Origin of the sequence: Metabacillus malikii (assembly GCF_030813355.1) — a bacterium.
GTDB classification, from domain to species: Bacteria; Bacillota; Bacilli; order Bacillales; family Bacillaceae; genus Metabacillus; species Metabacillus malikii.
The window spans coordinates 230,686-321,109 of the sequence record NZ_JAUSUD010000003.1; the positions used below are offsets into that span (position 1 = coordinate 230,686).

The 90,424-nt window shown below is 36.1% G+C and carries 89 protein-coding genes, 1 pseudogene and 1 riboswitch; of the genes and pseudogenes, 60 read left to right on the forward strand and 30 right to left on the reverse strand.

Annotation, left to right across the window (positions count from 1 at the left end):
- The first annotated feature begins 266 nt into the window (after window positions 1–266).
- The 5 genes from J2S19_RS05035 to J2S19_RS05055 all read left to right on the forward strand — a co-directional run bounded on the left by J2S19_RS05035 (window position 267) and on the right by J2S19_RS05055 (window position 6,338).
- Window positions 267–1,157: a peptidylprolyl isomerase gene (locus J2S19_RS05035; protein WP_307338160.1), complete on the forward strand. Its 891-nt coding sequence runs from the start codon at window positions 267–269 to the stop codon at window positions 1,155–1,157.
- Window positions 1,158–1,472: 315 nt separating this feature from the next.
- Window positions 1,473–2,642, forward strand: coding sequence for a tryptophan synthase subunit beta (trpB, locus tag J2S19_RS05040; protein WP_307338164.1), 1,170 nt, complete (start codon window positions 1,473–1,475; stop codon window positions 2,640–2,642).
- Between the two features lie 371 nt (window positions 2,643–3,013).
- Window positions 3,014–3,736, forward strand: coding sequence for a Crp/Fnr family transcriptional regulator (locus tag J2S19_RS05045; RefSeq protein ID WP_307338167.1), 723 nt, complete (start codon window positions 3,014–3,016; stop codon window positions 3,734–3,736).
- Window positions 3,737–4,423: 687 nt separating this feature from the next.
- Window positions 4,424–5,317, forward strand: coding sequence for a 50S ribosomal protein L11 methyltransferase (locus J2S19_RS05050; RefSeq protein WP_307338170.1), 894 nt, complete (start codon window positions 4,424–4,426; stop codon window positions 5,315–5,317).
- Window positions 5,318–5,408: 91 nt separating this feature from the next.
- A complete protein-coding gene (locus tag J2S19_RS05055; RefSeq protein WP_307338173.1) occupies window positions 5,409–6,338 on the forward strand; it encodes a manganese-dependent inorganic pyrophosphatase in 930 nt (309 codons plus the stop codon).
- 49 nt (window positions 6,339–6,387) lie between these two features.
- Here J2S19_RS05055 and J2S19_RS05060 read toward each other — a convergent pair whose 3' ends face one another.
- Window positions 6,388–7,575, reverse strand: a complete 1,188-nt coding sequence (locus J2S19_RS05060) for a YhgE/Pip domain-containing protein (protein WP_307338176.1) — start codon at window positions 7,573–7,575, stop codon at window positions 6,388–6,390.
- Window positions 7,576–7,749: 174 nt separating this feature from the next.
- On the opposite strand from J2S19_RS05060, the gene J2S19_RS05065 reads away from it, so the two are divergent.
- From J2S19_RS05065 to J2S19_RS05075, 3 genes are all read left to right on the forward strand, one after another.
- Window positions 7,750–8,382 (forward strand): TetR/AcrR family transcriptional regulator, encoded by a 633-nt coding sequence (locus tag J2S19_RS05065; protein ID WP_307338179.1) that lies wholly within the window; start codon window positions 7,750–7,752, stop codon window positions 8,380–8,382.
- Between the two features lie 136 nt (window positions 8,383–8,518).
- Window positions 8,519–10,087: a histidine kinase N-terminal 7TM domain-containing diguanylate cyclase gene (locus J2S19_RS05070; RefSeq protein WP_307338181.1), complete on the forward strand. Its 1,569-nt coding sequence runs from the start codon at window positions 8,519–8,521 to the stop codon at window positions 10,085–10,087.
- A gap of 149 nt (window positions 10,088–10,236) precedes the next feature.
- Window positions 10,237–11,007, forward strand: a complete 771-nt coding sequence (locus J2S19_RS05075) for an alpha/beta hydrolase (RefSeq protein ID WP_307338184.1) — start codon at window positions 10,237–10,239, stop codon at window positions 11,005–11,007.
- Window positions 11,008–11,055: 48 nt separating this feature from the next.
- Here the strand turns inward: J2S19_RS05075 and J2S19_RS05080 are convergent, their stop codons facing one another.
- Window positions 11,056–11,334 carry a DUF1232 domain-containing protein gene (locus tag J2S19_RS05080; protein WP_307338187.1) on the reverse strand — a complete coding sequence of 93 codons (279 nt, stop codon included), beginning with the start codon at window positions 11,332–11,334 and terminating at the stop codon, window positions 11,056–11,058.
- A 152-nt stretch (window positions 11,335–11,486) separates the two neighbouring features.
- Window positions 11,487–11,876 (reverse strand): sporulation protein, encoded by a 390-nt coding sequence (locus J2S19_RS05085; protein ID WP_307338189.1) that lies wholly within the window; start codon window positions 11,874–11,876, stop codon window positions 11,487–11,489.
- Window positions 11,877–12,446: 570 nt separating this feature from the next.
- Here J2S19_RS05085 and J2S19_RS05090 point away from each other — a divergent pair.
- From J2S19_RS05090 to rhaA, 9 genes are all read left to right on the forward strand, one after another.
- Entirely contained in the window at window positions 12,447–13,763 is a 1,317-nt protein-coding gene (locus tag J2S19_RS05090; protein ID WP_307338191.1) for a uracil/xanthine transporter, read from the forward strand.
- A 113-nt stretch (window positions 13,764–13,876) separates the two neighbouring features.
- Window positions 13,877–14,599 carry a (Fe-S)-binding protein gene (locus J2S19_RS05095; protein WP_307338194.1) on the forward strand — a complete coding sequence of 241 codons (723 nt, stop codon included), beginning with the start codon at window positions 13,877–13,879 and terminating at the stop codon, window positions 14,597–14,599.
- Window position 14,600: 1 nt separating this feature from the next.
- Window positions 14,601–16,025: a LutB/LldF family L-lactate oxidation iron-sulfur protein gene (locus J2S19_RS05100; protein ID WP_307338197.1), complete on the forward strand. Its 1,425-nt coding sequence runs from the start codon at window positions 14,601–14,603 to the stop codon at window positions 16,023–16,025.
- Window position 16,026: 1 nt separating this feature from the next.
- Window positions 16,027–16,746: a LutC/YkgG family protein gene (locus J2S19_RS05105; protein ID WP_307338200.1), complete on the forward strand. Its 720-nt coding sequence runs from the start codon at window positions 16,027–16,029 to the stop codon at window positions 16,744–16,746.
- Between the two features lie 167 nt (window positions 16,747–16,913).
- Window positions 16,914–18,983: a bifunctional aldolase/short-chain dehydrogenase gene (locus tag J2S19_RS05110; protein WP_307338203.1), complete on the forward strand. Its 2,070-nt coding sequence runs from the start codon at window positions 16,914–16,916 to the stop codon at window positions 18,981–18,983.
- Window positions 18,984–19,244: 261 nt separating this feature from the next.
- Window positions 19,245–20,003, forward strand: coding sequence for a DeoR/GlpR family DNA-binding transcription regulator (locus J2S19_RS05115; protein WP_307338205.1), 759 nt, complete (start codon window positions 19,245–19,247; stop codon window positions 20,001–20,003).
- A 31-nt stretch (window positions 20,004–20,034) separates the two neighbouring features.
- Window positions 20,035–21,000 (forward strand): AraC family transcriptional regulator, encoded by a 966-nt coding sequence (locus tag J2S19_RS05120; RefSeq protein ID WP_307338208.1) that lies wholly within the window; start codon window positions 20,035–20,037, stop codon window positions 20,998–21,000.
- A 171-nt stretch (window positions 21,001–21,171) separates the two neighbouring features.
- Complete coding sequence (rhaB, locus tag J2S19_RS05125; protein WP_307338211.1) at window positions 21,172–22,581, forward strand: rhamnulokinase; 1,410 nt, start codon at window positions 21,172–21,174, stop codon at window positions 22,579–22,581.
- A 25-nt stretch (window positions 22,582–22,606) separates the two neighbouring features.
- On the forward strand, window positions 22,607–23,860 hold the full coding sequence (rhaA, locus tag J2S19_RS05130) for an L-rhamnose isomerase (protein ID WP_307338214.1): 1,254 nt from the start codon (window positions 22,607–22,609) through the stop codon (window positions 23,858–23,860).
- Between the two features lie 46 nt (window positions 23,861–23,906).
- Here the strand turns inward: rhaA and J2S19_RS05135 are convergent, their stop codons facing one another.
- Both J2S19_RS05135 and J2S19_RS05140 read right to left on the reverse strand, forming a co-directional pair.
- Entirely contained in the window at window positions 23,907–24,635 is a 729-nt protein-coding gene (locus J2S19_RS05135; protein WP_307338433.1) for a GTP pyrophosphokinase, read from the reverse strand.
- Window positions 24,636–24,717: 82 nt separating this feature from the next.
- Window positions 24,718–25,338: a TetR/AcrR family transcriptional regulator gene (locus tag J2S19_RS05140; protein WP_307338217.1), complete on the reverse strand. Its 621-nt coding sequence runs from the start codon at window positions 25,336–25,338 to the stop codon at window positions 24,718–24,720.
- A gap of 275 nt (window positions 25,339–25,613) precedes the next feature.
- Between J2S19_RS05140 and J2S19_RS05145 the strand changes: the two genes are divergently transcribed.
- The 4 genes from J2S19_RS05145 (at window position 25,614) to J2S19_RS05160 (ending at window position 28,150) form a co-directional block, all read left to right on the forward strand.
- Window positions 25,614–25,814 carry a DUF2187 family protein gene (locus tag J2S19_RS05145; RefSeq protein ID WP_307338220.1) on the forward strand — a complete coding sequence of 67 codons (201 nt, stop codon included), beginning with the start codon at window positions 25,614–25,616 and terminating at the stop codon, window positions 25,812–25,814.
- Between the two features lie 26 nt (window positions 25,815–25,840).
- The gene (locus J2S19_RS05150) at window positions 25,841–25,996 is read left to right on the forward strand and encodes a hypothetical protein (RefSeq protein ID WP_307338445.1); all 156 of its coding nucleotides are present in this window, start codon (window positions 25,841–25,843) and stop codon (window positions 25,994–25,996) included.
- Between the two features lie 638 nt (window positions 25,997–26,634).
- Window positions 26,635–26,892 (forward strand): hypothetical protein, encoded by a 258-nt coding sequence (locus tag J2S19_RS05155; RefSeq protein WP_307338223.1) that lies wholly within the window; start codon window positions 26,635–26,637, stop codon window positions 26,890–26,892.
- A 748-nt stretch (window positions 26,893–27,640) separates the two neighbouring features.
- Window positions 27,641–28,150 carry a DUF2975 domain-containing protein gene (locus J2S19_RS05160; RefSeq protein ID WP_307338226.1) on the forward strand — a complete coding sequence of 170 codons (510 nt, stop codon included), beginning with the start codon at window positions 27,641–27,643 and terminating at the stop codon, window positions 28,148–28,150.
- A gap of 126 nt (window positions 28,151–28,276) precedes the next feature.
- On the opposite strand, the gene J2S19_RS05165 is transcribed toward J2S19_RS05160, so the two are convergent.
- Complete coding sequence (locus J2S19_RS05165; protein ID WP_307338228.1) at window positions 28,277–29,989, reverse strand: methyl-accepting chemotaxis protein; 1,713 nt, start codon at window positions 29,987–29,989, stop codon at window positions 28,277–28,279.
- A gap of 217 nt (window positions 29,990–30,206) precedes the next feature.
- Here J2S19_RS05165 and J2S19_RS05170 point away from each other — a divergent pair, with 217 nt between their 5' ends.
- The 3 genes and pseudogenes from J2S19_RS05170 (at window position 30,207) to J2S19_RS05180 (ending at window position 33,301) form a co-directional block, all read left to right on the forward strand.
- Window positions 30,207–32,042, forward strand: a complete 1,836-nt coding sequence (locus tag J2S19_RS05170; protein WP_307338231.1) for a heparinase II/III family protein — start codon at window positions 30,207–30,209, stop codon at window positions 32,040–32,042.
- Between the two features lie 188 nt (window positions 32,043–32,230).
- A pseudogene (locus tag J2S19_RS05175) lies at window positions 32,231–32,713 on the forward strand (RICIN domain-containing protein); the annotation flags it as partial.
- A complete protein-coding gene (locus tag J2S19_RS05180; protein WP_307338437.1) occupies window positions 32,702–33,301 on the forward strand; it encodes a pectate lyase in 600 nt (199 codons plus the stop codon). The pseudogene J2S19_RS05175 and the gene J2S19_RS05180, both read left to right, overlap by 12 nt.
- Before the next feature lie 78 nt (window positions 33,302–33,379).
- Here the strand turns inward: J2S19_RS05180 and J2S19_RS05185 are convergent, their stop codons facing one another.
- On the reverse strand, window positions 33,380–33,706 hold the full coding sequence (locus J2S19_RS05185) for a hypothetical protein (RefSeq protein ID WP_307338235.1): 327 nt from the start codon (window positions 33,704–33,706) through the stop codon (window positions 33,380–33,382).
- Window positions 33,707–33,810: 104 nt separating this feature from the next.
- Between J2S19_RS05185 and J2S19_RS05190 the strand changes: the two genes are divergently transcribed.
- Entirely contained in the window at window positions 33,811–34,827 is a 1,017-nt protein-coding gene (locus J2S19_RS05190; protein WP_307338238.1) for a Gfo/Idh/MocA family protein, read from the forward strand.
- A 140-nt stretch (window positions 34,828–34,967) separates the two neighbouring features.
- Window positions 34,968–36,281 (forward strand): ABC transporter substrate-binding protein, encoded by a 1,314-nt coding sequence (locus tag J2S19_RS05195; protein ID WP_307338241.1) that lies wholly within the window; start codon window positions 34,968–34,970, stop codon window positions 36,279–36,281.
- A gap of 1,522 nt (window positions 36,282–37,803) precedes the next feature.
- Here J2S19_RS05195 and J2S19_RS05200 read toward each other — a convergent pair.
- Complete coding sequence (locus J2S19_RS05200) at window positions 37,804–38,910, reverse strand: type I phosphomannose isomerase catalytic subunit (RefSeq protein WP_307338244.1); 1,107 nt, start codon at window positions 38,908–38,910, stop codon at window positions 37,804–37,806.
- Window positions 38,911–39,109: 199 nt separating this feature from the next.
- Between J2S19_RS05200 and J2S19_RS05205 the strand changes: the two genes are divergently transcribed.
- The 10 genes from J2S19_RS05205 (at window position 39,110) to J2S19_RS05250 (ending at window position 52,320) form a co-directional block, all read left to right on the forward strand.
- Window positions 39,110–40,051, forward strand: coding sequence for a carbohydrate ABC transporter permease (locus tag J2S19_RS05205; protein WP_307338247.1), 942 nt, complete (start codon window positions 39,110–39,112; stop codon window positions 40,049–40,051).
- An 8-nt stretch (window positions 40,052–40,059) separates the two neighbouring features.
- Window positions 40,060–40,896 (forward strand): carbohydrate ABC transporter permease, encoded by an 837-nt coding sequence (locus J2S19_RS05210; protein ID WP_307338250.1) that lies wholly within the window; start codon window positions 40,060–40,062, stop codon window positions 40,894–40,896.
- Window positions 40,897–41,155: 259 nt separating this feature from the next.
- Window positions 41,156–42,505: an ABC transporter substrate-binding protein gene (locus tag J2S19_RS05215; protein ID WP_307338252.1), complete on the forward strand. Its 1,350-nt coding sequence runs from the start codon at window positions 41,156–41,158 to the stop codon at window positions 42,503–42,505.
- 155 nt (window positions 42,506–42,660) lie between these two features.
- Window positions 42,661–43,773, forward strand: coding sequence for a glycoside hydrolase family 88/105 protein (locus J2S19_RS05220; protein ID WP_307338253.1), 1,113 nt, complete (start codon window positions 42,661–42,663; stop codon window positions 43,771–43,773).
- A 338-nt stretch (window positions 43,774–44,111) separates the two neighbouring features.
- Window positions 44,112–45,026, forward strand: coding sequence for a helix-turn-helix transcriptional regulator (locus J2S19_RS05225; RefSeq protein ID WP_307338256.1), 915 nt, complete (start codon window positions 44,112–44,114; stop codon window positions 45,024–45,026).
- 74 nt (window positions 45,027–45,100) lie between these two features.
- Complete coding sequence (locus J2S19_RS05230) at window positions 45,101–45,601, forward strand: DinB family protein (RefSeq protein ID WP_307338259.1); 501 nt, start codon at window positions 45,101–45,103, stop codon at window positions 45,599–45,601.
- A 376-nt stretch (window positions 45,602–45,977) separates the two neighbouring features.
- A complete protein-coding gene (locus J2S19_RS05235) occupies window positions 45,978–47,771 on the forward strand; it encodes a sensor histidine kinase (protein ID WP_307338261.1) in 1,794 nt (597 codons plus the stop codon).
- A gap of 1 nt (window position 47,772) precedes the next feature.
- On the forward strand, window positions 47,773–49,320 hold the full coding sequence (locus J2S19_RS05240; protein WP_307338264.1) for a response regulator: 1,548 nt from the start codon (window positions 47,773–47,775) through the stop codon (window positions 49,318–49,320).
- 10 nt (window positions 49,321–49,330) lie between these two features.
- Window positions 49,331–50,452, forward strand: a complete 1,122-nt coding sequence (locus tag J2S19_RS05245) for a glycoside hydrolase family 88 protein (RefSeq protein WP_307338267.1) — start codon at window positions 49,331–49,333, stop codon at window positions 50,450–50,452.
- A 29-nt stretch (window positions 50,453–50,481) separates the two neighbouring features.
- On the forward strand, window positions 50,482–52,320 hold the full coding sequence (locus J2S19_RS05250) for a DUF2264 domain-containing protein (protein ID WP_307338270.1): 1,839 nt from the start codon (window positions 50,482–50,484) through the stop codon (window positions 52,318–52,320).
- Window positions 52,321–52,380: 60 nt separating this feature from the next.
- Here the strand turns inward: J2S19_RS05250 and J2S19_RS05255 are convergent, their stop codons facing one another.
- From J2S19_RS05255 to desA, 4 genes are all read right to left on the reverse strand, one after another.
- Complete coding sequence (locus tag J2S19_RS05255) at window positions 52,381–52,719, reverse strand: CotD family spore coat protein (protein ID WP_307338273.1); 339 nt, start codon at window positions 52,717–52,719, stop codon at window positions 52,381–52,383.
- A 1,270-nt stretch (window positions 52,720–53,989) separates the two neighbouring features.
- The gene (locus J2S19_RS05260) at window positions 53,990–54,589 is read right to left on the reverse strand and encodes a response regulator transcription factor (RefSeq protein WP_307338276.1); all 600 of its coding nucleotides are present in this window, start codon (window positions 54,587–54,589) and stop codon (window positions 53,990–53,992) included.
- A gap of 12 nt (window positions 54,590–54,601) precedes the next feature.
- Window positions 54,602–55,732, reverse strand: coding sequence for a sensor histidine kinase (locus J2S19_RS05265; protein ID WP_307338279.1), 1,131 nt, complete (start codon window positions 55,730–55,732; stop codon window positions 54,602–54,604).
- Window positions 55,733–55,830: 98 nt separating this feature from the next.
- Window positions 55,831–56,838 carry a Delta(5) desaturase DesA gene (gene desA / locus J2S19_RS05270; protein WP_307338282.1) on the reverse strand — a complete coding sequence of 336 codons (1,008 nt, stop codon included), beginning with the start codon at window positions 56,836–56,838 and terminating at the stop codon, window positions 55,831–55,833.
- A 398-nt stretch (window positions 56,839–57,236) separates the two neighbouring features.
- Between desA and J2S19_RS05275 the strand changes: the two genes are divergently transcribed.
- The 3 genes from J2S19_RS05275 to J2S19_RS05285 all read left to right on the forward strand — a co-directional run bounded on the left by J2S19_RS05275 (window position 57,237) and on the right by J2S19_RS05285 (window position 59,541).
- A complete protein-coding gene (locus J2S19_RS05275; protein WP_307338285.1) occupies window positions 57,237–57,779 on the forward strand; it encodes a sigma-70 family RNA polymerase sigma factor in 543 nt (180 codons plus the stop codon).
- Window positions 57,763–58,839, forward strand: a complete 1,077-nt coding sequence (locus J2S19_RS05280) for a DUF4179 domain-containing protein (RefSeq protein WP_307338288.1) — start codon at window positions 57,763–57,765, stop codon at window positions 58,837–58,839. The genes J2S19_RS05275 and J2S19_RS05280 overlap by 17 nt, the downstream gene beginning before the upstream one ends.
- Before the next feature lie 264 nt (window positions 58,840–59,103).
- Window positions 59,104–59,541 carry a YrvL family regulatory protein gene (locus J2S19_RS05285; RefSeq protein WP_503128644.1) on the forward strand — a complete coding sequence of 146 codons (438 nt, stop codon included), beginning with the start codon at window positions 59,104–59,106 and terminating at the stop codon, window positions 59,539–59,541.
- A 57-nt stretch (window positions 59,542–59,598) separates the two neighbouring features.
- Here the strand turns inward: J2S19_RS05285 and J2S19_RS05290 are convergent, their stop codons facing one another.
- The 4 genes from J2S19_RS05290 to J2S19_RS05305 form a co-directional block, all read right to left on the reverse strand.
- Complete coding sequence (locus J2S19_RS05290; protein ID WP_307338290.1) at window positions 59,599–60,210, reverse strand: esterase/lipase family protein; 612 nt, start codon at window positions 60,208–60,210, stop codon at window positions 59,599–59,601.
- Between the two features lie 453 nt (window positions 60,211–60,663).
- Window positions 60,664–60,957: a hypothetical protein gene (locus tag J2S19_RS05295; RefSeq protein WP_307338293.1), complete on the reverse strand. Its 294-nt coding sequence runs from the start codon at window positions 60,955–60,957 to the stop codon at window positions 60,664–60,666.
- 2 nt (window positions 60,958–60,959) lie between these two features.
- Window positions 60,960–61,163 carry a helix-turn-helix transcriptional regulator gene (locus J2S19_RS05300; protein WP_307338295.1) on the reverse strand — a complete coding sequence of 68 codons (204 nt, stop codon included), beginning with the start codon at window positions 61,161–61,163 and terminating at the stop codon, window positions 60,960–60,962.
- Between the two features lie 298 nt (window positions 61,164–61,461).
- Window positions 61,462–62,934 (reverse strand): methyl-accepting chemotaxis protein, encoded by a 1,473-nt coding sequence (locus J2S19_RS05305; protein WP_307338298.1) that lies wholly within the window; start codon window positions 62,932–62,934, stop codon window positions 61,462–61,464.
- A 115-nt stretch (window positions 62,935–63,049) separates the two neighbouring features.
- On the opposite strand from J2S19_RS05305, the gene J2S19_RS05310 reads away from it, so the two are divergent.
- Window positions 63,050–63,811: an NAD-dependent epimerase/dehydratase family protein gene (locus tag J2S19_RS05310; protein WP_307338300.1), complete on the forward strand. Its 762-nt coding sequence runs from the start codon at window positions 63,050–63,052 to the stop codon at window positions 63,809–63,811.
- Window positions 63,812–64,108: 297 nt separating this feature from the next.
- Window positions 64,109–64,792 carry a TerC family protein gene (locus tag J2S19_RS05315; protein ID WP_307338301.1) on the forward strand — a complete coding sequence of 228 codons (684 nt, stop codon included), beginning with the start codon at window positions 64,109–64,111 and terminating at the stop codon, window positions 64,790–64,792.
- Between the two features lie 325 nt (window positions 64,793–65,117).
- Here J2S19_RS05315 and J2S19_RS05320 read toward each other — a convergent pair whose 3' ends face one another.
- Window positions 65,118–65,216, reverse strand: a complete 99-nt coding sequence (locus J2S19_RS05320; RefSeq protein ID WP_307338304.1) for a YjcZ family sporulation protein — start codon at window positions 65,214–65,216, stop codon at window positions 65,118–65,120.
- A gap of 244 nt (window positions 65,217–65,460) precedes the next feature.
- Here J2S19_RS05320 and J2S19_RS05325 point away from each other — a divergent pair, with 244 nt between their 5' ends.
- Complete coding sequence (locus J2S19_RS05325) at window positions 65,461–65,964, forward strand: hypothetical protein (protein WP_307338306.1); 504 nt, start codon at window positions 65,461–65,463, stop codon at window positions 65,962–65,964.
- A 279-nt stretch (window positions 65,965–66,243) separates the two neighbouring features.
- Here the strand turns inward: J2S19_RS05325 and J2S19_RS05330 are convergent, their stop codons facing one another.
- Window positions 66,244–66,753 (reverse strand): DUF3916 domain-containing protein, encoded by a 510-nt coding sequence (locus tag J2S19_RS05330; protein ID WP_307338308.1) that lies wholly within the window; start codon window positions 66,751–66,753, stop codon window positions 66,244–66,246.
- A 94-nt stretch (window positions 66,754–66,847) separates the two neighbouring features.
- Window positions 66,848–68,383: a methyl-accepting chemotaxis protein gene (locus J2S19_RS05335; RefSeq protein ID WP_307338309.1), complete on the reverse strand. Its 1,536-nt coding sequence runs from the start codon at window positions 68,381–68,383 to the stop codon at window positions 66,848–66,850.
- Between the two features lie 205 nt (window positions 68,384–68,588).
- Here J2S19_RS05335 and J2S19_RS05340 point away from each other — a divergent pair, with 205 nt between their 5' ends.
- Window positions 68,589–70,541 carry a DUF2207 domain-containing protein gene (locus J2S19_RS05340; RefSeq protein WP_307338312.1) on the forward strand — a complete coding sequence of 651 codons (1,953 nt, stop codon included), beginning with the start codon at window positions 68,589–68,591 and terminating at the stop codon, window positions 70,539–70,541.
- Window positions 70,542–70,691: 150 nt separating this feature from the next.
- Entirely contained in the window at window positions 70,692–70,943 is a 252-nt protein-coding gene (locus tag J2S19_RS05345) for a histidine kinase (protein WP_307338315.1), read from the forward strand.
- Between the two features lie 218 nt (window positions 70,944–71,161).
- Here J2S19_RS05345 and J2S19_RS05350 read toward each other — a convergent pair whose 3' ends face one another.
- Together J2S19_RS05350 and J2S19_RS05355 are read right to left on the reverse strand one after the other, a co-directional pair.
- Entirely contained in the window at window positions 71,162–72,085 is a 924-nt protein-coding gene (locus J2S19_RS05350) for an ABC transporter permease (protein ID WP_307338317.1), read from the reverse strand.
- On the reverse strand, window positions 72,082–72,999 hold the full coding sequence (locus tag J2S19_RS05355; protein ID WP_307338319.1) for an ABC transporter ATP-binding protein: 918 nt from the start codon (window positions 72,997–72,999) through the stop codon (window positions 72,082–72,084). Before J2S19_RS05355 ends, J2S19_RS05350 begins: the two co-directional genes overlap by 4 nt.
- A 399-nt stretch (window positions 73,000–73,398) precedes the next feature.
- Between J2S19_RS05355 and J2S19_RS05360 the strand changes: the two genes are divergently transcribed.
- The 4 genes from J2S19_RS05360 to J2S19_RS05375 all read left to right on the forward strand — a co-directional run bounded on the left by J2S19_RS05360 (window position 73,399) and on the right by J2S19_RS05375 (window position 75,659).
- Window positions 73,399–73,737, forward strand: coding sequence for an HIT family protein (locus J2S19_RS05360; protein WP_307338321.1), 339 nt, complete (start codon window positions 73,399–73,401; stop codon window positions 73,735–73,737).
- Between the two features lie 226 nt (window positions 73,738–73,963).
- Complete coding sequence (locus J2S19_RS05365) at window positions 73,964–74,404, forward strand: LytTR family DNA-binding domain-containing protein (RefSeq protein ID WP_307338324.1); 441 nt, start codon at window positions 73,964–73,966, stop codon at window positions 74,402–74,404.
- Window positions 74,401–74,811 (forward strand): hypothetical protein, encoded by a 411-nt coding sequence (locus tag J2S19_RS05370; RefSeq protein ID WP_307338326.1) that lies wholly within the window; start codon window positions 74,401–74,403, stop codon window positions 74,809–74,811. The genes J2S19_RS05365 and J2S19_RS05370 overlap by 4 nt, the downstream gene beginning before the upstream one ends.
- A 230-nt stretch (window positions 74,812–75,041) precedes the next feature.
- A complete protein-coding gene (locus J2S19_RS05375; RefSeq protein ID WP_307338331.1) occupies window positions 75,042–75,659 on the forward strand; it encodes a lysozyme inhibitor LprI family protein in 618 nt (205 codons plus the stop codon).
- 107 nt (window positions 75,660–75,766) lie between these two features.
- Here the strand turns inward: J2S19_RS05375 and J2S19_RS05380 are convergent, their stop codons facing one another.
- The 3 genes from J2S19_RS05380 to J2S19_RS05390 all read right to left on the reverse strand — a co-directional run bounded on the left by J2S19_RS05380 (window position 75,767) and on the right by J2S19_RS05390 (window position 76,614).
- Entirely contained in the window at window positions 75,767–75,985 is a 219-nt protein-coding gene (locus J2S19_RS05380; RefSeq protein WP_307338334.1) for a DUF2922 domain-containing protein, read from the reverse strand.
- Between the two features lie 43 nt (window positions 75,986–76,028).
- Window positions 76,029–76,250, reverse strand: coding sequence for a DUF1659 domain-containing protein (locus J2S19_RS05385; protein ID WP_307338337.1), 222 nt, complete (start codon window positions 76,248–76,250; stop codon window positions 76,029–76,031).
- A gap of 223 nt (window positions 76,251–76,473) precedes the next feature.
- On the reverse strand, window positions 76,474–76,614 hold the full coding sequence (locus J2S19_RS05390; RefSeq protein WP_307338339.1) for a hypothetical protein: 141 nt from the start codon (window positions 76,612–76,614) through the stop codon (window positions 76,474–76,476).
- Window positions 76,615–76,753: 139 nt separating this feature from the next.
- On the opposite strand from J2S19_RS05390, the gene J2S19_RS05395 reads away from it, so the two are divergent.
- The 4 genes from J2S19_RS05395 to J2S19_RS05410 all read left to right on the forward strand — a co-directional run bounded on the left by J2S19_RS05395 (window position 76,754) and on the right by J2S19_RS05410 (window position 78,879).
- Entirely contained in the window at window positions 76,754–76,972 is a 219-nt protein-coding gene (locus J2S19_RS05395) for a hypothetical protein (RefSeq protein WP_307338343.1), read from the forward strand.
- A 240-nt stretch (window positions 76,973–77,212) separates the two neighbouring features.
- Window positions 77,213–78,004, forward strand: coding sequence for a helix-turn-helix domain-containing protein (locus tag J2S19_RS05400; RefSeq protein ID WP_307338346.1), 792 nt, complete (start codon window positions 77,213–77,215; stop codon window positions 78,002–78,004).
- A gap of 100 nt (window positions 78,005–78,104) precedes the next feature.
- A complete protein-coding gene (locus J2S19_RS05405) occupies window positions 78,105–78,305 on the forward strand; it encodes a hypothetical protein (RefSeq protein ID WP_307338349.1) in 201 nt (66 codons plus the stop codon).
- A 298-nt stretch (window positions 78,306–78,603) separates the two neighbouring features.
- A complete protein-coding gene (locus tag J2S19_RS05410; RefSeq protein WP_307338352.1) occupies window positions 78,604–78,879 on the forward strand; it encodes a hypothetical protein in 276 nt (91 codons plus the stop codon).
- A 38-nt stretch (window positions 78,880–78,917) separates the two neighbouring features.
- Here J2S19_RS05410 and J2S19_RS05415 read toward each other — a convergent pair whose 3' ends face one another.
- The 3 genes from J2S19_RS05415 to J2S19_RS05425 form a co-directional block, all read right to left on the reverse strand.
- A complete protein-coding gene (locus J2S19_RS05415) occupies window positions 78,918–79,241 on the reverse strand; it encodes an MGMT family protein (RefSeq protein ID WP_307338355.1) in 324 nt (107 codons plus the stop codon).
- 27 nt (window positions 79,242–79,268) lie between these two features.
- A complete protein-coding gene (locus J2S19_RS05420) occupies window positions 79,269–79,559 on the reverse strand; it encodes a hypothetical protein (RefSeq protein WP_307338358.1) in 291 nt (96 codons plus the stop codon).
- Between the two features lie 1,230 nt (window positions 79,560–80,789).
- Entirely contained in the window at window positions 80,790–82,277 is a 1,488-nt protein-coding gene (locus tag J2S19_RS05425; RefSeq protein WP_307338361.1) for a DHA2 family efflux MFS transporter permease subunit, read from the reverse strand.
- Window positions 82,278–82,483: 206 nt separating this feature from the next.
- On the opposite strand from J2S19_RS05425, the gene J2S19_RS05430 reads away from it, so the two are divergent.
- Window positions 82,484–83,356 carry a TetR/AcrR family transcriptional regulator gene (locus tag J2S19_RS05430; RefSeq protein ID WP_307338365.1) on the forward strand — a complete coding sequence of 291 codons (873 nt, stop codon included), beginning with the start codon at window positions 82,484–82,486 and terminating at the stop codon, window positions 83,354–83,356.
- A gap of 231 nt (window positions 83,357–83,587) precedes the next feature.
- A riboswitch (cyclic di-GMP riboswitch) is annotated at window positions 83,588–83,675 on the reverse strand.
- 338 nt (window positions 83,676–84,013) lie between these two features.
- Window positions 84,014–84,595: a nitroreductase family protein gene (locus J2S19_RS05435; RefSeq protein ID WP_307338368.1), complete on the forward strand. Its 582-nt coding sequence runs from the start codon at window positions 84,014–84,016 to the stop codon at window positions 84,593–84,595.
- 241 nt (window positions 84,596–84,836) lie between these two features.
- On the opposite strand, the gene J2S19_RS05440 is transcribed toward J2S19_RS05435, so the two are convergent.
- The 3 genes from J2S19_RS05440 to argS form a co-directional block, all read right to left on the reverse strand.
- Window positions 84,837–85,229, reverse strand: a complete 393-nt coding sequence (locus tag J2S19_RS05440; protein WP_307338371.1) for an SLAP domain-containing protein — start codon at window positions 85,227–85,229, stop codon at window positions 84,837–84,839.
- A gap of 103 nt (window positions 85,230–85,332) precedes the next feature.
- The gene (locus tag J2S19_RS05445) at window positions 85,333–85,569 is read right to left on the reverse strand and encodes a DALR anticodon-binding domain-containing protein (protein ID WP_307338374.1); all 237 of its coding nucleotides are present in this window, start codon (window positions 85,567–85,569) and stop codon (window positions 85,333–85,335) included.
- A gap of 58 nt (window positions 85,570–85,627) precedes the next feature.
- Window positions 85,628–85,975, reverse strand: a complete 348-nt coding sequence (gene argS / locus J2S19_RS05450; RefSeq protein WP_307338376.1) for an arginine--tRNA ligase domain-containing protein — start codon at window positions 85,973–85,975, stop codon at window positions 85,628–85,630.
- A 144-nt stretch (window positions 85,976–86,119) separates the two neighbouring features.
- Between argS and J2S19_RS05455 the strand changes: the two genes are divergently transcribed.
- The 6 genes from J2S19_RS05455 to J2S19_RS05480 all read left to right on the forward strand — a co-directional run bounded on the left by J2S19_RS05455 (window position 86,120) and on the right by J2S19_RS05480 (window position 90,298).
- On the forward strand, window positions 86,120–86,320 hold the full coding sequence (locus J2S19_RS05455; RefSeq protein ID WP_307338379.1) for a transcription initiation factor TFIIIB: 201 nt from the start codon (window positions 86,120–86,122) through the stop codon (window positions 86,318–86,320).
- A 73-nt stretch (window positions 86,321–86,393) separates the two neighbouring features.
- Entirely contained in the window at window positions 86,394–86,837 is a 444-nt protein-coding gene (locus tag J2S19_RS05460; RefSeq protein ID WP_307338382.1) for an NUDIX domain-containing protein, read from the forward strand.
- Window positions 86,838–87,479: 642 nt separating this feature from the next.
- Window positions 87,480–88,568: a glycoside hydrolase family 11 protein gene (locus tag J2S19_RS05465; RefSeq protein WP_307338384.1), complete on the forward strand. Its 1,089-nt coding sequence runs from the start codon at window positions 87,480–87,482 to the stop codon at window positions 88,566–88,568.
- A gap of 156 nt (window positions 88,569–88,724) precedes the next feature.
- The gene (locus tag J2S19_RS05470; RefSeq protein WP_307338387.1) at window positions 88,725–89,252 is read left to right on the forward strand and encodes a GNAT family N-acetyltransferase; all 528 of its coding nucleotides are present in this window, start codon (window positions 88,725–88,727) and stop codon (window positions 89,250–89,252) included.
- 17 nt (window positions 89,253–89,269) lie between these two features.
- Window positions 89,270–89,632, forward strand: a complete 363-nt coding sequence (locus J2S19_RS05475; protein WP_307338390.1) for a hypothetical protein — start codon at window positions 89,270–89,272, stop codon at window positions 89,630–89,632.
- 36 nt (window positions 89,633–89,668) lie between these two features.
- Complete coding sequence (locus tag J2S19_RS05480; RefSeq protein ID WP_307338392.1) at window positions 89,669–90,298, forward strand: NUDIX hydrolase; 630 nt, start codon at window positions 89,669–89,671, stop codon at window positions 90,296–90,298.
- Window positions 90,299–90,424: the final 126 nt, after the last annotated feature.

A 90,424-nucleotide genomic window follows, 5' to 3' on the forward strand; every position in this document is an offset into this window, starting at 1 on the left:
GTGTGGAAGTCAACCAATCTGTAAAAATTACAATATCTATTTTTATCTGCATTGTTAATCTATCCCTAAAAACAAAAACTAATCCCTTCTATGATGAATGATAGTTTAGTAGGATAAAAAGAACAAAAACGAAAAAGTTTATCATTTCCATTCCAATTCTTCTAGCAATCCTGTAAAATGGACATTAACGCATATTTTTTTTATACGATCGATTTGTCAAAGTTTCAACATAAGGACCAGGACACTCAAATTAAGGGAGAATAAACATGGTAGAAAAAATTATTTCAAGCAAGAAAACAATTGTTATTCTAGCAATACTTATCGTAGCTGCAATTGCAGTATTTATCTTCCTATCTACTAGAAGTGAAGTAGTAGCAAAGGTAGGGAAAGAAAACCTCACAAAAGATGATTTATACACATTTTTTGTAGAGCAAAATGGTGAAGCTGCAGTAGAAACGTTAATTACACAAAGCATTATTGATCAAGAAGTTAAAAAAGAAAAAATTAGTGTAACAGATAAAGAAATTGATGAAGAAGTGAAAAAGACTATCGAGAGCATCGGTGGGGAAGAAGCATTCCAGCAGGCGTTAGCTTCAAGTGGAGTGACTGAAGAAGATTTTAAAAAGAATATGAAAACAAACATGGAAATTGAAAAACTTCTAGAACCAAAAATTAAAATAACTGATGAAGAAATGCAAAAGCATTTTGATGAAAATAAAGAAACATACGCTGTTCAAGAACAAGTGGAAGCAAGTCATATTTTAGTTGAGGATGAAGCAACAGCTAAAGAAGTGAAAAAGAAACTTGATGAAGGTGGAGACTTTGCTGAATTAGCTAAAGAATACTCTACAGATACAGGTTCAGCTCAAGCTGGCGGTGAACTTGGGTTCTTTCCAAAAGGACAAATGGTTGCAGAATTTGAAAAAGCTGCATTTGCTATGAAGGTTGATGAAATTTCTGAACCTGTTAAATCACAGCATGGTTTTCATATCATTAAAGTAACAGATAAGAAGGAAGCAGAAGAAGCGAACTTCGAGAAAAGTAAAGATGAAATCAAAGACTATTTATTCTCTACGAAGATGCAAGAAGAAAGCCCTAAATGGTTAGAGGAGAAAAAGAAAGAATATAGCCCGAAAAATTATTTAACTAAAGAGTAGTATAAAAAAGAAGCGGACTTTAATAAGTCCGTTTCTTTTTGTCGTTTTTGAAAAAAATATCGAAACTTGTCATTTTTTGAAACAATTTTAAAATTCATACGTCTTACATGTAGATAGAAAGAAATGAGAGGCGTATGAACATGAAAAAGAAGAAGCGCTATTTTCAAACATTAGTAGTAACAAATCTAGTATTATTCAGCTTGTTAATGTGGTGTATTTGTGAGATGAAAGCATAAAAGAGTTTATAGGTCTTCTTAGAAAGTGATATAATAACTATATTCAGAATATTCTAGACTTTCAAAAAGGAGAATCGATATGACACAACAAGAAGATAAAGGTTATTTTGGAGAATTTGGCGGTAGTTATGTACCAGATGACTTGAAGAATGTTTTAACAATTTTAGATGATAACTTTGAAAAGTATAAGAATGACCCTGAATTTATAAAAGAATTCGATTATTATATGAAAGAATATATTGGACGCGAAAATCCGTTAACATTTGCAGAGAACTTAACAAAGCTAGTTGGTGGCGCGAAAATATATTTAAAAAGGGAGGATTTAAATCATACCGGGGCACATAAAATTAACAATGCAATCGGACAAATTTTACTTGCGAAACGAATGGGTGCAACGCGCATCATCGCAGAAACGGGTGCTGGGCAGCACGGTGTAGCGACAGCGACAGCATGTGCAATTGTCGGAGGTATGGATTGCACAATTTATATGGGGAAACTGGATATGGAAAGACAAGCTTTAAATGTTTTCCGTATGGAACTGCTAGGTGCGAAGGTTGTTCCTGTTAAAAAGGGGCAAGGACGTTTAAAGGATGCTGTTGATGAGGCATTAAATGATCTTGTAAAAAACTTTGAAACAACATTTTATTTATTAGGCTCAGCCGTTGGACCACATCCATTTCCAACAATCGTAAAACACTTCCAATCAATCATTAGTAAGGAATCGAAACAGCAAATCCTTGAAAAGGAAGGGAAACTCCCTACAGCGGTTATCGCAGTTGCGGGTGGTGGGAGTAATGCAATCGGCTCTTTTGCACATTATCTTGATGAAGAAGCAGTGCAGTTAATTGGAGTTGAACCAGCTGAAGCACCAACCTTAACTGAGGGTGTCCCTGCTGTAATCCACGGATTTAAATGTATTACACTATTAGATGAAGACGGAAATCCTAAGCCTACTTACTCAATTGCAGCTGGCTTAGATTACCCAGGAATTGGTCCAGAACATAGTCATCTAAAAGTAACGAATCGAGCGCAATATGTAACAGTAACAGGTCAGGAAGCATTAGAAGCCTTTCAGGTTTTATCAAAGGTTGAAGGGATTATTCCGGCATTAGAAAGTGCCCATGCAATTGCTTATGCGATGAAGGCAGCGAAGAACTATAGCAAGGATGATATATTAATTGTCAATCTTTCTGGTCGCGGTGATAAGGATGTTGAGCAAGTATACGAAATGATTCGAAAAAGTGAATGACTCGTAACTGAAAAGAGTTCAGTCATCACATTCCTATAAGTAAGAAAGGTCGAAGTCAATCTGATTTCGGCCTTTTTATTTATTGGTTGTTTTCGTATACATGGTAATTAAAGGCATCCCTATTTGAGGTTTGTACCATTTTTCTGTGTTCAAGCCTTATTAACTAATTATCTAATACGCATGATTAAATGACAGAGAAATATCTGTCAGGATTGTTGAAATTTGGACACTTAACAAATGCGTCATATACATGTACTCTTAATATATTATGATAAGAACAAAAGGGGAAATGATGAATCACTATAGGATTCTCTGATAACAATTAACTCGACCATTCTTTACATTGAAAATAAGATTAGAACGGTGAGGCGATGACTGCAATGATGGGGAAAATTACAAATCAACTAGTTGTTAACACACATATTTTTTCAGCTGATAGTCTAACAGAATTAAAGAAAAGGATGAAAAGTATTCATCTTAAAAGTGGAGAATATCTATATTCTGAAGGTGAAATGATTGAAAATATGTATTTTATTATAGAAGGTGCACTTACTTTATATAAAAGCACGGAAGACGGGAAAGTACTCACTTTGAATTACTATGAAAGCGGCGATTTGTTTGGAGGTTACGTATCAAATGGCAGCCACGGAGCAATGGAAAATGCTAAGGCGATTGAAGATTCAACCATTGGCATCATTGAGAAGCCGGATATTGAGCTGTTGCAATGGCAAAATCGTAACTTTGCAATTGAATTTACTAAGTGGGTCAGTTACTCACAAACATTAACACAAACGAAGCTAAGGGATTTAATGTTTTTTGGTAAAAATGGTGCATTAGCTTCAGCGCTTATTCGGATGAAAAATACGTATGGTGTCCACGTTAATGGCGTATGGGAAATCACTAAAAAATTCACACATGATGAAATAGCTTGTTTAATCGGAACGCCTCGCGAAACGGTCACACGTATGATTAATCAATTAAAAAAAGACAATCTTCTTACTTATGACAAAGGCTTTATTACCATTCTAGATGTAGATGGGCTCCGCACAATTTGCAGCTGTGAGGACTGTCCAGTGCAAGTTTGTCGTTTATAAAGACTACTGGTGGAGGAATAGAAATTTCTTCTGCTAGTAGTTTTTATTTGTAATTAAATAGTTAGATGACTATTAGCATATTGTCAATGAACTAATATTGGGAGCTGAATCCGATTTTGTGAAAATAAATTGGTTGAAACCTACTGCATAACTTCGATGAACCCTTTTCTGCCTGTAAGACCATAGAAAACCAACATACCATTTAATTCAACCCACTAATCCACAGTAATCAGAAGCAATACACCACTCGATCGCTTTATCAACTGAAACACTCTCAAATCTGTTACTACATCATTCCTCTATTACCTTCCAACCAACTTATTAACTAGATAATAATCTATCAATAAAAAACGTGATGTGACATCTATCACATAGGTAAGTATGTTTTACCTTAACTCATATGTTACCAAACATAGTCATTCTGTTATTGTGCCATAGAATAGAATATCTGTAAGTTGTTTGATATGATAAATAAGGATGTAGGCTACCCACAACAAATAAGATAGAACGAAGCCGAAAATAAAGGCACTTTTCTAAGAAATTTGAAGCTTTTTTATATACTTAATTGATGCCGCCGATGCTAGTCAGGCTCACTTCCTCGGAAGGAGAGCAATGCAGCGGAAGCTACCAACTAAGTGAAAAGCTACAAAGCCGATGAAAAAAGCCGAAAATGAAAGAGGAAAAGAAATGTTACATGAATTTATCATAAACGTACCTTATAAAGAAATTGATGACATGACAGACAAATTAAATGCTGCAGGAATATACAACTTGTATTATGAACCACCAATTGAGATTATTAAAGTTCAAAATGGTTATGGCTATGAGGAAAAGGCAGAAGAACATGTGGCATTAAAAATTTATGCGAGTGATTGTGAAGTAGATGGCCTTCCGGATGAGTATTTCTCACTAATTACAGAGACGTTACAGCTTAAAAAAGAGGATATCATGCATACGGCGCGCGAAGAATCAGAATGGGAACAGACGTATGAATTTGAGGATATAGACCTCGGCAATAACTGGGTGATTACGTACCCAAATTCAGAACAACAGTACATAGGGAAACAAGTGTTGAAATTTGACCCATTAGCAGCATTCGGAACAGGGCTTCATGAAACAACACAAGGCTGTTTAAGAATGATACTTGATTCAGATTTAGCAGATAAAACGGTATTAGACCTTGGAACAGGCTCTGGTATGCTAACAATTGCCGCTTCGTTAAAAGGTGCAAAGAAAGTTGTTGCCGTTGATTATGAAGATGTGGCAAGAGAACTGTATCATAATGCACAATTAAACGAGTTAACGAATGATATTGACGTTGTTCAAGCGGATTTAATTACAGGTGATTATGAAATTGAAGACAATTATGACGTCATTTTTATCAATATTGGTGCAAATGAAACAGTTCAAATTATTAAGCATCATGATTTATTGAAAAATAGCAATCAGTTTATTATTTCAGGTCTTGTTGAATGGAATCTGGATGAGTTATTAGCGTTATTTAAAGATGGTGGCTTTGTTATTCATGAAAAAGCTCAAACGAATGAATGGGTGACAATTTCATTTGAAAAGAAATCATAACATTCTGATTAAATTTTTCCTGTTCGTGGTTATTTTCGTCATGTAAACTATGATAGAATAGAATATATTTAACAGTGTAAAGGAGATTATTATGGAAAAAGTATTAGTTTTTGGTCATAAAAATCCGGATACAGATACAATCTGTTCCGCGATTGCGTATGCTGAATTAAAAAATAAGCTTGGACAAGCTGCTGAGCCAATTCGTTTAGGTGAAGTAAATGGTGAAACACAATATGCACTTGACTTCTTTAAAAAGGAAGCACCACGTTTAGTTGAAAAAGTGGCAGCTGAAGCAAAGGAAGTTATTTTAGTTGACCATAACGAGCGTCAACAAAGTGCTGACGATATTACAGAGGTTCGTGTTCTTGAAGTAATCGACCACCACCGTATTGCAAACTTTGAAACAAGTGATCCACTTTATTACCGTGCAGAGCCAGTTGGCTGTACAGCTACAATCTTAAATAAACTGTACAAAGAAAACGGTGTTCAAATTGAAAAAGAAACAGCTGGATTAATGTTATCAGCAATTATATCTGATTCATTATTATTTAAATCACCGACTTGTACACAAGAGGATATTGACGCTGCTAAAGAACTTGCGGAAATCGCTGGTGTTGATGCGGATACATACGGATTAGATATGTTAAAAGCAGGTGCAGATTTAAGTGACAAATCAGTTGAACAATTAATCTCACTTGATGCAAAAGAATTCCAAATGGGTGCAAGCAAAGTAGAAATTGCTCAAGTTAATGCTGTTGATACGAATGATGTACTTGTTAATAAAGCTGAAATCGAAGCAGCTCTTACTAAAGTTGTTGCTGATAAAGGTTTAGACTTATTCTTGTTTGTTGTAACAGACATTTTAACGAATGACTCAGTTGCGATTGCAATTGGAACGGAAACTGCTAAAGTTGAAAAAGCATTCAATGTCTCATTAGATAACAACCAAGCAACATTAAAAGGTGTAGTTTCTCGTAAAAAGCAAATTGTTCCTGTCTTAACAGAAGCATTTACAAATTAATAAAAGAAAGGCATGGAAAATAAAACTCTTATATCCATGCCTTTTTTGTTTATTGGTGAATCGGCTGTTCCTTCAGCTTCTTGTCTTTCTTTCTCCCATTTACCGGTTTGAAAATAGCCAACTCCATTACAAGCAACGAGATTAATCCGATTATCCCAATTGCACCAACTCCGTTTGCGAACAATTCCTTTTTGAAAAATAAATAATCTTGTAATGAATCAACAGTAAAGCGAAACGGGACCCAAGAGTATAAGAAATCTCTCGTTACAGGCGGAAGTAATTCCGGTGCTAATGTCATAATAGGCATCGAAAAAAATAATAGTAAAATAAATAAAGGTGCTGCAGGGTAGCCAATCCAATTTAACAATGCATTTTGTATGAAGAAAAAGCAAAGTCCAATAAACAGTAACAGCATATAAAATTCACCGATGTTCGGAACAGACACCTTCAAAACTTGTGTTGATAAAAACAGTGTAACAGCTGAAAGGGCAGCAACAAAAAGGATTCCTGCTAATAACTGACTAACAAGTGAGGAAGCAGACCATGTCCCTCCTGTTTCTTTCTTAATTAGTGTATAAAGTGTCATCGATGCAAAAAAGGTTGCTAACCATAATAATTGTGTGAAAATTGCTGGGGTATTTCCATTTGCATTGTTTGCTGCTACGTTGTTTACTTCGTCTGTCTTTATCGTAATTGGATTTGCTAATTGGAGAGCAAGCTCAGTTGATAGTGGGACCTTTAATGCTTCAATCTGTTGGAATAACTGTGTTTGCACTTGTTGATTCAGATTAGTAACGACATTCGTTGCGATTGTTGTTGCAATATTTGCCCCGGTAAAATTTAATCCTTCATTAATGATGATTGTAGCTGTTGGTACATCGGAGTTCTCGTCTGTTAGCGATATTATAGACCGTGAAAAATCTACTGGTAACGAAAGCGTTGCGTACATCTCCTTATTATTCATTGCCTCAAACGCCTCTTGTCTAGATAAGAAGTGCCACTTTACCTCTTTTGACTCATTCTTTTTAAGCTCTGTTAGTAATGTCTCTCCAATATTCATGCTTTCACCATTTGGCAAGATGGCTCCCTCATCCTCGACAACTACCGCAATTGGTAGCTCCACAGGTGTGGGGTTAACAGTTGAACCCATAAATGCAAATGTAAAAATAGTTGTTATGAGAACAATCAATCCTAAACCTGCCCAAATTAACTTGTTATGAAAAAAATGGCGCATCATCAAATCCCCCCTCTTGACAATTTGTAACATATACAACATTGTGTTGTTTATAATGCCAATTATAAGAAATTGAAGGCGAGAAACAATAAGCAATCCTTGTTGATTCGTTATATAAACAACAGCTTAGGCTTACATGTTGTGTAATTTACAAAAATGTAAAGGAGTGAGTAAGGAATGGCGAAGAAAACGGACCTTCGAGTAATAAAAACGAAAAGGTTACTAAAAGAAGCGTTCATTACACTTATCAAGAAAAAAGGCTTTGAAGCAATTACAATTCAGGATTTAGCGGATGAGGCTGTCATTAATCGCGCAACCTTTTACTTACATTATCAAGATAAGTACGATTTACTAGAACAAATTAGTGATGAATATATTGCTGAATTAATGAATGAAGTGAATATATCCTTTCACTTAAATAAAGGAGGCATACATGCACCACGTTTTAAACAAACATTAAAACAGATTTTTGAAAACTTAGAAAAGAATCGTAATTTTTATGAAGTAATGTTAGGAGCGAATGAGATTTCAGATTTCACAAATAAAATTGAAAAATGCTTATATGAAAAGTTCGAAAACAGTTTCATAGAAATATTGGGTGATTTAAATCAATTAAAGGTACCATATGATTTTATATTAAGTTTCATAAGCTCGGCTTACATAGGGGTTGTTAAGTGGTGGCTATTGAATGCTGAAAATCATTATACAGTTGAATTTATGGCAGAACAACTTGGGAATGTTATTACGAAAGGGCCGATGCAGGCTATTGGTCATGAAATCACCTATTTAGAAAATGAAGAGAGTAAATGAGTTGTCCGTTAAATAGATGAGGGACTCGTTTAAAAAATAATTATTTAAATTTTGTCAAAATTATTAAAACATGGTAACGACCAAATATGGTACAATAGAACTGGTAAAAAGTAACTATAAATGGAGAGTCAATACAATGACATCAGATATATTTCATTACATGGTCATTATGGTCGTTGCAGGAGTATTAAACACAATTTTAGGCTTCTATGCCTATTTAAAACGTAAAACCTTCAATGGGAGCACGATTTTTCTGCTCATCTCACTGTGCTCAGCAATTTACACATTCGGTCATGCTTTTGAACTTGCAAGCTATGAGTTAGAGATGATTATTAGCTGGGTTTATGTACAATATATTGGTATGCCTTATTTAGCGCCATTAAGTATGTTATTAGTCATGGTCTATACAGGGATGGATAAGTTCATTGTGAAGAAAAATGTCATTCTTATCTTTATCATACCGGCTTTGACAACGATCATCGTTTTGACGAATCATATCCATCATTTTTTCTATCAGTCTATTTATATACGTAACGATGGTACATCATTAATTGATTTTACAATAGGACCTTGGTATATCGTACATGGAAGCTATACGTTTGCTTCCTTATTAGTTGGTGGGATTTTCATTATTTCATATTGGAGACAAACGAAAACAACGTATTGGAAACAAAATACAGTCATGCTGCTAGCATTATATCTTCCAATGTTGACTTCATTTCTTTATTTAATAGGGCTAACACCACATGGAATGGACCCGGTCCCTGTCGTCATGAGTGTTACAGCAGCATTATATATTTGGGCCTTTCAATCAACTAATCTGTTAAAATTAGCACCAATCGCAAGAGGCCTGATTTTTGATACAATGCGTGATGGAGTGATTGTATTAGATGCAAAGCAACGAATTGTTGATTTTAATCAATCAGCAAAAGCGTTGTTTCATAATGTAAATAATCAATCAATTGGGATGCCGATTTATTCAATTTGGAAAGCAAATGAAATACCCTTTCAAAAGGTCATGAATTTGAATTATACGACAGAGTTTGAAATCGAATGGAGTGGCAATTGTGCTTATTATCAAATCCGTTCATCACCAGTATACAAAAAGAATCGAGAGTTTGTGGGAAGTACAATTGTAATCCTTGATATTACAGAACAGAGGCGGCTTCAGGAAAAACTTGAAAAATTGGCTTACATAGATGGATTAACAGAAATATTAAATAGGTCAGCATTTATTGAGCAGACGAAAAAATGTCTGCAACAAAATGATAGAACGAAACAGTCGACATCGATTATACTATTTGATATAGACCACTTTAAACAAATTAATGATACATATGGACACCAAATTGGTGACGAGGTTATCCGACATGTCGTCACGATCTGTGAGCAGCACTTAAAACCAGGAGATTTGTTTGGACGCTATGGTGGTGAGGAGTTTGTCATTTGCTTACCTCAGCAATGTCTTCTTCAAGCTGAAGCAATTGTTGAAAAGATCCGTAAATGCATCGAAACAACACCTTTAGCATCATCCAAAGAAATTAGTGTGACGGCAAGTTTTGGTATAACTGAAGCAGCCTGCGATGCTTCAATAGAGGAGCTTCTACACCGAGCGGATGAGGCGCTTTATGCATCAAAACATCATGGGAGGAATACGATTCATATTTATCGGGATGGTGAGATTTGTTTGAGTGGGGTGCATTAGTGATTAAGTGGGGACAGTCCCCAGATTAGGGTAGTCTCATAATTAAGACATCAATTATTATTAAGAGTTGGATGCCATTTTTAGTGAAAATTTTTGGGGACAGTCCCCGGTTTATTAAGGTGGACAGTCCCAGGGGGGAGATGTTGGTTATGGCACTTATTCAATGTCAGTTTTTTTCGGAAGTTTTATCGTTGAGTACGTCGATGACGGTTATTTTGCCGCAGCAGACTTCGTCGCAGATTGGGATGGAGAATCGAATGAAGGCTGATAAGCATCAAACACTTTATCTTCTTCATGGGTTTAGTGATGATGATACGATTTGGACAAGGCGGACATCGATTGAACGGTATGTTGCACCGCTTGGATTAGCGGTCGTTATGCCACAGGTACATCAAAGTTTTTATACGGATATGAAATATGGAAATCGCTATTGGACCTTTTTAACAGAAGAATTACCTGAAATAGCCCGTTCCTTCTTCCCTTTATCAGAGAAGCGAGAAGACAACTTTGTTGCGGGATTATCAATGGGGGGCTACGGTGCGTTTAAGTGGGCACTTCGTCACCCAGACAGAATTGCTGCAGCGGCAAGCTTATCAGGTGCGTTAGATATGGCAAAGTGGATTAAACAACCGAACCATTTACAAGATGTATTTAGTCTAATTTACGGGGAGGATGAGATTGCTAACACAGATAATGACTTGTTATGGTTATTGGAACAAGGTGAAAAGCAAACCCTGAAGCCTGACCTTTATCAATGCTGTGGTACGGAGGACTTTCTCTATGATAGCAACCTCACCTTTACAGCAAAATGTGAACAAACGAGTTACTCTTTAACAACCGATTATGGACCTGGAAGCCATGAGTGGGAATATTGGGATGAGAAAATTAAAGATGTACTAAAATGGTTACCACTTAAATAAACGTGAAAAAAGTGCTTCTCGAAATTTGAGATAGCACTTTTTTAGCAATTATTTTTCTAAAAGATTATATTTTTCCTTCAACGATAATGGTGCAAACTTCACAATTCGTTCGAGTAAAAAAGTTGCAATGACAACATCATCAACAATTCCGAAAAATGCTAGAAAGTCTGGAATTAAATCGAACGGAAAGAATACATAAAAGAGGAAAAAGCCAACCCCTACTAGTTTCCTTGTCTTTGTAACCTCTGTTGAAAGAAAGAAATCCTTTAAAAATGGGATGAAGCGCCAAAATGTAAAAATGAATTTTAGGCGTTTTAAATATTTCATAAAACACTCCTCTGAGAAATTAATCATGTGTGACATGTATATTTAAAACTAATTTAACATGAACTGTAAGCCCATAATTAGAGAATCATCTAGGGAAATGTTTTAAACCCCTGACATATTCATATTACTTCATTTTAACCAAAACATAGAGCTTAAATGACTTGAATCAGGTCTTGATCCTTGCTCTCGACCCCTTCTTTAAAGGTTAATCTTGTTTTAAAACGGTAAGAGGTACGCTCTGACGTAGCTGGTATCGTGTCTGGCAGTTGAAATGTAAACGAAACTTGACTGTTTTCCTCAGGATTTAATTCCTTTGATGAGAGGATCATAGTATTATCAATTACCTTTTCATCACCTGTTACATTACATACTTGAACTAAATCACATTCAATACGCTTCAGTTGCTGAGAGGTAATGCCACCTTTAATGAAAAAGTGACCATTAATTGTTTCTCCTCGTGAATACGTATCTTTTGGCAAGATTAAATCTATCAGGGCTGAACCGACTCCTAATAAAGACATATATTTTCTAAGTAACATCATATTTTTCCTCCTAGTTTTCATATATTCGTTGTATATCTGCTCCTACATACAATGTTGTTTTTATTTTTGTATAGATATTGAACATTTAATATCCATGGCTAACATTGATAACTTATAACTCTGCTCATCCCTTTGTAGGTAAAATTTTCCATCCTGTGAAATAGAAAAAACCTTTACCGAAATGGGTAAAGGTTTTTAAAACAAATAGAAACCTTTACCAACCGTACAGTAAAGGTCTTGCTAACAACATTTTCGTTGCCAACAAAGCCGAGAGTTCATTTGCACTCTGTAGTGACGACTTTGTTGTAAAAGCTACTCCCCTTTAGGAGATATGATATATTAGAAATAATCATAATAGATTATTGAAATACCGTCAAGGGGTTTTTGATAAAAAAGGAAAATAGTTGTAAAAAAGGGTATTTATCCATACGAAAAGCTCGCTTCAAATTATAACTTTATAAATATGTCATGAACTAGTTCGATATGGGAAATCAACTAAAGTGAGGACTGGGAATGAAAGAAAGTATCGAAAGCAGCCTCTCGTAATGAATTCAAAGGAGGAGCATCATCATGAATAAACCTACATTGACAACAACATTGGCATCAATACAATGGTTGTTTTTTATTTTTGCAAATGTTGTCGTTGTACCGATTTCAATTGGTGCAGCGTTTGAATTAACAGCTGCCGAAATCGCAACGATTCAACGGAGCTCATTTATTTTTACAGGATTAGCCTGTATGCTGCAAGGAATGTTTGGACATCGTTATCCAATTATGGAAGGCCCATCTGGGGTGATTTGGGGTCTCGTCTTAAATTTATGTTTCTCAGCAAATGCATTAGGTATGACAATTGCCCAAATTGGTGGTGGTATCGCAACAGGAATGATGTTAGCAGGCGTTTTCACAATCATTTTATCGGTGTTTCATTTATTTCCGCTGTTACATAAAATCATCACTCCAATGGTGATGAGTGTCTATTTATTTTTATTAACCTTTCAACTCATATTCGTCTTTTTTGAAGGAATGCTCAAGGTGAAATCAGATGGAACACTTGACCTTGCGATTACACTTTATTCAGTCGCCCTTGTCATATTTGTAAGTCTAGTAAATATTGTAGGTAAAAGAATCGTTTCAAATTTTTCTATTTTAATTGGAATTATCGTCGGCTGGGCCGGATACTCGATATTGTTTCAAGGAGAAGCAGCAAAAATGACAAGTCCAGCAGCATTCACAATATTTCCGTTAGGGACACCAAATTTAGAAATTGGTATCATTGTGATTACATTTTTAGGATGTTTATTAAATTTAAGCAATACAGCAACAAGTGTTGAAGCGACCTCAAGACTTTTTCATGATGAGAACGTTTCGTTCCGGCAATATAAATTTTCCTATCTATTAACAGGCATATATGCAGTCAGTGCCCCAATTCTTGGACTTATTTCATATTCACCTTATGCTTCGTCAATAGGATTTCTAGAAAGCACAAATCTATTAAAGAAAAAGCCATTTTTAATTGGCGGAGGATTGATGGTTATCTTAGGTGTCATTCCAATCCTTGGTTCTTTACTAGCAACGTTGCCGATTACTGTAGGTAATGCGGTATTATTTGTAGCCTATTTACAACTGTTTGGAACCTCTTTAAAAAGTATAAATGGCTATCCGTTTGATTCTAAAACAATCTATCGTCTCGCGATCCCGGTTTTAGTCGGGGTTTGTATCATGACAATTGATAGTGAGGTATTAACAAGTTTACCGATCTTTTTACAACCAATTATCGGGAATGGATTTATCGTCGGTGTGTTTCTATCTGTACTATTAGAAAAGGTCGTAAATTGGAAGGAACTCGAGGGAAAAAATAAATCGCAATCACCAAATAATAACAATTAAACAAAAATAAACTCAACAAAACGGATATAAACGGGTGTGAAAACGAATAGTTTAGTAGTATAATCAATAAAAAGTAAAGGTTGATAGATAGAAATACATTAGGGGGTTATCGAATGAAGGTTTCTCTTTTTATCACATGCTTAGCCGATATTTTCTATTCAAATGTCGGAAAGCATACCGTTGAGTTGTTAGAAAAACTAGGCTGTGAGGTTGATTTTCCTGAACAGCAAACATGCTGTGGTCAGCCAGCTTATAATAGTGGCTATCATAAAGAGACAAAAGAAGTAGCGAAGCATATGATTCGTTCATTCGAAAAATCAGATTATGTCGTTGGCCCATCCGGTTCGTGTATCGCGATGCTTCGCGAGTATGGACATTTATTTGAAAATGAACCTGAATGGAAGCAGAGAGCCCTACAATTGGCGAGTAAATCATATGAACTAACACAATTTATTGTTGAGGTACTTAACGTAGAGAAAGTGAATGCTAGTTTACCAGTATGTGCAACCTATCATAAATCATGTCATATGACACGATTACTAGGTGTAGAGGATGCGCCAGCTAAATTACTAGATAATGTTGAAGGCTTACAGGTTAAGCCTTTACCAAATAGTCAGAACTGCTGTGGCTTTGGTGGGACATTCTCAGTAAAAATGGTGCCAATTTCTGAACAAATGGTTGATGAGAAAGTACAGCATATTGAGGAAACAGGTGCTGAAGTACTCATAGGTGCAGATTGTGGCTGTTTAATGAATATCGGTGGACGTATAAACAGAAAAGGGAAACAAATCAAAGTCATGCATATCGCAGAAGTTTTAAATAGTGAGGTGAAGTAAAATGGCGATGAAAATTGGTGAAGAGAAGTTCTTTGAACGGGTTGATCAAGGTGTACAAAATACATTTATGCGCAATGCCGTTGTATCAGCACAGGAAAGAATGCAGGGGAAGCGGCTAGCTGCGGTCGAAGAGTTAGGTAATTGGGAGGAATGGCGTAAGCTCGGTGAGGAGATTCGTACACATACACTTGAAAACCTTGATTTTTATTTGGAACAATTAAGTGAGAATGTCATCAAACGAGGTGGACATGTTTTCTTTGCGCAAACGAAGGAAGAGGCAAATGAGTATATTACAAATGTTGCAAAGGAAAAGCAAGCAAAAAAAGTCGTTAAATCAAAATCAATGGTCACTGAAGAAATTCATTTAAATGCAGCATTAGAAAAAGCCGGCTGTGAAGTAGTTGAAACAGACCTAGGTGAGTATATTTTACAGCTCGATGACCATGATCCCCCGTCACATATTGTCGTACCTGCGCTGCATAAAAATAAAGAACAAATTCGAGATACATTTAAAGAGAAAAAGGGCTATGAGAAAACGGAAATACCGGAAGAACTAGCACTTTTTGCACGCGAACAGCTGCGCCAAGAGTTTTTGAGTGCTGACTTGGGAATTACAGGCTGTAACTTTGCAGTTGCTGAATCCGGCTCAATTAGTCTTGTCACGAATGAAGGAAATGCAGGACTTGTAACCGCTTTACCAAAAACACAGATAACAGTGATGGGAATGGAGCGAATCGTCCCAACGTGGGAGGAGCTTGATATCCTTGTTAGTTTATTATGTAGAAGCTCTGTTGGACAAAAGCTAACGAGCTATATTACGGGATTAACAGGTCCAAAAGAGACAGGAGATGTCGATGGGCCTGAAGAATTTCATCTTGTTATCGTTGATAATGGACGTTCAAATATACTTGGAACAGAATTTCAAAGTGCGCTGCATTGTATACGCTGTGCCGCATGTGTCAATGTTTGTCCTGTTTATCGGCATATCGGTGGTCATTCGTATGGCTCGATTTATGCTGGTCCGATCGGTGCAGTTTTATCACCACTGTTAGGTGGATATGAAGATTATAAGGAATTGCCATATGCTTCAAGCTTGTGTGCGGCCTGTACGGATGCTTGTCCTGTCAAAATACCGTTACATGAATTATTAATTAAACATCGCAGGAAAATTGTTGAAGATGAGAAGAAATCTCCATTTGCTGAAAAGCTAGCGATGAAGGGCTATCAGCTTGCAGCTAGTACACCTAGCCTTTATAAAGCCGGAACAAAGTCTGCCTCAACAGTGATGGCTCCGTTTACACAAGATAACAGCATCCAGAAAGGTCCTGGACCGATGAAGCCTTGGACAGATGTCCGTGATTTTCCTGCACCAGATAAAGAGAGATTTAGAGATTGGTATAAAAAGAGAGAAAAAGGGAGGGACTAAGATGGAACAAGGACAAATCTATCACCGCGAGCCATTTTTAAACAATCTTGCAGCCAAGCTCGGACGGAAAAGAAAGCAAGATGTACAAAAGCCGGAATGGAACACAAATCCTCAGCGCGATGTATTATGTGATGCCTCAAAGGATGAGTTAGTTGATGTTTTAAAGAAACATTGTGAGGTCATCCATACGCAGTTTATTGAAACGACATTATCTGAGCTCATCAACGTTATCAACAATGTCTTTACACAGTATGAAGTAAATCGTATCGTCACTTGGAATGATGAAAGACATGAGCAGTTTGGTTTGCAAGAAAGCTTAAACAAGAAGTGGCCTTCCGAGGGAAAAGCTGTCCATGTTTGGGATCCTGTGTTAACCGAAAAAAACATTGAGGCCGCTGAACAGGCGGATGTAGGGATTACCTACAGTGATATCACACTCGCAGAATCAGGTACCGTTGTCCTTTTCAGCAGTAAAAACAAAGGTAGAACAGTCAGCCTGCTACCGAAAACATATATCGCGATTATTCCAAAAAGCACGTTAGTCCCAAGACTGACACAAGCAACAACAGAAATAAGTAAACAAGTCAAAGAAGGTAAACAAATCTCGTCCTGTATAGACTTCATAACAGGACCAAGTAACAGTGCCGACATCGAACTAAACCTAATCGTCGGCGTCCACGGCCCAATCAAAGCAACATACATCCTCGTCGAAGACCAATGAGAAGCATGGGGACGGTTCCTTTGCTTCCTTTTGAAAAGGAAGCAGAAGAACCGTCCCTTTGCTTTTTTTTCAAAAATAAACAAAAAATATATTCAAAAATAAACAAAGATAATGTATAATCAAAAACAAATAAAGATAATCAAAGTGGAATAGAGGAGGAAACAAAAATGGTTCAAAGTTTATGGGATAAACAGAAAGCAGCAGCATTACCATCCGGTGTAGAGGAATTAGTGTATCGCTCAAATTTAATTGGGTCTGACCGTTCTGTATGTAACTGGGGTGGCGGGAATACGTCAATGAAGACAATTGAAAAGGATTTCCGTGGCCGCGATATCGAAGTAATGTACGTGAAGGGCAGCGGCTCAGACTTAGCGACCATGAAAGCGCAAAATTTCACTGGATTAAAAATGGATGATATCCGCCCATTGCTAGAACGTGATGAAATGCCTGATGAAGAAATGGTTGCATATTTAGCACACTGTATGATTGACAGTAAGCATCCTAGAGCTTCAATTGAAACATTATTACATGCATTTTTACCGTTTAAACATGTTGATCATACACATCCAGATGCAATCATCAGTGTCTGCTGTGCTGATAACGGAAGACAAATTGCTGAAGAAATTTATGGTGACCGCTTCGTATGGGTACCTTACGTCCGACCAGGCTTTACTTTATCAAAAATGATAGCAGAAGGCGTAAAAAATAATCCAAATGCAGAGCTAGTTCTAATGGAAAAACACGGTCTAGTCGTTTGGGGCGAAACTGCTGAGGAAAGCTATGAAAAAACAATTGCGATTATTAATGAAGCTGAATCATATATCCAAGCTAGATTAGTAGAAGAAGAGGCATTTGGCGGGCAAAAATATGACTCTCTATCAGAGGAAGATCGTAAAAGGATACTAGCACAAGTAATGCCAGTTATCCGTGGTGAAGTAAGCGATGAAAAGAAAATGCTCTTAACGTATGATGATACAGATGATGTCTTACAATTCGTTAACAGTAACAATGCAAATGTATTATCTCAAGTCGGTGCAGCATGCCCGGATCATTTAGTACATACAAAAATGACACCGCTCTACATCGATTGGAATCCACAAACAGAAGAGGTTACTAGCTTAATAGAAAAGGTGAAAGCTGGAGTGAATAGCTTCAAAGAAGAGTACAAAGCTTATTTTGAGCGTAACAAAAATGAAGGTGACAACATTTCAGAAGCAGCTCCACGTGTCATCTTAATCCCTGGTGTTGGAATGGTGAACACGGGTAAGAACATTGCGATGGCAAAAGTGAGCGGTGCATTGTATCATCGTGCAATTGCGGTAATGAAAGGAGCAACAACACTAGGAAGCTTTGTTTCATTAAATGAAAATGAATCATTCAATGTGGAATATTGGCCTTTAGAACTTTACAAATTATCATTAGCACCAGCTGAAGCAGAGTTCTCACGTCAAGTTGCATTCGTGACAGGTGGAGCAGGTGGAATCGGCAGTGAAACATGCCGTCAATTTGTTGCAGAAGGGGCTCATGTTGTCATTGCAGACCTGAATATTGAAGGCGCGGAAAAAGTAGCAGCAGAAATTAATGAACAATATGGTGACGGTCGCGCATTCGCAGTGAAAATGGACGTAACAAGTGAAGAGGCAGTGCAGGAAGCATTTGCACAAACGGCATTGACGTATGGTGGCGTTGATATTATTGTCAATAACGCAGGATTAGCTACTTCAAGCCCATTCGATGAAACATCATTAAAAGAATGGAATCTTAATATGAATGTGCTTGGAACAGGGTACTTTTTAGTAGCACGAGAAGCATTCAAGCAAATGAAAACACAAGGCGTAGGTGGAAATATGGTCTTCATTGGCTCGAAAAACTCTGTATATGCCGGGAAAAATGCAGCTGCATATAGTTCTGTAAAAGCGATGGAAACACATTTAGCAAGATGTATTGCAGCTGAAGGTGGCCAGTATGGCATCCGCGTAAACTCTGTCTTACCTGATGCAGTATTACAAGGTTCAGCAATCTGGGGTTCGAGCTGGAGAGAAGAACGAGCAGCAGCTTACGGAATTGACCCAGACCAACTAGAAGAGCACTATCGTAAACGAACAACATTGTTGGTGAATATTTATCCGAAAGATATTGCACAATCGATTTTATTCTTTGCCTCATCGAAATCAGATCGCACGACAGGCTGTATGCTGACGGTAGATGGCGGTGTACCAGCAGCATTTACTAGATAATTACACATGTTGAAGGGGTCACTCACTAGGGTCTGACCCCTTTGAACGCTAGCCTTCTTTTCATCTATCACTTGTTTATGCCATTCTGCTCCTTTTGCTGAAAAATGAAAACGTTTTAATTGACGGTGCCAGTATCTATACGTCATTTACATACTATGTCATAATATGATGAGGGTTTAATTAATAAGAAACATCCTTTAGAAAAAAGCCCAAATGAACGAATACATTCCTCATTGAGAGTGACTAGGAGGGAATCAATATATGCTTGTAGCAGAAAGACATCGGAAAATCGTCGAAGTCGTTAACGAGAGGTTGAGCATTCGGGTTACGGAGTTAAGCAAACTTTTTAATGTCACCGAAGAAACGATTAGACGTGATTTGGAAAAGCTCGAAAAAGAAAAATTATTGCGCCGGAGTCACGGTGGTGCTGTAAGTATTCAAGAAGAACAATCAGAAGTTTCCTATGCAGAAAGAGAAATAACAAATGCGATCGAAAAGCGCGCGATCGCAATTGAGGCAGTGAAGCTCATCCAGCCGAATCAGCAAATCGTGTTAGATGCAAGTACAACAACGTGGTATATGGCAAAGGAAATGCCTGATATTCCACTAACAGTGATTACAAATTCGATAAAAGTAGCGATCGAACTAAGTAAAAAGGAACAGGTAAAAGTCATTTCAACAGGTGGTATGCTCTTGCCAAAATCCCTTTCATATGTCGGTCCATTAGCGGAACGCTCCCTTAATATGTACCACGTCAATAAAGCGTTTATATCGTGTAAAGGTGTGCATATCGAAGGTGGCTTGAGTGATTCAAATGAATGGCAAGCACTGTTAAAGCGACAAATGATGTCGATAGCGGATGAAACAATTGTGATGGCAGATTCAACGAAATTTGGTGTCAGAACCTTTGCCCATATTACCGATTTGCAGCAAATTTCCACAATTATAACCGATTCAAATATCGATCATGCATATATCCAGGCATGCGATGAAAGAGGCATACAATTAATTAGTGACTAGGTATTTAAATGAACGTTAAGAGGGGTTGCAAATGAGTTCGTTTCTATTAGAAGAATTACTTCAGTTAAATGAAGAAGAGAAGCTCATGCTACAGCAAAAAAATGAAGTGAAAAAAGATATTTACACGAGCCAAGAACAATTCATTGTGGAGAGTGAGAAATTTCTAACGAATAATAAAATGATAATGATTCGTAAACATACAAGATTTGTCGACTTTCCAAAGCATAAACATAATTACATCGAAGTGAACTATGTGTATAACGGGAAGCTAGAACAAAAGGTTGGAAATGAGCAATTCACATTAAAAACAGGGGATTTGCTCTTTTTAAATCAGCACATTGAACATGAACTAAAAGCATGTCAAAAAGATGATATCATTATTAACTTTATTATCCGTCCAGAATTTTTTTCATTCATTTTTTCCTTTTTAACAACAGAAAATTTAGTTAGCAACTTTTTAATCAATAGTTTATTCAATCATACTCAAAGTGGTCAATACTTATATTTTGCGGTATCGAACGTAGACAGCATCCAGGACTTGATGAGGAAAATAATTGAAGAGATGATGGTTCCTTCAATCATGTCTGAATCAACAACAAAATTGTATATGGGCTTGTTAATGTTAGAGCTTATTAAACATTCGGATAAAGTGAAGTATAAGGAAAACTCACAAAAGCATCAAACAATCGTGGAATCATTAAAATACATTGAAGAAAACTACCGGGAAGCTTCATTATCTGAACTTGCTCAGAAATTAAACCAGCCCCATTATGCGTTAAGCAAACAAATTAAAAAAGCAACGAATTATACATTTAAAGAATTACTCCAAGAAAAAAGATTGAGTGTATCAAAAGAGCTATTGGAAAATACTTCATTATCAATAACGGCAATTGTTGAACAAGTCGGCTACGAAAATATTAGCTATTTTTATCGTGTCTTTAAGAGCAAATATGGTTATACACCGAAAAAATATAGAGAACGGGTAGTACAAGTGTAGTTAGTTTTAATGCCCCATATTCCTGAATTATTAGGGATATGGGGCGTTTTTTTATCGTATAGAAAAGTGCAAATAAAGACAAAAAAATGTTGAATGACGTTATAGGCTTTTCGGCTGTAGTTCATTATCATAGAAGTAATCGTAAACGCTTTCAAAATGAGAGGTGTGGAAATGGTGAACTATACATTAGCTGTTGACATTGGTGCTTCAAGTGGACGGTTAATAATCGGTCATATAGATAACGGGAAGCTGCAATTAAATGAAATACACCGCTTCGATAATCATATCGTTCATAAAGGTGACCATTATTGTTGGGATGTTGACAAGTTGTTCAGTGAGATTAAGGCAGGTATTAAGAAATGTGTGAATGTAGGAATACAGCCGGATAGTATCGGGATTGATACATGGGCAGTTGACTATATATTACTTGACGAAAACGAGCAACTTCTCACAGATGCGGTTGCCTACCGGGACCCAAGGACAGATGGCATCATGGACGAAGTTTTTAAGATTATTCCAAAAGAGAAAATCTATTTAGAAACAGGGATTCAGTTTCAAAAATTTAATACCATTTATCAATTATATGCCTTAAAGAAAAAATCACCGGAATTACTTAATAAAGCTAATGCATTTTTAATGATTCCTGAATATTTTAATTACCTTCTAACAGGTAAAATTGCTAATGAATATACGAATGCTACATCGACTCAGTTAGTAAATGCATTTACAAAAAATTGGGATTCCGACATCATAACTGAACTCGATTTAAACAGAGAAATGTTTCGAGAAATTTTGCCACCAAAGACAATCCTCGGCACATTAAAGGAAGATCTTGTTGCGGAGTTTGGCTTTGATATGAAAGTCGTCCTCCCAGCAACACATGATACAGGATCAGCCGTTATTTCTGTTCCTGAATTAGACGATACGATTTATATAAGCTCAGGTACATGGTCATTAATCGGTGTTGAAAACCACTTCCCGATTTGTGTACCGAAAGCATTACAATACAATTTTACAAACGAGGGTGGCTTAGACTATCGTTATCGCTTTCTGAAAAACATTATGGGCTTATGGATGATTCAAGAAGTAAAGCGGAATTATGAAGACGAATATTCATTCGCAGAACTCGTGGATTTTGCACGTGCGGAAAAAGACTTCCAATCGATTGTTAATGTTGATGATGACAGGTTTCTTAAACCAGAAAATATGATAAAGGAAATTCAAGCCTATTGTCAGGAAACAAATCAACAAATTCCACAAACACCAGGGCAAATCGCTAAATGTGTATATGATAGCTTAGTAGAAAGCTATAAAAGGGCCATTGCAGAAATTGAAGAAATATTTGAAAAATCATTTCCGAAAATCAATGTCATTGGCGGCGGTTGTCAAAATGAATTGTTAAATCAGCTCATTGCCGATGCAACAAACAAGGAAGTACATGCTGGACCTGTTGAAGCAACAGCAATTGGTAACATTGTTGCACAGCTAATGGCATTAGGTGAGATACATGACCTTTCGGAAGCTCGTAACTTAATAAAAAATTCTTTTAAAGTGAAATCATATAAAGCTTTAAATGTATAAATAAACGCATGAAAGGATGATAGACATGACAATTAAAGAAAGCTTTGAGCTAGCGAAAAAGGATTATGAAAAATGGGGAATTCAAGTCGACCATGTGTTAGAAAAACTGCAACAAATTCCGATTTCAATACATTGCTGGCAAGGTGATGATGTAGGTGGTTTTGAAGTAAACAAAAGTGAGCTATCAGGTGGTATTGATGTAACTGGAAACTATCCTGGTAAGGCACGAACACCTGAAGAGCTTCGCAATGATTTGGAAAAAGCGTTAACACTAATTCCAGGGAAGCATCGTATTAATTTACATGCAATTTATGCTGAAACGAATGGGGAAGTTATCGATCGTGACGAGCTTCAGCCAGAACACTTTGCAAACTGGGTAAAGTGGGCAAAGGAACACGACCTTGGACTTGACTTTAATCCAACATTGTTTTCCCATGAGAAAGCTGCTGATGGGTTAACATTATCACATCCAGACCCAGCCATTAGGGAGTTCTGGATTAACCATTGTATCGCAAGTCGCAAAATAGGTGAATATTTCGGAAAAGAATTAGGTTCTACAACTCTCACAAATATTTGGATTCCCGATGGATATAAAGATATACCGAGTGACCGTCTCACACCTAGAATTCGGTTAAAAGAGTCATTGGATAAGATATTTGCTGAGGAAATTGATGAGCAATACAATTTAGATGCCGTTGAGAGTAAATTATTCGGTATCGGTTCAGAGTCATATGTCGTCGGTTCACACGAGTTTTATTTAGGCTATGCCTTAAAAAACAACAAGCTATGTTTATTAGATACAGGCCATTATCATCCGACAGAAATGGTATCAAATAAAATCTCATCAATGCTTCTATATAGCGACAAGCTTGCCCTGCACGTCTCACGCCCTGTCCGTTGGGATAGCGATCATGTTGTCACACTAGATGACGAGTTAAAGGAAATTGCATTGGAAATTGTTCGTAACGATGCTTTAGATAAAGTAATGATTGGGCTAGACTTCTTTGATGCGAGTATTAATCGTGTCGCAGCATGGACAATCGGAACAAGAAATATGATTAAATCACTTTTATATGGATTGTTAATGCCGAACGACTACTTAAAGCAATTACAAGAAGAAGGCAACTATACAGAAAGATTAGCGCTTTTAGAAGAATTCAAAACATATCCATTTGGCGCTATTTGGGATTATTACTGTGAGCAAATGGGTGTGCCTGTGAAGGAAACTTGGTTAGACGTAGTGAAGGAATATGAGAAAGAAGTATTGTTGAATAGATAAATAGTGAAAAAACCTAGTTTGCTTAAGCTGCAAACTAGGTTTTTTATTAATTTATATCATTTAGCCCTAATGACTTAAATAAAGATAAGGGAAATGAATCTTTATCAATTTTGATAAGTGCATTTTCTTCATCGTTATCAATAATCGTTGAAGCCTCTTTGTATTCAGTAATTTCTTTATGCAGCTGTTCCATTTTTTTATCCAATGCAGTTGCAACGGTTGCTGCCTCTTGTAGCTCATCTCTTAGTCGATTTGGAACATCTTTATTATATTTATAATAAATTTTGTGTTCCAGGCTTGCCCAGAAGTCCATCGCAATCGTGCGAATCTGGATTTCAACATAGACTTTTTCTTCTCGGTCGGACATGAAAATAGGGATTTCAACAATCATATGGTAACTTTGATACCCATTTTTTTTAGGTTGCTCGATGTAATCTTTTGTTTCAACAACACGTATGTCTTTTTGTGATGCAATCATTTTACTAATTTCATAAATATCTTTTCTGAATGATACCGTAATGCGAATACCTGCAATGTCTCGGATTGTTTCTTTTATCGCAGGTAATGTGAAGGCACAGTTTTTATGAATCATTTTTTTGACAATGCTCTCAGGTGATTTTAGCCGTGATGTTACATGTTCTATAGGATTATAGTCATGCATATAATTAAATTCATCCTTAAGAATATTAATTTTGGTATTCATTTCGTCTAAAGCAAAACGATAGGCCATTAAAAATCTTGTCATTTCGAGCTTTATCTTTTTTAAGTCATTCATCCTAATGTTTTCGATATTTTCTAATTTCAAGCTAGTCAATTTCCTCTCATAGTAAAATAGTGATTTGAAAATGTAGTTTCATCTATTTGGCTGGGGGAAAAACAAGTCTGCAAATTACCTTTGAAAGCTCATAATAGTTTACTTGGTTATTAGATTTAGATAGTCTGTCTGGTAATTTTTCCGATAAGGTCATTATCGACCATGAGACGATATTTAAATCTAAATCATCCCAAATTAACCCTTTCGCACGTGCTTTCTGTAAATCTGTTAAGATGCGGTGATGGACTTTATTACGAGCGTCAGTGACTACTTCAGCTAGTTGAGGATCCTTTAGCATTAATTCCGGCAATACTCGATGTAGCCCTAATCGATCCAAATGTAAAAAATGTTGTTCCATAACATTTGCAAAGAATGTCTCAGGGTCAACAATTGCCCAATTTGGTTCTGGTGGCAAGAAATTCTCAATTTGGTCTTCTAATAATGACATCAATAGCTGCCGCTTATCTGTAAAGTAACGATAAAAGGTCCCAACTGCAACACCAGCATGAGATGCAATTTCTTTCGCATTCGTTTGTTCATATCCTTTTTCAATAAATAGCAGACGTCCACTCTCTAATAAAGCATGCCTTTTTTCTAATGCACGCTTTTGTTTCGGTAAATAAGGATATTCCCCGATTAATTGTTCATCATCATGCCCTGACATAGTATCACCTCATTACTATCATACCACAAATGAACAAAACATGAACTACAGTTCAATTTTGTTGACAGATTGAAAACATTTTGTAATACTTGAACCTATATTCAGGTTTTTAATAATAAGCTTCTAAGACAATTAGGTAAGGTGATAATGCGGGAAAATTGGCCGATTTTGACCTGCTGTGATTACAAGGAATGGATACCTGAAGTTTCATCTTATTTAAACAACAAGTAAATGAAAATTTTTTTAACTCTTTATAAAAATGGAGTGTAATTCATATGACAATTGATGGTAAAATTGCTAAAGAGGGAGATAAAATCCTATTTACTCGAAATGGGATTGAAATGATAGGTGAAGTTTTCAAAGTTAGAGAGGAAAGTGTCATCGTTTCAATTAGCAAAGCTGATGCTTATCTCATCAATGTTGAAACTCCACTTACAGTCGTTTCCCACAAAAACTATCAAATCATTACTCAGTGATTATTCACTAGGAAGGTGTGGTTAATTTGACAGTAGACCAAAACAAACCAATCTCAATCGATTCAACAATTTCTTTAAAAGGAATTGTAAAAGCAATTTTCAAAGATACAATGCATGTGCAAATCGGTGGAAAAATAATTACCATGCCGATTAATGATGACAAGGTTTTAAAAGGTAAATAGGATATACTATATAGTTAGATTTAAGTTTAACTGATTTTATAAATTGAAGATTAATTAATAACTAGATTATTCATTTTAACTAGCCACATTTCGAAAAGGAATGTGGTTTCTTTAACTTTAATTGGTTGACATATACATTGAATCGATGATACGAAGATACAATCTGTTGTAATTACATGTACATAATCAATCTTATCATTAGGCTGTTAACATTGATGCCTTTTAATGAGTTATCGTTTAGGGGTGGTCTGCGCTACAGTACTCACGGGTAGCGGGGTGGGTGGTGAGCCTCATAGCTCCTTGCGGCACGAACAAGCAAACTTCAGGTCATCTCCCTACGATAAGTCATCATCGATTCGCCATTCGGCTCATCGTGATTCCTTTGGTCTTAGTCGATGCCCCTCCAGTTTGTACGTCGATGGGCAAGCCGCCTACGCTTTTCGTTCTCCTCGGAGTAAACTCCTGCATGAGTCTCACCTCTCCCACGCATCCCGCAGGAGTCTCGCACTTACGCTCCAACCAACCCTTAAAAAAGTTCGTGGAAAAACCACAATCTTTTAGAAAAGAACCTTTCATTAATATAATTCCACATTTTGGACAAACTTAAAGTTGTCAGTAAGAAATATGGAGGAATGATGATGTCAAATATTAAACAGGAAATGGAACAAATTTGGAACGAAACATGTGGTTCATGGGAAAACTGCACAGAACAAAATGTTCAGAAGTTTTTGTCACATTGCTACGAAAGAAGCATCGACCCTCAATATTGTATGAGCTGGGTTGAACAGCATCGTGACAAAATCCCGAATTGGTCATCAGTTTCAAAGGAATCCCTTGAATGGATAAATGAACATTCTTCAACAGGTTCTCCGATTAGCGGACATGAACCACAGTAAAGGTATGTGCCCTAATTAATAGAAATGTTTTGCCTTATTCTATGAAGCTTTAACATAACGAAAAGCCCCTAGTTAAACGCAAATATTACTAGGGGTTTAATGTCATATAGTGATACATTGAAGATGAATTGCCTTTGTGATGTGCATTAGAAGTTAGATACCACATGAGTTTTCGGCGAGGCCTTTTTCAGTTTGATGAAGCCGAAAAAGAATCGGAGCCAGTTCCAAAATCGTCTTCATAAGTCCGATGAAGCCGAAAAAGAATCGGAACCATACCCAAAATCGTCTTCATAAGTCCGATGAAGCCGAAAAAGAATCGGAGCCAGTTCCAAAATCGTCTTCATAAGTTCGATGAAGCCGGAAAAGAATCGGAGCCAGTCCCAAAACCATCTTCATTAACCCGATTTGATTTAGAAGAATAAACATTCAAAGGTAGTTCAAAAACGTTTCATAAACCTGATAAAGATAAAAACTAGCCCTCCGTGTGGAAAACGAATGGTTCTCTCTAAAATCTACTAGCAGAACTAACCCGTAAAAAGCTAGTAGAAAGGATAACCAAATTAACAATAATGACATGATGGTTATATCTAACTTTTAACGATAGTTGAGTTTTGCAATTGCTTAAGAATTTTGTTTCACTTGATTTATATGTATTACAAGATAAAAATAATGATTATAAGTAATTATTTATTGATAATCGATATATTTTAATGTATGATGTTGTTATAAATCATATATGAGGTGCTTTATGAAAAAGACGATTACACATTTATGTAAGATAGCGATAGTTTTGATTGGTATAAGTGTATGTTCACTTTGTGTGTTTTGGTTACCTGACCAGGCGGAGCTACTTGTTTCTAAGTATCCGGAATTTACCCACTTACATTACCCACTACTCATTGGTATTTATGTTGCAACGATTCCATTTTTCTTTGCACTATATCAAACTTTTAAATTATTCCACTATATTCATAAGGACATCATCTTTTCAGAATTAACGATGAATGCATTAAAATATATTAAATATTGTGCGGTATCCATTATCATGTTATGCATCACCGGGTCTATTATCCTTAGCTCACAAGATGCAGGAAATCCAGTGACATTGCTCCTCGGCATTTTTATCATCCTGGCGTCATTATTTATCACTGCTATCACAGCCATTTTTCAAATGGTCTTAAAGAGAAAATTAAAGGAATTGAAACAGAATTGGTTAGCTAATTTTTCGAACTCAACGTGGAGCCGTTATTTAAAATAACATATGCCATATAAGTAGTTGAACAACAGCGATAAATAGGCAGCTATATTTATCACTTCATGAATAAAAAGAGGTCAAAGCCACTTTATAAATATTAGTGGTTCTGACCTCTTTTTTAGTGAAAGTTTAGATTTTAAATTGCTTTAAAATATTTTGCAGCTCATCAGCAAGTTGAGCTAGTGATTGTGAAGAATGGGAAATTTCCTCCATTGATGCAAGTTGTTCCTCAGTCGCAGCAGAGATGTTTTGAGTAATCTCTGCTGATTCCTTCGCAACATCACTGACATTATGAATCGATTTATTGACAATGTCAGTGCCATTAACAAGCTTTTTAATTGCTTCAGATATATCCTCAATTTGAGAAACGACTCCAGTTACAGCCTGTTCAATGTTTTTAAATGATTCTCCAGCAATATTCACTACTTGAAGACCAGAATTTACTTCTTCAGTTGCTTTTTTCATCGTATCGAGTGTTTGAACTGTATCCAATTGAATGAGTTGAATTAAGCTCGCAATTTGTTCTGTTGATTTCGATGATTCTTCGGCAAGCTTTCTCACTTCATCCGCAACAACAGCAAAGCCTTTACCGTGCTCGCCAGCTCTTGCAGCTTCAATGGCTGCATTTAATGCAAGTAAATTTGTTTGTGCTGAGATGCCTGTGATGACGTTCGTAATTTCGCCAATTTCAATTGAACGTTTGTCTAGATTCTTTACAGCCTCAGACAGACTATTCACATTATGATAAATCGTATTCATCTGTTCATTTACTTTTTCAATGGCCTCATTTCCATCTAGTGACATTTTAGATGCATGAATGACATCGTTTGTAATTTTTTCAGTATTATCAGAAATAACTCTTGTGTAATTTGACATATCTGACATGACGTTAGTACTGCTTGCTACTTTATCTAATTGTTGTTCAGAGCCTGATGCAAGCTCTTGTACAGTGTGTGTAATATGCTCACTCGCTTTACTGTTTTGTTCAGCACTAGCACTTAATTCTTCAGATGCTGTTGCAACTTGCTGTGAAGAATGATGGACAGTTTGGAAGACAGATTTCAGCTTTCTTGCCATCTTATTAAATGATTCTGTTAGTTCACCGAGTTCGTCTTTTGATTGATACGTACCTTCAACTGTAAAGTCACCTTGTTCAGCTTCTACTAATAAGTCTTTCACTTCTTTTATCGGCTTAATAATCATTCGGGCAACAAGATAACTAATTCCGATGATTAAGAGTATCCCAATGATGATATTAAAAATAACTGTCCAAACAATCAGTTTCGTATTGATATGATGCTGTGAATTGATTGATTTTGCAAACTCAAGCTTAGACTTTTGTAATTCTTTTAAAAGGTCATTAACAGCTGCGCGATTTTCTTCGACATGTAATTTATATAAAGCATAAGCCTCTTCATTTTTATTTTCTAACGCTAAATCGATGACTTCGTCGCGACTATTATTTAATAATGTTACTTTTTCTTTATATTGAGCAACGACTTCATTTTGTTCCTTTGTTAAATTTGTCTGCTCAATCTTCGTCATTAATTCATCAATTTCTTCCCAAGCTGATGTGATTTCATCAATAAGCTGGGTGTTTCTTTTATTGTCTTTTGTTACTATAAGTTCTAACGTATAGGCATCACTAGCACGAGCGTTAATCCGTATTTGCATAACGTCATGTAGCGGAACCATATTTTCTTTATACATCACATCAGAATCATCAGCCATCATTTTTATGAAATTAAGTCCAGATAGGCCAACGGTGCATACTGTAAGTGCACTGATGATGATAATGATGAGAAATTTCTTGGTAATTGTTAAGTTTCTAATTCGTTTCAAGATGATGTCTCCTCCATTGATGTTTATACTTATATATCGGAATGTAAAAGAGTAAACTTTAATAAACAGCATATAGGAAAATTTTACAGTTCAAGATAAATTGAGTGTTGTTTTAGCTGTGTTCAGAAATTAGTCTTATTTGCTATTTTCTGCATATCGTACGAATATTACGTATATCACTTAATTAATGAAATTATTAAACGTTTAGGAGGCTATCATGTATAAAGGTAATATACTAAAAGGGCTACTACGTGAAGGGAAAGATGCTCCGCTTATTTTTAAAAATATAGAAGAGATGAGCAGATGGGTAACGAAGATAAAAAATAAGAAAGGCTTACAACCACTTCTAATCGAGATAAACAATGAAGCAGAACGACTTCTATCCGAAAAGGAGAATGAGTTAACCTTTACACTATTTCAGCAATTCGAACAAACTGGGTCACGGCTTGAATATGAAAAAGTTTACTTCGAGAAACGCAGACGTCTAGGTACGTTTGCACTAATGAGCTTGCTTGAGCCTGATGAGGACATGTACAAAAAACAACTCGAAAACATCATCTGGTCGATCCTAAATGAATATACGTGGTGTTTACCTGCCCATTTAACAAACCGTTATGAGACCTCAAAACTTAGAAACTCTCAGCAAGAAAAAAATCCACCTGCATACACAATTGATTTATTTTCAGCCGAAACTGCGTTTGCACTTAGCGAAATCTTAACACTTACAAAAGATTGGTTATCACCGCTTATTATGAGAAGAATAGAAGAGGAAATCGATAGACGCGTTTTTCAACCATTTCTATTAACACCCCAACATTGGGAAACGGCTACACATAACTGGGCGGCAGTTTGTGGTGGCTCGATTGGAAGTGCTGCATTACACTTGCTAGAAAATGAAGAAGACCTTTCGACGATTATGGAACGAATACTAGCAACGATGGATTATTATTTAGAAGGCTTTCATGACGACGGTACATGTCTTGAAGGATATCGGTATTGGCAATATGGCTTCGGATTCTATGTTTACTTTGCTGACTTGCTAAAAAGACGTACTTTGGACAAGATGAATCTATTTAATAATGAAAAGGTCCATGCGATTGCTCTGTTTCAACAAAAAACATTTCTTTATAAAAACAAGGTTGTGAACTTTTCAGACGCTCAACAAGAGGAATCTATATTTCTAGGTTTAACCCATTATTTACATTCGATATATGAGGATGTGCACATACCTGAGAATAAATTACGAGCGTCATATACAGATGATCACTGCAGCAGATGGGCACCTGCATTTCGAAATTTGCTTTGGTATCAAGACGATTTACAAGGAAAACCGTGGGAAAACGAAACATATTTTCTTAGCGAATCACAATGGTTTATTTCAAGATATGCAACAACTAGCGGTCATTTTGCCTTTGCAGCAAAGGGTGGTCATAATGATGAACCACACAATCATAACGATCTTGGACACTTTATCTTGCTTCGGAACAATGAAGTGTTCCTGAAAGATTTAGGTGCGGGTCTTTATAGCGCTGATTATTTCGGTAAAAAGAGGTATGACTTTATTTGCAACAGTTCATTCGGTCACTCGGTCCCGATAATAAATCAACAAGGGCAACAATTAGGAAATACGGCTTTTGCAACCATTCTGTCAACTACATTCCATCATGACAAGGATACGTTAATACTTGATTTGACGAATAGCTATGATCTTCCTTTTTTAAAGCAATATCAGCGCTCCTTTACGTGGGAAAAAACAACGTTACCGAAGTTAATCATTGAGGATATCTTTCATTTCGACGAGCAACCAAATCAGCTTGTAGAACGAATGATTGTCCCAAATAGAGTTGTTGTAAAGGAAATCGCTACTGGATTAGAACTGCAGGGAACCGAAACATTATATCTTCATTTCGATACTAATTCTTACAAAGTAACAATCGAACAATTTGAGTTTACTGATCACTTTGGAAGAATTCAATTGAATAAAATGATCGATATTAAGCCTATCGCTTTTGATTATGAAATGTCTATTAAACTAGTATTTCAGTTTCATTAACAAAAAGGTAAATTTTACAATATATTAAAAATTTACAATAGTTTGATTACAATTCTCAACTACTCTTTTCATCTTGTATAATAACAATTGTACTCTATCGGCCGGTAGTAGAACATTTCTAATAATAATAGAATAGGGGATGAGGGTAGTTGAAAAAACTAGTATCTTTTCTAGTCGTTTTATGTGTAATGTTCTCTACTTTTGCTGTAGTGAATACTGTACATGCAGCAAGCTATGATTCGACGAAAAAATATAAGCTTATTAACCGTTTTAGTGGAAAAGCGTTGGAAGTGTATGAGTGGTCTAAAGCAGACGGTGGAAATATTGTTCAATATGATGATTTAGGCGGCATGAACCAGCAGTGGAGTGTTATTGATGTCGGTGAAGGTTATCATAAATTTGTTAACGCTTACAGTGGCAAAGCAATGGAAGTGCATAATTGGTCAACAGCAGACGGAGCAAATGTTGCACAATGGACGGATTGGAATGCCAATAGCCAACAATGGAGAATTGTTGATTTAGGGAATGGTTATGTGAAAATTGTCAACCGACATAGCAACAAGGCGTTAGAAGTTTATGATTGGTCAACAGCTAACGGAGGCAACGTCGTTCAGTATAATGATTGGGGTGGTGAGAGTCAACAATGGAAGCTTGTTGAAGTGAAGCCAAGTGAAACAATTACTGTAAATAGCACGATCATTGTCCCAGCAGGAGAAACATTTGATGGAAAAGGAAAACGATATGTAGCAAACCCTAAAACACTAGGTGATGGTAGCCAAGCAGAAGGTCAAAAGCCAGTATTTCGGCTTGAAAATGGTGCGACATTGAAAAATGTTGTCTTAGGAGCTCCTGCAGCAGATGGTGTTCATACGTATGGAAACGCTGTTGTTGAGAATGTCGTTTGGGAAGATATTGGAGAGGATGCTTTAACGATTAAATCTCAAGGACGCGTAGTCATCCGAGGTGGTTCTGCACAGCACGGTTCTGATAAAATGTTCCAAGTAAACGCACCTGCAACATTTGAAATCTATCATTTCACTGCAAGAAACGCAGGTAAGATGATTCGTCAACTCGGTGGCTCGACCTTCAAAACTAGTATATATATCGATGGCTGTGTGATTACAGGGATGAAAGAGGCGATTTTCCGCACAGATAGTACAACAAGTGAAGTGAACATGGTGAATACCCGCTACTCTAACGTAGGGAGTAAGTGGTACAATGTCCGTAATGTTTCCGAGAGTAATAATGTGAAGTTTTAAAAGGCGGTCACCGAACATAAGATATAAAAATAGTTTTATTATTCCTATATGAGGGCTGGCTCAACTGATGAGCCCTCCTCATTTTTTACTCTTCTTTAACATAAAATAGAGGAATACGTTAACAATTTGTAGCACGATTATACTACCACCCATTATCGTAACCACATGATCGCCGCCAAGTCCGAGCTCATCCGCAATGATCGCTGAATAAAAGACTGTTTGAATCGTAACGATGGCTATCACTAGTGATAAACTCACCATTGTGAATCCATGAAGAAATCTCCTTCTCGTTACAGGAAAAAGAATGATGATAAATAGTAGAATTGATGAAATAAGTAAGGTTACTAATATTGGTCTTAATAATGAAAAAGCTCCATCGGTTACAAACGATTCGTATGTATACATAACTATCTCCTTTGTTGAAAATTTTAAAAATTACGGAAATAAATGGAATTCTGATTTGTTATCTTATCATAAAGTAATGAATTTGAATAGAGGGGGAAGCGTTCATGGTTGACCATAAAATCATCCTTGCTGGTTGTGGCAACATGTCAGATACATGGATTGATTACGTTAATAATAGGGAAAACGCTCAAATCGTCGGACTTGTTGATGTTAATGCAAATGCAGCTAAACATAAGGCAGCACAAAAAGATTTAAATGTTCCTACTTTTACAGATTTACGTTTAGCAATAAAGGAAACAAACGCTAATCTCGTCTTTGATGTAACGATTCCTGCAGCTCATAAACAGATTGTGACAACAGCATTGGAAGCTGGCTGTCATGTCTTTGGAGAGAAGCCAATTGCTGAAACATTAGCAGATGCAATCACCGTAGTAGAGGTGTCGAAAGCAACAGGTAAACGATATTCAGTCATGCAAAATCGACGCTATTTAAAACAAATTCGCGCACTACAACAAATCGTAGCGAAAGGGGAAATAGGGAAGATTGGTTCTGTCCACGCTGATTTTTTCCTTGGACCTCATTTTGGAGGCTTTCGTGAAACGATGGAAAGTCCCCTCATTGTTGATATGGCGATTCATACATTTGACCAAGCTCGCCTAATCACTGGTGCCAACGCCGTCTCAGTCTATTGCCACGAATATAATCCGCCTGGTTCCTGGTTCGATGGGAACGCATCAGCTATTTGTATTTTTGAAATGAGCGACGGGTCTGTCTTTACATATCGAGGGTCTTGGTGTGCTGTCGGCATCCAAACGTCATGGGAATCAGAGTGGCGTGTTACAGGAACAAAAGGGAGCGCATATTGGGATGGACATCACATGCCGAGATATGAAGTGATTGACGAAGAGAAACAAAGAGAATTTTTTGACCCGCTTATTGCAAATGAAGCGAAAGATAATTGGATGGGACAGGAAGGGCATTGGGGCTGTTTAGATGAAATGTTTACAGCTCTCGAACAAAATCGTCCTGCAGAAACTGATTGTACAGATAATCTTAACAGCATGAAAATGGTATTTGCAGCTTTAGAAAGTGCAAAAACGGGAACAAAGATATATTTATAATTGATAAGTAATAGAGGATGATTCACAGTCACCCTCTATTTTTTTATGTGATAGATAGGTTCCGAGTAGGTATTTTTTGTATTAAACTAGTAAAGTCAGCTTTTATATTATTTTTATGTAATGATGAAGGAGACCTTTTCATGCGAAAACGCAGCTTTTACATAGTTTTTATATTATTCACTTTCATACTTTCCGGTTGTAGTAAAGAAAGCTTAAAGCCACAAAATGAACCGGAACAAAACGATAAAGTCCAGATCACCTTCTGGGACGATAATGCAGGCCCACAACGAACTCCATTATGGGAGACATTAATTGAACAATTTGAACAGCAATATCCAAACATTGATGTCAAATATGTGGGTCTGCCTAAAGACTTTGCTAAATCTAGATTTGATGCCGCGATTGCTGCAGGTGATATGCCAGATGTAGCCAGCGTCTATACAAGCTGGTTACCCGAATTCTCACACCGTGATGCATTATTACCGCTTGACTCATATGTTGAGAAGTGGTCTGAAAAGGACAACATAAAACAAGAAACAATGATGGCGAGTAGAAATATAGTAACGGACCATAAATTATATGGTATTCCCTATACAGAAAACCTTGATATCCTTTGGATACGTTCTGATTTGCTGAGGGTTGCTGCGGTAAAACCGCCAACGACGTGGGATGATTTTTTTACTGCTGTTGAAAAGCTAACAAATAAATCGACTGGACAGTATGGCTATACAATTCGGGGTGGTGCTGGCGGCTCCTTTCAACTCCAAAGAATGATGTATGCCTACTCCGGAATACACGACTATTTTAAGGATGGAAAAAGTACTATCAATGACGAAAAGCATGTCGAATTTTTAACAAAGTATTTAGGATTATACCAAACATATACACCGAAAAGTGATATTACAAATGACTATAAAGCAATGGTCGCAAATTTTGATACAGGCGTAGCGGCCATCATCCAGCACAATATCGGGTCATTTGCCGAGCATAGTGAAGTCCTAACGGAACATCAATTTCAGGCGATACCATTACCGAAGTCAATAAAAGGTCATTATGTTGTCGAAAGTGGCAATACAATCGGACTCAGTATTTTTAAAAATACAAAATATCCTGACGAAGCATGGGAGTTTGTTCGCTTTATCAATTCAAAAGCTGCACAAACATTATGGAATCAAACAGCCGGACAAATCCCAACACACAAACAGGCACTTGATACAAACTGGCTAAAAAAATACCCACATCTAGAAGTTTTCACACAAGTACATGAAGACAAAGAAACAGCGTACTACGAACCACCCTTCTACCTGCCTGAATACCGGTCGATTCTAAATACAATTGTTGACCCTGGTCTTCAAGATGTATTAAGCGGGAAAATGTCAGTACAGGAATTTCTTGATACATGGGCAAATGCGATGGAATCAGCGCAGGCGCAGTATGAGGGTAGAAATGAATAGTAAGGGCTTGTCGTTGAGCTAGTTTATAAAGAGAAGAGATAGATCAAAATAAATAAAAGAGAAAGGAAAAGTTCTTTATTGAGTGAAGTTCATACTTTTGTGAGTTCTACCACCTACAAACACATGGCTAGTAGGTGAAATAGTTTCGATATTACATTGAGGGGAGTATGAGATGTTTCCGTGTTTATATAGTATGAAGCAGGTTTCTGATTGAAATCACTCACAATTCCGGTTTCATGCGCATAGTTAAGCAGGTTTCTAATTGAAATCACTCTCAAACCCGGCTTCATACGAATTATGAAACCTATTTATATTCGGAATCCACACATAAAGTGATGAAGACCAAATCGAACGGGTTGAAACGAAGAAAAGTCCTTCATCGCATTTATGAAGACTAAAACAACTCTTAGCCGTACTTACTACTAACTGAAATTGATATCCTTCGGTAATTTAGAAGCCCCCTATTTGCCCGTTCTAAGTGATATTGGTGGTTTTTGGTAATTTAGAAGCCCCCTATTTGCCCGTTCTAAGTGATATTGGTGGATTTCGGTAATTTAGAAGCCCCCTATTTGCCCGTTTTAAGTGATATTGGTGGATTTCGGTAATTTAGAAGCCCCCTATTTGCCCGTTCTAAGTGATATTGGTGGATTTCGGTAATTTAGAAGCCCCCTATTTGCCCGTACAAATTGATATTGATGCATTACGGTAATTTAGAAGCCTCCTATTTGCCCGTTCTGACTGATATTGATGGATTTGGTAACTTAGAAGACCCTTATTTGCCCGTTCTAAGTGATATTGGTGGATTTCGGTAATTTAGAAGCCCCCTATTTGCCCGTACTAACTGATATTGGTGTGTTTCGGTAATTTAGAAGCCCCCTTATTGCCCGTACTAACTGAAATTGATGGATTTCGGTAATATAGAAGTCTCCTATTTGCCCGTACTAACTGAAATTGATGCATTACGGTAATATAGAAGCCCCCTATTTGCCCGTTCTAAGTGATATTGATGCATTACGGTAATTTAGAAGCCCCCTATTTGCCCGTTCTAAGTGATATTGATGCATTACGGTAATTTAGAAGCCCCCTATTTGCCCGTACTAACTGAAATTGATGCATATCGGTAATATAGAAGTCACCTATTTGCCCGTACTAACTGAAATTGATGGATTTCGGTAACTTAGAAGACCCTTATTTGCCGGTTCTAACTAATATTGATGGATTTCGGTAATTTAGAAGACCCCTATTTGCCCGTACTAATTGATTTGATGCATTACGGTAATTTAGAAGTCTCCTTTTTGACCTTGAGGTGAAAAGAAAAAAAGTCCTTCATCACAATTATGAAGACCAAAACAAACTGTCGTAAATGACTAAATGTTCTTCAATGCAAATATAAAAATCAAAACTAACCTGAATAAGGTCCCACATAAACGTAGGACCCCCTCATATAAGAATGCCAAAAACCATCTACCTTTTGTGTGCGCGATTCTTGAATTTCATCGATCGCCTATACACTTCAAAGTTCCTAATCCACCAACCCCGGCCCAAACAACCTCAACGCACAAAAAGGCTCATTACCACCAGTCTTAACTGTAAAGCTAGAAACTTGTGCAGGGATAAATAGTTGGTCGGCCTTTCCGACATGCTGCTCATATCCATCTGTCACAATCGTTCCTGTACCAGAGAGTATGTACAAGCCGGAAAACACACCATTACCTTGGATTTCGGCTTCCTCATCGACCTCAATTTGTGTCATCCGAAAGCATGCCGTTTGTTTGTAGCCAATAAGTTCTGTTTCGGTATATGCCGGTGAATTGTATATCTCAGTAGGTGCAATTTTCCACTTCGCAAGTGTCTCGTCTCTTGAAAAAGTTTCGTAATTGAAAATGTCAAAAATCCCCTCAAAACCTAAGCCTTGGTGAATTAGATAGTCTTCTAACTTCAGTCCAGATGGAGAAGTCTTTTCTAGGCGTATCGTATAATCAGTCGGCTCTTGTATTTCGACTAATAAACAGCCGGCACCGATTGCATGAGGTGTACCCGCCTCGATTAGAAAAGTATCGCCAGGATTGACATAATATTTATGCATGCAGTCGAGCATCCCTTGTATGTTTTGTTCCTCAAACAAGCTTTTCCATTGCTGTTTCGTGACACCTTGTTTAAAGCCAAGGTAAACATAAGGTGGCTCACTATCAATTTCTCTTCCGCCAATAAAGTACCAACACTCTGTTTTCCCGTAGGCTGAATCAAATAATTGTTGGGCCTTTTCTTTATCAGGATGTGTTTGGATAATTAAGCGTTCTGCGGAGTCAATTAATTTAACTAGAACTCCCGTTTTGTTTCCGAATTTCGCAACATGCTGATCACCTAAAAATTGTTCAGGATTTTCATCAATGACCTCCTTCAGTGTAAGCTCCATATGCTCTATTTTATTTAAGCCATCTTCTTCACGACCGACTGTTCGGCTTGAAACGACTGAAATGATCCATTCTTCCGGATAGTGACTATCAGCCGGATTTTCGTTGCCATGGATTTCATCTATTAGTTTACCTCCTTTATATGTGCGCCATGACCGTGCCGAAGATAACTTTATCGGGTGTCTACTATCGATTTTTCGTTTGCTAAGATTCAATGTGAATTCCTCCTCCATCCATTTTCTTACCCCTCATTTTTTATAGTAATGGAAAAATGAGTTTAAGATAATGAAGGATTTTAAGAAAAATAAACAGATTATTAAGAATATCTTAAAATTTTACTCATTCATCTTAAAATATTTAATTACGAAAGAAACCGTTTACATTTACAATTAAAGTCAGAAAGGGGGAAACGAAATGAGTTATTCACAAGGGGTACCTGAGACGACTGTTAACAATAACAAGGTGGTACATAAAAAGAAAATGAAGAAAGAGAACTGGATTCCATATCTTTTTATCTTGCCATCATTTCTTATAATTGTAGGGTTTCTATTTTACCCGATTGCAACTGTATTCTACTATAGCTTGCAAAACTATGATTTATCTGCACCTTATTATAATAGTTTTGCGGGATTTGATAACTTTGTCAAAATCTTCACCGAGGATAAAATGTTTATCCCGAGCCTACTTAATAGCTTGAAATGGGTAGTATCAGAGGTTGGTTTGCAATTAACGTGCGGGATGATATTAGCGCTATTGCTTAATCAAACCTTTAAATTCAGAGGATTGGCACGTGCGGTTGCGTTTATACCGTGGGCGATTTCCGGTGTACTTGCTTCTGTTATGTGGTCAATGATGCTAAATGAACATATGGGTGTTATCAATGACATTCTATTAAAACTAGGCTTAATTAACGAACCTATGGCATTTTTAGCTAGCACATCAACAGCATTTGGAGCTGTCGTAATTGCTGAATTATGGAGAGGTATTCCGTTCTTTGCGATTACACTTTTAGCCTCCTTACAAAGTATTCCGAACGAACTATATGAAGCAGCGAGAGTCGATGGAGCAAGCAGATGGAAAACATTCATTTTCGTTACTCTGCCGCAACTGAAAAATACGATTGTGTTAACAACTTTACTAAGAGTAGTTTGGGAGTTTAATAACGTTGACCTTATTTTTAACTTAACTGGTGGAGGTCCTGCACACTCAACTACAACACTTACAATGTATATCGCCGACTTAGCTGTACATGGAAGTGATTTTGGCTACGGTTCTGCATTAACGGTTGTTTCATTTGGAATTCTTTTAATCTTTGCGATTCTATATCTGAAACTATCCCGTTATGAAAAGGAGTGAGTGAAGGAATGTTATCGAAAAATAAGAAACTAGATAGAATGCTAACTTTATACTTGCCACTTGCATTAATGCTTAGTTTTACAATGTTTCCTATTTACTGGACGATTAATACTGCGTTAAAACCAGAAGGGGACATTATCAAACGACCATTGCAATATGTACCGTCAAATCCAACCGTTGAAAACTTTGTCTATGCTTGGTCAAATATTGGATTTGCAACATTTTTCAAAAATAGCTTAATCGTCGGTCTATGTACGGTAGTCATCGTACTTATTTGCTCAACATTATCGGGCTATGCATTAGCAAGATATCAATTTAAAGGCAAAAAAAGCTTTATGCTGATGTTATTGTGTACACAATTCATTCCTAGAGCAATGATGATTATCCCATTGTTCATTATCTTTAAAAATTTAGGGTTAATAAGTCATCCACTAGCGCTCATTATTACGTATACAGCAGTGGAAATTCCATTTACAACGATTTTAATGGCAGGCTTCATATCGAACGTGCCAAAGGAATTGGAAGAAGCTGCGATGATTGATGGATGTTCAAAATTACAATCTTTACGACATGTCGTATTTCCGTTATTACTACCGGGAATCGTCGCAACAGGAGTATTTACATTCATCTATACATGGAATGAATTTTTACTCGCATTAATGTTAAACAATCAACAATCGAAATTTACACTTCCTGTCGGGTTAAGTTCAATGATGGGTGAATTTAATGTCAATTACGGTGCACTAGCAGCCGGAAGTGTAATCGCTTTAATTCCTGCAGTTATATTATTTGCCTATGCACAGAAGCACCTCGTTAATGGGATGGGTGGCGCTGTCAAAGGTTAATTTTATATAGTAAAGGCTGTTTTCGCAAACATTGTTGCTTTTTACTTAGTTGTTGTTTTGGTTGGTTTCCGCTACAGTACTCGCTTTCCGCGGGGTGGGTGGTGAGCCTCCTCGGCGTACACGCCTGTGGGGTCTCACCTCTCCCACGCATCCCGCAGGAGTCTCGCACTTCCGCTCGAACCAACCTTTGATAAAGTCAATGCGAAAAGCAACACTCTTTTAGAAAAGAGCCATAGTAAAAAACAAAGGGGGAAATGGAATGTTTAAGTTTAATAAAAAATTAGCAAAGTCAATTCTAGCATTATCAATGGTTTCTGGTTTAGTCCTTGCTGGTTGTAGTGGGGGTAATGAACCATCATCGGGGGGAAAGGAATCAGGAGGCGGCAAAACGGACGGCCCTGCAAAAATTACGTTTTGGGATGAAAATGCAAGCCCAGAACGGACACCGTTATGGGAAGAAGTAATTAAACAGTTTGAAGAAAAAAATCCGGACATTGACGTTGAGTATGTAGGGATACCAAATAAATCAGCAAAATCTAAATATGATGCAGCAATTGCGGCAAATGATACACCTGACGTCGGTTCTGTGCAAACAACATGGCTGCCTGAATTTGCAATTCGTGAAGCTTTATTACCTTTAGATGACTATTTTGAAGGATCAGAATTGAAAGATAAAATTAACGCTAGCGCAATTGAATTCAATAAAAAAATTACCCAAGATGGGAAGCTTTACGGAGTTCCATACGCACAAAACTTAGATACAATCTGGATCCGTACAGATTGGTTTGAGGAAGCAGGAGTAAAAGAACCTGAAACATTTGACGAGTTCTTTACAGCAATTGAACAAATGACGGACAAAGACAATGGACGCTACGGTTATACGATTCGTGGTGGTGCAGGTGGCTCCTTCCAGCTACAACGTTTGATGTTTGCTTACAGTGGTCTTGATTACTTTAGTGAAGATGGCAAAGTAAATATTAATGACCCAAAACATGTTGAGTTTGTTGAAAAGTATCTTTCTTACTATGAAAAGTTCACACCGAAGAGTGACATAACAAACGGCTACAAAGAAATGATTGCAGGCTTTGATACTGGTGTTGTTGCAATGGTACACCACAATGTAGGTTCATATGGAGAGCACAAAAAATCATTAGAAGAAGGAACATTTAAAACACTTCCACTGCCGAAAACAGAGGATGGAAAATATGTTGCTGAAGGTGGAAACGCTGTCAATGTTGCAGTCTTTAAAAGCTCAAAAAATCCAGATGCTGCATGGAAATTTGTCGAGTTTGTTAACTCTAAAGAAGCACAAAGCTTATGGAATGAGTCTACTGGTCAAATCCCAACAAACTCTGAAGTATTAGACGATGAGTGGGTTCAAAATGCACAACATATTAAAGTAGCATTTGAAGTATATGAAAACGCAGAAACTAAGCTATATGAGCCACCGTTCTATTTACCGGATTACCGTTCAATTCTTGATAATATTGTCGACCCAGGAATTCAACAAGTAATGAGTAATGAAAAAACAGCGAAGGAATTTTTAGATGAATGGGCTAAAGCGATAGAAGATTCTAAAGCAAAATATGATGAGACATTCAAAAAATAAATACGAAATCATTCGGGAAGGTACGGGTTTCGTCCTTCCTGAATGAATGTGGATCACATCGCTAACAAAATAGTGTAATTCATATATTGAAGCAAAAGTAACCTGTAATGAACGTTTTTTTCACGTAATTAAAAACATGAAAAGGGGTAGGAACAATGGGAAATACAGTAGAACAAATTTCAGTTGAAACACCATTGATTATGGCGGAAAAGGCATGCCAAGCATTAATGCAAACATTCCGTGCTGAGGAGCTGCCACCTGTTAATGCTTTTCATTACCACCAAGGTGTATTTTTATATGGAATGTACCGAGTTTATCAAGCCACAGGAAAAAAGGAATACTTTGACTATATTAAAGCGTATTATGATAGTTTAATAGATGAGTTTGGGAATGTGTGTTTTGCAAGAGACGAGCTAGATTCAACAATGGCGGGGATTTTATTATTTCCATTATATGAGGAAACAAAGGATCCAAAGTATATGATTGCAGCGAAACGATTACGCAGTGCCTTAGACACGCTAAATCGTACATCAGAAAATGGATTCTGGCATAAAGAGAAATATCCATATCAAATGTGGCTTGATGGTCTCTTTATGGGAGGACCGTTCATGTTGCTCTATAGCCAGCATTTCCATGAAGAAGAGCTCATCCAAACAGTTTTATTACAAGAAAAATTGATGAGAAAACATATGCTCGATGAACATACAAGGTTACTTTACCATGCGTGGGATGAGAAAAAAGCTCAGCCATGGGCTAATAAAGAAACAGGCTGTTCTCCAGAATTTTGGGGTCGCTCTGTCGGCTGGTACGGCACAGCATTAATCGATTTACTTGAAATTTTAGGAGACAGAAGCAGGGGCCAAGAACAATTAATAACATCACTGAAAGACTTCATTCCAGCTATCGCAAAATTCCAGGACGACCAAACGGGCTTGTGGTATCAAATTGTCGACAAAGGTGAGCAAGGAGATAACTGGTTAGAATCATCTTGCTCGGCATTGTTTCTATACTTTATCGCAAAAGGAATTCAGCATGGCTATGTAGACCACTCCTACCGTGCAGTTGTAGATAAAGCTTATAAAGGTTTATTAGAGCATATGGTCGATGAAAACGAGTCTAAACTCATTTTAAGCGGTATTTGTATCGGTACATCTGCAGGTGTATACGACTATTATGTGAACCGACCAACATCAGAAAATGACTTACACGGAATGGGAGCATTTATATTAGGTAGTATGGCGTATTATGATTTGTTAAAAGCTGAATAAGTGAGTAATGTCATGAACCTTTTCTTAAACTGTATCGAGTGGTTTGAGGAAAGGTTTTTTTCTTTGACGGTTTTAAGTATATACTTTTGTACTTAGTTGTTCTGTGGTGAGCTACATAGCTTCTGGGGCTATCTGCAAACAAACTTCAAGGTCACCTCAACAAGAGATAAGTCATCACCGAATCGTCCCAGGACTCATCGTGATTCCTAAACTTTAGTCGATATCACCTTTTCTAATAGTCTTGTTCTCTATAGGAAATGTTTGCTGTACTATAAATAACATAGACACTAAAAAGTTAAGAAGTATTATCAGATACTTGTAAGGAGAGGGTATGTAAATTGAAATTAGAGCGTTTGATATCGATTATTTTCAAGCTCCTGAATAATGAAATTTTGTCGGCTTCTAGTTTAGCTAATGAGTTTCAGGTTTCACCACGGACCATTTATCGGGACATCGAGGCAATTTGTGCTGCAGGAATACCTGTTGTTTCTTACCATGGTACTAACGGGGGCTTCGGGATTATAGACGGATACAAATTTGACAAAAGTTTAATCGGTTCTTATGATATTTTGAATGTAATTACCGTATTAAGAAGTTTATCGAGTGTTTTTGCAGATAAGGATGTTGAACATACGATAGAACGATTACAATCACTTGATGCAAATGAAGAAAATAAGACGTTATCAGTTGACCTCGAAACTCATAAGACTGAGCCAAGCTTATTAATCAATTTGCGAAAAGCTGTACATGAAAAAAAAGTCATTCGTTTTACATATGTAAGTAAGAAAAATGAATTTACATCACGCGAAGTAGAATTGATTCAACTTTATTATAAATATCGTAACTGGTATTTATATGGATTTTGCAGAGAGCGCCAGGCTTATCGGGATTTTAAATTATCACGGATGATGGATTTGACTGTAACAGAAGAAAGGGTTGTGACGAATCATGAAGTGAAAAGTGACCCATCATTTTCAGACAATCATTCAGAAGCATTTGAGGATGTAGTACTTCGGGTGAATCCTAATTCGATAGCACAAGTTTTAGATCAATTTCAAAATTGTTCAAAAGTGATAAACAGTGATGGGAGTATGACGTTTACGATTTCTGTCTATCAACCTTTACATGCTAGGTGGTTTCTCTCTATTCTTTTAAGCTTTGGAAGTGGGGTTGAAATCATAAAACCAGTGGAGCTGCGGACTCTTCTGTTTGATGAGGCAAGTAAAATAATAAAAGTTTATGAAGATATATGACAATCAGCTGTCATATATCTTTTTTTATACTACCAGTAGGAACGAAAATGATGAAATAAAGGAGTAGATATGAAATGAACCATGCAAAAAATATGTATGAGTACCATGTTTGGGCGAATAAAGTGTTGCTAGAAAGAATGAGGGAGTTACCAAGCAACGCCCTTTTTGAAGAGGTTAGCAGTTCTTATTCAACAATCGCTAAAACGTTTAGTCATATTTATGTAGTAGATGTCATGTGGCTACAAGTACTAAAAGGTATTGAGATGCAAGAAGCAATGTCATTTGCTATGCCATATTTAGAAAAAACAAGTGCTTATTCTGTAGATGAATTTGTTAAGTCTTTTAATGAAGTAGCTTCACAATACGAAGAATGGTTCAATGGTCAAAACGATTTGGACCAACAGATTACTGTGAATAATCCTTGGACAGGAGCTAGAGAAACTGCCTACTCAGAAATATTATTTCATGTTGCGAACCATGGTACTTATCATCGAGGGAATATAACGACAATGTTAAGACAACAAGGGTACTCCTCGACAATGAATGACCTTGTATTATATTGGTATCAAAGTTAGTTTAAAGGATTCCAGTCAATCTGAGAGTGGACAATAAACCGTAACTTACTAAGTCGATTCCTTAAGTATGGGAGTCGGCTTTTTTACATTTCTATGAATTTTGCTAGTTTAAGTCAATCAGAATTGAGAGGGTCATGTTCCATAAATGAGTATAAATTAGTTTTAGGCTATCACTATCTCATATTATCTAAATTCTTTCACAATTTTGTTTACCGCTTACATAAGATCAGTTATTGTGGTTAGTAGGGAGAAAATCTTGCAATTTACAACATGCACATAACACCTCTATTAGAAAATGGGTGTCCCTATTTCATCAGCACTTAATTCTAGCGATGAGTATAAATATCGAATGATATATTTTCGGGTGGGAGAAAAGATGGTTCAAAAAATAAAAAACTTTATTCGAAAGTATTTTTTATACTCTATTAAATCAACGATTAATACGCTCTACTTACCTATCATTATCTTTTTTATTGCTGTTTCTGGATGGGTATCCTCTATGCTTGCAACCGCACAAATTGAAGAAAATGCTTATAAAAATGTCAATGATACGATATTCCAGACGAAAAATTATTTAGACTATATGCTTTCAGACGTATTTCAACAACTAGTTTCAGTTTCAAGCGATCCGAAAATTATTAACCTCGTCGGTACGAAAGAATCAGATATTAAGCCGGAGTACTATGTTGATATCGATAGAAGCTTACAGCTTGTTTACTCAAGATATAACGTCATCCTCGAATCCGTCTTAATTGATTTAAATGAGGAAGAATTTTTGCTCTATCATAGTGATTATACGTCGAATCCAACTGTACCTTATGATTACTATTTTGATAAGTTTAAAGGAAGTAACGAAGGCTTTTATTGGAGAAATATCCACGAAGATAAAATTTTTAACACAAATGATCAAGTGATGTCGGTCTTTCGTTTGATTGAAACATCTAATAAAGGGATTGTATTATTTAACTTGCGAGATGAATTTTTCGAACAAGTATTGAATAAATCATTAATTGGGGAAAACGGATATTTAGCTCTAATTAGTCCTGATGGTAAATTTGAATCGAAAAATGTGAAAAAGGAATATAAGCTAGATAGAAACACATTACAAACAATACAAAAACTTGATAAAGAAAGCGGGCAATTTTCCTATGAAAGTGCTGCCTCGGAAGATATGATTGTCATATATGATACGATCGAAGCTAATAATTGGAAGCTTGCAGCTGTCGTACCGCAAGATGAAATGTTAAATAAAGTAAACTATATTAAACATTCTACAGTATTTTTTATTATCTTAATGATCGTAAGTGCAATCTTTTTAGCGTCAATCGTAGGAAAGTACATATCAAAGCCTTTTGAAAAAATGGCGAATCAAATGCGTTCAATTAATGAAAAAAGTCTCAGTTTCTATGATGAAACATCAGGTCCGGAAGAAATGAAAATCCTTCATAACGGCTTTAAGGAATTACTAACGAAAAGTCAAAACTTGATGGACCAAATCCGCTTAGAACAAGAGGAGAAACGCCAACTAGAATTTGCAATTATGCATGCACAAATAAACCCGCATTTCCTTTATAATACGCTTTATTCTATTAAAGGGCTATGTGATATGGGACTTAATAAAGATGCCAGTCAAATGGTCATTGCACTCTCTAGCTTTTTTCGGATAGGTATTAGTAAAGGAAGAGAAATTATTCCGATTAAAGACGAGATTGAACATATTAAACACTATTTATTTATTCAAGAAATGCGTTATGGAGATGACTTCTCCTATGAGGTAGATGTAGAACAAGACATTCTCGCCTGCAATATTATTAAGCTTTCCTTGCAGCCAATCATCGAAAACGCAATCTATCATGGGGTAAAACAAAAGCGAGGGCTAGGGAAAATTACGATTAAGGGTTACGAGTGTGAAGGGGATATATACCTTGAGGTCGCTGACAACGGAAATGGAATTGAAAAAAATAAATTAGCTGAAATCGTCAAAGAATTAGATGTATCTTTTCAAGAAAAAAAGAGCTTTATTGGCATAGGCTTAAAAAGCGTACATGAACGAATTAAAATCCACTTTGGTAAACAATACGGCTTAACGATTATGAGTGAACCTGGTCAAGGTACAGTCGTAAGAATAACTATTCCCAAAACGAAAGGGGAAATCAACGGGGATGTATAAAATGATTGTTGTTGAGGATGATCGGATTATTCGTCGAGGGATTTGTCAGTCAATCAATTGGGAGGAACAAGGAATAAGTATTGTCGGAGAGGCCGGTGATGGAGAAGTAGCGCTTGAATTAATTGCGAAGGAACAACCGCAAGTGGTCGTCTCAGATATTAATATGCCATTTATGGACGGCTTGGAAATGGGAAAAAAGATTAAAGAACTAAGTCATGCAACGAGAATTATTTTCCTTACCGGGTACGAAGATTTTAAATATGCTCAAGAAGCAATTAAACTTAAAGCGTTTGATTATTTATTAAAACCGGTCGACTCCGAACTGCTCCTTAAGAAAGTACAAGAGGCTTTGGAAGATTGGGAACAAGAGACGAAAAAGGAACGACGCATAAAAGAATCTCTGCCATACCTTCATCAAAGATTTTTCAAAGAATTAGTTAATAATGGAGGACAGCAATTTGATGTAGAAAAAGAGTTAGTTGAACTCGGGATTGCGTTAGAAGGACCAGAATATGCGGCAATGCTCGTCCATTCATCGACAGTACTAGATGGAAAAACGAAACAGACTGTGACCGACTTGATTTCAGACCTATTTGCAGAGGAAACATATAGCGTCATGGAACTGAATCCTAATGAACATGCAATATTACTTTCGCTAACAGATGAATCGGATAAACGAAAAGGGGAACTTGCCCAACAATTATCTCAAATGTTAACCGAACATACTGTAACAATCACGCTTGGTCGAACATATCCTAACTTATTTGAACTAGGAAAATCACTTGTCGAGTCTCATTTAGCAATGGATGTAAGACATATTATCGGGACAGGACGAATAATCTCTTTTGAGGACACAGTATCTAGCAATGAAGAAGCCGAAAATTGTTTAAAAGGGCTTGAATTAGAATTGGAAACACAAATTAAGCTAGGAATCCCTGATAAGGTAAAGGAAACTCTTAATCAATTACATAAAGCAATTATTAACAAAAAGTCTGTGCCGTTAAGTGATTTAAAAATACTAGCTTTAAAGTTTAGTACAATGCTATTTTTTGAAGTCGAAAAGTGGAAGAAAGAAGAAGTGAAAAGCTTCAATTCATCAGACATTTATAAAGATATCATTGAAATGAAAACCCTTTCAGATATGATTGCGATATTAAATCACCTTATCCAACAATGGTGTGATGCAATGGAGAGAAGCAAGGACAGCAACAACTATAGTCATGTCGACCAAGCAATTAATTATATAAAGAAACATTATCATGACAGCACGTTGACCCTTAAAAAGGTAGCAGAATCAATCCATGTTAGTACACCATATTTAAGCAATCTTTTTAAACATGAAAAGGGATTTAATTTTGGTGAGTATTTGTTGGAGATCAGGATGAAGAAAGCAATGGAAGAGCTGCAAAAAGCGGATATGAAGACGTATGAAGTATGTGAAAAAGTTGGCTATAATAATCCTCAATACTTCAGCATTTGCTTTAAAAAGTTTACAGGCTATACTCCTGCTGAGTATAAAAAGCAGTTAAATAATGTTTATCGAAAATGAGGTGAAGAACATGACAGAACAATGGGTTGATGATGCATTAAAAATGGTTCAAATGAAACTTGAAAAAACAAGTAAGCGAATCGGAGCGAACTTTCCGCATGCAAGTGTAGGAGGGATATATCAGTTAGAGCCGCCGCACTGGTGGACTGCAGGCTTTTGGCCAGGTCTATTATGGTTAGTATATCGTGAAACGAAGGATGAATCGCTAAGGCAGCTTGCTGAACAGTGTGAGGAGAAACTTGATAAAGTGATTACTGACTATTATCGATTAGACCATGACATGGGGTTTATGTGGACATTAACAAGTGTCGCAAATTATAAAACGAACGGAACTGAACAATCGAAACGACGTGCTTTATTAGTAGCCAATTTATTAGCAGGAAGATTTAATGCAAAAGGAAACTTTATTCGAGCATGGAACCCGTGGCATGAAGACGAGGATAATTCCGGCTGGGCGATTATTGATTGTGTCATGAATTTACCGTTATTGTTTTGGGCATCTGAAGTAACAGGCGATCCAAGATTCGAAATCATTGCTGAGAAACATGGTGACACGGTATTGGACCATTTTATTCGAAAGGATGGGTCAGTCCATCATATTATTCGCTTTGATGCGAAGACTGGTGAGAAAATCGAAGCAATTGGCGGACAAGGCTATGGACCTGATTCGGCTTGGTCAAGAGGAGCTGCCTGGGCAATTTACGGCTTAGCTTTATTGTATCGGAATACGAAGTCTGAACGCTTTTTACAAGCAGCTAAAAGCGTGTCACACTTTTTTATCGCCAACCTGCCGGAAGACGATGTCCCACATTGGGATTTTCGCCTGCCTGACCATATCACATGCTTTCGTGATACATCAGCAGGAGCAATCGCAGCATGTGGATTACTTTTGCTAGCTGATTTAGTTGCACCAACAGAGAAAAATACGTACAAAAAAGCCGGTATAAACATTCTGCGCTCGTTATATGAAAATTATGGGGCTTGGTATGATGAAACTGAGGAAGGTCTTATTTTAAGTGGCACAAGTCACTATCCTGAAGGTAAAAACATCGATGTTCCGCTTATATATGGAGACTATTATTTTGTCGAAGGACTCACAATGTTAAAAGGAAACCGGCAGCTGTTTTGGTAAGCTCATCTACTAGTAGGAGGGATTATCCTATGCAAACAATAAGCAGTAATAAGCTAAAAACGAGAGAAGAAGTTCGACAAGCATTAAAACAAATAGTTGAACAAATAAAGCCTCATTATAGCAAAGGGCATGCTATATTGAAACTAGGCAACAATGGCTCTGCCTTTTCAGATAAAGTTGCTGGAATGGAGGGCTTTTCCAGGATCTTATGGGGACTAGCACCAATGCTTGCAGGTGAAGATGAAGAGTATGATATTTGGGACCACCATATTCAAGGGATAAAAAACGGAACAAACCGACAGCATGAAGAATATTGGGGAGAGCTTAATGACTATGACCAACGAAGTGTTGAAATGGCAGTATTCGGCCTAGCTCTGTTACTTATTCCACATAAACTATGGGATCCGTTAAGCAGTGATGAAAAGCAGAACCTATCTGAATGGCTTCAGCAAATTAATCGAGTAGAAGTCCATGATTGCAACTGGTTGTTCTTCCCTATCTTAGTCAACCTAGGACTAAAACATGTCGGTGAGCCTTACAGTAGCAGCGTGATAGAACGAAACTTAACGAGGATCGATGAGTTTTACTTAGGCAATGGCTGGTATGAAGATGGAATAAACGGTCATGCAGATTATTATGGTCCTTTTGCAATTCACTTTTACTCCCTTATTTATGCAAAATATATGGAACGAGAAGACCCTCTCCGCGCAAAACGTTATAAACAGAGAGCGGAACAATTTGCTCAAGAGTTTATTTATTGGTTTGCGAGTGACGGATCTGCAATCCCATATGGGCGAAGCTTAACGTATCGATTTGCCCAATCCGCCTTCTGGAGCGCCGCTGTTTTTGCAGGAATTTCGCCGTTTTCACTAGGGGTGATGAAAGGAATCATCTTAAGAAATTTACGCTATTGGTTCAGACAACCAATCTTTAATGAACAAGGAATACTTACTGTTGGTTACCACTATCAAAATCTTATCATGGCAGAAAACTACAACTCATCTGGTTCACCGTATTGGGCATTAAAAACATTTTTACCGTTAGCATTAGCAACTGACGACCCTTTTTGGCTTGCAGAAGAGGAGCCACTACCTCCATTAAAAAATAATAAGATACAAAACCAACCACATATGGTCTTATGTAGAAATAAGTCAAATAACCATATTCTTGCCTTCAACACTGGACATCCTACAACGAATGAACATACGCATACATCTGCAAAATATGAAAAGTTTGTCTATTCAAATGTTTTCGGATTTAGTGTCCCACGGGCAGAATGGGGTCTTGGACAAGGTGCATTTGATTCGACACTTGCAGTTAGTGAAGGCGATAATCTCTATCGTGTGAAACGAACATCCACATACTATGAAATAGCTGAACATTACATGCTTACAAAATGGAATCCATGGACCGATGTTAATGTGAAGACATGGATTGTCCCAGGTAATCCTTGGCATATTCGTATTCATTGTATTCAAACAAACAGAGCGTTACATACTGCAGAAGGCGGTTTTGCTCTAGGGTTAGAAGAGGAAAATTATCCGATCAAACGTGATGAGAACGGCTGCTTTGTAGAAAATAAGAATGCTCAAAGTGGTGTAGTCATTTTACATGGCACTGGAACAAGTACGCCACTCTTCCCAAATGCAAACACAAACATCCTTCATCAACGAACAGTCATTCCGACAATTCAAACGGAAGTACCAATTGGTGAAACATGGCTCGCACATGCTGTCTATGGCAATATGGGTACTGGTACTGATGTAGAAAGCTATAGTGAGCGACCAAAACTAACAATCAATGAAAACAGGATTGAAATTCACCTTTTAAAGGGTGAACCACCTATTTTGATTGATATGAAAGGCTAGAATATTCCTAGTTTGAAACGTAAAGGGTATCCAGTGAGTGCACTGAATACCCTTTTTCAATTAATCTGTATTACGACAATTCATTCGGCGACATCGAGGGTTATTCAAGTCACTACCACAATTAAAGTTTTCAACAACCGTATCATTTACATTGGAAACTTCTACTGGATAATAGTGTTCAATGCGATAAACATCACGGTTAACATTAACTACATTAGTAGGATGGATATGTCTTACAACATGGGGATTAATCGTTGTATTTACAATTGTACGTGTAGGATCCACGATATCAGGCTCCTGTTGCGTAGGATTAACTGTCGTATTATTCACATTCTCATTATTATTTTGCTCACAAGTACGATAAACTTTTCTTTTTTTCTTCTTAAAATGACGTCCCATTAATACTCCTCCTTCCATATCGCTATAGTATAAACTATGGAACTTAGGAGAGAAGGGTCTGTGTAATTGAATCAGTAGAAATGAAATATGCTTTTTAACTACTAAAGAGTTGTTCTAGGGGAGTAGAAAACTTAATAGGAAATTACAAAATAATTGTCGTGATTGGTGTGAACGGCAAATAACTTGTCTCAAACTATAAATAAATGATTGTAGGATGTCATATTTTATGTGGGAGTGTGCAACGAAATAATATGCATATTGACTTGAAGCTATAGGATACTCTATTAAATATCTTTAAATACTAATGAAACTAGATTCAGGTAGAAGTACTTATTCTGGGAAACTAAATTATAACTTTTATAAACTTTTGGAGAGGCATCTATAGCAATGTCTATAATAATGTCGGTGAAGCCGAAAAACATAGAGATAACGAGTGAAATCCGTTATATGAGTTAGATGAATCAGGGAATATTCGTAAATATTTGAGAAACCTGATTCATCAAGGATATGATGAAACCCAAAACAATTATGACTGAATGAAGTAATGACCCTTCTTTTGCCTCATGAAGACCAAAATAAAAATTGTTGAAAGAAGAAATGTCCTTCATCGAGCTTATGAAGACCAAAATGAAATTAGCTGAAAGAAGAAATGTCCTTCATCAAGCTTATGAAGACCAAAATAATATTAGCTGAAAGAAGAAATGTCCTTCATCCGCCTCATGAAGACCAAAATGAAATTAGCTGAATGGAAAAATGTCCTTCATCAAGCTTATGAAGACCAAAAAAAAAATAGCTGAAAGAAGAAATGTCCTTCATCGAGCTTATGAAGACCAAAATGAAATTAGCTGAAAGAAGAAATGTCCTTCATCAAGCTTATGAAGACCAAAAAAAAATAGCTGAAAGAAGAAATGTCCTTCATCCAGCTTATGAAGACCAAAATGAAATTAGCTGAAAGAAGAAATGTCCTTCATCGAGCTTATGAAGACCAAAATGAAATTAGCTGAAAGAAGAAATGTCCTTCATCGAGCTTATGAAGACCAAAATGAAATTAGTTGAAAGAAGAAATGTCCTTCATCCGCCTCATGAAGACCAAAACGATCATGTCCGAATGAAAAAGCAACCTTCATCCATCCTATGAATTCCATGAGCAATAACATCCATTGTCTAATGAAGTCCAAACAAAAGTCCTTCATCAAAAATGAAGGACAAACAAATACGTGCCTATTAAAATCGATCATCAAAGATCATCAAAATAAATAAATACACTACTCTATTTAAACCAGCCCTTCTCTTTCGACTGTGTAATAGCTTCAATGCGGTTTTTTACATCGAGCTTTTCTAATATAGTAGAAATGTAGTTTCGAACTGTACCAGTTTTGATGCTGAGCTGGTCGGCGATTTCTTTCGTGTTTTTTCCATCAGCGACGAGTTCTAGAACTTCTTTTTCCCGTTCTGTTAATGGATTTTCTTCACTGTATATGTCATCCATTAGTTCGGGAGCATAGATACGTCTGCCGGACATGATGCTGCGTATCGAGCTGGCGAGTTCTTCACTGGGGCTGTCTTTTAGGAGATAGCCGCTTACTCCTGCTTTTAAGGCACGTTGGAAGTAGCCAGAGCGAGAGAATGTTGTTAAGATAAGTACTTTACAGCCAAAGCCTTTTAGCTGTTCAGCTGCCTCAAGTCCGGTCATACCAGGCATTTCGATATCCATAATACATATATCCGGTTTTTCCTTTTGAACAAGTGCAATGGCTTCCTTCCCGTCACTTGCTTTGCCGACTACTTCCATGTCGTCTTCTAAATTCAGCAGTGAACCTAACGCGCCTAATAGCATCTGTTGGTCTTCGGCGATGACAATGCGTATCATTTAAATACCTCCTCAATCAGACCCTTTTGCAGAAGTGGGTACATTAATAATAAGGGTCGTTCCATCTTTTGAATCGATTTGTAATGAGCCATTTACAAATTCTAGTCGTTCTTTCATTCCTGATAGACCATTTCCTTTTGTGAAGTTATCGTTCGTAATGCTGCCAATCCCATTATCCTTAATGACCATCTCAACGTCTGTTAATGATTGTTGAATTGAAATGATACAAGTAGATGCTTGACTATGCCTCACCACATTATTGATTGCTTCCTTCAAACACATACTTAGGATATTTTCTGTTAACAATGGTACGTTTTCTAATGGTTCTGAGGTACATTCAAATGAAATTTCAGCCGCTGTTAACATCTTTTTTACATGGTCAATTTCCTCAACTAAACGAATACCACGCATTTGTGAGACGATTTTTCGTACCTCATTTAAAGCAGATCGTGCCGTTTGCTGGACGTCTTTCATTTCATTCCGTGCTTTTTCCGGATCCTTGTAGATGAGCTTTCTAGCTAAATCACTTTTTAAACCAATCATCGAAAGCTTTTGTCCTAATGTGTCGTGTAAATCCCGTGCGATTCTTTGTCTCTCTTCAATTTTCACTAGTTCAGAAATACGTTTATTTGCATCCTCGAGTTTTTCCTGAAGCTGGCCACGTTCGTTTCGATTGTAAATGCTGAAAGGCAATAGTATCGCACTAATGCAACTTAAGATGACAAAGGGAAATTGTTGTAATAGCAATTGTTCATGTAAGAAGAAGCTGGCATTAATGCCTGCTGCTGCTGTTACTAAATGGATAATATACAATGTCATAAATGCAATTCGATCTTTTATATTTCCGATAAAATAAGCGATGTAAAAGGAAAAATAAAAATAATTAAAGAGATAGGTAGTTGCAAAGGATATTCCGATAAGGACGATTGCTAATACATATACACGCCAGCCATTCGAAATAAATGAGTATCGGAACGTAATGAAAAATAATATCGTTAAACTAATTCCAACCGCGATTTCAATAGTAGACGATGATTGAAAGATAAAATAGAACGGTAAAATGCTGAGAAAAGCCCATATATATGGTGAAATACCATTACCCTTTTGAAAATGAAGCAGCTTCCTTTTTTTTAGACGAAACATACTCTCTCCTTTAAATAAAAGCAATTGGATTAACCAATTGCTTTTCGTTAGCTATGTCTTTTATATAAGTGTTTACGATGTTAGTTTATCATAGACGACTATGGTTGACTTGTTCTTTTATATTGATTTATATAATTAAATCCGACAAATTTTTTATTTTGTTCATCCCATAGACGGAACTTTAATGACTTTAGACTGGTCCAAAGAGTAATCGTAGGTACCTGTTGGAGCGGTTCGGTATGATTGTGTACCTCTTCTAACTTGTAGTTAGGGACCCTTGGGCTTAAATGATGAACATGGTGATAGCCGATATTACCTGTTAACCATTGCAAGAGCTTCGGAAGTTTGTAAAAAGAGCTTCCTTCAACAGCAGCTAATACAAAATTCCACTCTTCATTGTGCTCAAAATAAGAATCTTCAAAGGTATGCTGTACATAAAATAACCAAATGCCTAAAGTTCCTGAAATTAAGAAGATTGGTCCCTGTACTAATAAGAATGCTTTAACCCCAATGACAAGACATACTAGCCCTCCAACGAGAAGGATTAGAAAATTAGTCAAATATGTGTTTAAACGTTCTTTCCTTTTAGCACCTTTTTTATTGAAACGGTTCATAATGAGAAACACATAAATTGGTCCTAAACCAAACATGACAAATGGATTACGATAGATGCGGTATGCGATTTTTTTCCAAGTAGACGCTGCTAAATATTCATCTACAGTAAGCACCCAAATATCACCGGTACCGCGTTTATCTAAATTACTGCTAGTTGCATGGTGAATCGAGTGGTCATGTTGCCATTGACTATATGGGAATAACGTGAGTACACCAGTAAGTGTACCAAGTACTTTATTTGCTGTCCGATTTTTGAAAAACGAGTAATGACAACAATCGTGAAAAATGATGAAAACCCGAACTAAAAATCCTGCCGCAACGACAGATATTGCTAATGTTAAAACGTAAGAAACCGATAGACTGAGGTAAGCTAAAATCCATAGAAGAAAATACGGTCCTAACGTATTGATAAGCTGTATAATACTTGCCTTTGTGTTCGCTTTTTCAAAGGGAGCAACTTGCTTCCGTAATTGTTTTGTTGAAATTGTCATTGTTTCGTTCCTTTCACTATAAGGTAATTCAAGTATAAGTGTAAGAAAAAAGGATGTGTAGACATAGCTGTCATGAGTCAGGTATGACATTTGTCATATAGGGGTTTGCTGGTGCTATAAGGTTAGTGATAGTTTAACCATTTCAGGAAAATTTATGAAATAATATATAGTGAAAATAAAACTGCAAAATAAGGAATCAGGACTGTTTTTGTAAACATTGTTGCCTTTTACTGAGTTGTTTTTTTGGGGAGGTCTTCTCCTATATAAACAGTAATTATGAGTTTCTTTTATACAATGATAAATAATAGAATTAGAGAAAAATAATATGAATATGAAATTTGTGAAACCTTATGTCGTTCCAAATTACTCTAATTAGTGAGAGGAGGGAAAAGAAGCGAATGAAACATGATATACAGACTGTTAAAAGGGCGATTAATGGAGATGCTCATGCATTTGAACAATTACTTTTTGAAGAGGAAAAAATGCTATATTACAAGGCTTTATCTTATGTAGGGAAAAAAGAAGAGGCATTGGATGCAATTCAAGAGACAGCGTACAAAGCTTTTCTTTCAATTGGACAACTGAGAAACCCAGAGTATTTTTCCACTTGGTTAGTTAAAATTCTAATTCGGGAATGCTATCGGGTTTTAAGAGAGAGAGACCAAATGATTCCATATGAGGAAAGCGAACTGCTAAAAAGGCTAGACAGTAAGCAGGAAGATGAGCTAGATTCCTTCCATTTAAGTGAGGCATTATCAAGGTTGAACTCTTCCTACCAAACATCGATCATCTTATATTACTATCATGACCTTACGATTAAGGATATATCTGAGATTATGGAGAAACCGGTTAGTACGGTAAAAACGAATTTACGGAGAGCACGGAAAAAGTTAAAAATTGAATTAGAAAGGAGTTATCATTTAAATGAAAAGGTCACATAATTGTTCAGAGGAGTTTCCGCAAGACCAAATTCGTTTAGCTATTCGGTCAGGAATTGAGAAAGCTCAAGAGCAGGTAAATGCACCATCACATAAAAAAATAAATATGAAAAGAAAAGTGATTTATTCTTTATGCAGTGCGGCAGCGATAGTTGGAATTTTGATTGGTTCCTCATACTTTTCTCCGGCTTTAGCAAAAAGTTTGTCACAAATACCGATAATCGGTTCTGTTTTCGGAAATTCTGACCTACTTACTTTAAAACAAGCACAAGAAAATGGGTTGACGTCTGAAATAGGTGACACAAAGAAAGTTAATGGCATATCGGTTACGCTTGCTGAAATATTATATGACCAAAATAATATTTCAATTGGGCTCTATATTGAAACGGATAAAGAGCTTGGAGATCATTATTTTGGGGCAGGAATGGACTATACGATTAACGGAAAGTCACCTGCTAGTTCAACAGGTAGTTACGGTGAGGAACTACTTACGACAACAACACGGACAGCTATTCAAGAAATAAATGTTACTGATGATATGCCAGACAAGTTTGAACTAGGATTAATTCTTTACGGAGAGAATGGCGAGAAATGGTATTTCTCAACTCCTATTGAAAAAATATCGAACATTTCTAAAGTACCTGTTCAACATACACAATCTGTTGATGGCTTGAACCTTACTGTAACAGATATGTCTTTTAGTAAAACAGGTATAAGTATCGCCTATAAGAGTTCTGAAAAGGAAACAGATTTTGAATTAAGTCGAGGCGGAAATATTGACTTCATGGTAGTTGACCAAAACGGTAATGAAATAACTGGACACTCTGGCGGGGCATCTGGTGAAAAAATAAAGGATAGAATTGTGTTCAAGAGTAGTAAGCATTTTGATCCTGTTGATTCGACTGTCACAGAATTAACGATTACACCTTATATCGTTATTCCTTCTGAAGGGGGAAGCGTGGAGATCGATGAAAATGGCAAAGAAAAAGAATTAGAATTTAAAGGGAACTTGATACAACCAATTGAGTTTGCTTCCTTTAAAGTAAAAGTGCCAAAACAGTAAGTTGGTAAGTTAGGTAAATACCATCATAAGATTGTTTTGCTATATGTACAAACATTCGTTAGCTAATAAGATTTAAGTTTGTATTCACTAATCATGAACAAGGTAATGTGTTTTATATGCATTACCTTTGTTTGTATTTACACAAATGTCTATAAAAAATATCCTATTCGGCTATTCATCCTCTTTTCTAGCATTGCTAAAAACTAACAAAAATTGTTAAAATATAGAGAGAGGTGATGGATAATTGATAAAATAAAAACATTAATAGTCAGCTTCGTTATAGTCGGAGGATTAATTGCTTGTATTACTTTTTTTGAAATACTTGTAATTAGATTACTAGGCTTACAATTTCATTCATTTCGTGACTTGTTCATATTTATTGTTTCGTATGTTCTTCTCGAAATTCCGCTCTCGATGATTACAGGTGCAATACCAAAAGTATTGAAATCTTTTGGAATGATTAAAACGAGTAAAGGAATCGTGCCATTTATTTTAGATATATCTCTTACATTTGGATTAATTGTCGTGCTTGATACTGTAATGGAGGGAATTGAGTTTTCTTGGTACGGGTCACTACTATTTGCACTGTTCACAGGTTTTATAAGCATGAAATTAAAAAAGGCTGATGATGAACCTCCGATGATAGATAGTGAGGAATTCAAGGAAATCGGAAATCGTCTACTAGAAAAAAAGAAAACATGAACAGTATAATCTACGAAAAGTAAAAGGTGACCCGGTTGAATCACCTTTTGTTTGTACCTATTCTTGAAGTGCTGTTTTAATTAAGCTGTTTACTTGATAGCTAGATAAAAGCCCGATATGAGAAACTCCGCGAATCTCAATATTATTTGCACCATAAAGCTTTGATAAATACGGCCTTACGATATAGTCACTTGTTGAATAAATAGAAGTTGTGTCAATTCCTTGAGGAGCTACTCTAGTTGTCAGCTGGTTCGCACCACCTAATGTAACTAGCTTGTCAACTTTTGAGGCACCGCCTTTGTTTAAGATGTAATAAAGGCTGTTTGCTCCACCCATGCTATGTGCGACAATATTTACTTTCGTACTTCCAGTTTGACTTAATACGTTATCAACAAAGCGTTGAATAGCTGCTGAATTCAATTCCTGGTGACCTTGCTTACTCGGTAAATCGATGGCATAAAGCTCATTACTAGCCCAGCCTTGTGTACGTAAATACCCTTTAATAAGTGCAAAGTTTGAATCTGATCCAGTTAGCCCATGAACAAAGACAACTGGAGTTTTCGTCGTTTGAACTGCTGCACTCGCTTTTGCCGGTTGGAAGTGTAAAGATAGTGCAAAGAACAAAGTAAAACTTAAAAGTAACATTCCAAGAGATTTGATTTTTCTCATCATTAATCCTCCTCTAATAAACATAACTAGTCTAGTAGACGTACCTACTATTAATCTCTACCACTGTTTAACATAGAAGTTACTAATCTGCTTTTAATAATTGGTATACCAAATAAAACGATTAATTAATCTACTAACATCATAATTGGGCTTGTAAGTATTTGTCAAAATAAACATGAAAAATAAGCGATTAAACCTAATATATATTAAAATGACGCCTTAATATTAGGAATTAAGAAGGAAAATATCTAGAAAAAAACTATATAGAGATAGTTAAACAATTGAAGGAGAGTATATGGTAGGAGGGTTAATCTACTATAATTTGTAGTAAAGTGTAATCCTTCTAGATAAATTAGTAGAATAAATTGAACAGTCCATTACGAGTTTAATATTATTAACATGTAGTTTACAACAAAAAAGACCTCAATTAAGAGGCTGTATACATTATCGTTTTTAGTAATTACTGCGATGTTTATTTACAAAGGTAAAAACAGTACCGAAAACGCTTATCGAAAGGATAAAGTATAATAATAAATCTGGTAGAGAAGTAGTTGGGACTACATCACATAAGTGAAGGACAACTAGTAGAATAATTCCTAAATATAATAAATTGTACAGTGTACTATTTGTTTTAAGTTGTATTTCTTTGCCTCTTTCATCATTTCCTTCATCACTCGATTGAAATTTCATCACATACATTTGGCTTAGAAAAATGATTGCGATAAACAATATTTTTAGCAAGAGCATCTTTACAACTCCTCCTTATAATCAAAAACTTCTGGTAATGGTTTTTCGAAGGCATTGGCTATTTTAAAGGCAAGAATCAAGGATGGGTTATATTTGTTCTTTTCTAGAGTTGCGATAGTTTGGCGACTAACACCAACCTTTTTGGCAAGTTGCTCCTGAGTCCAGCCTTTTTCTGCTCGAAATTGAACTAATTTGTTAGATAACAAATAGCATCACCTCTTATAATTGATTGTAATATATTTTTTACAATTTGTAAAACATTTCTTACAATATTTTCGTGCTGATTTTTGAAGGAATTCATTTTTTAATGACTTTAAGTTTAAATGGATGTGTTATCAAACCTTCTCTATAACGGTTTATTTATAGAGCTCAAACTAGGTAAAGTTTCAAATTAGAAGTATACATTGTTTGATATATAGAGCACATAAAAAAAAGATTGTCTCAATTGTGGCTAATTCCAAAAACTAGCCTATAAAAGGGACAATCTATTAGTACGATTGATATTTATTTAAATTCGTCTTTAATTTTTATAGCATCTGTTACGAGTGTATCCATAATCTGTGTAGTCTGTTGATTGCTTGCTGTTAATGTTTCGACAGTTGTACTCATTTCTTGAATACTTGAGCTTGCTTGGGCAATAATCGCTGCCAAATCATTTGTTGAGCTTTCAACTTCACCAGACTGCCCTTTCACTTGCTCGGCAAGATTCGTAAAGTCTTTTAAACTGTCTTCAAGCTTATGGAGTGTAGCGTATATTTGTTCAAAGTAACCAGTTACTTCATTTGTTGAAGAAACACTATTATGAATCATTTCACTACTAGATTCGAGCTTTTCAATTGCTTCATGGTTACTTTTATTTAACTCTGTAAGATTTGAGGAAATGTTTGCTGTAGCTTGGCCGGTTAGTACAGCTAATTTGCGAATTTCTTCAGCTACAACAGCAAATCCTTTACCAGCTTCTCCAGCACGTGCTGCTTCAATAGATGCATTCAGAGCTAAAAGGTTCGTTTGTTCAGTGATTTGTTTAATTGTTCCAGCAAATGAATTTGTTTCAGAGATTCGTTCATTTAATATATTAAATGTTTTATTAACTTGAACAATGATTTCCTCTAACTGATGAATATTTTGTTGTAAAGTTTGGATGGTATGTTTGCCTGCATTTGTTAATTTACTAGCTTCTGTTGATTCATTGTATAATTCATTCGATTGTTGATGGATGTTTTCGATATTTATTTTCGTATCATTTGTATGCTGAGCAATATCTGAAATCTGGTTTGACTGTGACTGACTGCCAATAGCAATTTCATTTATTGAAGCAGCCATTTCATGTTGTTGTCCGATATTCAGTTGCAATTCCTTATTTACTGATTCCATATTATCAATCAACTTTGTCACATTAGCTTCAAGTGCAAGCTTTTGTTGTTCCTTCTTAAACGCTTCTTCGTCAGATGATTTAAGAAGTTCTTCGAGACGATCTGTTTGTTTTTCAGATAAACGGATAACATATATAAAAGTAACGCCAATTAGGAAGTAAACGAGAATACTATAGCTAAATTGAATATCTATGAAGCTTTCTTCACCTACAAGGTTATTGGTAATCAAAACGATGAAACCGAGTATATATCCATAAAGGAATACTATCCGATTAAGGTGAATGGCTGCATAAATCGCTAGGTAAAAGGTAATGAACGTAATCGCGATTGAATGGCCCGAAGTAACAACAAACAGGATATTGGAAACTGCAACGATTGTTAAATTAATATATGGTAGGGGTTTGATTTTGTCTAATTTTACTTGTAATAAGCCGTAAAAGAATAGTAGTAGAAAAATATCTAATCCATAAAAAGTACTTGCTTGTACATCTCCCTTAAAAATAGATAAAAGCAGCCCGGATCCTAGAGAAAAAACCATTGTTAACAGCATTAATGTATTTTTCTTTCGAGCATCCGTCCATTTCATTTGCTCTATAGTATTCATAGGTAGGCCTCCCGAAAAGTCGAAATTTGTCATTTATATCATTATATAGTTCAAAAGTAATAAATACAATTAAAATATTACTAGTAAAAAGTGCAAGAAACTTAAGGAGGTAATCATGAAAAAAGTTGTCATGATTGGTGGATCAGGTACGATTGGTACAATCTTAACAATAGGATTAACAGGGAAATATGACCTGTACATTTTAGATAAAAAGCAACCGAAAGAACCAGTAACATACATTGATGTTGACGCAACAAATCATCAGCAGCTTCTCGAAGCGATCCCGAAGGATACTGACGTGTTAGTCAATTTATTAACTATTAAAAAGAACGATGACCTTGAGAACGTTGACAATTTTCAGCAAATGACCAATATTCATTTTGTCTCTTCGTTTTACATATTACATGCTGCGGTCACATTAGGAATCCCAAAAGTTGTTTTTGCAAGCAGCAACCATACGACTGATTATTATGAAGAGAATGGTCGTTCAACTTTAGGGAGAGAAATTACAATAGAAGATTATCCACTCTCAAAAGGGTTGTACGGTGTCCTTAAAATAGCGTCAGAAAATATTGGTCATATTTTTGCACATGATAATGATTTGTCAGTTATTAATTTGCGGATAGGCAGTGTGCATCAAGAGGAGAAACTTGCAGTACATGAGGATGAACGTTTAACGCACACACTTTTATCACATAATGACACCGTTAAATTATTTGATCTGGCGATTCAATCAACAGTTAAGTATGGAACCTATTATGGAGTATCTCATAATAAACAAAAACCTTGGTCTACTGAAAACACATGGAGAGAGTTAGGGTTTGTGTCGAGTGTAAATGCTGATGTAGTAAAAAAAGATAAGGATAGCAAATTTTGAACATGTAATAGACACAATTAACAACTAGGAGTATAATAATGACTATCCTAAAATTGATACATAACTTCCACCGTAAAGGGGAGTAGCGTCAGAATTTTATTCTGAAACAAAGTCGTCAATACATGAACCGTGAGTTCATCGGCTTTGTTGGCATATACATTGTGCTTAGCGAGACCTTTGCCAAAACACTTGGCAATAGGTCTCTTTCTTTTTGTCTTTAGGTATAGAAGTTAATTTTTTTGGGGGCTATAAGAAAGAAATAACTTATAGCAAATTACTACAAGGAGGTTTTGTATTATGGAATTTTTCACTGCACTCTTATCTATTATTATTATCGATTTAGTGTTGGCTGGAGATAATGCCATCTTAATTGGACTCGCAGCTAGAAATTTACCAAAGGATCAACAAAAGAAGGTTATTCTATGGGGTTCGTTAGGAGCCATCATCATTAGGATTATCGCAACTTTAGCAGTAGTTTGGCTGTTGGAAGTCCCAGGATTACATCTTGTAGGTGGTCTATTACTTGTCATCATAGCTTATAAACTACTTGTTGATGATGATGACCACGGTGATGTGAAAGCCGGAGATAACTTTTGGGCTGCGATCCGTACGGTTATTATTGCCGATGCATTAATGGGGTTAGATAATGTTTTGGCAGTAGCCGGTGCTTCACACGGAAATATGTTATTAGTAGTTATTGGCCTATTAGTATCCGTACCTGTTGTGATGTGGGGTAGTACGATTATATTGAAATGGATTGACAGATTTCCGATTATTATTACAATCGGTGCGGCTATCCTTGCTTGGACAGCTTCTAAAATGATTGTTGGCGAACATTTCCTAAGCAGTTTGTTTGCTAATGGTTTTGTAAAATATGGCTTTGAAATTGTTGTAGTCGCTGCAGTCGTTCTCGGTGGTACTTATGCAAAACGAAAAGCGATTAGTAAAAAGGAAGAAGCAGTATTGTTAAAGGCGGAATAACATTTCAAATCAAAAAATACTAGAAAAGTAGACCAAATCCATTTCTTTTGATTTGGTCTATTTGCCATTAATGAGTTATGTATAGTATTAATCCTTTAATGAATCGAAAGAGGGTGACGCATTGACTTGAGCCACCCTTCCTTCGAAAAATCAAGTAAGGAATAGTAAGAGGGGACAACTATTCCTTAGTTAAAAAGAGGTTAAGGATAGAGAGGGGATTGTACTTATGACAGTACAAGTTCTAAACGTTGCCAAACGTGAATAGTATTCGACTCCTGCTTACACGAAGCAAGAGTCTTAAAACTAGATGCTAACTATTATCAACTTAATTAAAGAAAGATGAACCTACAATAATTAAGAGGATAAATAATACAACGATTAAAGCAAAGCCGCCACCTGAACTTCCTCCATAATAACCCATCATATCACCTCCTTACGTGAGGTACTGTATTCTATGTTCCTAGAATATCTTTGGAATGGTACAAGTATGGATTTCTCATAAAAAAGGGCAGACCTCTTACTAGACTATGTATATCAATCACATATTTTAAGTCTTATTATCTAGTTTTCAGGAAACAAATGGTTGAAAAGGGAGATAGTTGAATCTATAATACTATAAATAAGAAGGACTAAAGTGCTAGTGAACGTGATTGTTATGGGGGATGAAAATGAAGAGAAAATGGCTTTTGATGATGTCAGTTATATTTCTTCAAATTGGATTAGCAGCGTGTGGTGGACAACAAGAAATGATCTTGAAGAAAGAAAATAATACTGTCGATGGAACTGAACAGAAAAAATCGGTGATGAAATTTTATTTATTACTCGTACAAACAATTAATCGTGCTGATGCTAGCTTGAATGACTTTGAGTTAACAGAGTCAGCGCCAACACTAGAAATGAAAGTAAAAGCAAGTGAATCTTCTGCGATTGTAGCAGAGGAATTGAGCAAACTTGAAATCCCAGAGCTTTTAAAGAATCACGACTCAAACTTAGATGCAATTATACAACAGCTAATCGCATCTTATGAAGCAAAAGCAGAAGAACTAAGGAAAGAGGAACCTTCACTTGAACAAGCAAATCAACTTTTCCAAGAAGCGAACGAAGCACTTGGAAACCTTTTTGAACGTGTCGGTTTGAATAGGGCAAGTATCGATACCGAAGTGAATAGTTAAGTGCAGAATATGGTAATAGTAAGGAATTGTTATAATGAAACACATCTGAGAGTAGAAGGGATAATATAAATCTCAAATTCTAAGAAGTAATATAGGTATTAAGTTCAATTATGCACGCTTCAGACAAAAAGCCCAAGGATCATTAAAAAAAAATCATCCTCGGGCTATTTTTATGAAGATAACTACTATTAAGAATACATTGTTTCATATTTGATAAAGATTATTTTTACAGTTAATATAATCTGTTAATAGAATTTTGAACAAATAGTGTCTAATAAACTATAGTAATTCACCAATAAACCATCTTTCACCTTCATAATAGGATCCGTCTTCTTCAGTGATTAGTTCTGTAAAACCGTATATTTGCCAATCATTAGGTACGGATAGCTTACACTCAAATCGGATGTCTCGATTTTCAGAGAGCTGCAGCCAGCGTTGGTCATCTGTATTCCTGTAAAAGAAACCATTAAAATGGGAATCTCCTTTAAATACAATAATTTGCGAACTCCATAGGTTAGGAAACGTAATAGTGACGACAATTCTATACTTTTCCTCGTCATTTGGCTTCAAGTGATATAGATTTACAGCGCTATCCAATAGTGTTTGGAGACAGTATCGTTTATATTTTTTTGGTGTTTTTTCAGAATCGATAAAACCTTGAGCAACCGGAAGAGCTAGATGCCAATAATCATTGTGAAATTCTGTTGGAAACTCAGAAGTGTAATCATTTATTCGTTTTATCATCCTATGTAATTTTCGTTTAGCCCCTCGGACTTTTTTTACACGCATATGAAATCATCCCTTTTTTTCAATACATAACATTTTGAATTGAACAAATCAAAGGTTTTAGTAGAATATAAGTTATAGGCATGCGTACCTATAATTATTCACCTAAACGATTGATGACGTCTTCTAGTTCAAGAATTAATGAACGCATCTTTACGATCGTATGCAATGTCTCAGTTGTTTTTTCGAGCTGATTGTCTGTTGTTGCTGCAACTTGTTGTGTACTCTTTACGGATTGTTCAGTAATAACAGCTGCTTCTTCGGTAGTTTGATTAACTTGTTCTGAAGAACGTCGTAACTCTTCTGAAAGAGTCGTTATTTCTTGAATTTGGTTTGCGACAATTGTTGATGTATCAAATATTTCTTTGAATACTTCTTTTGATTGTTGAATAACATTTAATCCTGAATGAGTGGTTGCTTTGACCTTTTCCATTGCGGCAACAGATTTATTAGCCTCATCTAAAGTTTGTTGAACGAGAATTGCAATATTTTGCGATGATATAGCAGATTGCTCTGCAAGCTTTCTAATTTCATTGGCAACAACGGAAAAACCTTTACCATATTCTCCAGCACGTGCAGCTTCAATTGAGGCATTTAACGCGAGTAGATTTGTTTGAGCTGATATGTTTGAGAGCACTTCAATAATTTGATAAATGTCCTCTGAACGATTATGTAATGATGAAATCGTATGAAAAGACTCATCAACAGATTCATTAATGGCAGTCATTTGGTTTGTTAGTTTACTAATAAAAATCGTACCATTGTCAGCTTGACCTGCAGAATGATTAGCCTTTTCACAAGCAATTTTGGCGTTATCATTTACCGTTTGTATATCTGCAGTCATTCCTGACATAATCGTCACATTTTTTTCAACTGTCGACTGATTCGTTTTTAAACCTTCTGCAATAGTTGAAATTGATATTGATAGTTGTGAGCTTGCCTCCGTAGAAGACTTAGCATTTTCCCTTAATGATTCAGCAACTAAAACGAGTTGTGAAGAAGTTGCGGTAAGCTTGTTAACGATTTCATTAATAATTGTACTCCTTTGTTCTTCCTGTTGTGTTAGTAATTCATGTTCAATTCTCTTGCTTGAATACACTTGAAGAGCAACAGCACTTGAAGTGAAAACTAGAAATGCTGCATGCATTAACAGCATCGAAAATGAATAATCATGGACACCGAATACAATTTCCGGTAGATAGAAGAATCCGATTAAGTGTTGAATTGTAAATAATGTAGTCATCAACGTAATGAGTTTAATATTTTGGTAATATCCGAGCGCAGCAACTACCATAAATATACTAAAATGAAATTCAACCCTGCCGCTGCCACCGGAGATAATCGCTATACTACCAAACGTTAAAGCAAGTGTCAGTAAAAATGATATTTTGTTATTTTCATTGTCCTTCTTATAGAGATAAGTACTATATATGATTAATATAATTGGTATGATTAGTAAAATTGTTAATATGTATGAGTAATCTGCCTCGATTTGAGAAGAAGTTACACTATGTTGCAGGCCATGAGTGTGATCAAACAGGTGCAAATAGCGCCCTAGAAAATTGACAATAAGCATTATAAGGATAACAAAACTAGTCATGTAAATCATAAGCTGATGTTTTTTGTGTATCATCCGAGTCCCCTCTTTATCTAAAATAAATTATCAATAAATGACAATTCATTATAACTTTTGACTTATATAAAATACAAGTTAATGGAATTGTTATAGGTTAAAATATTTATCTTTTCTTTAGGGTGTATCTATCAAAAGGTACAAGACAAACAAATTGATTTTAAGATAGAGTGATAGATAACGAGGAAAAGTTAAGGAGTCTCAAATGAAAAATATCTATTTGTTCGTTCTATTATTCATGATGTTTATCCTAGTTGGCTGTAATGAAAGCAATACTATCGAGAAAATCGATGTTCGTGCACAACTTTTACGTGATGGTGATTTATATATTGAAGAATTGTATACATATAACAAACCAATTAATAAGGGTAGTTTAGAGCGGAATCTTGAATTATTTGATTATCAGACTGTAGAATTTTTTGAAGCTTATATCCCTCCTAAAATGAAATCGCTAGGTCAATTTACTCATGAGGAGCTTGAAAGAGTCCATGTTGCAAATAACGATAGGACGTATCGACCGATCTTTGCAAAAGTTAACGATGATAAGACTGTCTATTATCGGTATCGAATTGATAAAGCCGCCTCGAAATTTTCAGATACGGGAGAGTTAAATTGGAACATATTCGCATCCATACAACATGATTTACATCAAGTAAAAATTGATGTGATTTTCCCGCAACAAATTGCCGAAAATGAGGTAACTATATTCTCTTATAACAAGAATGGTGGTAAATCAGAGGTGTTTGATAATAGGATTACGTATCAGACAGATTTCATTTCACATACAGATACCTTCAAACAAACTGTGTTCTTCCCTGCACATTTTTTATCAGAAATGGAAGAAGAGAAATCTACTCTTACTTTAGCTGATCGGATAGAGCAGGAAAAGAACATGGAAGAGATGCTAGTGAGGAAGGACCTTCGACTGCAAAACATTGAAAAGGGCCTATCTATTATTAGTTGGATTCTAGTTGGGACCTGTGCGATATTTCTCATACCGCTAAAAATGATTGCAGCTAAATGGGTCTCTAGAAAAATCCCGATGGCTGAAGTCGAGAAATATAATCCAGTCTATTTACTGCTTCTTTATCGAAAGGGCACACTCCAAATTAAGGATTTTATTGCAGGCATATTTTCAATTCAACATAAGGGCTTGCTAAAGATTGAGAAGGTTTCGGCAAGCTATCGTTTTCAGAAAGAAGAAAAGGCACCAAAACAAACATTAGCTTTTAAGTACCTTGGTAAAAGAAGAACGATTAAAGAGTCCGATTTATTCTTATTAAATTGGTTATTTCGTCATAATACTGACGGATATCGGACATTTATCCTCGATTCAATTGCAGGACCAACTAAAGCTGAACGGAAACAGAAAAAGTATCGTCGTAAGCTAGAATCGTTTCTTATTGAATGGAAGGTGTGGAAGGAAGTAGTAGACAAAGAATTCCAACTTGCAAACATATTCAAAAAAGGAATGTTAATGAGAAAAATCTATCCAGTGTTGTGGGGACTTCACGTTCTGTTAATTCTGCTCATGTTCCTTGCAGATGCTAAGACATGGCAGGTCATTTTATTTGCAAGTATTTGTTTAGGAGTTGGTATCTTTTATTGCTATAAACATATCGAAAAGAAGTGGGTTCAACTTGTTTACTTTGCAGGATGCTTATTCATAGGGATGCAAGTTAATGATACGGCAGTAAATACAAGCTATTTATTGATTGTCATTCTAACAGGTATTATTGTACTTGTAACGCCAAGAACTACACTCTTCTTTAAAGCAGCCGTTCTCCGGGAAGCGGTGAAGAAATGGAGGAAATTGCTCAAGTCAGGTGGCATGCCGATTCAAAATAGCAAAGTGCAGTTGGTAGGTATTAGTCAACATGCAATACTATTAGGTGTGGGAAAACAATTCTTTACACGTTTTCATCAAAAATTCCCAAACGAGCAAACAGATAATATTGTGTTATTTGATCATCATGTAATCGATATGATTACTTATGTGACAAACAGTTTAAAGCCAAGCTATGTAAACCGCCCGAGACCTCATTCAGGAGATTCGGGTGGTGGAACTTCAGGTGATAGTGGTGGAGGCTTTTTCGAAATTTTTAGTAGTGGCGACAGTGGTGACAGTAGTGGTGATGGCGGCGGAGGCGGAGATTAATAGTCTGTAGTGAATGTTCTTCTCTCCGTTAATGAATTTCTTGTATGATGAAGTTTGGTTGTTACTCAAGTAAGTAAACTAGATTAAACAGGGAACACTGATAACAAACGAAGTCTTTTGAAGAGAATGATTGATAGGAGTGGAAAATCTATGAACATAGTAAAATGGATGATGTATAGTACGGCCTTACTCATCGTTGTCATTCCAACAACAATCGCACTTTTCTCAGCAACTAGCTTTAGCTCATCATTTAGTCATACAATGATTACGTTAGCGATACTATTAGTCATTGCTGCGAAACTGCTCAATGTCGTACAAAAACGTCAGCAAAACAAAACATATGCCGGAGACGTTGGAGCGGTAGTTGGTCTATTACTTGTCGTAATCATTCGGTTTATATAAAGATTATTGTGAATTTGGTAATGTTCATTTATTAATATTAAAACATTGCTAATCTGTATAAATGCTGGCCGAAGTGCAACGGTATGAAAAGTGAGAATGTAAATATTTTTATTTATTTGTCCAAGAAGGGAACGACTATTTAATTGGGGAAGATAAATAAATTTTAATAGGTTTAAAGCTCTTCAGAAGAGCCTTACTGAATAGCTCTTCTGAAGAAATTAATTAGCCAAAACATCCCGTTTCAAAAATGATACCCAAGTGATAGCTAAAAATACAATATAGTAAACAATCAATATCACTATAGAAAATTCCAGCGTTATCCCTTCAACAAGAGGTTCACCATATAAATATTGCTCTAAATCATTCGCAAAAAGAATATATTTAGCCCAAGCCTTCTCCGCAAAAATTCCGACGATCGTATTACCAGCAAACATAAGAAATATACTTAATCCAATTGCCATGCCGCTATTTCTAAATAATGTTGAAATCATAAAGGCAAAAGTAGACATGATGACTAAATTAACAAATGAGAACCCATATCCTTTCACTATTTCATTTAAGACGGATACCTTTTCAAAGCTTTCCGTTTTAAGTAGGATGATTTCAGTGTCTATCGAGTGTAAACCATATAGTAAGGAACCTGTTAGTAGGGATATAACAAATAATAAAACGAGCAATTCAAGAGCAAAGATCACGAATGTCACATATTTTGATAATAATATTTTTGAACGTGTAGCAGGGCGAATTAGTAGAAGTTTAATGGTTCCTAAATTAAACTCAGTCGAAACGATTCCGGCTGCAACAATAATCGTAAATAAACTTAATAATGCTGTTAAGTTACGATAGCTCAGGATAAACTGCCAGCCATCATAGCTCACAGGCTTAATATTGTGGTCGAGATAATACTGATTTAAATCAATTTGTTCATTATAAAAACCGTCTTCTTCGGCTTCCTTCTGTAATTGAGTGGTTTCCTCCTGTAGCTGCTCCTTCCAATCATCACCATATTTTATATCCTCATCAAATAAAGTCTTTTGAATGATGCCGGTACCAATAATTACCACAACCAATATTACTAGCATGATCCATGTCGACTTTTTAGCATACAATTTCATATGTTCATTTTTTATGAGATTGATCATTGATTTGCCTCTCCAATCAAATGAATAAATTTATCTTCTAGTGTAGTTCGCTCAAGTTGAATTCCATAGATTTGAATCTCTTCATTTACTAAGTTTTTAATTAATGTGGGAATCTCATCCTCAATCGTTGCAAACATAAGTGTATCATTCCTTGTAGTAACAGACGTTTGTAACATCTCTTCAACCATAACTTTTGCAACTTCGATTGGTGTCGCTTTAAGTAAAGCTTGGTTTACTTTTGATTGCTGTAAAGTATCTTGAACTGATTCAATCGCGATAATTCTTCCATTATTTATAACGCCAATACGATCACACATCATTTCCATCTCAGATAACAGATGACTAGAGACAATCACTGCAACCTGCTCTTTTTCAGCGAGGTTTCTTATATACTGACGAATTTCCCGGATACCAGAAGGGTCAAGCCCATTTGTCGGTTCATCTAAAATGAGAATAGAAGGGTTATGTAATAATGCCTGGGCGATCCCGAGTCGTTGCCTCATCCCTAATGAATAACGACCTACTTTCTCATGTATCGCTTTCTCCAAGCCAACAAGCTTAATAACTTCATTTATTCTATCCTTAGAAATCCCATCTATCATTCGTGCATAATGCAACAGGTTTTTCCAACCGCTCATATATGGATACATTTCAGGATTTTCTACGATTGCTCCGACATGTCTTATCGCTTCTTTAAAATTAGTTTTAATACTCTTGCCTTCTATTAAAATATCTCCTTTTGTAATACTAATAAGTCCAACCATCATTCGAATCGTTGTTGTTTTACCTGCACCATTTGGACCGAGAAACCCAAACACTTCACCTTTATTGATCGTGAAACTTAGTCCTTTAATGATTTCCTTTCTTCCAATATTTTTATGTATATTGTTTATTTGCATCGCATGATTTGCCATTTTTCCCTCCAGGTGGATAAGTATATTTCTTAAAACTACTTGAATATTACTATCTTTGTTAGTCTATTCATTCATTGAAAAGCTTAGAGACCAATTACATATACTGTACATTCTGAATCTAACAACCTAGGCTTAAAAGAATATTTCCAAACAACTAGGGCCCCTTTCATTACAAGTATAATTCTTGAAGATTATGGTAATTTAAACAGAACCTTAACAGAACCTTACTATTTGAAGAATAGCAACCTTATTCAGTAAGCACTAAGTAATAATAGAGAAAACTGTATTAAAGATATGTTAAGTAAGTTACGGTGCAATGGAAAAAGCAAGCAACTAATAAAAGGGTACAGGCGACATTTGCCGAATATTGTAAAGAGAAAAAGTAAGGGGCTGTTAACAATGGTAAATGGTGTGGAGGATTTTTATTGTGATGAAGTATTGAGTGGTAGAACAGAGGTTGAAATTGTATTAGAAACAGACAACATATTAGCGTTTTACCATACAAGACCGTTTTATGAAGTACATATTGTCGTAATCCCGAAAAAGCACATCGTTTCACTTATTGATGTGAAAGAAGTTGAAAGACCAATAATGAATGAGTTATTTGATTGTTTACAATCAGTCTCAAGGCAAGTAAATGACCAATATGGGGCATGTACTGTATCAACGAATATCGGTGAGTATCAGTCGAATAAGCATATGCATTGGCATGTTCACTATGGCATGCGAATTCGTTAAAAGGATGGTACACGGTGTTAAAAGTGATATGAATTTGATATCTGGACTAAGCTCGCCGATATTTTTGGCGGGCTATATTCATGGGTATCCATACGTAGATTGTGTTACTCGAACGTTCAAAAATAACTCAAATATGCAAGAAAAGATAGTTTTTTTGTAACAAAACAATAAATCATATTCATTTGTTACAACGGTTGATATTCTTGAAATAAGAAAGGAGGACAGTATGAAAATAAAATTTAGATGGGATAAACAACGAGCAATAGATGAAATCGAAATTATCGCAAATCCAGTGAATAAAGAGAAGTTAGGTTCACTCAAGGACGGGTTAGAGACTAGCATATCATTAAATGTTCAGAACCCTAAGAATAACAGACAACTTCGTATCGATATTCAGCAAATTGAAATGATAAAAGCTTTAGGTCATCTATGTAAAGTAGTTTTAGTAAATAAAGAGGAATATCTATTACAAAAGCGATTAAAAGAGTTAGAGATTTTGGAGGATAATGGGTTATACAGGATAAACAATTCAACTATTTTGAATTTGTCGCAAGTTGCTTCATTTAAATCAGGTGAATATGCAAGATTAGAGGTATACACAAAAAATAATACAAAATACTTAGTTAGCAGACATTATGCTAAATTGATAAAGGAGAAATTAGGATGATTCATAACTTAAGAAACAATTTCACGCAAACAGCATTAGGAAGTATAATATGGGTTTTTATTTTAAGTACGCTCGCATATCAAGGAATGAATATTCCATTTAATTATGTGTGGAACTTAATTACAATTGGTGTGATATCAGGGATTATCTTCGGAATTGTTTACCCATATTTATGGAATTATTCAACGTTCAAGGCACCAATTAATATTATTTTGAGTACCTTAATAAATTCCTTTGGCGGTTTTTTAGTCATCTATTTATTTTCAGTTGAAATGTTTCACTTTATAAAAGGATATGTAATTTTCATTGTTCTGTTGACGCTATTAGGACATATAATCGCATTTTATTTTTATTCAAAATATCAAAACAAAAAGTTGGCTGATTCTTTAAATGAAATAAATAAATAATCTTTTTACATCTGTGAAGTTTAGAAGAATACTTCATATTTCCTAATCTAAATACATTAAATAGTTACAATGGCGTATGATAGCTCATACGTCTGTTTCCTATGTCTCTATAAGAAATTTATCCAGGAGTAAAATTTTCGATGACTTATGAAAACGGATTTATAGTTAAGGTATGCTAAACTATAAAGAGGTAAAAGTTTTAGGCAACAGAGATAGAGAGGTTGAAACGAATGAAAAGAAACTATTCAATTTTATTTTTATGTTTAGCAGTCATCTTATTAGCTTCATGTGGAAATGCTTCTGAAGAATCAAAACCGACAATAATCAATGAGCCGAAACAGGAGAAGGAAAAGGATTCTAATGATACGGATTCAAAAGAAGCGACTTCAAACTCCGATCACGAACAAACTAATACTAAGGAAAGCGATATAAACGATGAGGAAGAACGGAAACCGAGTACTGAACAAGATATGACTACTGATACACAAAGTCTAAAGCAAGAGTACTTAGTGAAATTAAAGAAAACGAAGCATGAAACAGAGGAAAAACGGAATAATTCTGAAGAGGACATCACAATTGTTCTGAAAGGAATCGAAGGGGAAATATTTGATGTGTGGGACGGATTGTTAAACGAAATTTATGGTGTCCTAAAGAATCAACTTTCAGAAGAAGAAATGGAAAGATTAAGAAGTGAACAACGGAAATGGCTTGACTTTAGAGACCGTACAGCAAAAGAGGCTTCACTAAAATATGAAGGTGGTACGGCGGAACAATTAGAGTATGTAGTGGTTCTCAACAAATTGACTGAAGAAAGATGTTTTCAATTAGTTGAAAGCTATATGAAATAATAACACTTTCATAACGAAAGAGAAGGGTGACTCGAAACTTAGTTCATTGCTGAAGTTTCAAGTCACCCTTTGTGTATTGATATGCCTCATCGTCTATGTCATGAAAATTACACAAGGTCAATTGTTGTAATTGTACGATCAATGATTCTTGCGCCCTTTTTCCCGACAAAATCGCCATCTGCTGAGATGAAGATGTTAGAAGCGATGATTTCATCCATTGCGTTAGATAAGGCGGTATTGTCGACTGGTTCTTTTGGTGAGTCAATACTAACTTTAACTGTTTTACCAGCACTATTTAAAAATAGTAATTCAAGTGTTTTTGTCATATCCTTCCCTCCCTTCCTCAATAATCATTCGATGCATTCTTGATTAAGATGCAGATATTTGATTTTTATCATTGCGTTCAACATGTAGAAGTGCTTCTGTTTGAAGGCTAACAATTGCTTGTGCTGCTTGTAGCAATTGCTCTGCATTAGCAGATGTTTTCACATTGTTGTAATTTTTCCTTTTTGTTATTTGTTTACCATTTTCATCAACACCCATATCAAAAACTAAACTCAGTTGTGAAGATAATAACGTTTCAACGGCCATTTTCTCTCACCTCCCTTCACTCTTTATATACAAGAAAGTGACTAGGAGAGTAGCGTTCATTTTTAAAAAAGGCTGTTTTCGTAAACATTGTTTCTTTTAACTGAGTTGTCGTTTAGGGTTTGTCTCCGCTACAGTACTCAGCAATAGCGGGGTGGGTGGTGAGCCTCATAGCTCCTTGCGGCACGAACAAGCAAACTTCAGGTCACCTCCCTACGATAAGTCATCATCGATTCGCCATTCGGCTCATCGTGATTCCTAAATCTTTAGTCGATGCCCCTCCAGTTTGTACGTCGATGGGCAAGCCGCCTACGCTTTTCGTATTCCTCAGCGTTAACGCTTGCGGGGTCTCACCTCTCCCACGCATCCCGCAGGAGTCTCGCACTTTAAGCTCCAACAAACCCTTAAAAAGGTTAGTGCAAAAAGCACCAATCTTTTAGAATAGAGCCTTAAAAAAACATCTTTCTTTTAGAGATTGAATAGATTTGTTTAAGGGAGGGATTGAAATGGGGCAACAGCAATCAGGAGATTTCATTCTTAGGACTTTTCTTAATGTTATCGGAGACTTTTTGATTTTGTTTGTTGTTGTTCTTTTATGTGAGTGGTATGCGAATAAGAAGGGCTATAACGTAGTTGAAAGGGCTTGGCTCGTTACAGTTGTTGTGTTAATGGTGTTAATGTTGGCACTTTGGAAAACGTATGGAAGGTTACTTCACTTATTATAAGGTTTTTTTTAGAACGAGAAAGGACTATTGTTAATATCCTTATGCTTTCATATAAATAACCGGAGTCACCTTTTCGAAGTATTAGAAAGTAGCTTAGTCTATGAAAATTTTTTTAATAAAAATAAAAATCGACGCTACTCTAGTGTAAGCAAAACCCTATATAACATATGAAGACAAATTTTTGGCAGTTGGACAAGCCTAATCGTCTTGAATATGAAGAATGATAGGGAGAATTGCGAGATGGAAAAATTAAATTTTGAAACAATACAAAAACATCAATCGTTTTCAACCGTTGAAGAAATGAACCAAGCAGTCCGTGGCTTTTTATATAAGCATAAATCTGAATTATCTGAGGGAACATTGAAGGTACTTCATAACATTTGGAATCATTCTCTAAAAGTCGTAGGTGTATCATTTGCAAAATATGACTACATCGCTGAACTAGTGAACCTCAGCCGAAGAACAGTCATTCGCGCAATTAATGTTCTAGTCGCAAAAGGATTCATCAAAAAAATACCGACAAAAAGAATGAATGGCAAACAAGGTGTAAATATTTTAGTGATTCAAGAATATCCACCTATTGATTCATTAAAAAATAACATGTCACCCCATGTTGTCACTCCTAATAAAACAGAGAATAATCAAAGCTCACTCTGTGAGAATAAAACAAAACCTAAGAACGTTAAGAAAGAGGTTGAACCGTCACTTCAACAGCTTGATGCTAGTTTTTTACCTGACACTGTTTCTAAACCATTCATTGAGGCAGCAAAACCATTTTTTAATGCCGTTGACATTTATGAGTTATGGAAGCGGATTGTGATCGTCTATGAAAAAATGCAGCTGCAAAAGGGGTTGGATGATGTAATCGATGTTGTCATCCAAGCATTTAAGGAAGCGATATTTGCAAAAAAACGTGGAAAAATTAAATCAACGTTTACAGGTTATTTTTATACAATCGTGTACTCTAAATTAATTGTTGAAAAGCGAAAAGAAATGAAACCTTTGCTCTATGACTTTTTGAATGGGTATTAAGACACCAATCCAAGCCTTGTGAATTATTTTTACAATAATTACATCTTTTTATCACCTTGTCCGTCTCTGCTGAATACAATGTATTAAAAAGGTGATGGGGATGAAAGTATTTAAATATTTGGCGGATTGGTATCAAGCAAAGAGACAAAGGTATATCGAGAGGATGAAACAACAGGGAAAGTGCCCAATTTGCAAAGGCTACGGCTATGAAACGATTGCGAATGCGTATGTCGGTCATTCCATTGAGTGTCATTCATGTAAAGGAACAGGTCTATACTCCGAATGGGAAAATTCAAACTAATCATTGTTACCTGCCCTTCCTTTAAACAGGTAGGGGTCCTTTTTGTATGCAGTCCCACAAAAATAGTTCAATCATGATTTTTGCAGTAGAATAACGAAGTGGAGGATGCGAGATTTCGTTCATGCCAAGAAATGTCTTGTATGTACACAATTAAAGATAGCCGTACGAAAAACTAAGTATAATACATAAATAAGATAAAATGACCTGTAAAAATTGTAGTACAAGAATGTTACATAAAATGATGAATGCCTGAGAATAATAAGTGGGATTTAACCATTTTATGAGGGAGGTGTTCATATTGAAAAATCTTCTGTTGTTAGCAAGTGTAATCTTATCATTATCATTCGCAGCTGGCTGTAATAATAATGAAGAACCAGACCCAGCCCCTGCTCCAAATGATGTATTAGACAATGAAGATGACAACAATACAGATGATAATGGTACAGAAAACGTACCTGGTGTCGATGAAAACGATACGATAAACAAAGATGATGAAGCGGATGGAGAACGAGATCCAGAGGATGTAATTGAAGATGGCGAAGATATTGTAGACGACAATCATAAGGATCACTAAAATGTGAAGGAAAAGTCCTCAGACTCGAGGGCTTTTTCTTAATGTTCAAACTGGGGGTCTGGATAATATTGATGGGCATTTAAGTCAACGACATACTCCCGTTTAAATTGAACACCTTCAGCACAAAGAAAGTGATATTGTGAGTCACTGCCTTCTGTATCCTTTATGGCGATTTCACCTTTTGCGTTAACAACACGATGCCAAGGCAGTTGATGCTTGCGACTCATGGCATGTAAAATTCGTACTACTTGACGTGCTCCCCTTGGACTTCCAGCCAATTTTGCAATTTGACCATATGTCATAACTTTACCGTGTGGAATGCTTTTTATAAGTGATACAACCCTTTCTGTGAAGGGAAGCATATTTGCACCTCTTTCCATTACTTACATTTATAGAGTCATCTCGTTTTTTAAATGATTTGCACGTGCCTTATCTTCAGTTGTGGCAACACGAAAAATCATATTGAGTGTAATTTCGTCTTCAGTAATATTGTTAGCTTTACAAACACTAACCTGAAATGATTTATTATAAGCTATCATCATCTTTAAGTCATTTAAATCAGCAACACCGAACACTTCTTTGACAATATCCTCATATTTAAGCTGCGTTCCTGTAGCAAATCGGAAAATTCCTTCTTCAGGGTTTTCTAAATAATATAGTGTATTTGGTTCTAGTACCATTAACAAAACACCCTTTCCTTAAATCAATTATTATGATAAATGATTCCATGTAAAAACTGCCCAATATTAGACAGAATAGTTGAAGCGGCTTAACTGGATGAGTATAGGCGTGACAAATGACAAGATAATATACTACTTCTATCCTATCTCTATATGGGGACATGTACTATGAGGTGTTTCAATCTATCAATATCAATTATAGCATAGAATAGGAAATTTCTCCTGAGGGTAATTTTTTCTTTCTTCATTAACTATGAACGGAGACGGATAGAACGTTGGAAATAAGAGGCTCATCTCAAAGACTTAGACCAGAAGATCTAAAGTAAGGAGAGAAATGGAGAGGGGCATATCCTGTATTCATTTGAAAATAGTTAAGGGAAACAAAATTATGTGAATGAAAACCTGAAGTGTAACTCATAGGCTGTATGAAGACCAAAATGAGTGAGAGGCAATATGGAAATGTCTTTCGTAAATGTTATGAAGACCAAAATGAGTGAGAGGCACTATGGAAATGTCTTTCGTAAATGTTATGAAGACCAAAATGAGTGAGGGGCAATATGGAAATGTCCTTCATAAATGGTATGAAGACCAAAATGAGTGAGGGGCAATATGGAAATGTCCTTCATAAATGGTATGAAGACCAAAATGAGAGAGAGGAAGTATAAGAAATGTCCTTCATAAACGTCATGAAGACCAAAATGAGTGAGGGGCAATATGGAAATGTCTTTCATAAATGTTATGAAGACCAAAATGAGTGAGAGGAAGTATAAGAAATGTCCTTCATAAACGTCATGAAGACCAAAATGAGTGAGGGGCAATATTGAAAAGTCCTTCATAAATGGTATGAAGACCAAAATGAGTGAGAGGAAGTATAAGAAATGTCCTTCATAAATGTTATGAAGACCAAAATGAGTGAGAGGCAGTATAAGAAATGTCCTTCATAAATGGTATGAAGACCAAAATGAGAGCGAGACAATATGGAAATGTCTTTCATAAATGTTATGAAGACCAAAACAAGTGAAAGACAATATAAGAAATAGTCTTCATAAATGTCACGAAGACCAAAATTCAAAAAGGTACAAATCGAACGGCCTTCCTAACCGAAGAGACAGTCAAAATTGAGGACAACTCTTAAGAAATGGACTTCATTCCATCAGAAGTAATCATTCCTAGAAACGCCTACTTTAAAAAGGAGCGAACTCTAAAAGTCCACTCCCGTAACGATGATTCTTATACACTTTTACTTGGAGCTTCCTGTGTTACACGCTTAATAAAAAATGCTAAAACAAGTGCTAATCCGGCAATTAGAACGGAAACGAAAAAGGAATCGTTTATACCATTTATTGTAGCGTCTACCATGACTTTATTTTGTAGACCTTCTAATACTTCAGCGCTTTGTTGCTCTGTTAATTTGCTCATTGCTGTATTCATCAGTTCTTCTGCATGGTTTTTCGTACGCGATGTCATGACTGTTACTAAAATTGCAGAGCCGATTGCACCGGATACTTGTGATAGTGTACTATTCATCGCAGTACCATGCGGGTTTAGTCGTGCAGGTAATTGATTTAAGCCGTTCGTCATAACAGGCATCATGACCATTGACATACCTAACATACGAACTGAATACATGACGAGTAAAGTTGAATAGGAAGTTGTTAACGATAATTTACTAAAATAATAGGTTGTAATAACCGTAATAATTAATCCGATTACTGCCAATGTTCTTGCGCCATACTTATCAAATAATTTACCTGTAATGGGAGACATAATTCCCATTATAATTGCACCAGGTAACATTAATAATCCAGAATCTAACGGTGAAATACCACGAAGCTGTTGTAAATAAATCGGCATTAAAATCATTGCTGAGAACATCGCCATATTTAATACAATTGAAATCGCTGAAGATAGGGCGAACATCGGGTATTGATAGACACGAAAATCCAAGAATGGGCTTTCGAGCTTAAACTGTCTTAAAATAAATAAAATCAATGAAATGGTCCCAACGATTAGAGTACTGTACACGATTGGGTCTCCCCATCCTTTATCTCCAGCAGAACTGAATCCGTATAGTAATGAACCGAATCCAATGCTTGAGAAAATGAGTGAGAGTACATCCATTTTTAATTGAACCTTTTCTTTTGTATCCTTCAATTTAAAAAATGCTAAAACTAAAACAATTAGGGCAAAAGGCAAAATCATATAGAATAGTGTCCGCCAATGATAATGTTCAACGATCCAGCCTGAAAGTGTCGGTCCGACAGCTGGTGCGAAAATCATAACTAATCCCAATATGCCCATTGCTCCGCCACGTTTCTCAATTGGGAAGCTTGTGAGTAGGACATTCATAAGTAACGGCATCATCACTGCTGAACCAGATGCTTGTATCATACGTCCAGTTAAAAGAAGCGCGAATGAATCAGCCGTACTCGCAGCAAATGTACCGATTGTGAATAATAGCATCGCTGTGATAAACAAATGCCGAACTGAAAACTTTTGGATTAAATAAGCTGTAGTTGGAATTAATATTCCGTTTACGAGCATATATCCTGTTGCTAGCCATTGAATCGTAGTAGGTCCTACCTCTAAATCTGTCATCATTGATGGCAAGGCAACATTCAGTAATGTTGAGTTTAATATTGAAACGAAGGCACCTGCTAATAAAATCGCAATGATTCCATAAGGTGGTCGTTTTGATGTTGTATATGGTTCACTCATTAAATAGTTCTCCTCCTGAATAAACAACCAGTATATTTTTTTATACTTTTATTTCACATTGCAATATATTACGCCCTATTTCACAATTTTGCAAGATTAAAAATTCAGTTTGTAAAGGAATTTTAGATCGGATAAGATAAACTCAGGTAGTTGGTTATTCATAGGCTAAATTTAATATAGATAAGTTAATGATGAGGGTGGGGGTCATGAGAGATAGGAAGCAGCAAGTCGTTATAAAAGCACATCAATTATTTATAGAAAAAGGATTTCAAGCAACTTCAATACAAGATATTTTGACTAGCAGCGGTATATCAAAAGGAACTTTCTATAATTACTTTCCTTCAAAAAGTGAATTATTTAAAGCTGTTTTTACCTATATACATTCGATTTATGAGACAGAACGAAATAAGTTATTAATCGGTGAAAACTTAGCTGATATTGAAATATTTATTAAGCAACTAGATTTATTCATGAAGGCAAATAAGCAAAATAAACTTTTCTCTCTTATTGAGGAAGTATTTGCTTCAAATGAACCAGAATTGAAACTATTTATCAAACAAACACACCATCGCCATTTAGAGTGGATGTTTCAGCGGTTTACTGACATATTTGGAGAAGATAAGCGGCCGTATTTACTTGATTGCGCGATACTATTTACTGGTATGCTTCAGCAAATGATCCAATATAACTTGGCGGCAAAGGCTACACACTTTAATCGCATTGATATCATTCGTTATTGTGTAAATCGAATTGTGCATATTGTAGAGGATGTAAGCGAACGGAACGAACAGCTGTTAGATCCTGATTGTTTAGTAACATGGAAAAAAGAAAGTCAAGAAGATACAACGAATACTGTAGTGGAATTAAAGGAAGTTATAAAGAAGTTAAAAACAAAAATAGTAGATGACCAAGAAAAGTATATCCAGATACTTGAGTTTATCGAGGATGATGTTGAGAATTCCAAAGAGCCACGAAAATATTTACTAGAAAGCTGCCTACAAACATTAATGATGTCGACTCACATTAGGCAGGAAAAGGAATTCTTGAGACTGCAGCAGTTAATAAAACAATTAACTTAATTAGTAGGTTGACTCATTGAGAAATCTAGCTTTTCCTTATGAGTTAACCTATTTTGTTCGATATAAAAAATGCTGCCATATAAAATGGCAGCGAATTAGTTAAAGATGTACTCTACGTTTTTTTCCGCATCGAACACATTCATGTGTAAAAAAATTCAACTTATGATTTTTGTAAAGAAAATTGCAGAAAATGGATTTGAACTTCAAATGAATCAGCTCCTTTGAATAAAATCCGGTAATCCAGCCATCATAGTTGTTATGTAACCTTAGACCTGTGACTTTGTGTCCCTATTTTTCAATAGGTTTACCTTTAACTTTTTGGTTGTTTGTTATTGAGAACAAATCGTTAGTTATATAATACTACTTGTTTATGAAAATGTGAAGTAAAACTTCTGTAAATTTTGTTAAAAAAGGAGACGAAATTACGAAGGGTTCTTTCTTTTTAAGGAAAAAGACTTATTGTATTCTAGTTGAAATTAACTATTTTGAAATTATTTTACATTTTATCTTTCCTTTTATTTGTTTTGTACAAGTATTAGTGCCATATGAAAACAAGATACTTTTATATTTGCAAACATTTGACAAAATGATTTAGTATCATAATATAGATGTAGATTTTGATAATATGAATTTATGTTGGGAATGGGGAGAAGTTATATGGATATTTTTACAGCGATAAAAGAAAGACGGAGTGTTGGTGTTGTGAAGCCGGATGCAGTTCCGACTGAGTTAATAGAACAAATATTAGAAGCGGGAACGTGGGCCCCAGCTCATCATCGAACAGAGCCATGGCGCTTTTTCGTTTTAACTGGTGATGCAAGGAAGACTCTCGGTCAAGCTCTTGCAAAATATTTGGAAAAGTCACTGGATGACCCGTCAAGTGAAGAAAGTAAGACACGTTTAGAAAAAGTTGCTGCAAAAGCATTAAGAGCTCCGGTAATCATTGCTGTAGCAGTTGAGCCTTCGGAAGATAAAAAGGTCATTGTGAAAGAGGAATATGCAGCAGTTAATGCCGCGATTCAAAATATGCTCCTTGCAGCACACGCATTAGGATTAGGAGCAATTTGGAGAACAGGCCAAGTATGCTATTCCGATGAAGTAAAGCAGAGATTCAACCTTTCAGAACGAGGCGAGATGCTTGGATTTATTTATTTAGGCTATCCAGATACGAAACAATTAACTGGAAAACGAACTCATTTTTCGGAACTGACTACATGGCTAGATAAGGAAGAAGATTAATAAATATATGTCTTTTAAAGTAGTTTAATATTGAGCTCTTTGTTTTCAGATTCCGTACAGAGGAGCTTTTATCATTGGGGGACTTCATTGGGGGACTGTCCCCCACCCCTTTAACGTGGTAACTCATTGAAGTTCTCGTATTATTTTATCCAGCTTTAGAATCGCAGAAAATCAACAGTCATTGGGGGGGACTGTCCCTCACCACTTTAACGTGGTAATTTGTTGAGGTTCTCGGATTATTTTATCGAGCTTTAGAATCGCAGAGAATCAACTGTCCATTATCATATGAGTCTTTGTGTGTGTAACTGCCAAGCGGGAAAATAAATGTCCATGGCATACTTACATAGGGCGGAATCATTAGTTTTGGAAGTGTGAATGTCATATCTGCGATTATTTCCTCTTTATCAATGTATTGCAATCTATTGTTGTTAAATGAAAGCGGATCTCCCGTGAAATTATGAATTAATACAGTCACTAGTAATGCCAGTTTATGATTTGTTGCTACTCTAATAATAGAGCAGCCAATGTTTAAATCGTTTAAATGTTTTGTTTCATGAAAGATTTTATCGATTAATTGTCTGTCACTGGCAGCTAATGTTTTGTTCCAGGACGGTTCGAATTGTAATTGTTGCATAATGGCTCACCTCACAGGTAAGTGTAACACAATACCGTTGTTTCTCAACTCCCTCAATGATGTACGAAGCAGCTCGGAAGGCCCCTTCGATTTCGTCATCTCTTTACATTTCATCTTGGGCGTGTATCCCTAATAATCTTAAGCCTTCCTTAAGAACAATTTGTACGGATTGGACAAGTGCAAGTCGGTCAGGCTTCCCAGGGTCATCGGGAAGGATGCGTACTGAACCATCATATTTATTAAACAACTTTGCCAAATCAAGAACGTATCGTGCAATTTGTGATGGGTCATATGCTTCAATGGCTCGTAGTATTGTTGCAGGAAATGCATGAAGCTTCATAATAATAGCCTAGCTATCTGGATTAGAAATAGTTATTTCACCTGGAAAATCTGAGAAGTTAGCTTTTCTCAAGAGAGAAGTGGTACGTGCATGTATATTGAACATATGGACCTGTTTCTCCTTCGAATGTTAGCGTATCTTCTAGGGAGAATTCGATATCGTGTAAACGATAATTTTTTAAGTCATGAAAGATAACTGCACCTGTTCCGACTTGTTTGGAAATAATATCCTTCTGAACGAGTGTTGGATTTTTTTCATGAATGCTTTTTAGTGCAATTTGAATGGCATCGTGTAAAACATCCTCAAGTAAGACAACCTTTCCTTTACGCGTGGACATTTTTTTACCATACTTAAGCATCATTCCAAATGGTATATGCTTAAGACCTATATGCCACGTGTAGCCCATTTTTTCAAGAACGTGAAAAAGCTGATGAAAGTGTAATGACTGCTCATATTTTTTAAAAAATTATCGTGAAACATTTTCCGGGGATATGCGTAGAAAAAGGTAATAGCTTGACTAACTTAGTAATGGTTAAAAGGGGGAATATTTATGACAAGGGCAACAGAATGTCCAAAATGTGGTGGGAAAGAATTAGGTATAGGTAGACATACTGGGTACAGTGTTATGTATCCAGAAAACAAAATGAGCTTTGGCTCAGATATTGATTATGTTATCTGCACAGATTGTGGATACATTATCGAAGGTTATGTGAGGAAACCTGAGAAGTTTAAGGGGACGAAGAAGAACTGACTTTTACTACATATAGTTCAAGTAGATTAGTAGAATAGTTAAAGGAATTCTAGGAGACAGGGGATGAACATTTGTGTCATACCATATGAGAGTAAAGGGTTGTGCGGTTATACTTAAGGACCAATCGATTTTATTAGTTGAATTTCATGATGAAAATGGTCTCCATTATAATTTACCTGGTGGCGGGGTAGAGCCGGGTGAAACGATAATGGAGGCAGTAGTAAGAGAAGCGAAGGAAGAAGCATCGATAGACATTGAGGTTGGTGAGTTAGCGTTTATTTATGAATATGCGCCACACCGAAATAATCATAAATATGGAAAGACACATTCTTTAAGTTTGATGTTTGAGTGTAAAATAATTAACGGTACTACACCGGAATTACCACAGAAGCCTGACCTCCATCAAACCGATGTGAAGTGGATTCCGTTAGCTAAATTAAACGATGTGATTCTGTATCCAAATATTAAAGAACAATTACTCGCTTATGCGGATCAAAAGATAAAACTTTGTTTTTAGAAGAGCGTGAATTACTTTGAAAAAGTTCGTAAAAAACGACTTGAAAACGAGATATAAAGAACAATATTGCTAGAACTAGGGACGCTTAAAGGCACTACTTTATAAAAACGCAAATGGTCATTTTAAAAAATATTGAAATGACAATTCGCGTTTTTTCTTTTTGAGATATAAAGGTGAAATTGTTTTTTATATTGTTTCTGTCAGTATATAGGTCGTAATCCCCTTATCATCATAATGGAAAGAGGATTAATAGACATCGGTTAAATTCCAGGATGAAATATGTGAATTTGTTCCTTAATCTCTTCAATATATGTTCTTAGTATAGTAAATAAGACGTGTTTGAGTTGTTGAGGGATAGGTCTAATAGTAGGGTAGGTAAAATACTAAAAATTTGAAATATTATGAAAATAGTAAACTTTTCAAAGAAAGATCTATACTTTTTAGGGTGGTTTATGTTCAGGTGATTATCTAAGATTAGTAATGTAATTGCTTACATGTCTAAAAAAGGGAGTTGGTGCAAAATTGAGATTGATATATTGAGAAAGTTTTTTGAAGGGTGAATTCGAAAAGAGTATCTATTTGGAAGAACGTTTTAGTGTCAAATGAACAGAGTAGAAAAATGAAAATTAGGAGGAATGGAAAATGAAGAAAAAAAGATTTAAATTATTTATCGTCACATTACTATGTTTTGTGCTAACGATTCCTTTAGCAAGTGTGAGTGCAGCAACAACGCTTACGTCAAATCAAATTGGTACACAAGATGGCTATGATTATGAATTTTGGAAAGACAACGGTGGTTGGGGTAATATGACCTTAAATAGCGGTGGAACATTTAGTGCTGAGTGGGGCGGTATTAACAATATTCTATTCCGTAAAGGGAAAAAATTTAATGAAACCCAAACACATCAGCAAATCGGAAACATCTCGATAAATTACGGTGCCAACTTCCAACCAAATGGAAATGCATACTTAACTGTCTATGGATGGACGGTCGATCCTTTAGTAGAGTTCTATATTGTAGATAGCTGGGGTACTTATCGCCCAACAGGAACAAAAAAAGGAACAATAACTGTTGACGGTGGCACTTATGATGTATATGAAACAACAAGAGTAAACCAACCATCGATTAAAGGAAATACAACATTTAAGCAATATTGGAGTGTCCGTACGTCAAAACGTACAAGTGGAACAATTTCTGTTAGCGAACACTTTAAAGCATGGGAAAGACTAGGGATGCCAATGGGTAAAATGTATGAGGTAGCATTAACAGTAGAGGGCTATCAAAGCAGTGGTAGTGCAGATGTCTACCAAAATACATTAACGATCGGTGGTAACAGTGGTGGTGGAACAACACCTCCTCCAAGCAATACAGGAACAAAAAAAGAAGCTGAAACAATGACAAAAAGTGGAAGCTACACAAGTAATATTAATTCGCCTTTCAATGGAGTCGGTTTATATGCTAATAACGACTCGGTAAAATATACACAATATTTTACGAGCGGAACACATAGCTTCTCGCTTCGTGGAGCCTCTAGTAATTCAAATATGGCACGAGTTGACTTGAAAATCGGTGGACAAACGAAAGGTACATTCTATTTCGGTGATGCCTACCCAGCAGTCTACACAATTGACAACGTAAGCCATGGTACAGGCAATCAAGAAATTGAACTCGTTGTAACAGCAGATGACGGCAATTGGGACGCATACGTTGATTATTTAGAAATTCATTAAGATTGATAGATTGTTGGATCTCGGTGGAGTTTATTCTACCGGGATTTTTTAATGAATAGACCAATAATATTTAGTAAGAATAACCAATTGATTGAAGAATTTCGATATAATAATTGAATGTAGATGCGATTTTTTTTACGGAAGGATAAGAGTGCTATGAATAAAATATTACAAACAAGTAATTTACTGCTTCGCCCCTTTCAATTATCAGATGCGGAAAGAGTACAACAATTAGCAGGAGATAAGGATGTAGCGAAAACAACATTAAATATCCCCCATCCTTATCCAATTGAAGCAGCAGTAAATTGGATAAACACTCATCCTAGGTTGAGAGAACAGAACAATGTTTTTCCAATGGCAGTTATCTTAAAAGAAACGAACGAATTGATTGGATCAATGACAATTAGAATCGATAAGCAGCATCGTAAAGGGGAGTTAGGCTATTGGATTGGAAAAGCCTATTGGGGAAAAGGCTATGCCACCGAAGCAGCAGAGGAAATTGTTCGATACGGCTTTGAAGAACATAATGTAAATAAGATATGTGGAACAGCAATCGCTTCAAATACCGCTTCCTGTAAAGTGATGGAAAAGCTTGGAATGAAACAAGAAGGCAAACTAGAAAAGGATTTATTCATAAATGGTGAGTTTGTAGATGTTGCTGTTTTTGGACGAATAAAAGAATAAATAAGGAGATAAAGAGATTGACAAATTACTATTATATAGCTTCAGATAAAGAAATCGGTGCTGGAAATGGCACACTAGATTTGACAAAAGTAGATTCAGAGCACATACCTGGATTTGATTTTCCAATTCAATATGAGATATACAATGGGCTAGAAAAGGAGTTCGAGCTACGGGTATTTATGCAATACATCAAACAACAGATGGAACCATTTAACGAATGTACAGTCCAAGTTGCCAATCTATTAAATTCCAATCACGTTGAGTTGAAAGTTCGAAGTAAGCATAAGGTTCTGTTACATGAGCTCGATCATCCGAAACAAATATTACTCGATGAAGGACAATTAGTGACGATAAAAAAAGTTCCAACGTACATTGAGTAATGCTATTTATGAAGAATAATTTAAGGGGCTCTGAAAATGGAAAAAGAACTATTAAAAATCTACAATGAAGACAGTCAGCAAATCGGTGTTGCAACTCGTGATGAAGTTCATAATGTTGGTCACTGGCATGAAGTGTTTCATTGCTGGTTTGTTCAGCAGGAAAGAAATCGACATTATCTCTACTTACAGCTACGTAGTCATCATAAAAAGGATTATCCGAATTTATTCGACATTACAGCTGCTGGTCATTTGCTTGCAAGTGAAACCGTGGAAGATGGTGTTAGAGAAATAAAGGAAGAGCTAGGCATTGACCTAAACTTTCGTGACCTCATATCATTAGGGATGCTTAAATACAGTGTTGCAAATGAGCATCTGATCGATAACGAACTCGCAAATGTGTTCCTTTATAAGTGCAACCTCGAATTGGACCAGTTTATCCTCCAAAAAGAAGAGGTATCTGGAATCGTAAAAGTTGACTTATTTGCGTTTCAACAACTATGGCTCGGTGAGAGAGACACGGTTAACATACACGGATTTTATCAAGATGAGGTAGGTACCAAAGTATTGATCGAGTCCGATGTAGGCAGAGACCAGTTTGTCCCACACCAAGCTTCATTTTATCAACAAGTCATCAGTAGAATCGTAAGGAAAAGCAAACAAAGGTAGAAAAAGATTGTTTTATTGCCCCGTAGAGGCCAGAAAAAGGAAGCAACGGTAAAAAAGGAATGTTCTATAGCCCCGTAGAAGCAAGAAAAAGGAAGCAACGGTAAAAAAGAAATGTTCTATTTCACC

What these genes read in the sequence shown, in the direction of transcription:
- J2S19_RS05155 (WP_307338223.1), top strand. Translation starts at nt 26,635, where the DNA reads ATGTCAAATATTAAACAGGAAATGGAACAAATTTGGAACGAAACATGT.
- J2S19_RS05445 (WP_307338374.1), bottom strand. Translation starts at nt 85,569, where the DNA reads ATGAAGCTTCATGCATTTCCTGCAACAATACTACGAGCCATTGAAGCA.
- J2S19_RS05375 (WP_307338331.1), top strand. Translation starts at nt 75,042, where the DNA reads ATGAAAAGAAACTATTCAATTTTATTTTTATGTTTAGCAGTCATCTTA.
- J2S19_RS05280 (WP_307338288.1), top strand. Translation starts at nt 57,763, where the DNA reads ATGAAAAGGTCACATAATTGTTCAGAGGAGTTTCCGCAAGACCAAATT.
- J2S19_RS05455 (WP_307338379.1), top strand. Translation starts at nt 86,120, where the DNA reads ATGACAAGGGCAACAGAATGTCCAAAATGTGGTGGGAAAGAATTAGGT.
- rhaA (WP_307338214.1), top strand. Translation starts at nt 22,607, where the DNA reads ATGACAATTAAAGAAAGCTTTGAGCTAGCGAAAAAGGATTATGAAAAA.
- J2S19_RS05075 (WP_307338184.1), top strand. Translation starts at nt 10,237, where the DNA reads ATGGCACTTATTCAATGTCAGTTTTTTTCGGAAGTTTTATCGTTGAGT.
- J2S19_RS05120 (WP_307338208.1), top strand. Translation starts at nt 20,035, where the DNA reads ATGAGTTCGTTTCTATTAGAAGAATTACTTCAGTTAAATGAAGAAGAG.
- J2S19_RS05390 (WP_307338339.1), bottom strand. Translation starts at nt 76,614, where the DNA reads ATGCGTGGGAGAGGTGAGACCCCGCAAGCGTTAACGCTGAGGAATACG.
- J2S19_RS05055 (WP_307338173.1), top strand. Translation starts at nt 5,409, where the DNA reads ATGGAAAAAGTATTAGTTTTTGGTCATAAAAATCCGGATACAGATACA.
- J2S19_RS05330 (WP_307338308.1), bottom strand. Translation starts at nt 66,753, where the DNA reads ATGCGTGTAAAAAAAGTCCGAGGGGCTAAACGAAAATTACATAGGATG.
- J2S19_RS05365 (WP_307338324.1), top strand. Translation starts at nt 73,964, where the DNA reads ATGAAAATAAAATTTAGATGGGATAAACAACGAGCAATAGATGAAATC.
- trpB (WP_307338164.1), top strand. Translation starts at nt 1,473, where the DNA reads ATGACACAACAAGAAGATAAAGGTTATTTTGGAGAATTTGGCGGTAGT.
- J2S19_RS05195 (WP_307338241.1), top strand. Translation starts at nt 34,968, where the DNA reads ATGCGAAAACGCAGCTTTTACATAGTTTTTATATTATTCACTTTCATA.
- J2S19_RS05135 (WP_307338433.1), bottom strand. Translation starts at nt 24,635, where the DNA reads ATGAATGACTTAAAAAAGATAAAGCTCGAAATGACAAGATTTTTAATG.
- argS (WP_307338376.1), bottom strand. Translation starts at nt 85,975, where the DNA reads ATGGGCTACACGTGGCATATAGGTCTTAAGCATATACCATTTGGAATG.
- J2S19_RS05265 (WP_307338279.1), bottom strand. Translation starts at nt 55,732, where the DNA reads ATGTTTCGTCTAAAAAAAAGGAAGCTGCTTCATTTTCAAAAGGGTAAT.
- J2S19_RS05310 (WP_307338300.1), top strand. Translation starts at nt 63,050, where the DNA reads ATGAAAAAAGTTGTCATGATTGGTGGATCAGGTACGATTGGTACAATC.
- J2S19_RS05340 (WP_307338312.1), top strand. Translation starts at nt 68,589, where the DNA reads ATGAAAAATATCTATTTGTTCGTTCTATTATTCATGATGTTTATCCTA.
- J2S19_RS05100 (WP_307338197.1), top strand. Translation starts at nt 14,601, where the DNA reads ATGGCGATGAAAATTGGTGAAGAGAAGTTCTTTGAACGGGTTGATCAA.
- J2S19_RS05095 (WP_307338194.1), top strand. Translation starts at nt 13,877, where the DNA reads ATGAAGGTTTCTCTTTTTATCACATGCTTAGCCGATATTTTCTATTCA.
- J2S19_RS05185 (WP_307338235.1), bottom strand. Translation starts at nt 33,706, where the DNA reads ATGTATACATACGAATCGTTTGTAACCGATGGAGCTTTTTCATTATTA.
- J2S19_RS05260 (WP_307338276.1), bottom strand. Translation starts at nt 54,589, where the DNA reads ATGATACGCATTGTCATCGCCGAAGACCAACAGATGCTATTAGGCGCG.
- J2S19_RS05295 (WP_307338293.1), bottom strand. Translation starts at nt 60,957, where the DNA reads ATGCTCTTGCTAAAAATATTGTTTATCGCAATCATTTTTCTAAGCCAA.
- J2S19_RS05070 (WP_307338181.1), top strand. Translation starts at nt 8,519, where the DNA reads ATGACATCAGATATATTTCATTACATGGTCATTATGGTCGTTGCAGGA.
- J2S19_RS05255 (WP_307338273.1), bottom strand. Translation starts at nt 52,719, where the DNA reads ATGGGACGTCATTTTAAGAAGAAAAAAAGAAAAGTTTATCGTACTTGT.
- J2S19_RS05420 (WP_307338358.1), bottom strand. Translation starts at nt 79,559, where the DNA reads ATGGTACTAGAACCAAATACACTATATTATTTAGAAAACCCTGAAGAA.
- rhaB (WP_307338211.1), top strand. Translation starts at nt 21,172, where the DNA reads ATGGTGAACTATACATTAGCTGTTGACATTGGTGCTTCAAGTGGACGG.
- J2S19_RS05320 (WP_307338304.1), bottom strand. Translation starts at nt 65,216, where the DNA reads ATGATGGGTTATTATGGAGGAAGTTCAGGTGGCGGCTTTGCTTTAATC.
- J2S19_RS05370 (WP_307338326.1), top strand. Translation starts at nt 74,401, where the DNA reads ATGATTCATAACTTAAGAAACAATTTCACGCAAACAGCATTAGGAAGT.
- J2S19_RS05235 (WP_307338261.1), top strand. Translation starts at nt 45,978, where the DNA reads ATGGTTCAAAAAATAAAAAACTTTATTCGAAAGTATTTTTTATACTCT.
- J2S19_RS05240 (WP_307338264.1), top strand. Translation starts at nt 47,773, where the DNA reads ATGATTGTTGTTGAGGATGATCGGATTATTCGTCGAGGGATTTGTCAG.
- J2S19_RS05145 (WP_307338220.1), top strand. Translation starts at nt 25,614, where the DNA reads ATGACAATTGATGGTAAAATTGCTAAAGAGGGAGATAAAATCCTATTT.
- J2S19_RS05380 (WP_307338334.1), bottom strand. Translation starts at nt 75,985, where the DNA reads ATGACAAAAACACTTGAATTACTATTTTTAAATAGTGCTGGTAAAACA.
- J2S19_RS05290 (WP_307338290.1), bottom strand. Translation starts at nt 60,210, where the DNA reads ATGAGAAAAATCAAATCTCTTGGAATGTTACTTTTAAGTTTTACTTTG.
- J2S19_RS05065 (WP_307338179.1), top strand. Translation starts at nt 7,750, where the DNA reads ATGGCGAAGAAAACGGACCTTCGAGTAATAAAAACGAAAAGGTTACTA.
- J2S19_RS05405 (WP_307338349.1), top strand. Translation starts at nt 78,105, where the DNA reads ATGAAAGTATTTAAATATTTGGCGGATTGGTATCAAGCAAAGAGACAA.
- J2S19_RS05335 (WP_307338309.1), bottom strand. Translation starts at nt 68,383, where the DNA reads ATGATACACAAAAAACATCAGCTTATGATTTACATGACTAGTTTTGTT.
- J2S19_RS05345 (WP_307338315.1), top strand. Translation starts at nt 70,692, where the DNA reads ATGAACATAGTAAAATGGATGATGTATAGTACGGCCTTACTCATCGTT.
- J2S19_RS05045 (WP_307338167.1), top strand. Translation starts at nt 3,014, where the DNA reads ATGACTGCAATGATGGGGAAAATTACAAATCAACTAGTTGTTAACACA.
- J2S19_RS05415 (WP_307338355.1), bottom strand. Translation starts at nt 79,241, where the DNA reads ATGCTTCCCTTCACAGAAAGGGTTGTATCACTTATAAAAAGCATTCCA.
- J2S19_RS05325 (WP_307338306.1), top strand. Translation starts at nt 65,461, where the DNA reads ATGAAGAGAAAATGGCTTTTGATGATGTCAGTTATATTTCTTCAAATT.
- J2S19_RS05035 (WP_307338160.1), top strand. Translation starts at nt 267, where the DNA reads ATGGTAGAAAAAATTATTTCAAGCAAGAAAACAATTGTTATTCTAGCA.
- J2S19_RS05170 (WP_307338231.1), top strand. Translation starts at nt 30,207, where the DNA reads ATGTATAAAGGTAATATACTAAAAGGGCTACTACGTGAAGGGAAAGAT.
- J2S19_RS05385 (WP_307338337.1), bottom strand. Translation starts at nt 76,250, where the DNA reads ATGGCCGTTGAAACGTTATTATCTTCACAACTGAGTTTAGTTTTTGAT.
- J2S19_RS05115 (WP_307338205.1), top strand. Translation starts at nt 19,245, where the DNA reads ATGCTTGTAGCAGAAAGACATCGGAAAATCGTCGAAGTCGTTAACGAG.
- J2S19_RS05250 (WP_307338270.1), top strand. Translation starts at nt 50,482, where the DNA reads ATGCAAACAATAAGCAGTAATAAGCTAAAAACGAGAGAAGAAGTTCGA.
- J2S19_RS05205 (WP_307338247.1), top strand. Translation starts at nt 39,110, where the DNA reads ATGAGTTATTCACAAGGGGTACCTGAGACGACTGTTAACAATAACAAG.
- J2S19_RS05465 (WP_307338384.1), top strand. Translation starts at nt 87,480, where the DNA reads ATGAAGAAAAAAAGATTTAAATTATTTATCGTCACATTACTATGTTTT.
- J2S19_RS05435 (WP_307338368.1), top strand. Translation starts at nt 84,014, where the DNA reads ATGGATATTTTTACAGCGATAAAAGAAAGACGGAGTGTTGGTGTTGTG.
- J2S19_RS05425 (WP_307338361.1), bottom strand. Translation starts at nt 82,277, where the DNA reads ATGAGTGAACCATATACAACATCAAAACGACCACCTTATGGAATCATT.
- J2S19_RS05080 (WP_307338187.1), bottom strand. Translation starts at nt 11,334, where the DNA reads ATGAAATATTTAAAACGCCTAAAATTCATTTTTACATTTTGGCGCTTC.
- J2S19_RS05305 (WP_307338298.1), bottom strand. Translation starts at nt 62,934, where the DNA reads ATGAATACTATAGAGCAAATGAAATGGACGGATGCTCGAAAGAAAAAT.
- J2S19_RS05230 (WP_307338259.1), top strand. Translation starts at nt 45,101, where the DNA reads ATGAACCATGCAAAAAATATGTATGAGTACCATGTTTGGGCGAATAAA.
- J2S19_RS05400 (WP_307338346.1), top strand. Translation starts at nt 77,213, where the DNA reads ATGGAAAAATTAAATTTTGAAACAATACAAAAACATCAATCGTTTTCA.
- J2S19_RS05085 (WP_307338189.1), bottom strand. Translation starts at nt 11,876, where the DNA reads ATGATGTTACTTAGAAAATATATGTCTTTATTAGGAGTCGGTTCAGCC.
- J2S19_RS05215 (WP_307338252.1), top strand. Translation starts at nt 41,156, where the DNA reads ATGTTTAAGTTTAATAAAAAATTAGCAAAGTCAATTCTAGCATTATCA.
- J2S19_RS05440 (WP_307338371.1), bottom strand. Translation starts at nt 85,229, where the DNA reads ATGCAACAATTACAATTCGAACCGTCCTGGAACAAAACATTAGCTGCC.
- J2S19_RS05360 (WP_307338321.1), top strand. Translation starts at nt 73,399, where the DNA reads ATGGTAAATGGTGTGGAGGATTTTTATTGTGATGAAGTATTGAGTGGT.
- J2S19_RS05220 (WP_307338253.1), top strand. Translation starts at nt 42,661, where the DNA reads ATGGGAAATACAGTAGAACAAATTTCAGTTGAAACACCATTGATTATG.
- J2S19_RS05480 (WP_307338392.1), top strand. Translation starts at nt 89,669, where the DNA reads ATGGAAAAAGAACTATTAAAAATCTACAATGAAGACAGTCAGCAAATC.
- J2S19_RS05210 (WP_307338250.1), top strand. Translation starts at nt 40,060, where the DNA reads ATGTTATCGAAAAATAAGAAACTAGATAGAATGCTAACTTTATACTTG.
- desA (WP_307338282.1), bottom strand. Translation starts at nt 56,838, where the DNA reads ATGACAATTTCAACAAAACAATTACGGAAGCAAGTTGCTCCCTTTGAA.
- J2S19_RS05060 (WP_307338176.1), bottom strand. Translation starts at nt 7,575, where the DNA reads ATGATGCGCCATTTTTTTCATAACAAGTTAATTTGGGCAGGTTTAGGA.
- J2S19_RS05090 (WP_307338191.1), top strand. Translation starts at nt 12,447, where the DNA reads ATGAATAAACCTACATTGACAACAACATTGGCATCAATACAATGGTTG.
- J2S19_RS05395 (WP_307338343.1), top strand. Translation starts at nt 76,754, where the DNA reads ATGGGGCAACAGCAATCAGGAGATTTCATTCTTAGGACTTTTCTTAAT.
- J2S19_RS05050 (WP_307338170.1), top strand. Translation starts at nt 4,424, where the DNA reads ATGTTACATGAATTTATCATAAACGTACCTTATAAAGAAATTGATGAC.
- J2S19_RS05315 (WP_307338301.1), top strand. Translation starts at nt 64,109, where the DNA reads ATGGAATTTTTCACTGCACTCTTATCTATTATTATTATCGATTTAGTG.
- J2S19_RS05105 (WP_307338200.1), top strand. Translation starts at nt 16,027, where the DNA reads ATGGAACAAGGACAAATCTATCACCGCGAGCCATTTTTAAACAATCTT.
- J2S19_RS05140 (WP_307338217.1), bottom strand. Translation starts at nt 25,338, where the DNA reads ATGTCAGGGCATGATGATGAACAATTAATCGGGGAATATCCTTATTTA.
- J2S19_RS05350 (WP_307338317.1), bottom strand. Translation starts at nt 72,085, where the DNA reads ATGATCAATCTCATAAAAAATGAACATATGAAATTGTATGCTAAAAAG.
- J2S19_RS05160 (WP_307338226.1), top strand. Translation starts at nt 27,641, where the DNA reads ATGAAAAAGACGATTACACATTTATGTAAGATAGCGATAGTTTTGATT.
- J2S19_RS05430 (WP_307338365.1), top strand. Translation starts at nt 82,484, where the DNA reads ATGAGAGATAGGAAGCAGCAAGTCGTTATAAAAGCACATCAATTATTT.
- J2S19_RS05245 (WP_307338267.1), top strand. Translation starts at nt 49,331, where the DNA reads ATGACAGAACAATGGGTTGATGATGCATTAAAAATGGTTCAAATGAAA.
- J2S19_RS05190 (WP_307338238.1), top strand. Translation starts at nt 33,811, where the DNA reads ATGGTTGACCATAAAATCATCCTTGCTGGTTGTGGCAACATGTCAGAT.
- J2S19_RS05470 (WP_307338387.1), top strand. Translation starts at nt 88,725, where the DNA reads ATGAATAAAATATTACAAACAAGTAATTTACTGCTTCGCCCCTTTCAA.
- J2S19_RS05275 (WP_307338285.1), top strand. Translation starts at nt 57,237, where the DNA reads ATGAAACATGATATACAGACTGTTAAAAGGGCGATTAATGGAGATGCT.
- J2S19_RS05110 (WP_307338203.1), top strand. Translation starts at nt 16,914, where the DNA reads ATGGTTCAAAGTTTATGGGATAAACAGAAAGCAGCAGCATTACCATCC.
- J2S19_RS05355 (WP_307338319.1), bottom strand. Translation starts at nt 72,999, where the DNA reads ATGGCAAATCATGCGATGCAAATAAACAATATACATAAAAATATTGGA.